Annotated in this window: 107 protein-coding genes, 8 tRNA genes and 2 pseudogenes (1 of these 117 cut by a window edge); 52 read left to right on the top strand and 65 right to left on the bottom strand. The window is 17.3% G+C overall.

Going from position 1 to position 115343, the window contains the following annotated elements; all coding sequences use genetic code 11:
* Positions 1-529: the 5' portion of a shikimate kinase gene (locus C3B56_RS01540; protein ID WP_126071663.1), read on the bottom strand. Its footprint begins 2 nt before the window's first position; only the first 529 of its 531 coding nucleotides appear in the window; it begins with the start codon at positions 527-529; its stop codon straddles the left edge of the window (only 1 of its three bases is visible, at position 1).
* A gap of 107 nt (positions 530-636) precedes the next feature.
* Here C3B56_RS01540 and C3B56_RS01535 point away from each other — a divergent pair, with 107 nt between their 5' ends.
* Entirely contained in the window at positions 637-1272 is a 636-nt protein-coding gene (locus C3B56_RS01535) for a DUF2076 domain-containing protein (RefSeq protein ID WP_126071662.1), read from the top strand.
* Positions 1273-1316: 44 nt separating this feature from the next.
* Here the strand turns inward: C3B56_RS01535 and C3B56_RS01530 are convergent, their stop codons facing one another.
* Positions 1317-1922 carry a peroxiredoxin C gene (locus tag C3B56_RS01530; RefSeq protein ID WP_126071661.1) on the bottom strand — a complete coding sequence of 202 codons (606 nt, stop codon included), beginning with the start codon at positions 1920-1922 and terminating at the stop codon, positions 1317-1319.
* 85 nt (positions 1923-2007) lie between these two features.
* On the opposite strand from C3B56_RS01530, the gene brnQ reads away from it, so the two are divergent.
* The 3 genes from brnQ to tgt are packed head-to-tail and all read left to right on the top strand — an operon-like array spanning position 2008 to position 5537.
* Positions 2008-3327: a branched-chain amino acid transport system II carrier protein gene (gene brnQ, locus C3B56_RS01525; RefSeq protein WP_126071660.1), complete on the top strand. Its 1320-nt coding sequence runs from the start codon at positions 2008-2010 to the stop codon at positions 3325-3327.
* A complete protein-coding gene (gene queA, locus C3B56_RS01520) occupies positions 3327-4403 on the top strand; it encodes a tRNA preQ1(34) S-adenosylmethionine ribosyltransferase-isomerase QueA (protein WP_232817389.1) in 1077 nt (358 codons plus the stop codon). Before brnQ ends, queA begins: the two co-directional genes overlap by 1 nt.
* Before the next feature lie 21 nt (positions 4404-4424).
* Positions 4425-5537, top strand: a complete 1113-nt coding sequence (gene tgt, locus C3B56_RS01515) for a tRNA guanosine(34) transglycosylase Tgt (protein ID WP_126071659.1) — start codon at positions 4425-4427, stop codon at positions 5535-5537.
* Between the two features lie 6 nt (positions 5538-5543).
* Here tgt and C3B56_RS01510 read toward each other — a convergent pair whose 3' ends face one another.
* The 6 genes from C3B56_RS01510 to cyoA all read right to left on the bottom strand — a co-directional run bounded on the left by C3B56_RS01510 (position 5544) and on the right by cyoA (position 11588).
* Positions 5544-6872 carry an MFS transporter gene (locus C3B56_RS01510; protein ID WP_126071658.1) on the bottom strand — a complete coding sequence of 443 codons (1329 nt, stop codon included), beginning with the start codon at positions 6870-6872 and terminating at the stop codon, positions 5544-5546.
* A gap of 35 nt (positions 6873-6907) precedes the next feature.
* Positions 6908-7774: a heme o synthase gene (cyoE, locus tag C3B56_RS01505; protein ID WP_126071657.1), complete on the bottom strand. Its 867-nt coding sequence runs from the start codon at positions 7772-7774 to the stop codon at positions 6908-6910.
* Between the two features lie 9 nt (positions 7775-7783).
* Complete coding sequence (locus C3B56_RS01500) at positions 7784-8074, bottom strand: cytochrome C oxidase subunit IV family protein (RefSeq protein ID WP_126071656.1); 291 nt, start codon at positions 8072-8074, stop codon at positions 7784-7786.
* Between the two features lie 28 nt (positions 8075-8102).
* Complete coding sequence (locus C3B56_RS01495) at positions 8103-8615, bottom strand: cytochrome c oxidase subunit 3 (protein WP_126071655.1); 513 nt, start codon at positions 8613-8615, stop codon at positions 8103-8105.
* A 73-nt stretch (positions 8616-8688) separates the two neighbouring features.
* Positions 8689-10674 (bottom strand): cytochrome o ubiquinol oxidase subunit I, encoded by a 1986-nt coding sequence (cyoB, locus tag C3B56_RS01490; protein ID WP_126071654.1) that lies wholly within the window; start codon positions 10672-10674, stop codon positions 8689-8691.
* 50 nt (positions 10675-10724) lie between these two features.
* A complete protein-coding gene (gene cyoA, locus C3B56_RS01485; RefSeq protein WP_126071653.1) occupies positions 10725-11588 on the bottom strand; it encodes a ubiquinol oxidase subunit II in 864 nt (287 codons plus the stop codon).
* 165 nt (positions 11589-11753) lie between these two features.
* Here cyoA and clpP point away from each other — a divergent pair, with 165 nt between their 5' ends.
* The 3 genes and pseudogenes from clpP to C3B56_RS01470 all read left to right on the top strand — a co-directional run bounded on the left by clpP (position 11754) and on the right by C3B56_RS01470 (position 13764).
* On the top strand, positions 11754-12341 hold the full coding sequence (clpP, locus tag C3B56_RS01480; protein WP_126071652.1) for an ATP-dependent Clp endopeptidase proteolytic subunit ClpP: 588 nt from the start codon (positions 11754-11756) through the stop codon (positions 12339-12341).
* A 41-nt stretch (positions 12342-12382) separates the two neighbouring features.
* Positions 12383-13441, top strand: a pseudogene (clpX, locus tag C3B56_RS01475) (ATP-dependent Clp protease ATP-binding subunit ClpX); the annotation flags it as partial.
* A gap of 107 nt (positions 13442-13548) precedes the next feature.
* The gene (locus C3B56_RS01470; RefSeq protein WP_126071650.1) at positions 13549-13764 is read left to right on the top strand and encodes an RnfABCDGE type electron transport complex subunit B; all 216 of its coding nucleotides are present in this window, start codon (positions 13549-13551) and stop codon (positions 13762-13764) included.
* A gap of 3 nt (positions 13765-13767) precedes the next feature.
* Here C3B56_RS01470 and tyrS read toward each other — a convergent pair whose 3' ends face one another.
* Complete coding sequence (gene tyrS, locus C3B56_RS01465) at positions 13768-15054, bottom strand: tyrosine--tRNA ligase (RefSeq protein WP_126071649.1); 1287 nt, start codon at positions 15052-15054, stop codon at positions 13768-13770.
* A gap of 130 nt (positions 15055-15184) precedes the next feature.
* Between tyrS and C3B56_RS01460 the strand changes: the two genes are divergently transcribed.
* Entirely contained in the window at positions 15185-15799 is a 615-nt protein-coding gene (locus C3B56_RS01460; RefSeq protein WP_126071648.1) for an exonuclease domain-containing protein, read from the top strand.
* Positions 15800-15814: 15 nt separating this feature from the next.
* Here the strand turns inward: C3B56_RS01460 and grxD are convergent, their stop codons facing one another.
* Positions 15815-16126: a Grx4 family monothiol glutaredoxin gene (gene grxD, locus C3B56_RS01455; RefSeq protein WP_126071647.1), complete on the bottom strand. Its 312-nt coding sequence runs from the start codon at positions 16124-16126 to the stop codon at positions 15815-15817.
* Between the two features lie 81 nt (positions 16127-16207).
* Between grxD and C3B56_RS01450 the strand changes: the two genes are divergently transcribed.
* Positions 16208-17575, top strand: coding sequence for an MATE family efflux transporter (locus C3B56_RS01450; protein WP_126071646.1), 1368 nt, complete (start codon positions 16208-16210; stop codon positions 17573-17575).
* A 20-nt stretch (positions 17576-17595) separates the two neighbouring features.
* Here C3B56_RS01450 and pykF read toward each other — a convergent pair whose 3' ends face one another.
* The 3 genes from pykF to prfA form a co-directional block, all read right to left on the bottom strand.
* Positions 17596-19011: a pyruvate kinase PykF gene (gene pykF, locus C3B56_RS01445; RefSeq protein ID WP_126071645.1), complete on the bottom strand. Its 1416-nt coding sequence runs from the start codon at positions 19009-19011 to the stop codon at positions 17596-17598.
* Positions 19012-19074: 63 nt separating this feature from the next.
* On the bottom strand, positions 19075-19905 hold the full coding sequence (gene prmC / locus C3B56_RS01440) for a peptide chain release factor N(5)-glutamine methyltransferase (RefSeq protein ID WP_126071644.1): 831 nt from the start codon (positions 19903-19905) through the stop codon (positions 19075-19077).
* Positions 19902-20969, bottom strand: coding sequence for a peptide chain release factor 1 (gene prfA, locus C3B56_RS01435; RefSeq protein WP_126071643.1), 1068 nt, complete (start codon positions 20967-20969; stop codon positions 19902-19904). The genes prmC and prfA overlap by 4 nt, the downstream gene beginning before the upstream one ends.
* Before the next feature lie 150 nt (positions 20970-21119).
* On the opposite strand from prfA, the gene C3B56_RS01430 reads away from it, so the two are divergent.
* On the top strand, positions 21120-22073 hold the full coding sequence (locus tag C3B56_RS01430; RefSeq protein WP_126071642.1) for a ribose-phosphate pyrophosphokinase: 954 nt from the start codon (positions 21120-21122) through the stop codon (positions 22071-22073).
* A 3-nt stretch (positions 22074-22076) separates the two neighbouring features.
* Here C3B56_RS01430 and C3B56_RS01425 read toward each other — a convergent pair.
* Positions 22077-22162: transfer RNA gene (locus C3B56_RS01425), tRNA-Ser, on the bottom strand.
* Positions 22163-22189: 27 nt separating this feature from the next.
* On the opposite strand from C3B56_RS01425, the gene pth reads away from it, so the two are divergent.
* The 7 genes from pth to C3B56_RS01390 all read left to right on the top strand — a co-directional run bounded on the left by pth (position 22190) and on the right by C3B56_RS01390 (position 30675).
* Positions 22190-22771 carry an aminoacyl-tRNA hydrolase gene (gene pth / locus C3B56_RS01420; protein ID WP_126071641.1) on the top strand — a complete coding sequence of 194 codons (582 nt, stop codon included), beginning with the start codon at positions 22190-22192 and terminating at the stop codon, positions 22769-22771.
* 49 nt (positions 22772-22820) lie between these two features.
* Complete coding sequence (gene ychF / locus C3B56_RS01415; protein ID WP_126071640.1) at positions 22821-23903, top strand: redox-regulated ATPase YchF; 1083 nt, start codon at positions 22821-22823, stop codon at positions 23901-23903.
* Positions 23904-23938: 35 nt separating this feature from the next.
* Entirely contained in the window at positions 23939-25072 is a 1134-nt protein-coding gene (gene mnmA, locus C3B56_RS01410; protein WP_126071639.1) for a tRNA 2-thiouridine(34) synthase MnmA, read from the top strand.
* A 100-nt stretch (positions 25073-25172) separates the two neighbouring features.
* Positions 25173-26816 carry a methionine--tRNA ligase gene (gene metG, locus C3B56_RS01405; RefSeq protein WP_126071638.1) on the top strand — a complete coding sequence of 548 codons (1644 nt, stop codon included), beginning with the start codon at positions 25173-25175 and terminating at the stop codon, positions 26814-26816.
* A gap of 40 nt (positions 26817-26856) precedes the next feature.
* Complete coding sequence (dnaX, locus tag C3B56_RS01400; RefSeq protein ID WP_126071637.1) at positions 26857-27939, top strand: DNA polymerase III subunit gamma/tau; 1083 nt, start codon at positions 26857-26859, stop codon at positions 27937-27939.
* A 182-nt stretch (positions 27940-28121) separates the two neighbouring features.
* The gene (gene htpG / locus C3B56_RS01395; protein WP_126071636.1) at positions 28122-29999 is read left to right on the top strand and encodes a molecular chaperone HtpG; all 1878 of its coding nucleotides are present in this window, start codon (positions 28122-28124) and stop codon (positions 29997-29999) included.
* A 19-nt stretch (positions 30000-30018) separates the two neighbouring features.
* Positions 30019-30675: an adenylate kinase family protein gene (locus C3B56_RS01390; protein WP_126071635.1), complete on the top strand. Its 657-nt coding sequence runs from the start codon at positions 30019-30021 to the stop codon at positions 30673-30675.
* Between the two features lie 43 nt (positions 30676-30718).
* On the opposite strand, the gene C3B56_RS01385 is transcribed toward C3B56_RS01390, so the two are convergent.
* The 4 genes from C3B56_RS01385 to C3B56_RS01370 form a co-directional block, all read right to left on the bottom strand.
* Positions 30719-31483, bottom strand: coding sequence for an ABC transporter permease (locus tag C3B56_RS01385; protein ID WP_126071634.1), 765 nt, complete (start codon positions 31481-31483; stop codon positions 30719-30721).
* Positions 31483-32400 (bottom strand): ABC transporter ATP-binding protein, encoded by a 918-nt coding sequence (locus C3B56_RS01380; protein WP_126071633.1) that lies wholly within the window; start codon positions 32398-32400, stop codon positions 31483-31485. The genes C3B56_RS01385 and C3B56_RS01380 overlap by 1 nt, the downstream gene beginning before the upstream one ends.
* Before the next feature lie 140 nt (positions 32401-32540).
* On the bottom strand, positions 32541-33398 hold the full coding sequence (speE, locus tag C3B56_RS01375) for a polyamine aminopropyltransferase (RefSeq protein WP_157977627.1): 858 nt from the start codon (positions 33396-33398) through the stop codon (positions 32541-32543).
* A 74-nt stretch (positions 33399-33472) separates the two neighbouring features.
* Entirely contained in the window at positions 33473-35119 is a 1647-nt protein-coding gene (locus C3B56_RS01370; RefSeq protein ID WP_126071631.1) for a glutamine--tRNA ligase/YqeY domain fusion protein, read from the bottom strand.
* A gap of 96 nt (positions 35120-35215) precedes the next feature.
* Between C3B56_RS01370 and C3B56_RS01365 the strand changes: the two genes are divergently transcribed.
* The 9 genes from C3B56_RS01365 to lipA all read left to right on the top strand — a co-directional run bounded on the left by C3B56_RS01365 (position 35216) and on the right by lipA (position 42549).
* Positions 35216-35300 (top strand) — tRNA-Leu (locus C3B56_RS01365).
* Positions 35301-35308: 8 nt separating this feature from the next.
* Positions 35309-35379, top strand: a tRNA-Gln gene (locus C3B56_RS01360).
* Between the two features lie 12 nt (positions 35380-35391).
* Positions 35392-35465: transfer RNA gene (locus C3B56_RS01355), tRNA-Met, on the top strand.
* A gap of 54 nt (positions 35466-35519) precedes the next feature.
* Positions 35520-36839, top strand: coding sequence for a tRNA (N6-isopentenyl adenosine(37)-C2)-methylthiotransferase MiaB (gene miaB, locus C3B56_RS01350; RefSeq protein ID WP_126071630.1), 1320 nt, complete (start codon positions 35520-35522; stop codon positions 36837-36839).
* Positions 36840-36875: 36 nt separating this feature from the next.
* Positions 36876-37334, top strand: coding sequence for an rRNA maturation RNase YbeY (gene ybeY, locus C3B56_RS01345; protein WP_126071629.1), 459 nt, complete (start codon positions 36876-36878; stop codon positions 37332-37334).
* Between the two features lie 98 nt (positions 37335-37432).
* Positions 37433-39982, top strand: a complete 2550-nt coding sequence (gene leuS / locus C3B56_RS01340) for a leucine--tRNA ligase (protein ID WP_126071628.1) — start codon at positions 37433-37435, stop codon at positions 39980-39982.
* A gap of 544 nt (positions 39983-40526) precedes the next feature.
* On the top strand, positions 40527-41000 hold the full coding sequence (locus tag C3B56_RS01745; RefSeq protein WP_157977626.1) for a hypothetical protein: 474 nt from the start codon (positions 40527-40529) through the stop codon (positions 40998-41000).
* A gap of 41 nt (positions 41001-41041) precedes the next feature.
* Positions 41042-41668: a lipoyl(octanoyl) transferase LipB gene (gene lipB, locus C3B56_RS01325; RefSeq protein ID WP_126071625.1), complete on the top strand. Its 627-nt coding sequence runs from the start codon at positions 41042-41044 to the stop codon at positions 41666-41668.
* Between the two features lie 17 nt (positions 41669-41685).
* On the top strand, positions 41686-42549 hold the full coding sequence (lipA, locus tag C3B56_RS01320) for a lipoyl synthase (RefSeq protein WP_126071624.1): 864 nt from the start codon (positions 41686-41688) through the stop codon (positions 42547-42549).
* On the opposite strand, the gene C3B56_RS01315 is transcribed toward lipA, so the two are convergent.
* Positions 42550-42623, bottom strand: a tRNA-Arg gene (locus C3B56_RS01315). It lies immediately after the preceding gene.
* A gap of 145 nt (positions 42624-42768) precedes the next feature.
* Here C3B56_RS01315 and cysS point away from each other — a divergent pair.
* The gene (cysS, locus tag C3B56_RS01310; protein WP_126071623.1) at positions 42769-44151 is read left to right on the top strand and encodes a cysteine--tRNA ligase; all 1383 of its coding nucleotides are present in this window, start codon (positions 42769-42771) and stop codon (positions 44149-44151) included.
* A gap of 4 nt (positions 44152-44155) precedes the next feature.
* On the opposite strand, the gene folD is transcribed toward cysS, so the two are convergent.
* Both folD and ligA read right to left on the bottom strand, forming a co-directional pair.
* Entirely contained in the window at positions 44156-45025 is an 870-nt protein-coding gene (gene folD, locus C3B56_RS01305) for a bifunctional methylenetetrahydrofolate dehydrogenase/methenyltetrahydrofolate cyclohydrolase FolD (RefSeq protein WP_126071622.1), read from the bottom strand.
* A 37-nt stretch (positions 45026-45062) separates the two neighbouring features.
* Positions 45063-46799, bottom strand: a complete 1737-nt coding sequence (gene ligA / locus C3B56_RS01300; RefSeq protein ID WP_126071621.1) for an NAD-dependent DNA ligase LigA — start codon at positions 46797-46799, stop codon at positions 45063-45065.
* A gap of 36 nt (positions 46800-46835) precedes the next feature.
* Between ligA and dapE the strand changes: the two genes are divergently transcribed.
* Complete coding sequence (gene dapE / locus C3B56_RS01295) at positions 46836-47966, top strand: succinyl-diaminopimelate desuccinylase (RefSeq protein WP_126071620.1); 1131 nt, start codon at positions 46836-46838, stop codon at positions 47964-47966.
* A gap of 32 nt (positions 47967-47998) precedes the next feature.
* Here dapE and dapA read toward each other — a convergent pair whose 3' ends face one another.
* The 16 genes and pseudogenes from dapA to lepA all read right to left on the bottom strand — a co-directional run bounded on the left by dapA (position 47999) and on the right by lepA (position 62638).
* The gene (gene dapA / locus C3B56_RS01290) at positions 47999-48880 is read right to left on the bottom strand and encodes a 4-hydroxy-tetrahydrodipicolinate synthase (protein WP_126071707.1); all 882 of its coding nucleotides are present in this window, start codon (positions 48878-48880) and stop codon (positions 47999-48001) included.
* A gap of 76 nt (positions 48881-48956) precedes the next feature.
* Positions 48957-50084: a ribosome biogenesis GTPase Der gene (der, locus tag C3B56_RS01765; protein WP_408608455.1), complete on the bottom strand. Its 1128-nt coding sequence runs from the start codon at positions 50082-50084 to the stop codon at positions 48957-48959.
* A 38-nt stretch (positions 50085-50122) separates the two neighbouring features.
* Positions 50123-50332 carry a GTPase gene (locus tag C3B56_RS01280; RefSeq protein WP_126071619.1) on the bottom strand — a complete coding sequence of 70 codons (210 nt, stop codon included), beginning with the start codon at positions 50330-50332 and terminating at the stop codon, positions 50123-50125.
* A gap of 61 nt (positions 50333-50393) precedes the next feature.
* A complete protein-coding gene (hisS, locus tag C3B56_RS01275; RefSeq protein WP_126071618.1) occupies positions 50394-51689 on the bottom strand; it encodes a histidine--tRNA ligase in 1296 nt (431 codons plus the stop codon).
* Positions 51690-51712: 23 nt separating this feature from the next.
* A pseudogene (gene rlmN, locus C3B56_RS01270) lies at positions 51713-52791 on the bottom strand (23S rRNA (adenine(2503)-C(2))-methyltransferase RlmN).
* Between the two features lie 44 nt (positions 52792-52835).
* Entirely contained in the window at positions 52836-53165 is a 330-nt protein-coding gene (fdx, locus tag C3B56_RS01265) for an ISC system 2Fe-2S type ferredoxin (RefSeq protein ID WP_126071617.1), read from the bottom strand.
* Positions 53166-53173: 8 nt separating this feature from the next.
* Positions 53174-54667 (bottom strand): Hsp70 family protein, encoded by a 1494-nt coding sequence (locus tag C3B56_RS01260; RefSeq protein ID WP_126071616.1) that lies wholly within the window; start codon positions 54665-54667, stop codon positions 53174-53176.
* A gap of 7 nt (positions 54668-54674) precedes the next feature.
* Entirely contained in the window at positions 54675-55229 is a 555-nt protein-coding gene (locus C3B56_RS01255) for a hypothetical protein (protein ID WP_126071615.1), read from the bottom strand.
* 24 nt (positions 55230-55253) lie between these two features.
* Positions 55254-55640: a Fe-S cluster assembly scaffold IscU gene (iscU, locus tag C3B56_RS01250; RefSeq protein WP_126071614.1), complete on the bottom strand. Its 387-nt coding sequence runs from the start codon at positions 55638-55640 to the stop codon at positions 55254-55256.
* Positions 55641-55652: 12 nt separating this feature from the next.
* The gene (locus C3B56_RS01245) at positions 55653-56870 is read right to left on the bottom strand and encodes an IscS subfamily cysteine desulfurase (protein ID WP_126071613.1); all 1218 of its coding nucleotides are present in this window, start codon (positions 56868-56870) and stop codon (positions 55653-55655) included.
* A gap of 72 nt (positions 56871-56942) precedes the next feature.
* Positions 56943-58196 (bottom strand): serine hydroxymethyltransferase, encoded by a 1254-nt coding sequence (glyA, locus tag C3B56_RS01240; protein ID WP_126071612.1) that lies wholly within the window; start codon positions 58194-58196, stop codon positions 56943-56945.
* Between the two features lie 32 nt (positions 58197-58228).
* Positions 58229-58675, bottom strand: a complete 447-nt coding sequence (gene tadA, locus C3B56_RS01235; RefSeq protein ID WP_232817388.1) for a tRNA adenosine(34) deaminase TadA — start codon at positions 58673-58675, stop codon at positions 58229-58231.
* A gap of 6 nt (positions 58676-58681) precedes the next feature.
* Positions 58682-59065 carry a holo-ACP synthase gene (gene acpS, locus C3B56_RS01230; RefSeq protein WP_126071611.1) on the bottom strand — a complete coding sequence of 128 codons (384 nt, stop codon included), beginning with the start codon at positions 59063-59065 and terminating at the stop codon, positions 58682-58684.
* A 53-nt stretch (positions 59066-59118) separates the two neighbouring features.
* A complete protein-coding gene (gene era / locus C3B56_RS01225) occupies positions 59119-59955 on the bottom strand; it encodes a GTPase Era (RefSeq protein ID WP_126071610.1) in 837 nt (278 codons plus the stop codon).
* Positions 59948-60679, bottom strand: coding sequence for a ribonuclease III (rnc, locus tag C3B56_RS01220; protein WP_126071609.1), 732 nt, complete (start codon positions 60677-60679; stop codon positions 59948-59950). Before rnc ends, era begins: the two co-directional genes overlap by 8 nt.
* Before the next feature lie 168 nt (positions 60680-60847).
* Positions 60848-62638 carry a translation elongation factor 4 gene (gene lepA / locus C3B56_RS01215; protein ID WP_126071608.1) on the bottom strand — a complete coding sequence of 597 codons (1791 nt, stop codon included), beginning with the start codon at positions 62636-62638 and terminating at the stop codon, positions 60848-60850.
* A 76-nt stretch (positions 62639-62714) separates the two neighbouring features.
* On the opposite strand from lepA, the gene ung reads away from it, so the two are divergent.
* Positions 62715-63377: a uracil-DNA glycosylase gene (gene ung / locus C3B56_RS01210; RefSeq protein ID WP_408608453.1), complete on the top strand. Its 663-nt coding sequence runs from the start codon at positions 62715-62717 to the stop codon at positions 63375-63377.
* Positions 63378-63379: 2 nt separating this feature from the next.
* On the opposite strand, the gene grpE is transcribed toward ung, so the two are convergent.
* On the bottom strand, positions 63380-63958 hold the full coding sequence (gene grpE, locus C3B56_RS01205; protein ID WP_126071606.1) for a nucleotide exchange factor GrpE: 579 nt from the start codon (positions 63956-63958) through the stop codon (positions 63380-63382).
* A gap of 92 nt (positions 63959-64050) precedes the next feature.
* Between grpE and C3B56_RS01200 the strand changes: the two genes are divergently transcribed.
* Positions 64051-64917, top strand: coding sequence for an NAD(+)/NADH kinase (locus C3B56_RS01200; protein ID WP_126071605.1), 867 nt, complete (start codon positions 64051-64053; stop codon positions 64915-64917).
* Between the two features lies 1 nt (position 64918).
* Here the strand turns inward: C3B56_RS01200 and glyS are convergent, their stop codons facing one another.
* Together glyS and C3B56_RS01190 are read right to left on the bottom strand one after the other, a co-directional pair.
* Positions 64919-66871: a glycine--tRNA ligase subunit beta gene (glyS, locus tag C3B56_RS01195; RefSeq protein ID WP_126071604.1), complete on the bottom strand. Its 1953-nt coding sequence runs from the start codon at positions 66869-66871 to the stop codon at positions 64919-64921.
* A 24-nt stretch (positions 66872-66895) separates the two neighbouring features.
* Positions 66896-67765 carry a glycine--tRNA ligase subunit alpha gene (locus C3B56_RS01190; protein ID WP_126071603.1) on the bottom strand — a complete coding sequence of 290 codons (870 nt, stop codon included), beginning with the start codon at positions 67763-67765 and terminating at the stop codon, positions 66896-66898.
* A gap of 325 nt (positions 67766-68090) precedes the next feature.
* Between C3B56_RS01190 and rplY the strand changes: the two genes are divergently transcribed.
* Positions 68091-68381 carry a 50S ribosomal protein L25 gene (gene rplY / locus C3B56_RS01185; RefSeq protein ID WP_126071602.1) on the top strand — a complete coding sequence of 97 codons (291 nt, stop codon included), beginning with the start codon at positions 68091-68093 and terminating at the stop codon, positions 68379-68381.
* A gap of 14 nt (positions 68382-68395) precedes the next feature.
* Here the strand turns inward: rplY and gyrA are convergent, their stop codons facing one another.
* Complete coding sequence (gene gyrA / locus C3B56_RS01180) at positions 68396-70924, bottom strand: DNA topoisomerase (ATP-hydrolyzing) subunit A (RefSeq protein ID WP_126071601.1); 2529 nt, start codon at positions 70922-70924, stop codon at positions 68396-68398.
* 338 nt (positions 70925-71262) lie between these two features.
* Between gyrA and ndhC the strand changes: the two genes are divergently transcribed.
* Genes ndhC through pta form a run of 15 tightly spaced genes read left to right on the top strand, consistent with a single transcriptional unit; the run spans position 71263 to position 88155 of the window.
* Positions 71263-71667 (top strand): NADH-quinone oxidoreductase subunit A, encoded by a 405-nt coding sequence (ndhC, locus tag C3B56_RS01175; RefSeq protein ID WP_126071600.1) that lies wholly within the window; start codon positions 71263-71265, stop codon positions 71665-71667.
* 21 nt (positions 71668-71688) lie between these two features.
* On the top strand, positions 71689-72297 hold the full coding sequence (locus C3B56_RS01170) for an NADH-quinone oxidoreductase subunit B (protein WP_126071599.1): 609 nt from the start codon (positions 71689-71691) through the stop codon (positions 72295-72297).
* 30 nt (positions 72298-72327) lie between these two features.
* A complete protein-coding gene (nuoC, locus tag C3B56_RS01165) occupies positions 72328-74115 on the top strand; it encodes an NADH-quinone oxidoreductase subunit C/D (RefSeq protein WP_126071598.1) in 1788 nt (595 codons plus the stop codon).
* 19 nt (positions 74116-74134) lie between these two features.
* Positions 74135-74632, top strand: coding sequence for an NADH-quinone oxidoreductase subunit NuoE (gene nuoE, locus C3B56_RS01160; RefSeq protein WP_126071704.1), 498 nt, complete (start codon positions 74135-74137; stop codon positions 74630-74632).
* Positions 74633-74635: 3 nt separating this feature from the next.
* Positions 74636-75895 carry an NADH-quinone oxidoreductase subunit NuoF gene (gene nuoF, locus C3B56_RS01155; protein WP_126071597.1) on the top strand — a complete coding sequence of 420 codons (1260 nt, stop codon included), beginning with the start codon at positions 74636-74638 and terminating at the stop codon, positions 75893-75895.
* Between the two features lie 48 nt (positions 75896-75943).
* Positions 75944-78676 (top strand): NADH-quinone oxidoreductase subunit NuoG, encoded by a 2733-nt coding sequence (gene nuoG / locus C3B56_RS01150; protein WP_126071596.1) that lies wholly within the window; start codon positions 75944-75946, stop codon positions 78674-78676.
* Between the two features lie 7 nt (positions 78677-78683).
* Entirely contained in the window at positions 78684-79649 is a 966-nt protein-coding gene (nuoH, locus tag C3B56_RS01145) for an NADH-quinone oxidoreductase subunit NuoH (protein ID WP_126071703.1), read from the top strand.
* A 14-nt stretch (positions 79650-79663) separates the two neighbouring features.
* Entirely contained in the window at positions 79664-80200 is a 537-nt protein-coding gene (nuoI, locus tag C3B56_RS01140) for an NADH-quinone oxidoreductase subunit NuoI (protein WP_126071595.1), read from the top strand.
* 15 nt (positions 80201-80215) lie between these two features.
* The gene (locus C3B56_RS01135; protein ID WP_198684114.1) at positions 80216-80713 is read left to right on the top strand and encodes an NADH-quinone oxidoreductase subunit J family protein; all 498 of its coding nucleotides are present in this window, start codon (positions 80216-80218) and stop codon (positions 80711-80713) included.
* 16 nt (positions 80714-80729) lie between these two features.
* Positions 80730-81029, top strand: a complete 300-nt coding sequence (gene nuoK, locus C3B56_RS01130; RefSeq protein WP_126071593.1) for an NADH-quinone oxidoreductase subunit NuoK — start codon at positions 80730-80732, stop codon at positions 81027-81029.
* Between the two features lie 2 nt (positions 81030-81031).
* Positions 81032-82906 (top strand): NADH-quinone oxidoreductase subunit L, encoded by a 1875-nt coding sequence (gene nuoL / locus C3B56_RS01125; RefSeq protein ID WP_126071592.1) that lies wholly within the window; start codon positions 81032-81034, stop codon positions 82904-82906.
* Positions 82907-82926: 20 nt separating this feature from the next.
* Positions 82927-84408, top strand: coding sequence for a complex I subunit 4 family protein (locus C3B56_RS01120; protein ID WP_126071591.1), 1482 nt, complete (start codon positions 82927-82929; stop codon positions 84406-84408).
* Between the two features lie 26 nt (positions 84409-84434).
* Entirely contained in the window at positions 84435-85865 is a 1431-nt protein-coding gene (locus C3B56_RS01115) for an NADH-quinone oxidoreductase subunit N (protein WP_126071590.1), read from the top strand.
* A gap of 34 nt (positions 85866-85899) precedes the next feature.
* Positions 85900-87102, top strand: coding sequence for an acetate kinase (locus C3B56_RS01110; protein ID WP_126071589.1), 1203 nt, complete (start codon positions 85900-85902; stop codon positions 87100-87102).
* A 30-nt stretch (positions 87103-87132) separates the two neighbouring features.
* A complete protein-coding gene (pta, locus tag C3B56_RS01105) occupies positions 87133-88155 on the top strand; it encodes a phosphate acetyltransferase (RefSeq protein WP_320409810.1) in 1023 nt (340 codons plus the stop codon).
* A 20-nt stretch (positions 88156-88175) separates the two neighbouring features.
* Here the strand turns inward: pta and truA are convergent, their stop codons facing one another.
* The 7 genes from truA to gltX form a co-directional block, all read right to left on the bottom strand.
* Entirely contained in the window at positions 88176-88961 is a 786-nt protein-coding gene (truA, locus tag C3B56_RS01100) for a tRNA pseudouridine(38-40) synthase TruA (protein ID WP_126071587.1), read from the bottom strand.
* A 181-nt stretch (positions 88962-89142) separates the two neighbouring features.
* The gene (gene aroC / locus C3B56_RS01095) at positions 89143-90210 is read right to left on the bottom strand and encodes a chorismate synthase (RefSeq protein ID WP_126071586.1); all 1068 of its coding nucleotides are present in this window, start codon (positions 90208-90210) and stop codon (positions 89143-89145) included.
* Positions 90211-90238: 28 nt separating this feature from the next.
* Positions 90239-91153 (bottom strand): 50S ribosomal protein L3 N(5)-glutamine methyltransferase, encoded by a 915-nt coding sequence (prmB, locus tag C3B56_RS01090; RefSeq protein ID WP_126071585.1) that lies wholly within the window; start codon positions 91151-91153, stop codon positions 90239-90241.
* A gap of 46 nt (positions 91154-91199) precedes the next feature.
* The gene (gene glk / locus C3B56_RS01085) at positions 91200-92159 is read right to left on the bottom strand and encodes a glucokinase (RefSeq protein ID WP_126071584.1); all 960 of its coding nucleotides are present in this window, start codon (positions 92157-92159) and stop codon (positions 91200-91202) included.
* Positions 92160-92282: 123 nt separating this feature from the next.
* Positions 92283-92355, bottom strand: a tRNA-Lys gene (locus C3B56_RS01080).
* Between the two features lie 19 nt (positions 92356-92374).
* A tRNA-Val gene (locus C3B56_RS01075) sits at positions 92375-92447 on the bottom strand.
* A 78-nt stretch (positions 92448-92525) separates the two neighbouring features.
* Positions 92526-93941 carry a glutamate--tRNA ligase gene (gltX, locus tag C3B56_RS01070; protein ID WP_126071583.1) on the bottom strand — a complete coding sequence of 472 codons (1416 nt, stop codon included), beginning with the start codon at positions 93939-93941 and terminating at the stop codon, positions 92526-92528.
* 87 nt (positions 93942-94028) lie between these two features.
* Here gltX and C3B56_RS01065 point away from each other — a divergent pair, with 87 nt between their 5' ends.
* The 3 genes from C3B56_RS01065 to argF are packed head-to-tail and all read left to right on the top strand — an operon-like array spanning position 94029 to position 99518.
* Positions 94029-95534 (top strand): leucyl aminopeptidase, encoded by a 1506-nt coding sequence (locus tag C3B56_RS01065; RefSeq protein WP_126071582.1) that lies wholly within the window; start codon positions 94029-94031, stop codon positions 95532-95534.
* A gap of 48 nt (positions 95535-95582) precedes the next feature.
* A complete protein-coding gene (locus tag C3B56_RS01060; protein ID WP_126071581.1) occupies positions 95583-98432 on the top strand; it encodes a valine--tRNA ligase in 2850 nt (949 codons plus the stop codon).
* Positions 98433-98471: 39 nt separating this feature from the next.
* On the top strand, positions 98472-99518 hold the full coding sequence (argF, locus tag C3B56_RS01055) for an ornithine carbamoyltransferase (protein ID WP_126071580.1): 1047 nt from the start codon (positions 98472-98474) through the stop codon (positions 99516-99518).
* Positions 99519-99635: 117 nt separating this feature from the next.
* Here argF and C3B56_RS01050 read toward each other — a convergent pair whose 3' ends face one another.
* The 17 genes from C3B56_RS01050 to rplM form a co-directional block, all read right to left on the bottom strand.
* Positions 99636-101057, bottom strand: coding sequence for a DEAD/DEAH box helicase (locus C3B56_RS01050; protein ID WP_126071579.1), 1422 nt, complete (start codon positions 101055-101057; stop codon positions 99636-99638).
* Between the two features lie 79 nt (positions 101058-101136).
* Complete coding sequence (gene pnp / locus C3B56_RS01045) at positions 101137-103260, bottom strand: polyribonucleotide nucleotidyltransferase (RefSeq protein WP_126071578.1); 2124 nt, start codon at positions 103258-103260, stop codon at positions 101137-101139.
* An 80-nt stretch (positions 103261-103340) separates the two neighbouring features.
* Positions 103341-103610 carry a 30S ribosomal protein S15 gene (gene rpsO / locus C3B56_RS01040; protein WP_126071577.1) on the bottom strand — a complete coding sequence of 90 codons (270 nt, stop codon included), beginning with the start codon at positions 103608-103610 and terminating at the stop codon, positions 103341-103343.
* Between the two features lie 106 nt (positions 103611-103716).
* On the bottom strand, positions 103717-104058 hold the full coding sequence (gene rbfA / locus C3B56_RS01035) for a 30S ribosome-binding factor RbfA (RefSeq protein WP_126071576.1): 342 nt from the start codon (positions 104056-104058) through the stop codon (positions 103717-103719).
* 14 nt (positions 104059-104072) lie between these two features.
* On the bottom strand, positions 104073-105848 hold the full coding sequence (gene infB / locus C3B56_RS01030) for a translation initiation factor IF-2 (protein ID WP_126071575.1): 1776 nt from the start codon (positions 105846-105848) through the stop codon (positions 104073-104075).
* Between the two features lie 66 nt (positions 105849-105914).
* Positions 105915-106004 (bottom strand) — tRNA-Leu (locus C3B56_RS01025).
* A 36-nt stretch (positions 106005-106040) separates the two neighbouring features.
* Positions 106041-106265: a preprotein translocase subunit SecG gene (gene secG, locus C3B56_RS01760; protein WP_126071574.1), complete on the bottom strand. Its 225-nt coding sequence runs from the start codon at positions 106263-106265 to the stop codon at positions 106041-106043.
* Between the two features lie 69 nt (positions 106266-106334).
* On the bottom strand, positions 106335-108131 hold the full coding sequence (ftsH, locus tag C3B56_RS01015; protein ID WP_126071573.1) for an ATP-dependent zinc metalloprotease FtsH: 1797 nt from the start codon (positions 108129-108131) through the stop codon (positions 106335-106337).
* A gap of 17 nt (positions 108132-108148) precedes the next feature.
* The gene (locus C3B56_RS01010; protein ID WP_126071572.1) at positions 108149-108784 is read right to left on the bottom strand and encodes an SAM-dependent methyltransferase; all 636 of its coding nucleotides are present in this window, start codon (positions 108782-108784) and stop codon (positions 108149-108151) included.
* Positions 108785-108838: 54 nt separating this feature from the next.
* Positions 108839-109324, bottom strand: coding sequence for a transcription elongation factor GreA (greA, locus tag C3B56_RS01005; protein ID WP_198684113.1), 486 nt, complete (start codon positions 109322-109324; stop codon positions 108839-108841).
* Positions 109257-110330, bottom strand: coding sequence for an Obg family GTPase CgtA (gene cgtA, locus C3B56_RS01000; RefSeq protein WP_126071571.1), 1074 nt, complete (start codon positions 110328-110330; stop codon positions 109257-109259). The genes greA and cgtA overlap by 68 nt, the downstream gene beginning before the upstream one ends.
* Before the next feature lie 87 nt (positions 110331-110417).
* Entirely contained in the window at positions 110418-110675 is a 258-nt protein-coding gene (gene rpmA, locus C3B56_RS00995) for a 50S ribosomal protein L27 (protein WP_126071570.1), read from the bottom strand.
* Between the two features lie 16 nt (positions 110676-110691).
* Positions 110692-111006, bottom strand: coding sequence for a 50S ribosomal protein L21 (rplU, locus tag C3B56_RS00990; RefSeq protein ID WP_126071569.1), 315 nt, complete (start codon positions 111004-111006; stop codon positions 110692-110694).
* A gap of 74 nt (positions 111007-111080) precedes the next feature.
* Positions 111081-111335, bottom strand: a complete 255-nt coding sequence (locus C3B56_RS00985) for a BolA/IbaG family iron-sulfur metabolism protein (RefSeq protein ID WP_126071568.1) — start codon at positions 111333-111335, stop codon at positions 111081-111083.
* Between the two features lie 214 nt (positions 111336-111549).
* Positions 111550-112212 carry a hypothetical protein gene (locus C3B56_RS00980; protein WP_126071567.1) on the bottom strand — a complete coding sequence of 221 codons (663 nt, stop codon included), beginning with the start codon at positions 112210-112212 and terminating at the stop codon, positions 111550-111552.
* Between the two features lie 25 nt (positions 112213-112237).
* A complete protein-coding gene (gene rpsI, locus C3B56_RS00975) occupies positions 112238-112633 on the bottom strand; it encodes a 30S ribosomal protein S9 (protein ID WP_126071566.1) in 396 nt (131 codons plus the stop codon).
* A 22-nt stretch (positions 112634-112655) separates the two neighbouring features.
* Positions 112656-113084 carry a 50S ribosomal protein L13 gene (gene rplM / locus C3B56_RS00970; protein WP_126071565.1) on the bottom strand — a complete coding sequence of 143 codons (429 nt, stop codon included), beginning with the start codon at positions 113082-113084 and terminating at the stop codon, positions 112656-112658.
* A 364-nt stretch (positions 113085-113448) separates the two neighbouring features.
* On the opposite strand from rplM, the gene aroQ reads away from it, so the two are divergent.
* The 3 genes from aroQ to C3B56_RS01755 all read left to right on the top strand — a co-directional run.
* Positions 113449-113886, top strand: coding sequence for a type II 3-dehydroquinate dehydratase (gene aroQ / locus C3B56_RS00965; RefSeq protein ID WP_126071564.1), 438 nt, complete (start codon positions 113449-113451; stop codon positions 113884-113886).
* A gap of 63 nt (positions 113887-113949) precedes the next feature.
* Positions 113950-114546, top strand: a complete 597-nt coding sequence (locus C3B56_RS00960; RefSeq protein WP_126071563.1) for a hypothetical protein — start codon at positions 113950-113952, stop codon at positions 114544-114546.
* Between the two features lie 25 nt (positions 114547-114571).
* On the top strand, positions 114572-115343 hold a 772-nt coding region (locus tag C3B56_RS01755; protein WP_198684112.1), incomplete at its 3' end, for a hypothetical protein.

The raw sequence follows: 115343 nt of genomic DNA, 5'->3' as shown, positions 1-115343 counted from the left end.
ATTTTATTAAATTATGTAATATATAAGAACATATATTTTTTAAAATTTTTATAATTGATAAATTTGATGAAATTTTATAATTTGATATTTTATCATATTTATTTTTTCTTTTTTTTAAAATTTCTATTATTTCTTCTTTAAAAGGTTTTTTAGTTAATTTAGGTCTTTGTTTTAAATTTTTATCATTTTTTAATCTTTTAAGAATTAATTTTGAATTTGCGTATAAATATATTATTTTACCATTATTATTCATATAATAATTATTTTTATTTAATAAAATAATACCACCACCAGTCGATACAATAATATTTTTTATATTATTAATAATTTTTAATACAAAATTTTCATAATAACGAAATTTTTTCCAATTATTATTTTTAATTATTTCTGATATATTTTTACGATATAATTTTATAATGCATTCATCTATATCTAAATAAAAATAATTAATTTTATTAGATAATTTTTTACAAATTGTACTTTTACCTGTTCCTTTCATACCTATTAAATATAATATTATTGGATTCATTAAATACTCTTTATAGAATATAAATTTATTTTTAAAATTATAATATTAAATATTTAATATTTTATATTATTTTATAATATTAATAATTAAAATAAGGATTTTAAAATATGAAATTAGAAGAAAAAAAAATGATTGAAAAATTATTTTATAAATTTAAGGAAATTGAAAATAAAAAAAATAAAAAAGATAAATATGCTGAAAATTTAATTAATAAATGTTTTATAAAACAACCTTATTCTATATATTATATGATTCAAACTATATTAATACAAGAAACAGCTATTAAATTATTAAATAAAAAAATTGAAGAATTAAAAATTAAATTTAAAGAAAAAAATATTGAAAAAAAAAGTTTTTTATCTAAATTATTTAATTATAACAATAAAAATAAAAAAAAAAATAATAATTATGAAAAACATTTAAATAATAATAATAATAATAATAATAATAATGACCAATCTAATAATACATTTTTAAAAAATGCTTTACAAACTGCTGTAGGTGTTACAGGAGGAGTTTTTGTTGGAAATTTATTAACTAATTTATTTAATAAAAATAATAATAATAATAATAATCAATCAGAAGAAATAACTAATATTATAGATGAAAATGAATCAAATAATAATATAAAATATGAAGAAAAAAATTTTGATGAAAATAATAATTTTATATCAGAAAAAGAAATACCGGAATATTATAATGATGAAAATGATGAAAACTATAATGATTTTTTTGAAGATTAATATTAAAAAATTTAAAAAGGAGAAAATTTTCTCCTTTTTTAAAATTAATTTAAGTCTTTATAAGAATTAGATAAATAATCTTTAATACCTTTATTATTAGGTATTATCCCTTTTTTACCTTTATACCATTGTGCTGGACAAACTTCACCATATTTTTCATAAAAATGTAAAGCATCAACCATTCTTAACATTTCATCAATATTACGACCTAATGGTAAATCATTTATAACTTGATGTCTTATAATTCCTTCTTTATCTATTAAAAAAGAACCTCTTAATGATATTCCTAATTTAGGATGTTCTATACCATAAGATTTTTGTATTTTTCTTTTAATATCAGACACCATAATATATTTTATTTGACCTATTCCACCTTGTTTAATAGGAGTGTTTCTCCAAGCATTATGTACAAAAATTGAATCTATTGATATTCCTACAATAATAGTTTTTTTATTTTTAAAATCTTGATATCTGTTATTAAAAGCAATTAATTCTGAAGGACATACAAAAGTAAAATCCATAGGCCAAAAAAATAATACTACAGTTTTATTTTTAGTAAATTCTCTAAAATTAAAATTACTTGTCATTTTTCCGTTACCTAATATAGCAGAAGAAATAAAATTTGGTGCTGATTGAGATACTAAAATCATATTAATAAATTCCTTTATATATTATATTAAATTAATATATAATATAATTTAATAGTTTAAAATAATAATTTTAAGGTTATATAAAATGAAAAATAATTTATTATATAAAGATATTATTGCAATAAGTTTTATGAATTTTGCTTTATTTGTAGGAGCTGGAAATATAATATTTCCTCCTATGGTAGGTTTACAATCTGGTAAACTTGTATGGTATGCGGCTATAGGTTTTTTAATTACAGCAACTATACTTCCAACTATATCAATTATTGCATTAGCACAAAAAGGAGGTAGTATTAATAAATTAATATCTCCCATTGGTAAATTTATGGGAATAATATTAATAACAATATGTTATTTATCTGTAGGACCTTTTTTTGCTATTCCTAGAACAGCTACGGTATCATTTGAAATAAATATTTTACCTTTTACAGGAAATTCAAATATTTATTTATTTATTTATAGTATAATTTATTTTTTAATTATCAATATAATATCTTTATATCCTGGAAAATTATTAAATACAATAGGATATTTTTTAGCTCCTTTAAAAACTATTGCGTTATTAATATTAAGTTTATCAATAATTTTTTATCAATCAGGAAAAATTACAAATACAATAAATATTTGTAAAAATTCTGCTTTTTCTAATGGAATTATTAATGGTTATTTAACTATGGATACATTAGGATCATTAATGTTTGGAAATATTATAATAAATGCTTTAAAATCTAAAGGTATAAAAAAAATTAAAAAATTAGTTTATTATACTATTATAACTAGTTTTATTTCAGGATTATGTATAATTTTTGTTTACTTAAATTTATTTAAACTTGGTTCTACTAGTAATTTAATAATTAATCAAAAAACTAATGGAATAGAAATTTTAAGTATTTATGTAAATAATACATTTGGAATTTTTGGAAATTTTTTTTTAAGTTTTTTAATTTTTATAACTTGTATTGTAACTTCTATAGGTTTAACTTGTTCTTGTGCAGAATTTTTTTATAAATATTTACCTATATCTTATAATAAAATAGTTTATATTATAATTATAATTTCTATTTTAATTACTAATATAGGACTTGATAAATTAATAAAATTTTTTATTCCTATATTAACAATAATTTGTCCACCATGTATGGTGTTAATTATAATGAGCTTTTTATCAAATTTATTTTATAAAACTAATATTATATTTATTACAGTAATAACAAGTTTATTTTTTAGTTTTATAGATGTAATACAAAAAAATAATTTAATAAAAATAATTTCATTAAATTTACCTTTAAATAAACAAGAATTATCTTGGGTAACACCAACTATTTTTATATTTTTTATTTCAATATTATATTATTATTTTAATGTAATAAAAAAAATTTTTTTTAATATTAAAATTTTTTTTTAATGGAAAATTTAAAAATGCATTTGAAAAATTTTTATTTTAAATTATCTAAAAATATGATTTCTCAACATCCAATAATCAATAAAAATAAAAAAAAATTAATGATTTTAGATAGTATAAAAAAAAAAGTATATCATGGTAAATTTAATAATATTATTAATATTTTAAACAAAGGGGATTTATTAATATTAAATAATACCAGAGTTATACCTGCAAGAATTTTTGCTAAAAAAATAAGTGGTGGAAAAATAGAAATATTAATAGAAAAAATATTAAACAATAATATGGTTTTAGGAAAAATAAAATCTAATAAAAAAATTAAAATTAATACTTTTTTAATTATAAATTATGAAAATAATATTTATGCTACTATAAAATCAAAATATAATATTTTTTATAAAATTAAATTTATATCTTCTATTACAGTATGGAACATAATAAAAATTTATGGTAAAATACCTTTACCACCATATATAAAAAAAAAAATTGATAAAAAAAATAAAAATGAATATCAAACAATATATAGTAGTAAATATGGTTCTATTGCATCACCTACAGCTGGTTTACATTTTGATAAAATTTTATTTAAAAATTTAATTAAAAAAGGAATAAAAATAATATTTATTACTTTACATATAGGATCGGGAACATTTCAATCTATAAAATCATTAAATATTAAAAATCATAAAATTCATAAAGAACAATGTATAGTAACAAAAAATGTAATAAAGAAAATTATTAAATGTAAATTAAAAGGTAATAGAATAGTTGCAGTAGGTACCAGTACTTTACGTGCTTTAGAAAGTACAGTTTTTAAATCAAAATATATTATTTCATTAAAAAAAGAAACTAATATTTTTATATATCCTGGTTATAAATATAAAATAGTAGATGCACTAATTACTAATTTTCATTTACCTTGTTCAACATTAATTATATTAGTATCTTCTTTTGCTGGTTATTATAATATAATGTCTTCTTATAGAATAGCAATTAAAAATAAATATAAATTTTTTAGTTATGGAGATTCCATGTTTATTATACATAATCCAAAAGCTTTTTTAGATAAAATTAATTAAAAAATATTTTAGAGGTAATAATTGAAATTTAAAATATATAAAAAGTATAAAAATGCTCGTTGTGGTTATATATTTTTAAAAAATGGTATAATTAAAACACCAGCTTTTATGCCGGTAGGTACTTATGGAATTATTAAAACATTATCTACTAATGAATTAAAAGAAATAGGAAGTGATATTATTTTAAATAATTCTTTACATATGTATTTAAATTGTGATATTAATATTATTAAAAAGAGTGGTGATTTACATAATTTTATGAAATGGAAAAAACCTATTATTACTGATTCCGGAGGTTTTCAAATTTTTAGTTTAAAAAAAAAAATTAATATTGATAATAAAAAAATTACTTTTTATCATCCAACAAAAGGTAATATAGTAAATATAGATCCAAAAAAATCAATTTATATACAACATATTTTAGGTTCTGATATTTCAATGGTTTTTGATGAATGTATTAAATATACTACTAATTATAATAAAGTATATAATTCAATGCAAAAATCAATTTATTGGTCTTTAATTAGTAAAGAATATTTTGAAAATATTAATAAAAAAAAATATTTATTTGGAATTTTACAAGGAGGAATTTTTAAAAATTTAAGAGATATTTCTATCAAAGAAAATCTAAAAATAAATTTTGATGGTTATGCTATAGGCGGCTTAGCAGTAGGTGAACCTAAAAAAGATATGTTTAAAATTATAAAACATACTTGTTTACAAATTCCTGAAAATAAACCAAGATACTTAATGGGAGTTGGAAACCCTACTGATATTATAAATAGTGTATATTTAGGAATAGATCTTTTTGATTGTGTTATACCTACTAGAAACGCTCGTAATGGTTATTTGTTTACTAATAATGGTATAATAAGAATTAGAAATATTAAATATAAAAATAATATTTATCCTATTGATATAAATTGTTTTTGTTATACTTGTAAAAACTACAGTTGTTCATATTTACATTATTTAGACAAACGTAAAGAAACATTAGGGTTACGTTTAAATACTATACACAATTTATATTTTTATGAAAAATTAATGTCAAATATAAGATATTATATTTATAAAAATAAATTTGAATATTTTGTTAAAAATTTTTATAGAAAATTCAATAATTTCAAAAATTAATTTTTTTTATTTTAAAACTATATCTTTAATATTTTCTTTTTTTATTAATTTATTATCTATTTTTAAGTATAATTTTTTTTTATTATATGAAATAACAGCTTCTAAAATACCTTTATTTTTATATAATTTATTTAAAGATAAATTATAATTATTATTATCTAATAAAATAAATATATTACTTTTATTAAAAGGTTCTTCTATAGTTATTATTAATAAAAACCAAATTATAACTAATATAAATGTTAGCATAAATAAATAATTAATATTAAATTTTTCTTCTATATATTTTTTAATTATACAACCAGAAACAGATCCTAATAATTGAAAAACATTATATAAACCCATAGATACACCTTTTGTTAATAATGATGATTCTCTACTAATCATAGATGGTAACATTGATTCCAATACAGTAAATATTGTAAAAAAAATTTGTAAATCTAATATTAATATCCAAAAATAATTATCTAATTTCCATAAAATTAAATATATTATAAAAATTAAAATTATAATATTTCTTAATGTTTTTTTTATTTTATTAGAATTTTCTAAAATCATAATTATTGGAATAGTCAAAAATAAAGATATAAAGAATTCTATTAAATACATTTGCCAATGTTGTTCAAGATTAAAACCAACATCAAATAATTTTTTTGGCATAATTAAAAATGTAATATTTAATAATATATGTAAAAATAAAACGCTAAAATTAATTTTTAATAATTGTAAATTATTAATAACATTCATAAATTGTTTTCTAAAATTAAATTTTTGACATATAGGATGTTCTTCAGGAACTAAAAATGATAAAATAATTATACCAATTAAAGATAAAATTGCCATTAAAAAAAATAAAATTTTTAAACCATATACACATGCAATAATTGGACCTATTATTAAAGATATTAAAAATGTAAAAATTAAAAAAATATTTAATATTGCCATAGATTTAGATATATTTTCTTCTCTAATTAAATCTGACATTAATAATACAATATTAAGATGTACAATTCCAGATCCTTGTAAAATTCTACCTAAAACAACAAAATATACATTATCTACATAAGCGGCTATTAAACTTCCTAAAGAAAAAACTAATAAACCTAATTTTATAATTGGTTTTCTTCCTATCATATCAGATAATAAACCATATGGTAATTGAAATAAAATTTGCATTAATCCATATATAGATATCGCAATTGGAATTAAATTACTTTTAATATGATAATATGGTAAATAAATATTCATAATTGGTAATAACATTAAAATACCAGACATACGTAAAATAAATATTATTATTAAACTAATAATAGCTTTATGTTCAATTTTATTCATATTTGTATCCTATAATTAAAATTATTTATAAAATTTTAATATTTAAAATTATAATTTAAAAAACTTGTTATATTAAATGTTATTATTATTAATATAGATAAAATAAAAATTAAACGTGATAATAATTTATTATTTAATGTTATTAAACTTAAAATTGAAATTATAATCCATAAAATATCTAACAAAATAGAAATTAATATACATTTAAAATTATTAAAATAATTAGTTATTAAAAAAAAATGTATTATAGAAAATAATATTATATAAAAAATAATATTATATTTTGTTTTTTTAATTCCTTTTATAATAACAAATATAGGTATTTTAATTTTTTCATAATCTTTTAAATAAATTATAGAAATTGAATAAAAATGAGGTATTTGCCATAAAAAAAAAACTATAAATAATAATAATGATTTTAAATCTAATTTATTATTAATAGAACAATAACCTATAATTGGAGTTATTGCTCCTGAAATACTTCCAAATAATGTACTATATATAGAATATCTTTTTAATATTAAACTATAAAAAATAACATATACCAAAAAACCTATTATAGAAATAAATAAAACTAAATTATTTATTTTATAATATAATAAAATAAAACCTATTAAATTTATAATTATAGAAATAAAAAAAACAATTTTAATATATTTTTTTTTTTTTACTAATAATCTATTATTTGTTCTTTTCATTTTACAATCAATATTAATATCAATAATATTATTCAAAATATTACAAGAAGAAATTATAAAAATTACTGAAATTATGGTTATTATTAGTATTTTAAAATTGTTTTTTTTTGGATCAGTGAAAAAAAAACCTGTAATTAAAGATAAAATATTTCCTAATATAATTCCGGGTTTAATAATTTTTAAAAAAATTTTTATATTATTCATATTTTAATATTACATTCTATGATGTAAACTTAACATTATATAATTTGTCCCTATTACAATAATAGTCATTATTATAATAACAAATATTAATGAAATTAAGTTCCAATTATTTTTAATTTTTAATTTTAAATTTAAAAAATAAAAAAAATGTATAAATGTTTGTAATAATAAACAAAAATATATAAATATTATTTTATAAAATTTATTTATATATAATAAATGTAAAATAATTAATGGAAAAATTGTTAATAATGTAGAAAAAATTAAACCAATTATATTTTTTTTAAATTTATGATTCATTTTATTTCTCTATAAAATTATTAATTATTTATAATGAATTTTGAATATATATAATTGTAAATATAAATACCCAAATAATATCAAGAAAATGCCAAAATAAACCTAATCTGATAATTTTATTATAATTTATTTTATTAATTCCATTTAATATTACATGCGTAATTAAATTTAATATAAATGTTAAACCAATAAATATATGTACTCCATGTATTGATAATATAGTAAAAATAATAGACATAAAACCATTTTTTTGAGGACCTAATCCTTTATTAATTAAAATACAAAGTTCATATAATTCTAAATTTAAAAATACTGATCCTAATAAAAAAGTAATAAATAAAAAAAAAATAGTAAAAAATATATATTTTTTTTTAATACAAATATTAATTATACAATAACTAAAAGAACTTAATAATAAAACAATAGTTTCAATAAAAACTAAATATATATTAAAAATATTGTTTATAAAATTAATTGTAACATTATTTAATATTACTGAATAAGTAACAAATAAAATTGAAAATATTATACAATCACTCATTAAATAAACCCATAAACCTAAAATTTTATTTTTATCTATTTTTTTTTTTTTTTTTTAAATTTTATAAATTTATTTAACATAAATAAAATCTCATTTTCATATTTTTAATTTCTTCTTTTTTTATATAATAAGATTCAACGTAATAACCTTTATTATAAAAAAAACTATCAATAATAATAATTAATAATAATATAAATAAAGATATTGAACATAACCACCAAATATACCATATAATAGAAAAACTAAATATAAATCCAAAACATGATAAAATAATTCCTAAATTATTATTATTATACATATGTATTCTTTTATAAAAAAAACGTTTAATTTTTTTTATATTATCTGTAATTTTAGATCTCCAAAAATCATCTTTTTCATATATAATTGGTATTATTGCAAAATTATAACATGGTGGAGGAGAAGATACAGACCATTCTAAAGTTCTTCCATTCCATGGATCACCAGTTTTATCAACATAATTATTTTTTTTTTTTATTGAATTGTATAATTGTAATATTTGAAATATAATTCCTATAGTAATTATAAAAGTACCAAAAGCTGCTATTACTAAAGGTTTATGAAATTTATATTCTATATTTTGACTTAAACGTCTTGTCATCCCCATAAGCCCTAATATATAAAGTGGCATAAAAGCTGTAAAAAAACCTACAATCCAAAACCAAAAAGAAAAAATACCTAAATTATCATTTAATTTAAAACCTAAAGCTTTAGGAAACCAATAATTAAAACCTGCGAAACAACCAAATACTACTCCTCCTATAATAACAGTATGAAAATGAGCAACAAGAAATAAACTATTATGTAATAAAAAATCAATACTTGGATTTGCTAATAATACTCCTGCCATTCCACCAATAGAAAAAGTTATTAAAAAACCTATAGTCCATAACATAATAGAATTTATTTTAATTTTTCCTTTATACATAGTAAATAACCAATTAAAAATTTTTACACCAGTAGGAATAGCTATAATCATAGTCATAATACCAAAAAAAGAATTAACGTTAGAATCAGCTCCCATAGTAAAAAAATGATGTAGCCATACAATAAAAGATAAAATTGTAATAGATATAGTAGCCCATACTAATGAATTATATCCAAATAAATATTTTCTAGAAAATGTAGCAACTACTTCTGAAAATATACCAAATATAGGAAGTATTAAAATATAAACTTCAGGATGACCCCAAATCCATATTAAATTCACATACATCATTATATTACCACCCATATCATTAGTAAAAAAATGAAAATCTAAATATCTATCTAAAGTCAACATTAATAAAGTAATAGTTAATACTGGAAATGATGCAATTATTAAAATATTTGAACATAAAGAAGTCCATATAAAAACTGGCATCTTAAACATAATCATATTATATGTTCTCATATTTATTATTGTAACAAAAAAATTTATACCTGTTAAAATAGTACCTATTCCAGATAATTGTAAACTCCATATCCAATAATCAACACCTACACCATTATTATATAATATATTTGATAATGGTGGATAAGCTAACCAACCAGTTCTTGCAAATTCTCCTATTATTAAAGAACAATTTAACAACATTGCTCCTGAAAAAGTTAACCAAAAACTTAAATTATTTAAAATAGGAAAAGCAACATCTCTAGCTCCTATTTGTAATGGAATTATAAAATTCATAAAACCAACAATAAAAGGCATTGCAACGAAAAATATCATTATAACACCATGAGCAGTAAAAATCTGATCATAATGATGTGGAGGTAAAAGATTTATATGATTTTTTCCAGAAGATAATGCTTGTTGACTTCTCATCATAATTGCATCAATAAATCCTCTCATTAGCATTATTAATGCTAATATTATATACATAATACCTATTTTTTTATGATCTACTGAAGTAAACCAATTGTACCATAAATATTTCCATTTATCATTATATGATAAACTAAGAATAATAGTAAAACTAGCAATTATTATTAAAAAACCAACAACCATTATAATAGGTTCATTAAATGGAATTGCGTTTAACGTAAGTCTTCCAAATAGCATTTTTTTTTTAAATATTATTATTTAAATTAATTAATAATATTTTATTTTAATTAATAAATATTATTTTTATTATTTTTAAATTTGTCAATTAATCTATTAAATAATCCTGATTCACATTTATTAAAATATTCTATTTGATGATCAATACTAGGTATTGATTCTTGCATTAAATTTACTGCATCTAAATAATTTAATGAACGTCTAACTTTTTTTAACCATTTATTAAAATAGTTCATATTTTTACATGAAATAACTTTAAATTTCATATTAGAAAAACCAACACCACTATAATTAGAAGAAAATCCTGTATATATACCAGGTTTATTAGATATTAAATATAATTGAGTTTTCATACCAGCCATAGCATACATTTGACTTCCTAATTTTGGTATAAAAAAAGAATTCATAACTGAACTTGATGTAATTATAAAATGAATAGGAGTATTTATTGGAATAGCTAATTCATTAACAGAAGCTATATTTTGTTTTGGATATAAAAATATCCATTTCCAATCTAAAGATATTGCTTCGATATCCATAGTTTTTGTATTTGAAATAATAGGTTTATAAGGATCTAATTTATGAGTAGAATTCCATGTAATAATACTTAAAAAAAAAACAATTATTATTGGTACAGTCCAAGTTACTATTTCAATATTTTTTGAATTATCCCAATTTGGTTTATAATTTTTATGATTATAATTTTTTTCACTATATTTATATAAAAAAATTATTGACATTAATATAACTGGAACAACTATAATTAACATTATTAAAAAAGAAACAAAAATTAATTTTGATTGTTCAAAAGCTATTTGGCCTTTAGGGTTTAAAATATAATATTTAGTGCTAAAATTTACTAATAAAATTATTATTGGTAAAAATAAATAATTTTTTAATTTAGATATTTTCATATATCCTTATTAAGTTATATTTTTTTTATTTTAAATTATAATTTATATATTAATAATTTATTATATTATATAATTATGTAATATATATTTTTTATATAAAAAATTAAATAATTTTATTTATATTAATAAAATTATTTTTATTAAAAATAAATATAAGGAAATATTATGAATTTAGTACCTATAGTAATAGAAAAAAGTTCTAAAGGAGAAAATTCTTATGATATATATTCAAGGTTATTAAAAGATAGAATAATTTTTTTATCAGGAACAATAGAAGATAGTATTGCAAATACAATTGTGGCACAAATGTTATTTTTAGAATCTGTAGATTCTAAAAAAGATATATTTTTATATATAAATTCACCTGGTGGTGTTATAACTTCAGGTATGTGTATTTATGATACTATGAAATTTATAACACCTGATGTTAATACTATATGTATAGGTCAAGCTTGTTCTATGGGAGCTTTTATATTATCATCCGGAACTAAAAAAAAAAGATTTTGTTTACCAAGTTCTCGTATAATGATTCATCAACCATTAGGTGGTTATAATGGACAAGTTACTGATATTGAAATTCATGCAAAAGAAATTATTAAAACTAAAAATTATTTAAATAAATTAATATCAAAAAATACTGGTCAAAATATAAAAAAAATAGAAAAAGATATAGAAAGAGATTATTTTTTTTCAGCAAAAGAAGCTGTAAAATATGGAATAATAGATAAAATTTTAAAAAAAAGAATAGTTTAATATATAACAAATTTTATTATTTTAAAAAAAATGGATAAATTATGAAATATGTACCTAAACCTTATCAAATTAAAAGATATTTAGATAGATATATAATTGGTCAAAATTCAGCTAAAAAAATTTTATCTGTCGCTGTATATAATCATTATAAAAGATTATTTATTTATCAACAAAGTAAGATAGAATTAGAAAAAAGTAATATTTTAATGGTTGGACCTACAGGAAGTGGTAAAACTTTATTAGCTAAAACTTTATCTAAATTTCTTAATGTTCCATTTGTAATTGCTGATGCAACATCATTAACTGAAGCTGGTTATGTTGGTGAAGATGTAGAAAATATAATTCATAAATTATTACAATCATGTAATTATGATATAGAAAAAGCACAACATGGTATTATATATATAGATGAAATAGATAAAATTGCAAAAAAAACAGACAATGTTTCAATAACTCGTGATGTATCTGGAGAAGGAGTACAACAATCATTATTAAAATTAATAGAAGGAACTATATCTTCTATACCTCCTAAAGGTGGTAGAAAACATCCTCAACAAGAATTTTTATATATAAATACAAATGAAATGTTATTTATTTGTGGAGGAGCTTTTAATAATATAAAAAAAATTATAAAAAAAAGAATTAAAAGAAGAAATTATATAGGTTTTAATTCAAAAATTTATGACAGAAAATATTTAAATAAAAATTTATTAAATTATTTACAAACTTCTGATTTAATAAAATTTGGTTTAATTCCAGAATTTGTAGGTAGATTACCAATAATTATTAGTTTAAATAGTTTAAATATTATGGATTTTATTAGTATTTTAAATGAAACTAATCATTCTTTAATAGAACAATATAAAATTTTATTTAATATAGAAAATATTAAATTAAAATTTAAATCAGATGCTATTTATGAAATAGCTAAAAAAGCAAAAAAACTAAATGTTGGTTCTAGAGGTTTAAAATCAATATTAGAAAATTTTTTACTTAATATTATGTATAAAACTCCATCTAGAAATGATATTCATAAAATAATTATTGATAAATCTGTAGTTATTAATAAAGGTTTACCTAAAGTTATATTAAAAAAATAAATTTATTTTAAAATTAATATTAATTTATATTAAAAAATAAATTAATATTAATTTATTTTAAAATAAATTAATAATTTATTATATTATTTATAAATTATAAATTAAATATGAATAATAAAAAAAAAAAAAAATTACGTATATATGCATGGATTGATGAAAAAAATTGTATCGGATGTAATAAATGTTTAAAAAAATGCCCTAATAACGCTATTGTAGGTTCTCGAGGTTTTTTACATACTATTATAAATAAAAATTGTATTGGATGTACATTATGTATATCACAATGTCCAACTAAATGTATTGATATGTATACTAAAATATAATTTTTAAATTTTAGAATTATTCCAATAAATTAAACAATAATTTTTTTTACCTCTACAAATTAAACTATATTTTTTAAATATTAAATTTTTTTTTTTAAATTTAAAATAAATATTAGATTCTATTTTTCCATTTACTTTTATAGATTTGGAAATAATCATATTTTTAGCTTTATTATAAGATGAAGATAAATTAGAAATTAATAAAATTTCTTGAAGATATTTTATATTATTAAAATTTATTTTTATAGTAAAAATTCCATCTTGTTTTAATTGATAAAAATCATATTCGGTCATTTCTGATAATTTATTGTTAAAAAGACTTTTTGTAATTCTTTTAGCAGAAATTAAATTATTTTTACCATGTATTAAATAAGTTAATTTATCAGCTAAAATAGTTTGAGCGATAGGTTTTTTTTTATTTTTATCTTGTTTTTTTATTTTATATATTTTAGCTATGTTTATAAAAGTAAATAATTTTAAAAAATTATATACATCAGAATCTTTAGTATTTATCCAAAATTGATAAAATTTATAAGGACTAGTTTTTTTTTCATCTAACCAAATAGTATTTTTTTCTGTTTTACCAAATTTAATTCCATTAGATTGAATTAATAAAGGTAATGTTAAACCAAAAACTTTATTTTTATTTATTTTTTTTATTAAATTTATACCTGAAATAATATTTCCCCATTGATCAGAACCTCCAATTTGTAAAAATACTTTATATTTGTTATATAAATGTAAAAAATCATAACTTTGTAATAAAATATATGAAAATTCTGTAAAGGATATATTTTTATTAATATTTTTAATTCTATTTTTAATAATTTCTTTATTAATCATATTATTAATAAAGAAATGTTTACCAATTTTTTCTAAAAAATTAATAATATTTATGTTTTTAAACCATTTATAATTATTTAATATAATTAAATTATTATTTTTATTTTTATTTAAAATTGAATTTATTTGAAAAATAATTTTTTTAGTATATTTTTTTATTTTTATTTTATTTTGTAATTTTCTTTCATTTTTTTTAAAACTTGGATCACCTATTAATCCTGTAGATTCTCCTATTAATAATATAGGTTTATGTCCTAATTTTTGAAATCTTTTTATTGAAATTAATGGTAATAAATGTCCTATATGTAAACTACTTGATGTTGGATCAAAACCACAATAAAAATTAATATAATTATTTTTTAAAATTTTTTTTAAAATTTTTTCATTTGTTATTTGAAATAGTAAGTTACGCATTTTAAAAATTTTAATAATATTTATATAACTCATAAAACCCTATATTAATTTTACTATTTAAATTTGTTAAATTTTATATAAATATAATTTTTTAATATTAAATTAAAAAATTATATTTAAGTTCATAAATTATAATATATTTTTTAAAAATTAGGAATTAAATTTGAATAAAAAAAAACATTTATATTATAGATTTAAAGGTTTTTATCCAATTGTTATAGATATAGAAACATCTGGTTTAGATTCAAATATAAATGCCATATTAGAAATAGCATTAATAACTTTTAAAATTGATAAAAATGGATGGTTAAAAAAAGATCAAATAATTCATTTTCATATTAAACCTTTTTTAAATTCTAAAATTAATTATGAATCATTAATTCATAATAAAATAAATATTAATAGTTCTTTAAGAGGAGCTATTAGTGAATATAATGCTTTTAATAAAATTATAAAATTAATTACTAAAAAAATGAAAAAAAATTTATGTAATCGTTCTATTATAGTTGCACATAATGTAGTTTTTGATCATAATTTTATAATGTCTTCTATAGAAAGATTAGGAATTACAATTAATCCATTTCACCCATTTACAACTTTTGATACATCTACTATTAGTAGTTTTATAATAGGACAAAATATACTTTTCAAAGCATGTAAAAAAATTGGATTATATTTTAATATGAAATATTCACATTCTGCTTTATATGATTCTCTTTTAACTGCTTCTTTATTTTGTAAATTAATTAATAAATTTAAATTTAAAAAAAAAAAATAAATTATTATATTAAATTTATTTTTTATTATTTATCATTTTTTTTAATTCTCCATTATTGAACATTTTAACTATAATATCACATCCTCCAATAAATTTACCATTTATCCATATTTGAGGAAAAGTTGGCCAATGTGAATATTGAGGTAAAAAAGATCTAATATTTTCATTTTCTAATACATCTATATAAACAAATTTATTAGTATAATAAGAAATTATTTTTACAGCTTTTGAAGAAAATCCACATTTTGGGTTATTTGGAGAACCTTTCATATATATTATTATATTATTAGAAGAAATTTGGTTTTTTATTTTTTCTAAAATTTTCATTTTATTCCTTAATTTAAAATAATTTTATAAATATATTTAAAATTTTTTATAAATATATTTTAATATGTTAAATAAATAATTATGAATATTTTTTTAATAGAAATACGTAAAATAGTAACGTTATCAATACCTGTTATATTTGCACAATTATCACAAACTGCTATAGGAATAACAAATACAATTATGGCTAGTAATGCTGGAACAACTGATATAGCAGCTATTGCTATTGGATCATCAATTTGGATACCTATAGTTTTGTTTGGTCATGGTTTATTATTACCTGTAACCCCTATTATTTCTAAATTTTATGGATCAAAAAAATTTAAACTTATTAGATACTATATATCACAAGCTTATTGGTTTGCTACTTTAATTTCAATATTTATGATTTTAATAATATTAAATTCTAGTTATATTATTAATTTTATGCATCATATTAATTCTGTTTTAGAAAAAAAATCATTAGAATACTTAAAAATTTTAGTATTCGGAGTTCCTGCGTATTTATATTTTCAAGTAATAAAAAACCAATTTGAGGGTATATCTAAAACCACACCTAATATGATAATAGGATTTTTAGGGTTTTTATTAAATATACCTATAAATTATATTTTTATTAATGGATATTATTTTATTCCAAAATTAGGAGGAATAGGTTGTGGATTAACTACAGTTTTAATTTATTGGATAATGTTTATTTCTTTAAGAATATGGATGTTTATATTTTATGAAGAAAAAAAAATAAATAATTATAAAATAATTTTTCCAAATATAAATATAATTTATAAATTAATAAAAAAAGGTTTTCCAATAGCTTTATCATTATTTTTTGAAGTAACTCTTTTTGCTTTAGTTGCTTTATTTATATCACCTATGGGAGTAATAGAAGTAACAGGTCATCAAATTGCTTTAAATTTTAGTTCTTTAATATTTGTTGTACCGTTATCTATAAGTACAAGCGCAACTATTAGAATAGGATTTCATTTAGGTAGAGGAGCTACTAATTTAGCAAAAATATCATCTTTAGCAGCTCAATTTGTAGGATTTTTAACAACTATTTTAGTTATACCAATAATTATTTTATATAGATATAAAATAGCATCTTTTTATAATAGTAATACAATAATAATAAATTTAGCATCAGAATTAATGTTAATTACGTCAGTTTATCATTTTTCTGATTCTATACAAGTTATTAATAATGGTATTTTACGTGGATATCAAGATACTAAATCAATATTTATAATAACATTTTTTTCTTATTGGATTTTAGGTTTACCATTAGGATACATATTATCATTAACTAATATTATTATACCACCATTAGGTCCAAAAGGTTTTTGGTATGGTTTTATAATTGGGTTAACTTCTTCTGCAATAATGATGACTTATCATATATATAAATTACAAAATTTTCCTGTTTCAAAAAAATATTATAAAAAAAAATAAAATTTAAATATTAAAATATTTTATAAAGTATGAATTGAAATATTATGAATTTTTTTATTTAATTTACAAATTCCAGATATAATTATAACAATATCACCTAATTTAGCATACCCACTTTTTAATGATTCTTCTCTACTTATATTATAAATATTATTTTGAGATATTTTTTTTTTAATAACCCTAGAAATTATTCCCTTACTTAATATTAATTGATTAGCTACTCTTCTTTTGTAAGTTAAAGCTAAAATCATTGATTTAGGAAAATATTTTCTTAAAGCCATAGCTGAAACACCACTTGAAGTTTCAATTATAATAAGTTTAATTTTTATTTTTTCTGATATACCTACAGCACCACAACAAATAGTTTCAAGAAATATTAAATTTTTATATTTACTATTTTTAATATATATTTTAGGTTTAATTATTTTATCTGTTTTAATACATATTTTTTTCATAGTAGATACAGATTCTAATGGATAATTTCCTTTAGCACTTTCTCCAGATAACATTACTGCGTCAGTTCCATCCATTATAGCATTAGTAATATCACCAGCTTCAGCTCTAGTTGGTCTTGGATTTCTTATCATAGAATCTAACATTTGTGTTGCTGTAATAATTACTTTTAATGATTCATTACATTTTTTAATCATCATTTTTTGAACAAAAATTACTTCTTCTAAAGGTATTTCTACCCCAAGATCTCCACGTGCTACCATAATACCATCTGATACATTTAATATTTCTAAAAAATTTTTTAAACCTTCTCGGTTTTCAATTTTAGATATAATTTTAATATCTTTACCTTTATTATTATCTAAAAATTTTCTTATTTCTAATATATCAGATTTTTTTCTTACAAATGAAACTGCTACAAAATCGATTTTTTTTTTACAACCAAATATCAAATCTTTTTTATCTACTTCAGATAATGTTGGTAATTTAATAGAAATTTCAGGTAAATTAACACCTTTATTTTCTCCTAATACTCCATCATTTAATACAGAACAAAAAACATATTTTTTATTAACATTTATTACTTTCATTTTAATTAAACCATCATCTAATAAAACTAAATTACCTATTTTTAAATCATCTAAAAATTTTTTATATGTTACAGCCACTTTAGTGCTATTACCAATAAAATTTTGATCAATAGTAAATTTAAAAAATTGACCTTTTTTTAATTTAACATCTTTACCATTTACTAATTTCATTGTTCTAATTTCAGGTCCCCTAGTATCTAATAAAATAGCTGCTCTTTTATTAGTTTTTTTTATTGCTTTACGAAGATTATTTATTCTTAAGTTATGTTCTTTATGATCTCCATGAGAAAAATTTAATCTCATAACATCCATACCCATATTTAACAATTTAATTAACATATAAATAGATTCTGTTTTAGGCCCTATAGTACAAACTATTTTAGTTTTTCTCATAAATTATCCTTTTAAAATATTATTTTTATAAATAATATTTATTATTTTTATTTTTAATATTTTTTAAATATATTGTCCTAATGTAATACGATTTTTTTTATTATAATCATTATAACTTTTAATATTTAGAAAATTATATTTTTTAAAAAAATATTTAACTTTTAATTTTTGATTAAAACCGTGTTCTAAAAATAACCATCCATTTTTATATAAATAAAATTTAGATTTTTTTATAATATATTTAATTTCTTTTAAACCCTTATTTTTAGATATCATTGAATTAATAGGTTCAAATTTTAAAGATAAATTATTTAAATTATAATCATATATATTTATATAAGGTACATTACCAATAATAATATTAAATTTTTCTTTTTTAAATATTGAAAACCAATTACTATGTAAAAATAATACATTTTTTAATTTTAAATTTATTGCATTTTTATTAGATAATTTAATGATTTTTTTAATATTATCAACACCAATTATTTTAATATTTTTATTTTCATTAGCTAATGATAAACTTAACGAACCACTACCAACCCCTAAATCTAATATTATATCTTTACAACATATTTTTCTTAATATAATTTCAACTAATATTTCTGTATCTTTTCTTGGTATAATTGTAATAGGATAAATTTTTATTAATAAAGACCAAAATTCACAATTGTAAAATAAATATTCAATAGGTTCACCATTATTTCTTCTTTTTAAAATTTTATTTACTTTTTTTATTTTTTTTTTATTAATTTTATTTTTATTAAATATTTTAATCCAATTAATTGATTTTTTAATAATATTACTTAAAATAATTTTAGAATTTAATATTGGATTTTTAATATATTTTAATTTAATACACATTTTTTTTAAAAAATTTTTTATTTTAATCATATTTTAAATATTTTTTTTAATTTATTATTTTTATATTTTTCTATTAATGGTTTAATTAATAAATCTAATTTACCTTCTATAATATCATGTAAACGATATATAGTTAGATTTATTCTATGATCAGTTACTCTATCTTGTGAAAAATTATATGTTCTATTTCTATCTGATCTTGAACCGCTACCTAAAAGATTTTTTCTTATTAAATTTTTTTTTTTATTAATTTCTTCATTTTTAGCAGCATAAATTCTAAAATATAAAATAGATAAAGCTTTTGATTTATTTTTATGTTGAGATCTTTCATCTTGACATTCTGATATAATACCTGTAGGTAAATGAGTTATTCTAATAGCGGAATCTGTAGTATTCACATGTTGTCCACCAGCCCCCGAAGCTCTAAAAGTATCTATTTTTAAATCTTTATTATTTATTTTAATTTTATTAACTTCTGGTGTTATAGGTATTACAGCTATAATACATGTTGAAGTATGAATTCTTCCCTGAGTTTCTGTTTCAGGAACTCTTTGTACTCTATGACCTCCAGATTCAAATTTTAAATTTTTATAAACCCATTTTCCTATTATTTTGATCAAAATTTCTTTAAAACCTCCATGATCTCCATTATTTATATTTATAATTTCAACATTCCATTTTTTAAATCCTGCATAATTATTATACATTTTAAAAAGATTACCTGCAAATATGGATGCTTCATTTCCACCAGTTCCAGATCTAATTTCTACAAAACAATTTAGTTTATCTTTATAATTTTTAGGTAATAATAACTCATATATTTTATTTTTAATATTTTTAATATATTTATTTATTATTTTTATTTTATTTTTATTTTTATTTTTATTTAAAGATAAAAATATTTTTTTAATTTTTTTTTTTTTTTTTTTCCATTTTTCAAATAATATATTTATATTATTTAAATAGTAATATTCATTTGAAACTGTTTTAAATTTATTTTTATTTTTTATTAATAATTTTTTAAAAAATAATTTTTCAATTTTAATATTACGTTTTTTTAAATATTCTAATTTATTTATAATAAAATTTTTCATTTTTTTTAATATTTATTTTTAATAACTAAATTTAATTAAAATATTTTTTAATATGTATTAATTTTATTAAATTAAAAAAAATATTTTTAAAATATTTATATTTTCTAAAATAAAAATATAAATTACAATTTTAAGGTATATATTATAGTTATGAAAAATATTTATTTATTTAATGGAAATTCAAATACTATATTATCAAAAAAAATATCTAAATATTTAAAAGTTAAATTAAGTAAAGCTACTGTTGGTCGTTTTAGTGATGGTGAAATTAGTGTTAAAATTAATGAAAATGTTCGTGGTGGAGATATTTTTGTTATACAATCTATTTGTTATCCATCAAATGATAATATTATGGAATTATTAATTATGGTTGATGCATTAAGAAGAGCATCAGCGGGTAGAATTACTGCAGTAATTCCATATTTTGGATATGCACGTCAAGATAAAAAAACTAGTTCTGCAAGAGTACCAATTACTGCAAAAATTATAGCTGATTTTTTATCAAATGTAGGAGTTGATCGTATTTTAACAATAGATTTACATGCAGAACAAATTCAAGGTTTTTTTGATATTCCAGTAGATAATATTTTTAGTGGAACTATTTTAACTAAAAATATGTTTGAAACAGATTTAAAAAATCCTATTATAATATCTCCTGATATTGGTGGTGTAATACGCGCACGTACAATTGCAAAATCATTAAACGATTTAGATATGGCTATTATTCATAAACGTAGACCTAAAAATAATAAAGTAAAAATTATGCATATAATTGGAAATGTTAATAATAGAGATTGTATTATTGTAGATGACATTATAGATACCGGTAATACTATTTGTAAAGTAGCTAAAACCCTAAAAAAGAATAATGCAAATAACATTTTTGCTTATATAACACATCCTATATTATCAGGAATATCAATAAAAAATTTAAAATGTTCTAATATTAATAAAATTATAGTTTGTGATACTATTCCTTTAAAAAAAAAAATAAATAATATAGATAAAATTAAAGTTATTACTGTATCAAAAATTTTAGCAAAATCTATAATAAAAATTAATAGTGAAAAATCTATTTCAGAAATGTTTAAAAATATTATATAAAAAAGGTGAAGAAGGGATTCGAACCCTTGATATGAAATACATATATACGTTTTCCAAACGTATTCTTTAATCCTCTCAGACACTTCACCAAAATTTATAAATTATTTTAGGATTTAATTATTATTAAATTAATTATAAGTTTATCTAATCCTGGAATTAAATATTTATTTACAAGACATAATATTGGTACTTGGTATATATATAAAATAATTAATATTTATAAAAAATATTTTAAAAAAAAAAGAAATTTAAATAATTTTTTAGGAAAAATTACATATTTTAATAATATAATATATTTATTTATACCAAATATATATATGAATATTAATTATTTACAAATAATTAATATTATTAATTATTATAAAATTGATATTAGTAATATTATTATAATACATGATGATTTAGATTTATTTCCAGGAATAATCAAATTTCAAAAAAATGGTTATCATGGCGGTCATAATGGTTTAAAAGAATTTATATATAAAATTAAAAATAATAATTTTATGAGAATACGTATAGGAATAGGACGTCCTAAAAAAATAAATAAAATATCAAAATTTGTCTTAAGTTATCCTTTAAAATATGAAAAATTTTTAATTAATACTTCTATAAATGTATTAATTAATTATACAAAAATTTTTTTTAAAAAAAAAGATATAAATATTTTAAAAAAAATTAATTATTTTAAAATTAATTAATTATAATTTAAAATATAATAATTTTAAAAATATAAATTTAGGTAAAAATATGGGATTAAAATGTGGTATTTTAGGATTACCTAATATTGGTAAATCTACTATTTTTAATGTTTTAACTAAATCTAAAGCTATGGCTGCTAATTTTCCATTTTGTACTATTAAACCTAATATAGGTTTTTCTTTATTACCTGATAATAGATTAATTGAAATACAAAAAATTGTTAATTCTAAAAAAATAACTCCTACTAATATAAAATTTATTGATATTGCTGGATTAGTTAAAGGAGCTTCTTCAGGAAACGGATTAGGTAATAAATTTCTTAATGATGTAAGATCAGTAAATATATTAATACATGTTGTTAGGTTTTTTAAAGATCAAAATATACAACATATATATAATAGAATAGATCCAATAAAAGATATTAATATTATTAATGATGAATTAATAATATCAGATATTGAATTATGTGAAAAAAATATTTTATATTTAAATAAAAAAAATAAAAATTATAAAAATAATAAATATTTATTAGAAACATGTTTATATAATTTAGAAAATGGTTTAATGTTAAATAATATTATTTTTAAGAAAGAAGAAACAAAATATATAAATAGTATTAACTTTTTAACCTCAAAACCTATGATGTATGTAATAAATAGTGATAAAAATTTTTTTAAAAATGATAAAATTTTTAAAAAATTAAAAAAAAAATTTATTAAAAAAAAAAATATATTTATTAATATTTGTGCTAAAACAGAATTAGAAATTTCAGAAATAAATAATTATGAAAAAAAAAAAAAAAAACTTTTTGAATTAAAATTAAAAGAATCAAAATTAAATAAATTAATAACTTATAGTTTTAAATTATTAAATATGCATACTTATTTTACAGTTGGTAAAAAAGAAATTTGTTCAAGACCAATTTTAATTGGAACTAATGCTTTAGAATCTTCTAAAAAAATTCATACTGATTTTAAAAAAGGTTTTATCAGAGCAAAAGTAATATCTTATAAAGATTTTATAAAATATAATGGTGAAAATGGTGTCAAAAAAATGGGAAAAATTAAATTAGAAGGAAAAAAATATGTTATAAAAGATGGAGATATTATACAATATTTTTTTAAAATTTAAAATTTAAATATGAAAAACAAATATAAATAAAATTTATGAAAAAACATAATAATAAAAAAATAATTGTTGCTATGTCTGGAGGAGTAGATTCTTCTGTTGCTGCATGGATATTAAAAAAAAAAGGATATCAAGTAGAAGGAATATTTATGAAAAATTGGGAAGATAATGAAAATAATATTACAAAAGATTTTTATGATACTAAATTAGTATGTAAATTATTAAATATACCATTACATAAAATAAATTTTAGTCAAGAATATTGGAATAATGTTTTTAAACCATTTATTAATGGATATAAAAAAGGTATTACTCCAAATCCTGATATTGCATGTAATAAAAAAATAAAATTTAAATGTTTATTAAAATTTGCTATTAATAATTTAAGAGCGGATTATATAGCAACTGGTCATTATGTTCGTTGTTATAAAGTTAAAAATAATTTTTTTTTATTAAGAGGTATTGATAAAATTAAAGATCAAAGTTATTTTTTATATACTTTAAATAATTTTCAACTTTCTAAAAGTATGTTTCCTATTGGTTATTTTAAAAAAAAAGAAATTAGATTAATTGCTGAAAAAATTAATTTACCTGTTGCTAAAAAAAAAGATTCTTTTGGTATATGTTTTATTGGAGAAAAAAAATTTGATAAATTTATTAGTAAATATATTTATTATAAACCAGGGTTTATTGTAGATACAAAAATGAATTTTATTGGAATACACAAAGGTTTAATGTATTATACTTTAGGACAAAGAAAAGGTTTAAAAATAGGAGGTATAAAAAAAATGATTAATTATCCATGGTATGTAATAAAAAAAGATTTTAAAAATAATTATTTAATAGTTTCTCAAAATTTTTATCATCCATATTTAATGTCAAATGGATTAATTGCAAATAAAATAAATTGGATTAATTATAATTTTATAAAAAATATATCATTTTGTACAGCAAAAATTAGATATCAACAAAAAGATATACCATGTCATATTATTAAAAAAAAAAAAATATTATTAGTATTTTTTTTTTATCAATTAATAGCTGTTTCTCCAGGACAATCAATTGTATTTTACTATAAGGAAATATGTTTAGGAGGTGGAATTATAAAAAAATTAATTCCTTATGTACAATTAATTACATATAAAAATATTAATAAAATTATAAATTATTAATAATTATTTAAAAAATTTTAAACATTTTAAAATAATATTTTATTTGTTTAATTAAAATAGATATTAATTTATAAAAAAATAATTATAAAATTTTAAAAATATGAAAATTAAAAATAATAAAATTTTAGTTACATGTGCTTTACCTTATTCAAATGGTCCAATTCATTTAGGACATATGTTAGAACAAATACAAGCAGATATTTGGGTAAGATATAAAAGAATGGTTGGTAATAATGTATATTTTATTTGTTCTGATGATTCTCATGGAACTGCAATTATGTTAAAATCAAAAAAAATAAATATTTTACCTAAAAAAATGATTAATAAAATAAAAATTAGACACAAATTAGATTTTTCAAAATTTAATATAACACATAATTATTATGATATTACAAATAATAAAAATAATAAAAAAATGTCTAAAATAGTATATTTAAATCTTAAAGAAAACGGATTTATTAAAATAAAAAAAATTTTTCAATTATATGATAAAAATAAAAAAATGTTTTTACCTGATCGTTTTATAAAAGGTTTGTGTCCTATATGCAAATCAAAAGATCAATATGGTGATAATTGTGAAATATGTGGATCTACTTATAATGCTATTAATTTAATTAAACCCAAATCTATATTATCTAATTCAGAACCAATAATACGTAAATCAAATCATATTTTTTTTGATTTGCCTTATTTTAAAAATTTATTAAAAAAATGGATTAAAAAAATAAAATTACAAAAAATTATATATAATAAAATATATAATTGGTTAAAAATAGGATTAAAAAAATGGGATATATCAAGAGATAAACCTTATTTTGGTTTTAAAATACCAGGTTTTAAAAACAAATATTTTTATGTATGGTTAGACGCACCTATTAGTTACATTAGTACTTTTTATAAGTTTTGTAAAATTAAAATAAACATTAATTTTAAAAAATTATTTAAACCTGATTCTAAATTAAAATTTTATAATTTTATTGGTAAAGATATAATTTATTTTCATGGATTATTTTGGCCAGCTATTTTAGAAGGTATAAATTTTAAAAAACCAAATAATATTTTTGTACATGGATATTTGACAATCGATAAATATAAAATGTCTAAATCTAGAGGAACTTTTATAAAAGCTAATGATTGGTTAAAATTTTTAGATTCAGATAGTTTACGTTATTATTACGCTAGTAAATTATCTATTAATATAAATGATATTAATATAAATTTATATGATTTTATGAAAAAAATTAATAGTAATATAGTTAACAAAATTATTAACTTAGCTTCTAGAAATTCTAAATTTATTAATAATTATTTTAAAAATAAATTATCTAAAGTAATAGAAGATAAAAAATTATATAAAAAATTTGTAAATGAATCTTATAAAATATCAAAACTATTTAATTTACGTAAATTTAATCATGTTATAAATAAAATAATTGATTTAACTGATATCGCTAATAATTATATAGATAATAAATCACCTTGGAAATTATCTATAATAAAAAATAAAAATTTATTACATAATATTTCTTCTATGGGAATAAATTTATTTAAAATATTGGTTACTTTTTTAAAACCTATTATTCCTGAATTAATTATTAAAATAGAAAAATTTTTAAATATTTCTTTAACTTGGAATAGTATTTATTATCCTTTATTAAATCATAAAATTAAAAATTTTAAAAAATTATATTACAGAATTAATGTAAACCAAATTAATAAAATAATTAGTTTTTATAAAAAATAAATATATTATTTATATTTTAATTTTAATAATATAAAAAAATATGAATAATTTAATATTATCTTTAAAATATAGACCTCAATCTTTAAATGAAATTATAGGACAAAAATATACAGTAAATGCAATTAAAAATAGTTTAGATATGAATTATATTCATAATATTTGGTTATTTTCAGGTTCTCATGGTATTGGAAAAACATCTATAGCTAGAATATTAGCTAAAAGTTTAAATTGTAAAATTAAAATTTCTTCTAAACCATGTAGAAAATGTAATAATTGTATTGAAATAGAGAAAAATAATTTTATAGATGTTATAGAAATAGATGGAGCTTCTAAAACTAAAATAGAAGATATAAAAGATATATTAGAAAATTCAAAATATCCTCCTATAATAGGAAGATATAAAATATATATTATAGATGAAGTTCATATGTTATCTAAATATAGTTTTAACGCTATGTTAAAAATTTTAGAAAATCCTCCAAAATATATTAAATTTATATTAGCAACTACTGAAATAAATAAAATACCTGAAACTATTTTATCTAGATGTTTAAATTTTTATTTAAATAAAATAAACATAGAAGAAATAAATAAAAATATAATTAGAATTCTTAAAAAAGAAAAAATATTTTTTGAAAATGAAGCAATTTTGTTATTATCAAATAATTCAAATGGTAGTATGAGAGATGCTTTAAATTTAGTAGATCAATCAATTATTTTAGGTAAAAAAAAAATATTGATTAATGATATAAACAAAATGTTAGGTATTGTTAATATTAATATTTCTTTAAAAATATTAGAATATATTTTTTATAAAAAAAATGAAACTTTAATAAATTTTATAAATAATATTTATATAGAAAATGTTAATTGGGAATTATTTTTGTTGGATATTATTAATATTTTACATAAAATATATTTATTTAAATTTAATATTAAAATAAATAAAGATGATAAATATTATATTTATTATAAAAAAATTAAAAATATATCTAAAATATCATCATATAATAAAATAAAATTATATTATAAAATTTTAATAAAAGGTCGTAAAAATTTATATTTAGCTCCTAATTTAAAAATTGGTTTTGAAATGATTATTTTAGAAATATTAACAATTTAATATAAACATAATTTTTATATTAAAAAACATATAAATAATATTATTTTTTTAATAAAAATAAATTTAATATTTTAAATATATAAAATTTTTTTTATTTATATTATAATATTATATTTTTAAAATATTATAATATTTTAAAATAATAAATATTTTATTTATTTTAAATTATAATAAAAAATAAAATGAAAGAAAAAAATATAAAAACGTATGGTTTTAAAACAGAAATTAAACAATTATTAAATATAATGATACATTCTTTATATTCTAATAAAGAAATATTTTTAAGAGAATTAATATCAAATTCTTCTGATGCAATTGATAAATTAAGATTTAATTCTATTTCTAATCCAAATTTATATAAAAAAATTGATAAACCATTAATAAAAATTTCTATTGATGATAAAAAAAAAATTTTAAAAATAGAAGATAATGGTATTGGAATGACAAAAGAAGAAGTAATTAATAATTTAGGAACTATAGCTAAATCTGGAACTAAAGAATTTATAGAATCTTTAAATAAAAAAGAAAATAAAAAAAATAATATGATTGGTAAATTTGGTGTTGGTTTTTATTCATCTTTTATGGTAGCTAATAAAGTTTCTGTATATACTAAATCTGCATTGAATGAACAAGAAGCTATATTTTGGGTTTCAAAAGGAGAAGGAGAATATTCTATTGAAACTACTAAAAAAAAAAATAATGGTACAGAAATAAATTTATATTTACGTCCAGAAGAATTACATTTTTTAAATTATAATGTTATTGAAAATATAATAAATAAATATTCTAATCATATTTCAATTCCTATTAAAATGGAAATAAAAGATAAAAAAAATAAAAAAAAAGAATGGAAAAAAATAAATAAAGCAAAAGCTTTATGGATAATTAATAAAAATAATATTTCAAAAGAAAATTACATTGATTTTTATAAAAATAAATTTAATGAAATAGATGAACCTTTAATATGGAGTCATAATTTTGTAGAAGGAAAATTTGAATATATAAATTTGATATATATACCTTCAACATTACCTAGACAAATTTGGAATAAAGATTATAAAGGAGAATTAAAATTATATGTTCAACGTGTATTTATTATGGAGGATGTAAAACAATTTTTACCTTATTATTTACGTTTTATAAAAGGTATAATAGATTCTAACGATTTACCTTTGAATGTATCTAGAGAAATATTACAAAATAATAATATAATAAAAAATATAAGATTATCTTTAACTAAACGTATAATAAATATGATTAAAAAATTATCCAAAGATGAAAATAAATTTAAAATATTTTGGAATAAGTTTGGATTAATTTTAAAAGAAGGGGTAGTAGAAGATTTAATTAATAAAAAAGATATTATTAATTTATTAAGATTTTCTTCTTCTTTTAACAAAGATGATAGTACAAAAATAATTTCATTAAAAGATTATGTTTCTAGAATGAAAACTAATCAAGATAAAATATATTTTATTACTGCTGATAATTTTAAATCTGCTAAAAATAGTCCACATTTAGAATTATTTTATAAAGAAAAAATAGAAGTTTTATTATTATTTGATAGAATTGATGAATGGGTTATAAATAATATAATAGAATTTGAAGGTAAAAAATTTCAATCTATTAGTATATCTGATGATTCTTTAGAAAAATTAATTAATAAAAGTAAAAAAATTGATAAAAATGAAAAAAATTATTTTTTAAATTTTTTAAATCGTATAAAAATTATATTAAAAAACAAAGTAAAAGATATAAAAATAAATTATAATATTGTTGATACTAACCCTGTAATGATAAAAACTGATATAAACGATATTAGTACTCAAATGTCTAAATTATTAAAATCTGTAGGTCAAAAATCTCCAAAAATTAAATATATTTTAGAAATAAATCCAAATAATAAATTAATACAAAAAATTTGTAAAATAAAAGACGATAAAATTTTTAAAAATTGGATAGAATTTTTATTAAATCAAGCTTTATTAATTGAACAAGGTTATTTAAATAATCCTAATAAATTTATTAAAATTATAAATAAATTATTATTAATTAAATAGTATAAAGTAGGTTAATAATATGTATATTATTTTAGTAGGCGCTCCAGGTTCTGGTAAAGGAACTCAATCAAAAATAATTTCTAAAAAATATAAAATTCCTCATATTTCTGTAGGTGATTTATTAAGATTTAATTTTTACAAAAATAAAAAAAAATACAATAGTATAAATAATATTATGAAAAAAGGTAAATTAATTAAAAATGAAAAAGTTATTTCTATGGTAATAAAAAAAATATTAGAAAAAAAATATTTCAAAAAATTTATTTTGGATGGTATTCCAAGAAATATTTTTCAAACTATATTTTTTAAAAATTTTTTTAATTCATGTATATATTTTGTTTTTGAATTAATAACTGATAATTCAATTATTATAGATAGAGTAAAAGGGAGACTTATACATCCAAAATCTGGAAGAATATATAATACTAAATATTTTCCACCAATTAATAAAAATAAAGATGATTTTACCGGAGAACCGTTAATTAAAAGAAATGATGATAAAAAAGAAATTTTAATTAAAAGATTAATAAATTATCATAAAAATAATATTTTAATATCTTCATATTACAATAAAGAATATAAACATGGTAAAATAATATATAATAGAATTTGTGGTAATGGTAATGTGTATGATATAAATAAAAGAATAGAATTAATAATTAATAATTATATATAATTATTAATATATTAATATAAACTTCTAACTAATTTATAAATAATTAGTTAGAAAGTATTTTTTTTAAACAATTAAATGTTATAATATAAAATAAAAATATTAAAGATAATAAAATTATTAATATAATTTTAAAAGATATAAAATTAATATTACCAATAAAACCATATCTTAAACCACTTACCATATATGTTATCGGGTTTAATAAAGATATATCTTTCCAAATAGTAGATAGGTTATTAATAGAATAAAATATACCACTTAAATAACTTAAAGGGGTTAAAATTAAAGTTGGTATCAAACTAATATTATCAAATGTTTTTGATATTATAGCATTTAATAAACCTATTAAAGAAAATAAAATAGAAATTAAAGTAATAATAAAAAATATTATAATCCATGAATAAATTTTATATTTTATAAAATAAAAAGATATTATTATTATTAATAAACTAATAATTAAAGATCTAATTATGCTACTTCCTATGTAACCCATAATTAAAACATTTGTTGATATTGGAGATAAAATTATTTCTTCAATATTTTTTTGAATTTTAGAACTAAAAAAAGAAGAAGAAACATTATTATAGGAATTATTAATAATAATCATTGTAACTAACCCTGGAAAAATAAATTGTAAATAATTAAATCCTTCTATTTTATTTATTTTGTTCATAATATTTCCAAAAATTATAAAATATAAAGTAATATTTATAAGAGGAGGTATAATAGTTTGTATCCATATTTTTAAAAATCTAAATGTTTCTTTATATATAATATTTATCAAAGATATAAAATAAAATTTTATCATTATAATTTTTCCTTAATTTTTAATTTATCTATAAATAATTTTTCTAATCTACTTACTTTATTATGTATTCTTAAAATATTTATATTTTGTGAATTTAATTGTAAAAAAATATCATTTAATGATTGTTTATAATTTATTTCAATTTCTAAACTATATTTATCAATTTTTTTATAATTAAATTCATTTAATTTTATATTATTTGTATTTTTATTTATATTTAAAATAAATATTTCTGAATTTAATTTTTTTAATAATTTTTTCATAGAAGTATTTTCTATTAGAGATCCATTATAAATAATTCCTGCACGATTACATAAATTTTCTGCTTCTTCTAAATAATGTGTTATAAGAATAATTGTCATTCCTTTTATATTTAATTCTTTTAAAAATAACCACATTGATTTTCTTAATTCTATGTCCACTCCAGAAGTAGGTTCATCTAAAATTAATAATTTAGGCTTATGAATTAACGATCTTGCGATCATTAATCTTTTTTTCATTCCACCAGATAATTTTCTAAAATGCAAAAAACGTTTATTCCATAAGTTTAATTTAACTAAATATTTATTTATTCTTTTATTTGCTATATCATAATTAATTCCATAATATCCAGCATTATATAATAAAATTTGTTTTATATTTTCAAATAAATTACAATTAGATTCTTGTGGAACTAATCCTATTAAAAATTTTGATATAAATTTATAATGATCTATATTTTTTTCAAATATAAATACTTTTCCTGAATTTTTTTTAGTTAACCCAGTGATAATATTAATAATAGTAGATTTTCCAGCTCCATTTGGTCCAATTAATGCATAAAAATCTTTTTCATTAATTGTTAAATTTATATTATCAATTATTTTTTTATTTCCATAATTTTTATTTATATTTTTTAATATTAATGCTTTAGTCATATATAATTAATATACCTTATTTATAATATTTTAATTTTATTAATTTTTATATTTTATTTTTTATTAAATTTTTAATTTTTATAAATATTATTTTTAAAATTAATATTTATAAATAATAATTTAATTTTATTATAATTATTTTATAAATTATAAATATTAGATATATATTTAGGTAATATAAAACTGTTAATATGAACTAATGGGTTATAATATTTACATAATAATTTATTTTTTAAAAATCTTTTATAAATTTTATAATAATTATTATTATTTTTTTTTAAATTATTAGTAGCATATAAAAATGTCATAATACCCCCATAGTAACTAGGTATAAAAGATTTAAATATAATAGTTTTTTTAAATATTTTTTTTATATCTAAAAAATTTTTAATTATTAAATTATTATCTATAGGTAAAACACCATTTTTAATTATAATAATACCATTTTTATTTAAATATTTTTTACAATTAATATAAAATTCTAAAAAAATAAAATTTAATTCTTGTATTATATAATTATTAAAATCTGAAATAATTATATCAAATTTTTTTTTGTTATTTTTAATAAAATTAAAATTATTATATATTTTTAATTTTAATTTTGGATTTTCAAAAGAATTTAAACTAATATTAGGTAAATATAATTTACAATATTTAATTATTTTAATATCTAATTCAATCATCGTAATTTTTTTAACTTTTTTATATTTTAATATTTCTCTTAAAATACCTCCATTTCCACCTCCTAAAATTAATATATTTTTTGCATGTCCATGAGATATCATAGGTATATGAGAAATAATTTCATTATATATAAATTCATCATATTCAGTAGTATTTATAATATTATTTAATGAAAAAACATTACCAAAAAAATTATTTTTAAAAAAAAATAAATCTTGATATTTTGTATAACCTTTATATATTTCTTTATCGATAGTTAAATATTGACCACAATTTTTATATTTATTTTCATGCCATATTTTTCTTTGTTTCAAAAATATTCCTTTAAAAATTTTATTAAAATAACTATTTTAAATTAAAATAATTATATTTTATTATATAATGAATTTTATTTTTTTAAAATTTTACTTTTTAATTTTACAATTCTATTAAAATAGAAAATTTTATTATTTTTAAATTTTTTATTTAAACAAAAATAACCATTACGTTCAAATTGATAAGATGAATAAATTATTTTTTTTATATTTTTTTCTACAAAACCTTTATTAATAATAATAGAATTTTTATTTATATATTTAATAAAATTTTTTTTAATTTCAGGGTTAGTAATATTAAATAAATTATTATATAAAAAAAATATAGAGGGTATAGAATATAATGTAGATATCCAATGAATAATACCATTTATATTTTTTTTAATTTTTAATTTATCTTCTTTTTTATTGTTATAATATTTACATAATATATATATAATATTACCATTTTTATCTTTTTTAATTTTTTTAGCTTTAATAATATAAGAATATCTTAATTTAACTTTATTACCTATTGTTAAACCTTTATAATTTTTTGTTTTTTTTTCTTTAAAATCTTTTCTATCAATATATAATTCTTTACTAAAAATATATTTTCTTTTATTTATTTTTTTATTTTTAGGATAATTTGGAATTAAAATTTCTTCTTTTTTTTTTTTAAAATTTTTTATTATTATTTTTATAGGATCTAAAACAGCCATTAATCTAGGAGATTTTAAATTTAATTCTTTACGGATACAATTTTCTAAAAAATTTATTTTTATTAAATTATTTTTACGAGTAACACCTATATAATTACAAAAATTTAAAATTGATTTCGGTGTATAACCACGATTACGCAAACCAGATAAAGTTAATATACGAGGATCATCCCATCCTAAAATAATTTTTTTTTTAATTAATATCAATATTTTTCTTTTAGAAATAATATTATATTCTATATTTAATCTAGAAAATTCATATTGTTTTGGTTTTTTATTAATTTTAAGATTATATAAAAACCATTTATATAAGTATTTATTATCTTGAAATTCTAATGTACATAAAGAATAAGTTATTTTTTCAAAATAATCTGATAAACAATGTGCAAAATCATACATAGGATATATACACCATGTATAATTTGTTTTATAATGTTTTTTAAATCTAATCCTATATAATATAGGATCTCTCATTAAAATATTATTTGATGACATATTTATTTTAGTTCTTAAGGAAGCTTTACCATCATTAAAAAAACCATTTTTCATTTTTTTAAAAATAATTAAATTTTCTTTTATACTACGATTTCTATAAGGGCTATTTTTTCCTATATTATTAAAATTTCCTTTATATTTACGTATTTGTTTTTTATTTAATTCATCTATATAAGCTAAACCATTTTTAATAAGTTTTATAGAAAATTTATATAATAAAGAAAAATATTGAGAAGTATAAAATATATTATTATGCCATTTATATCCTAACCATTTAATATCATATTTAATAAAATTAACATATTTTTTATTTTCTTTTAATGGATCTGTATCATCTAATCTTAGATTACATATTCCATTAAATAATTTTGCTATACTAAAGTTTAAAAATATGGATTTAGCATGTCCTATATGTAAATAACCATTAGGTTCCGGTGGAAATCTTGTATATATTTTTTTATGTTTGCATTTTTTTAAATCTTTATTTATAATATTATAAATAAAGTTTTTATTAATTTTAATCATATTTATATTTTTTGTTATTTTATTTTAATATTAAAATAATAATATATAAATTTTATAATTATTATATTTATAATAAAACTTAATAAAATAATCTTAGCGGAGATGGCGCAATAGGTAGACGCACCAGATTTAGAATCTGGTATCTTTTAAAGGTATACGAGTTCAAATCTCGTTCTCCGCAAATTTTAATGGGGTATAGCCAAGTGGCAAGGCACCGGTTTTTGATACCGGCATCCCTGGTTCGAATCCAGGTACCCCAGAATTAAAATTAAGGCTACGTAGCTCAGAAGGTTAGAGCACAGCACTCATAACGCTGAGGTCACAGGTTCGATTCCTGTCGTAGCCATTTATTAAATTCAAATATTATTAAATTATCTAATAGTATTATTATTTATTTTATATGAATAAAAAAATATATATTAAAACTTGGGGTTGTCAAATGAATATTTATGATTCTTCTAAAATTATTAATATTTTAGAAAAAAATAATTATTCAATTACTAAAATAGATTTAAAGGCTGATATATTAATTTTAAACACATGTTCTATAAGAGATAAATCTCATGAAAAAGTTTTTCATCAATTAGGTAGATGGAAAAAAATAAAAAAAAAAAAAAAAAATGTTATTATTTGTATAGGAGGATGTGTTGCTTCTCAAGAAGGAGAAGATATTTTTAAAAGAGTAAATTATGTAGATATTATATTTGGACCACAAAATATACATGATTTACCTTATATGATAGATAAATTTTTAAAAGTAAAAAAAAAAATTATTAAAATAAATTTTGGAAAAATAAAAAAATTTGATTATTATTCTAAAAAAAAAAACTTAAAAACAACAGCATTAATATCAATTATGGAAGGTTGCAATAAATATTGTACTTTTTGTATAGTTCCTTATACAAGGGGTTTTGAAATAAGTAGACCATGTGATGATATAATTAGAGAAATTAATTTTTTTGCTAAAAATGGAGTTAAAGAAATTATTTTGTTAGGACAAAATGTTAATTCATATAATGGTAAAAAAAATAATGGTGGTATATGTAATTTTTCTAGTTTATTATATTTAATATCTAAAATTAATAATATTAAAAGAATTAGATTTTTAACAAGTCATCCTATTGAATTTAAAGATGATATTATAGAAGCATATCAAGATATACCAAAATTAGTAAATTTTTTACATTTACCTGTTCAAAGTGGTTCAAATAAAATATTAGAATTAATGCAAAGAATATATTCAATAGAAGAATATAAAAATATATTAAAAAAATTAATTTCAGTTAGACCTAATATACAAATAAGTTCTGATTTTATTGTAGGTTTTCCAGGAGAAACAGAAAATGATTTTGAAGATACAATGAAATTAATAAAAGAAGTAAATTTTGATGCAAGTTTTAGTTTTATTTATTCACCAAGACCAGGTACTCCAGCTTCTGAATTTAGAGATAATATTAGTTTTAAAGAAAAAAAAAAAAGATTATATAGATTACAAAAAAGAATTAATAAACAAACTATATTTTGGAGTAATAAAATGGTTGGTAGTATTCAAAAAATATTAGTTGAGGGTATTTCAAAAAAAAATTTTTTTGAGTTATCAGGAAGAACAGAAAATAATAGAATAGTTAATTTTATTGGAAATAAAGATATAATAGGAAAAATAATATATGTAAAAATAACTAGTATTAATCCTAATTCACTAAAAGGAATAATAATATAAAAATTTAAATATTATTTATTAAATATTATAATAAATATGAAAAAAATTATTTGTAATTTAAAATTATTATGTAAAAATAAAAAAAGAATATTATTAATATCTAAAATACAATATTGGATAATTTCTATATTAAAATATAATATATTTAATAAAGAAATAAATATTATTATAGTAGATAAAAATGAAATAAAAAAAATAAATAAAATTTATTTTAAAAAAAATAAAATTACTAATATTATAACATTTGATTATATTAAAATACCGAATATTAACATAATTACAATGGGAGAAATAATTATATGTTATGAAAATATTGTAAAAGAATCAAAAATATATAAAAAAAAATATGAAAATCATTTAGCACATAATATTATACATGGTATTTTACATTTAATTGGTTATAATCATAAATCATATAATGATTTAATTAATATGATTAAATTAGAAATTATAATTATGAAATTTATAGGATATAATAATCCTTATTTTTTTTGATTATAATATTTTAGTATTAAAAATTTAAAATTTATTTTAATTTATTTTAATTAATTAAGTAAATTTAAAAAAAATTAAAATAATATATTTTGTAATATATGCAAGAAAAATATATTCCTCATATTATAGAAAAATATGTTCAAAAATATTGGAAAAAAAAAAAAACTTTTGAAGTAAAAGAAGAAAAAAATAAAAAAAAATATTATTGTTTATCTATGTTACCTTATCCTTCTGGAAATTTACATATAGGTCATGTAAGAAATTATACTATTTCAGATGTTATTTCTAAATATCATAGAATGTTAGGAAAAAATGTATTACAACCTATAGGTTGGGATGCTTTTGGACTTCCAGCAGAAAATGCTGCTATAGAAAATAATATAGAACCTAAAAAATGGACATATAATAATATTTATTATATGAAAAAACAATTAAAAAAATTAGGTTTTGGTTATGATTGGAGTAGAGAAATAACAACATGTGATTCGAAATATTATCGTTGGGAACAATGGTTTTTTATTAAATTATATAAAAAAAAACTTGTATATAAAAAAAAAACTAAAGTATATTGGTGTAAATTTGATAAAACTGTTTTAGCAAACGAACAAGTTATAAATAATCGTTGTTGGCGTTGTAATAATTTAGTTTTTATGAAAAAAATATCACAGTGGTTTATAAAAATAACTAAATATGCTAATAAATTATTAAAGGGTTTAAAAGAATTAAAATATTGGCCTGAAAAAGTTAAGATAATGCAAAAAAATTGGATAGGTAAATCAAAATTTATAAAAATTAATTTTAATATTTTAAATAAAAAAAAAAAAATTAAAATATATACAAAAAATCCATCAAAAATTATAGGTACTACATATATTTTATTATCTATAGATCATAGTTTATCTAAATATATTAGTATAAAAAATAAAAAAATTTATAAATTTATAAAAATTATTAAAAAATTAAAAAATATTAAATATCCATATTATAAATTAAATAATATTGGAATTAATACTAATTTATTTGCAATTAATCCATTTGATAAAAGTAAAATTCCAATTTGGATATCAAATTTTTTATTAAATGATTATAATATAAAATCTGCAATTTCTATTTCTGCTCATAATAAAAAAGATTTTATTTTTTCAAAAAAATATTCTTTGAATATTAAAAGAATATTTAAATCTAATGATAAAAAATATAAATTAAATTTACCATATGTTATAAATAAAAATAGTATTATTTGTAATTCATTTAGATTTAATAATTTAAATTTAAAAAATATTAATAATATTATTACTGATATTATTTTAATAAAAAAAATAGGTAATATAAAATATTTATATCGTTTGAAAGATTGGGGGGTATCTAGACAAAGATATTGGGGTACACCAATACCAATGATAACAAATAAATTAGGAATAATTAAATCTATACCAGAAAAATTTTTACCTGTTTTATTACCTAAATATGATAAAAATAAAAAAAAAAAAAAAAATAATAAAATTATCATAAATAATAAAATTTATTTTAAAGAAAAAGATACTTTTGATACATTTATGGAGTCTTCTTGGTATTATATTCGTTATACTTGTTCTAAATTTAATAATGGTATGGTTGATTCTAAAAAAGCTAATTATTGGTTACCAGTAGACCAATATGTTGGTGGTATTGAACATGCTACAATGCATTTAATTTATTTTCGTTTTTATCATAAATTACTTAAAGATGCTGGATTAATTAAATCCAAAGAACCGGTTAAAAAATTATTATGTCAAGGAATGGTAGTAAACGAAAGTTTTTATATTTTAAAAAATAAAATTATTAAATGGATATCTTATAAAGATTTAATTATTAAAAGAGATAAAAAAAATAATATTATAAAAGCATATACTAAAAAAGGTATTAAAGTTTTTTATGCTGGAATAAGTAAAATGTCAAAATCAAAAAAAAATGGAGTAGATCCTCAAAAAATTATTAGTAAATATGGAGCTGATACATTAAGAATGTTTATTATGTTTGCTGCACCTGTATGTATGAAATTAAAATGGAATGATAATGGTATTAAAGGTATTTATAAATTTTTAAATAAAATTTGGATTTTTATATATAATCATATAAATTTTAAAAATAAAAATAAAATTATTAAAAAAAATATTTATGATTATAAAATAAAACTATGTTTAAATAAAACAATTAAAAAAGTATCAATAGATATAGAAAAAAAACAATCATTTAATACAGCTATATCTTCTATTATGATATTATTTAATAAAATTATTAAAATTTCAAAAATAATTTATAATTATAAAATTATACAAAAATGTTTATTAGTTATAATTAAATTAATTTACCCCTTTACACCTCATTTAAGCTTTTATTTATGGAAAAAAATTAATAATGTTAAAAAAATAGATGATGAATCATGGCCTTCAATAAATGATAAATCATATTTTAAAGAAAATATTTTAATTATTATACAAATTAATGGTAAATTTAAAAATAAAATTTTTGTTTCAAATAATATTTCAAAAAAAATATTAATAGATACAATTTTTAAAAAAAAAATAATTTATAAAAATTTAAAAAAAAAAAAAATTTTAAAAATAATATATATTAATAATAAAGTTATTAATTTTATTATTAAATAATATAATTTTAAAATAAGGATATTAATATTAAAACAAATTTTATTGAATTTAAAAAAATAAAAAAAATATTTTCAATGTATTTAATATTTGGTAAAAATGAAATTTTAAAAATAAAAACAGAAAATAAAATAAAAAACATTATAAAAAAAAAATATATTTATAATATTTATTATATTTCGATTAAAAAAATTTTTGATTTTACAATAGTATTAAATTTATTAAAACAAAATAATATTTTCAAAAAAAAAAATTAATTATAGTTAATTTAGATATAAATATATTTAAAAAAAAAATATTTTATAATATTAATAAAATATTAAATTTATCAAATTTAGAAAATATATTAGTTTTAATTTATAATAAAAATGATATAAAAATAAAAAATTTTGATTGGTATAATAAAATAAATTTAATAGGTATTATAATAGATAATACATTTATAAATACTCAAATAAAATATTTTATTAATAATTATATTAAAATTAAAAAAATTAATTTATCTACATCTTCAATAAATTTAATTATTTATTTTTATAAAAATAATGTGTCAAATTTAATAAAAATATTAGATTATATATGTTTATTATATAAAAAAAAAAATATAAAAAAAAATAAAATTAAATTTATTTTAAATAATATTAATATATTTACTCATAAATGTTGGATAAAATCTTTAATATTAAATGATTTGAATTTTTCTATAAATATTTTATATCAATTAAAATTAAAAAATTATAACATTAAAATTATAATAAAAGAATTACAATATTATATAATAATATTAATTAAAATTTTTATAAATAAAAATAATAAAAATTTGTTATATAAAATTTTTAAAAAATATTATATAAAATATGAAGATAGTTTATTATTAATTAATATAACTAATAATTTAAATATTAATAAATTATATATAATAATTAATTTATTATATAATATAGAAATTAGTTATTATAATAATTTTTATTATAATATATGGAATATAATTGAATATATTTCAATTATTATATTAAAATAATATAATAAATTTTAAATAAATATATTAATAAATTAAATTTTATGAACAATATTATAATTAAAAATTTAGGTAAACTTGAATGGTATAAAGTAGTTAATAACATGAATTTATTTAATAAAAAAAGAAAATTTAATACTTGTGATGAAATATGGTTAGTTGAACATTACCCAATTTTTACAATTGGTAAAAAAAATAAAAATAAATATAAAAAAATAAATAATATAATTAATATACCTATAATGTATAGTGATCGTGGAGGTGATATTACTTATCATGGTTTAGGTCAACAAATTATATATTTTTTAATAGATTTAAAACGTAAAAAAATAAATATAAAAAAATTTATTGATATTATTGTAAAATCTATTATTAATACTCTTTCATATTTTAATATTAAATCTTATTATTTAAAAAAACGTCCAGGTATATATGTTAAAAAAAAAAAAATATGTTCTTTAGGTTTACAAATATATAAAGGATATACTTCTCATGGATTAGCATTAAATGTTAATATGGATTTATTACCATTTAAATATATAAAACCATGTGGTTATAAAGATCTAAAAATGACTCAAATTAAAAATTTTATAAATAATATTAAAATTAATAAAGTAACAAAAATATTAATAAATTTTTTAATATATATATTATGTATAAAATATATATAATTTTATAATTACAATAAATGAAAAAAAAAAATATTTATTCATTAAAAATTAAATTACCATATAATTTTAAAAAAATAAATAATATAAAAAATATTTTAAGAAAATATAATTTAAATTCAGTTTGTGAAGAAGCTTCTTGTCCTAATTTAACAAAATGTTTTAATAAAAATACTGCTACTTTTATGATTTTAGGATCTATATGTACTAGAAAATGTCCTTTTTGTAATATTAAATACGGAAAACCTTTAAAACCATCAATTAATGAACCTAAAAATTTAGCTAAAGCTATAAAAAAAATAGGTTTACAATATGTAGTAATAACATCTGTTGATAGAGATGATTTATATGATGGTGGAGCACAACAATTTGTAAATTGTATTAAAGCTATAAAAAAAAAAAATAATAAAATTAAAATTGAAATTTTAGTACCAGATTTTAAAAGAAAGTTAAAAAAAGCTTTAAAAATTTTATCTTTATATCCTCCTGATATATTTAATCATAATATAGAAAATGTACCACGTTTATATAAAAAAATTAAACCAGGAGCAAATTATAAAAATTCTTTACTTTTATTAAAAAAATTTAAAAATATGTTTCCTAATATACCTACTAAATCTGGTTTAATAGTAGGATTAGGTGAAACTTTCAATGAAATAGTTGAAGTAATATATGATCTTTATATAAATAAAGTAACTATGTTAACTATAGGTCAATATTTACAACCTAATAAAAATAATTTATCTGTATATAAATTTTGGAATATAAAAGATTTTAATAGAATTAAAAAAATAGCTGAAAATATTGGTTTTAAAAATGTTTTTTGTGGTCCATTAATAAGATCATCTTATAACGCTGCTTTACAACAATCTTTAATTAAATAATACACCCTACAGGATTCGAACCTGTGACCTATAGCTTAGAAGGCTATTGCTCTATCCTACTGAGCTAAGGGTGCTAAAATTAATATAAATATTAATAAATATAATAAATAATTTATTTTAAGAAAATATAATATTAAATTATATATTATTATATATAATATAATAAATCAACATTTATTATATTAATTTTAAATTTATTATTTATATAAAATTATAGTTATGCTAAAAATTTTTAATTCTATTAATAATAAAAAAGAAAAATTTATTTCTATACGAAAAAACAAAGTAAATATATATGTATGTGGAGTAACTGTTTATGATACATGTCATATTGGACATGGAAGAACTTTTATATCATTTGATATGATTATTAGATATTTAATTTATTTAGGTTATAAAATAAATTATGTACGTAACATTACTGATATTGATGATAAAATAATTAATAAATCTTATAAAAAAAAAATATCAATAAAAAAATTAACAAAAAATAACATATTAAAAATGAAAAAAGATTTTAAAAATCTAAATTTATTAAATCCTAATAAAGAACCTCTTGTTACAAATAATATACAAAATATTATCAAATTAATAATTAAATTATTAAAAAATAATAATGCTTATATCAGTTATAATGGAGATGTATTATTTTCTATTAAAACTTATAAACAATATGGTTATTTTTTTAAAAAAAAAGAATACAATAATATAAATAATTTAGATAATAAAATAGATTTTGTTTTATGGAAAAAATCAAATATTAATGAACCCGGTTGGTTATCACCTTGGGGAATAGGAAGACCAGGTTGGCATATTGAATGCTCAGCTATATATAATAAATATTTAGGAACAAAAATTGATATTCATGGTGGAGGACAAGATTTAGTGTTTCCACATAATGAAAATGAAATAGCACAATCACAATGTGCTTTTAAAAATAATATAATAAATTATTGGATGCATATTGGAATGTTAATGATAGATAATGAAAAAATGTCAAAGTCAAAAAAAAATGATTTTAAAATTAAAAAAATGTTAAATAATTATAATAACGAAATTATTAGATGTTTTTTATTATCACGACATTATAGAAAACCTTTAATATATAAAAATAATAGTTTAATAAAATATACTAATATTTTAAGATTTATGTATAAATCATTACAAAATACAAATCCTAATGTTAAAACTTTATTAGGTAAAACATTTAAAAAACGTTTTTTTGAAGCAATGAATGATGATTTTAATATTTCAGAATCATATTCTGTATTATTAAGTTTATCTAAAGAAATAAATATATTAAAAAAAAAACAATCTTCTAAAGTTCATAATTTTGCTGCAAGATTACGTCAATTAGGAAAAATATTAGGTTTATTAAATAATAATCCAGATATTTTTTTAAAAAAAATTATTAAAAAACCTTTACAAACAAAAAATAAAAAAAAATTTTATTATAAATATATATATAAAATAAATAAAATACGTAATTATTATCGTACTAATAAAAATTGGAAAATAGCTGATAAAATGAAAAATAAATTAATTAAATTAAATTTAAAAATTGAAGATAATATAAATAATACAATTTTATATAAAAAATAATTATTTATAATATATAATTATTATTTATTTTTTTTTTATAAGAAATAAATGTATTATACATAAGAGCAGAAATTGTCATTGGCCCAACACCTCCTGGTACTGGTGTAATATAAGACGATTTATTATATACACTATTAAAATTTATATCACCTTTAATATCACCATTATAATTATAATTTATACCTACATCTATAACAATAGCACCATATTTAATAATATTTCCATAAATAAAATTTATCTTTCCAACAGATACTATAACTAAATCTGCTTTTTTTACGTAATAACTTAAATTTTTAGTAAATCTGTGAATAATAGTAACAGTACAACCAGATAATAAAAGTTCCATACTCATAGGTCTTCCTACTATGTTAGAAGCACCTATTACCAAAGTATTTAAACCTAAAATATTAATTTTATATTTAGATAATAATGTTATAATTCCAAGAGAAGTACATGGTCTTAATAAGGGAATTCTTTGACATAATCTACCAATATTATATGGACTTAAACCATCTACATCTTTTTCTGGAGATATTATTTCTAAAATTTTATTAGTATTTATATGTAATGGTAATGGGAATTGTATAAGAATTCCATCTATTTTATTGTCTTTATTTAATTTATCTATTAATTTTAATAAAGTATTATTATTAATTGAATAAGGTAAATTATAAGCCAATGAAATTATACCAGAAGCTTTACATGCTATATGTTTTCTTTTAACATATAATAAAGATGATTTATTATTTCCAACTAATATTACAGCTAAAGTTGGTAATCTATATCCTATTTTTTTATATTTTTGAATTTTTTTATAAATATTATAAATTATATAATTTGATAAATTTTTACCATCTAATATTTTTTTCATAATATATGAAATAATATTTTAAATTTTTATAATATATATTTTAATTATATATATTAATATATTTTATTATTTTTGAAATTATTATTTTATTTTTTTTATTTTTCATAAAATTAAATATATTTTTTGCTGTTTTTTTTTTTATTTTAGGAACTAAAATTAATTTTTTTAAATCTGCATATATTATATTTTTTAAATATTTAAAATGTTTAGCAATATTTAAAGATAAAATTCTACCTATATTTTTAATTCCTAAAGAATATATAAAATTAGATAAATGTATATTTTTAGATTTATTAATAGATATTAAAATTCTATATAAAATATTTTTATTAATTTTATTTAATTTTAAAAGAATTTTATAATTTAATTTAAATATATCTAATATATTTTTAACAATTTTTTTTTTTATTAATTCATGTATTATATTTTTTTTAATAATAGTAATATTGAATCCTTTTTTAGAAACAAAATTTTTTATTTTTTCTTCTAATTGTATTTTACAAGATAAATTTTCAATACATTTATAAATATTTTTATTTTTTATAAATTTTAATTTATATTTACAAGAAGGACAAAATTTAGGAAAAATAATTTTTTTAATTTTTTTATTTCTTTTAGATAATATAACTTTTGTAATTTGAGGTATAACATCTCCTAATAATTTAACTATAACAAAATCACCTATATATAAATTTAATGTTTCAATATTTTTTTTATTATGTAAAGTTATTTTATTAATTTTATTACCTAAAATATTAACTGTTTTAATAATAGCTATAGGTATTATGATACCATATTTGCTTACATTAAATATTATATTAATAACTTTAGAAATTTTTTCTTGTGATTTAAATTTTATAGCAATAGCCCATTTTGGGTATTTATTATTATAACCAACTTTATTTTGTAATTTTTTAGAATCTATTTTTATTACTATTCCATCATTATCAAAACCAAAATATTTTCTATTAATATTTGAATTTAAAAAAAAATTTTTAATATTTTCTATTTTAGAAAATTTTTTAATAAAATTATGTATTGGAATTCCCCATTTATTAACTTTTTTTAAATTTTTAAAATGGCTGTCATTTAATAAATTAGGTTTTATAAAACCAATATCATAACATAAAAATGTTAAATTTTTATTTGATGTAATTTTTGTATTTATATTTCTTAAAGCACCAGATGTTGTATTTCTTGTATTTAAAAAATAAATATCATTTTTTTTTGTAATTTTATTAAAATTTTTATATGTTATAAAAATTTCACCTCTAATATCTATTTTTTCAGGAATATTATAACCATATAAAGTTAATGGAATATTATTAATAGACAATATATTTGTAGTAATATCATCTCCAAAATAACCATTACCTTTAGTAATAGCTTTTATTAAATTTCCTTTTTTATAAATTAAACTAATTGATACTCCATCAATTTTTAATTCACAACATAAATTAAATTTTATCTTTACAATATTATATATTTTTTTATAAAAATAATAAATTTTATTTATGTTATAATAATGTTTTAAAGATAACATTGGATATAAATGTTTTTTTTTTTTTATTTTATTATTATTAAAATAATTGTAATTAATTTTATTTAAATATTTTTTTTCATTAAAAAAATATTTTTTTTTTAGAATATTAAATTTATTTATCAATTTATCATATTCATAATCTGGTATTTCAGAATAACTTAAATTTCTATATAAATAATCATAATATATTATTTTTTTTTTAATTTTCAAAATAATATTTTTAATATTTTTCATTTAATTTTATTATAATGTAAGGTTTGTTATAAATTTATGTTAAACATTATTTCATTATTTAAACAATTGATTAAATGTCCATCATTAAGTCCATTAGATTCAGGATGTCAAATTATTATTAATAATCGTTTAAAAAAAATTGGTTTTAATATAAAATATATAAATATTAATAAAACTATAAATACTTGGGCTTATCGTGGAGTTGGTAAAAATTTATTATTTGCAGGTCATACAGATGTTGTTTCTTCAGGCAATATTAATAATTGGATAACATTACCTTTTATACCAATTTTAAAAAAAAAAAAAATATTCGGAAGAGGTTCTGCAGATATGAAAGGATCTTTAGCAGCTATAATAATAGCTATTGAAAATTTTATTAAATATAATCCTAATCATAAAGGACAAATTTCTTTAATATTAACTTCTGATGAAGAATCTGACGCTACAGATGGAACGATAAAAGTTATTAAAAAGTTAAAAAAAATTAAAAAAAAAATAGATTATTGTATTATAGGAGAGCCTTCTAGTAAAAAATATATTGGAGATAATATTAAAAATGGTAGAAGAGGTTCGTTAAATGTTAATTTAATAATTTATGGAAAGCAAGGACATATAGCATATCCTAATTTAGCAAAAAATCCTATACATGAATCGAATAATTTTATTAAAAATTTAATATTAAATAAATGGGGTTATAAAAATATTATTTTTGAACCAACTATATTACAAATATCTAATATATATACTGATAATATTAATAATTTAAATAATATTATACCTAATAAAATAAATATAAATTTTAATTTAAGATTTAATAATGAAATTAATATAAATAAAATTATTAATGAAATTAAAATAATGTTAATTAATAATAATTTAAAATATTATATGAAATGGAAAATTTTAGGAAAACCATTTTATACAAATAAAAATAATTTATTAGATATAATAAAAAAATCTATATATTTATATAATAAAAAATATCCCAAAATTTCTACTGAAGGAGGAACATCTGATGGAAGGTTTATTTATAAAATATGTAAACAAATTGTAGAATTAGGTTTAAAAAATAAAACAATTCATAAATTTAATGAATATATTAATATAATAGAATTAAAAAAATTAAGTGTTATTTATCAAAATATTATAAAAAATATTTTATTATAATAATTAAATTAAATATAAAATATATTTTTTATTTAAACAATATTAGCTTCATTTATAGCTTTTTCAATAATATATTCGAATTTTTTAGATAATTTAGTCATAGGTAATCTTAAAATATTGTTCTTAATTAAACCTAATCTAAAAGCTGCCCATTTTATAGGAATAGGATTAGATTCTATAAATAAAGATTTATGTAAAAACATTAATTTTTCATTTATTTTACGTGCTTTAATAAAATTTCCTTTTAAAGCTAAAGAACAAATTTTAGAGATTTTTTTAGCTGCAATATTAGCAGTAACTGAAATAACTCCATGTCCCCCTAATTGTATAAAATCAAGAGCTGTAATATCATCACCACTTAATAAAATAAATTTTTTATTTTTTACTAAAGATAATATTTGATTAACTCTAGATAAATTTCCAGTGGCTTCTTTAATTCCTACAATATTTTTAAAATAAGATAAACGAGCTATAGTTTCTGGTAATAAATCACAACCAGTTCTAGAAGGAACATTGTATAATATTTGGGGTAAATTAGTATTTTCAGAAATTGCTTTAAAATGTTGATATAAACCTTCTTGTGTAGGTTTATTACAATATGGAGTTATTGTTAAACAACCAGAAATTCCTGAATTTTCAAATTTTTTGGTTAAAGAAATACTTTCTAAAGTTGTATTAGAACCAGTTCCTGCTATAATAGGTATTCTTCCATCAGAAATATCTAAAGTCATCATAATTAAATTACAATGTTCTTTTTTACTTAACATAGAAGATTCACCAGTTGTTCCTACGGAAACTATAGCAGATGTTCCATTTTTAATATGATAATTAATTAATTTTGTTAAATCTTTTTTACATATAGTATTATTTTTTTTTATAGGTGTTATTAAAGCAACAATACTTCCTGTAAAAATCATTATATACCTCTTTAAATATATATCTTTTATTATTATTTATTTATAATAAATTTATTGTAATAATAATATATTTTTAAATATCATTTTTAATATATGGATTATTACTTTCTTTAAATATTATTTTTATAGGTATACCAATTATATTTAATTTAATACGAAAAAAATTAATTAAATATTTTTTATAAATATTATTAATACCATTTATATGATTACCATGAATAATTATAGTAAAAGGATCATAAGTACCAATATGAGCATATTTTAATTTTGTTCTATATTTTTTATATATAGAAGGTGGATGTTTACTAGTAGATTCATTTAATATTTTATTTAATAATGAAGTATTTATTTTTTTTTTATTATTTAAATTAAGTACTTTTTGTATTAAAAAAAATAAATATTTTATACCTTTTCCATATAATGCAGAAATAAAACAAATAGGTATAAAATTAATAAATTTAAATTTATTAATTATGTTATTTTTTATATTTATTTTTTGATATTTAGAAATTTTATCAGATTTATTAAATGCTATAATAATAGCTTTACCACTTTTTATTATATTATATATTAAAGATAAATCTTTTTGAGAAATATTTATTTTTACATCAATAATTAATATTATAATTTTTGAAATTTTTATTTCTTTAAAAGATCTAATAATAGAAAATTTTTCTATAATACTATCAATATTATTTTTTTTTTTAATACCTGCTGTATCAATAAAAGTATATAATTTATTATTATATTTAATAGGTACATATATACTATCTCTTGTAGTACCAGGTTTATTATCAACAATAATTCTTTTAGATTTATATAAAAAATTTATTAATGTAGATTTTCCAACATTAGGAGATCCAATAATAGCAATTTTTATATTATTTTTTTTTATATTATTATAATAAAATTTAAATTCATAATTTTTATTTAAATTATTTTTTTTTTTTATATTTTTAATATATGGAATTAATTTAATATCTAAAAATTTTTTTATACCATAATGATGTGCTGTAGATAAAAAAGATATATTTTTAAATCCTAATTTATAAAATTCATAAGAACAATTTTTTAAATTTTCATTATCAACTTTATTAACAATTAAAAAAATTTTTTTTTTATATATATATCTTAAATATTTCGTAATTTCATAATCATCATATAATATTCCAGTTAAAGCATCTACTAAAAATAATACAATATTAGATTTTTTTATAAAATTTAAAATTTGTTTTAATATTAAAAATTCTTTATTTTTTTTTTTTTTTTAAAGCCTGCAGTATCTGCTATAATAAATTCAAAATTTTTATATTTTACTATTTCATAATTTATATCTCTTGTAACATTTGGAATATTATAAAAAATAGCTTTTTTAGAATTAGTTATAATATTAAATAAAGTAGATTTACCAACATTTGGTCTTCCAATAATAGTAATTATAGGTAACATTTTATTTTTTAAATATTAATAAAATTTATATTATTAAAAACAATAATTTAAAAATATTTTATTAATGGATATTATTTAATAATTTTTTTAATAAAATTTTAATTATTTGTTTTTTTGTTTTTATTAATTTATTTCCATTTATTAAATTTTTCATAATTAATTTATTAGTTTTTATTTTGTTTTTATTTTCAATTAATATAAATAATGATTTCATTTTTTTTGCTTTAATAATTTTTTTTTTTATTTTTTTTTTATAATTAAAATCTAAAAATACTTTTATTTTTGGTAATAAATCTCTTAATATTTCAGCAAATTTAATAAAAATATTTTGTTTATTAAAATTATGTACAATAATATAAATATTTATATAATCAATAATATTTTTTTTTTTTTTTTTACATTTTAAAAATAACATTAATAATCTTTCAAAACCCATAGCACAACCTATTGCAGGAACATCAAAACCACCTATTTTTTTAACTAAATTATCATATCTTCCGCCAGCACAAATTGTAATTGATTTATTTTTAAAAAAATTAGTTTTCCATTCAAATACTGTATTATTATAATAATCTAATCCTCTAAATAAATTTTTATTAACAATATAATTAATTTTAAAAAATTTTAATAAATATAATAAATTATTAAAATAAGAAATAGATTTTTTATTTAAATAATATTTAAGATTAGGAGCTTTTTTTAAAATTTTTATAATTTTAATGTTTTTAGTATCTAAAATACGTAATGGATTTTTATACAATCTATTTTTACATTCTAAATCCAATTTATTTTTATATTTTTCTAAAAAAATTATTAAATCTTTTTTATATTGTTTTCTTTCTTTTATAGAACCTATATAATTAATTTCTAGTTTCATATATTTAGAAATATTTAATATTTTCCACCATCTTAACGTAATCATTAATAATTCTATTTCTATATTAGATTCAGGTAATCCAAATATTTCTATTCCTATTTGATTAAATTGACGATATCTTCCTTTTTGAGGTCTTTCATAACGAAACATTGGTCCAAAATACCATAAACGTTGTTCTTGATTATATAATATTCCATTTTCGATACTTGCTCTAACACAACTAGCAGTACCTTCAGGTCTTAATGTTAAATAATTACCATTTTTATCATAAAAACTATACATTTCTTTTTCTACAATATCTGTTATATTTCCAATAGCTCTTTTAAATAATTTATTATTTTCTATAATTGGAAATTTTATTTCGTTATATCCATAGCTATTTAATACTTTTTTAATTTTATATTCAATTTTTTGCCAAATAGTTGTAGTTTTAGGTAAAAAATCATGCATTCCTCGTACTGATTTTATATTATTTAACAATTTTAATCTCATTATAAATTAAATTAATAATTATATTTATTTTTTTTAATATTTTTTCCTGATAACTGACCACAAGCTGCATTTATATCATTTCCATGTAATTTTCTTATGGTAGTAATAAAACCATTTTTTTTTAATATTTCAGCAAATTTATGTATTCTATTTTTAGAACTACTTTTATATATAGTATTAGGTATTTTATTAAATGGAATTAAATTTATTTTACTTGGTATATTTTTTAATAAATTTATTAATTCATAAGCATTATAAATATTATCATTAATATTATTTAACATAATATATTCTATCATTACTTTATTTTTATTAATATTAGATAATTTTATATATTCTTTTATTTTTAATAAACAAGAATTTATATTATATTTTTTATTAATTGGCATTAAATTATTTCTTAAAGTATCATTAGAAGCATGTAAAGAAAAAGCTAAAGATACATTTATATTATTAATAATTTTTTTAAAAGAAGGTATAATACCAGATGTTGATAAAGTAATTTTTTTTTTTTTTATATTAAAACCATAATTATCTGATATAATTTTTATTGAATTAATTACATTATTTATATTTAATAATGGTTCACCCATTCCCATAATTACTATATTTGAAATTTTTGTTTTTTTATTTATATAATATAATATTTTATATATATACCAAATTTGTCCTATAATTTCTGATATTTTTAAGTTTTTTTTAAAACCCTGTTTTCCTGTAGCACAAAATTTACATTTTAACATACATCCTATTTGAGATGAAATACAAATTGTTTTTCTATTAATTTCAGGGGTATATAAACTGTTTCTATTATTTGTTTATCAATATTAAATAAATATTTTATAGTTCCGTCTTTGGAATATAATATATTATTTATTTTAATTAATTTTATTTCTAATTTTTTTTTAAGTTTATTTCTTAATTTTTTGTTTATATTAATCATATAATCAAAATTATTACAAAAATAATGATATATCCATTTCATTATTTGTTTAAAACGAAATTTTTTTTCTTTAATAGAAATTATAAATTTTTCAATTTCATTTTTATTTAAATTTAAAATATTAATTTTTTTTGAATTAACTTTCATATATTTAAAATTTAATTTTATATTAATATATTTTATTATTTATTTTAATTAACATAATTTATATTATATTTTGGTATTTCAACAATTAATTCTTGATTAAATATTATAGTTTGACAAGATAATCTACTTTTATAATCTAACCCCCATGCTTTATCTAACATATTATCTTCTAATTCTTTTATTTTATTAAGATTATTAAATCCTTTTTTAATTATACAATGACATGTTGTACAAGCACATACTTTTTCACAAGCATGATCAATATAAATACCATTTTCTAAAGCTATATTTAAAAGACTATCTTTTTTATTATAATAAATTATTTTACCTTTAGGTAAAATATTTTTATGAGGTAAAAAAAAAATTTTATTCATAATATACTTTATTTATAATTTAATAATCTATTTTTATATAAATTATAAATTTTAATTTCTTTTTTTATTCCAGTAGATTTTTCTTGTATTTTTACATTTAATAAACCATTATGATCAATTTTAAAATTAATAAAAATTTTTATTTTACCTGAAGGTAACGGTGGAATATTTGTTAAAATAAATTTTGATAAACATTTACATTTAGAAACTAAATTATTTTCACCTTGTATAATTTTTATACTCATAGTAGTTTGATTATCTTTAAAAGTTGTAAATTCTTTAGTACATGAAATAGGTATTTTAGTATTTCTATATATTATTTTTTCTACTACTCCACCAATAGTTTCTATACCTAATGATATTGGTATAACATCTAATAATAAAACTTTTTTATATTTATTTTTTATAATTTCATTTGCATGAATAGCAGCTCCTATAGAAACTACTTTATCTGGATTAATATTATTAAGTAAATTACATTTAAAAAAACTTTGTATTTTATTTTTAATAAATGGAATTCTGGTAGAACCTCCTACTAAAATTACATTTTTAATATCTAAAACTTTAATATTAATATTTTTTATTGTTTCATAACAAATTAATAAAGTATAATTTATTAATGGTTCAATAATGTTTTCTAAATCTTTTTTATAGATTTCAATTTGATATTTATTATAATTTATAATAAATTTTTTTTGATAAGTTAATTTTAATTTAATTTTTATAGCTAGTGATTTTAATTTTTTTATTATTATTTTATTATTAACATTTTTTAAATTTAATTTTTTTATTAACCAAGAAACTATTAAAAAATCAATATCATCACCACCTAAATAATTATTTCCTCCAATAGCTAAAACTTCATAAAAACCATTATAATCTATTTTTAAAATTGAAATATCAAATGTTCCACCACCTAAATCATAAACAGCTATTAAACCATTTATTTTTTTATATACACCATAAGCTATAGCAGCAGATGTAGGTTCATTTAATAATTTTAATAAATTTAAATTTGATAAATTTGCAGCATCTTTAGTAATATTTATTTGTTCATTGTTAAAATAGGCAGGAACTGTTATTACAACATCTTTTATATTATTTATGTTTAAAATATATTCTGATCTAATTTTTAAAGTTTTTAAAATATCTATATAGACATTTATAATATTTATTAAACCTATATTAGTATTAATAAAAATATTTTTATTTATTGATTTTAATGAATATAAAAAATTGTTATAAAATTTTATATTTATATCATCTATATTAATACCAATTATTCTTTTTATAGATGTTAATATATTATAAAATTTATATTTTTTTTTAAATAATTTCCATCCTATAATAGATTTTAATTTATTATATGATGCTATTGATGGTAATAAAAATCTTCCTTTTGTATCAGTTAATATTTTTATTTTGTTATTAAAAAAAGAAGAAACTAAAGAATATGTAGTTCCTAAATCTATACCTAATGTTATTTTTTTTTTATTTAACATAAAGTGTTTATTTAAATTTATTATTAAAATTTTTATAATTAATAATTTTATATATTTTAATATAATTAATTTTATCTTTAATTTTATTTATAAAAATAATTTTATTTAAAATTAAAAATATATTTAAAATTTTTTTATTTTTAATATAAAATTTAATTTTATTAATATAAAATTTTTCTAATAAATTTATATAATTATATAACATATATAATAATATTTTATTATTTAAATATTTTTTTTTTTTTTTTAAAAAATCTATATATTGATAAATTTTAAATTGTTTTTCTAAATTTTTATCTTTATTAATTGTTTTTTTTTCTTTATTTATTTTAATTTTATTTATAAATAATAAATATTTTATTATAGAAATATTATTATTTAATATATTATATACTCTATTTAAGAAAATATTTTTTTTTAAAATTTTATTTATTTTTTTTTTTGAATTTTTTTTATATAAAAATTTATTATTTTTTTCTTGTAATTTTTTAAATTTCTTAAGTAAAATTTTATTATTTATATATACAGATTTTTTTAAATTAAATAACTTAAAATAATTCATATTTATCCTTTTAATAAAATTAATTTAATTTTTGTTTTTATCTTTATAATTTTTAATAGCTTTTTTAATAGCACTTTCTGCTAATATTGAACAATGTATTTTAACTGGTGGCAAATTTAATTCTTTTGCAATATAAATATTTTTTATATTTTCAGCTTCTTTTAAAGATTTACCTTTAATTAATTCTGTTACAAAAGAACTTGAAGCAATAGCAGAACCACAACCATAAGTTTTAAATTTTGCGTCTTTTATAATATTTTTTTTTTTACTAACTTTAATTTGTAATTTCATTACATCTCCACAAGAAGGAGCACCTACTATTCCACTTCCAACATTTATATCTTCATTATTTAATGATCCAACATTTCTTGGATTTTCATAATGGTCAATAACTTTTTTACTGTATGACATTTATAATTCCTTTTATTTATTATTTAACCAATCAAAATTTTTTATATTTATTCCAGATTTAAACATTTCCCATAATGGTGACATATCTCTTAATTTTTTAATTGATTTTTTTAATATTAAAATTGTATATTTAATATCTTTTTCTGTAGTAAATCTTCCTATAGAAAATCTAATAGAACTATGAGCTAATTCATCAGAAACACCAATTTCTTTAAGAACATAAGATGGTTCTAAACTAGAAGAAGTACATGCTGATCCTGAAGAAACAGCTATATCTTTTAATGACATAATTAATGATTCACCTTCTACATAGTTAAAACTAACATTTAAAATATTAGATATTCCTTTTTTTATATTACTATTTAAATATATTTCTTCTATATCTTTAATACCATTCCATAATTTATATATTAAATATTTAATTTTAATATTTTCTAATGTCATTTCTTTATTTAAAATTTCACAAGCTTTTCCTATCCCTACTATTTGATGTACTGGTAATGTTCCAGAACGCAAACCAAATTCATGACCACCACCATGTATTTGAGCTTTAATATGAACTTTAGGTTTTTTTCTTATATATAAAACACCTATCCCTTTTGGTCCATATATTTTATGTCCTGAAAAAGATAATAAATCTATAGACAAAATATTTAAATCAATTGGTATTTTTCCTACGCTTTGAGAAGCATCAACATGAAATATAATTTTTTTAGATTTACAAAGTTTTGAAATTTTTTCTATATTTTGTATAGTTCCAATTTCATTATTAACATGCATAATTGATATTAAAATAGTTTTACTAGTAATATTTTTTTTAATATTTTTTACATCTATATATCCATTTTTATTAGGTTTAATATAAGTTAATTTAAATCCTTCATTTTCAAGTTGGCGACATGTATCTAATACAGATTTATGTTCTATACTACTTGTTATAATGTGATTTCCTTTATTTTTATAAAAATTTGCTATTCCTTTAATAGCTAAATTATTTGATTCTGTAGCTCCTGATGTAAAAATAATTTCTCTATGATGAGAGTTAATTAATTTAGATACTTGATTTCTAGATTTATTTATAGCTTTTTCAGCTTTCCATCCAAACAAATGAGATCTAGATGAAGGATTTCCAAAAATACCATCTAAATTTAAATATTTCATCATTTTATTAGAAATTCTTTTATCTACTGGTGTAGTAGAAGCGTAATCTAAATAAATAGGTAATTTCATTATATAAAATCCATTAAATTACATAATGTTTAATATTATATAATTTTAAAAATTAAATTTATAAAAATATAATTATTTATATATTATAAAATTTTTACAAATTTTAAGTACTTTTTTTTTTATATTAAATATTTTTTTAAAATCATTAACATTTTGTATAATATCATGAATCCATAATGTTAAAATACTAATTTCTTTCTCTTTAAAACCTCTTCTTGTAACAGCTGGTGTTCCAATTCTAATTCCTGAAGTTATGAAATATTTTTTTTTATCATTTGGGATAATATTTTTATTTACAATAATATTTGCATATTCTAATTTTAATTCTATTTTATTACCGGTAATATTTTTATTTTTTAAATCTAACAAAAATAAATGATTTTTAGTTATATTAGATATTACTTTATAACCTAAAGAAATAAATATTTTAGACATTAATTTAGAATTTATTATAGTTTGTATTTGATAAACAATAAATTTAGAATTAACGGCTTCTTTAAATGACATAGCTTTTGCAGCTATTATATGCATTAAAGGACCACCTTGAATTCCAGGAAAAACTGATTCATTTATTTTTTTACAAAAAAAATTTTTTTTTTCTTTAGATAAAATTAAACCACCTCTAGGACCAGCTAAAGTTTTATGCGTTGTAGTAGTTATAATATGTGCATATAATATTGGATTAGGATATAAATTTGATATTATTAATCCAGAAATATGAGATATATCTGCAAATAAATAAGATTTTGTATAATTAGCAATAAATCTAATTTTTTTCCAATTGCATAATCCTGAATAAGATGAAAATCCACCTATTATCATTTTAGGGCTATATTTACAAGAAATTTTTAGAATATTATTATAATCAATATTATTTTTTTTATTTAATTTATAATGTACAAAATTATATAATTTACCAGAAATATTTACTAATGAACCATGAGTTAAATGACCACCATGATTTAATTTAATACTTAAAATGGTATCACCTGGATTTAATAAAGCATTATATACAGAAAAATTAGCTTGAGAACCTGAATGAGGTTGAACATTAACGTAATTAGCTTTAAATAATCTTTTAGCTCTTTTTATTGATAAATTTTCTATTTTATCTATATATTTACATCCAGCGTAATATCTTTTTCCAGGATAACCTTCAGCATATTTATTTGTTAATTGAGAGCCTTGAATTTTCATAATATATTTGTTAATATAATTTTCAGAAGCTATTAGTTCTATATTTTCTTCTTGTCTTATAATTTCATTTTTTAAAAATTTCCATATTTTAAAATCATATTTAAATAAATTTTTATTATAATTTTTCATTAAATTTATAATATATTTTATATTTTATTTTTTTATTTTTTTCTTTTTTTTTTAAAAAAAATATTTATTAATTTTAAACATTTTTTAAATAAAATACCTTTTTTTATATTAATATATTTATTTTTTTTAAATTTAATTGTTAAATTTGTTAAATTAATTATATTATTATTATTTATTCCAAAAACAACTTTATTAATTCTACTATTAAATATTGCTCCAGTACACATAATACATGGTTCTAAAGTTGAATATAAAATAGAATTTTTCATTCTATAATTATTTAAATATTTACTTCCTTTTTTAATAGCAATAATCTCAGCATGAGATGTAGGATCATTAGATAATATTAAACAATTATAACCTTCACCAATTATAATATTATTAAATATTAATACCGAACCTATTGGAACTTCTTTATTTTTAAAAGATTTTTTAGCTAATAAAATAGCATATTTCATCCAAAAATTATGTATTTTCATATTATTTTAGGATTCTAAGATTACTAAAGCAAATATATAATTATTTTCATATGTTATAGTAACATGAATTTTATTTATATTTTTTTTTTTTTTTAAATAATGTGCATAATTTAAAAATTTTATTTTAGGTTTACCAATTTTATTTTTATATATTTCAAAACTATGGAAATTTAAACCATTCCTCATACCTATTCCTAAAGCTTTAGAAGCAGCTTCTTTTATAGCAAAAATTTTGGATAAAAAACGGTAAGATTCATTATAATTATAAATATAATCTTTTAATTCATTATTATTTAATAATTTATTTGCTAATTTTTTTTTTTTTGTGCTACATATTTTTTTTATACGTAACATATAAAAAAAATCAATACCTAATCCTATAATAGACATTTATGTTTTATTTTTTTTATAAATATAATATTTTTTATATATTATAATTATTTTTATTTTATCCAAATTTTTAAATGTACTTTTTTTTTAAATATTTTTTCAATTTCTTTTCTAGAAGATATACTAATATTTTTAATTTTAGAACCATTTTTACCAATTATAATTTTTTTTTGATTTATGTTTTTCATTTTTATTATAGATTTAATAAAATACATATTTTTTTTATATTCAAAATTATTAATTTCAATTTTAATATTATAAGGTATTTCTTGGTTTAAATTTTTAAGAGATTTTTCACGAATTATTTCAGTAATTATAGAATTTGGAGATTCACTAGTAAAATAGTATGATGGAAAATAATGAAAAGATTCAGGTAAATTATTTATTATAATATTATATAAATAATTTATATTAGTTTCTTTTTTAGAAGAAATAGAAATAATAGATAAAAAATTAGCTTTATTTTCTAAATATTTTATATGTAAAAATGTTTTTTGTTTGTTTTTAATTTTATCAATTTTATTTATTACACAAATAATTGGTATTTTAAATAATTTTATTTTTTCTAAAATTATTTCATCAAATTTATTCCATTTAGTACCATTTAAAACAAATATTATAATATTTGTATTATATAAAGATATTTCATATTTATTATTTATTTTATAAAAAAAATTTTTTTTTTTTAAAAAAAATGGTCCTGGAGTATCTATAAAAGCAATTTGGTAATTATTATTTGTAATAATTCCTAAAATATTTTTTTTAGTAGTATTTTTTTTATGTGAAATAATAGATATTTTTTTTGATAAAATTTTATTAAATAAAGTTGACTTACCAACATTAGTTTGTCCTATTATAGGAACAAAACTAAAATAATTTATTTTAAACATTTTCTTTAAAATATTTTATTCTTTTTAAAGCAGCTTTAGCAGCTTTTTTTTCAGCATCTTTTTTATTAAATCCTTGTCCGTATGTATTCAATTGCATAAATTTTCCAAATTTACATTCAACAAAAAATTCATATTCACTTGTTATAAAATATACAGAATATAATGGTGGTTTTAAATAATGTTTTTGTAAAAATTCTTGTAAAAGACTTTTAGGATCTTTATTATTTTCTGAAGGTTTTATCATATTAAAATATTTTTTATACCATAATAATAATGTTCTTTCTGTAATTTCCATATCGCTATCCAAATAAATACCTCCTACCAGGGCTTCTATTGAATTAGATAAAAATGATTCACGAATATTAAAAAAGTTTAATTCATTTATTCCTAAATATAAAAATTTTTGTAATTGAAAACCTCTTGCAATACTTGATAATGTGCTTCTCTGCACTAAAACGGATCTCATACGACTTAAATTACCTTCATTAGTACATGGATACATATTAAATAAAGTATGAGCCACTGAAAAACTTAATACCGCATCTCCTAAAAATTCAAGTTTTTCGTTATTTTTTAATTTAGCACTTCTATGGGTTAAAGATAATTTTAAAAATCTTATATCATTAAAATTATATCCTATATACCTTTCTAATTTTATTACAAGGATTCTTTCTATATAAAAAGATACATTTATTTCTTCTAATATTTCAAATACTTTTATCAATAACTACATATAAAAAAAAATAAAATAAAATACACTACAAGATATTTTTTCTTTTTATTATTATTTTTATTTTAACAATTTACTTATATTATATTTTGTTATTAAATTTATAAATTATAGTATAATTTAAATAATACAAAATAAATAACTTATATATCAAAATTTACATCATTTTATATTATAAATATCTAAAAACATTTTTCTAGAAAAAAATAATTTTCCAAAAATTTTCATTTTTTTTTTACCTTTTTTTTGGTTATTTAATAATTTTTTTTTTCTAGTTATATCACCTCCATAGCATTTTGAAATTACATTTTTTCTTATTTTTTTTATTGTTTTACGTAATATAATTTTGTTATTTATAGAAGCTTGAATTATAATATCAAATTGTTGTTTATTAATGTTTTGTTGTAATTTTTTAATTAACATATTTCCATAATATTGTGCATTTTTTTTATGTATTATAATAGATAATTCATTTATAATTTTAGAATTTATTAATATATTTAAACATATTAATTTTGATTTTTTAAATTTTTTAAATTTATAATCTAAAGATGCATATCCTTTAGAAATTGATTTAAGTTCATCAAAAAAATTTAAAATTACTTCCATCATAGGTATTTCGTAAATTATTTTAACTTGCTTATTATAATATAAAATATTCTTTTGTATTCCTCTTTTTTTCATACATAGTTTAATTATATTTCCTAAATAATTTAATGGTGAAAGAATGTGACATTCTACTATAGGTTCAAATATTGAATCTATATTATTTTTTATAGATAATAATTTATGTGGACTATCGATGTTAATTATTTTATTTTTATATTTTACTTTATATATAACAGTAGGAGCTGTTATAATAATTTTTAATCCATATTCTCTTTCTAATCTTTCTTGTATAATGTCCATATGTAACAATCCTAAGAAACCACATTTAAATCCAAACCCTAGAATAGAAGAATGTTCTTTTTTGTAAAAAAAAGATGAATCATTTAAACTTAATTTTTTTAAAGCTTGTTTAAAATTTTCATAATTTTTTTTACTTTTAGGAAATAAACCTGCGTATACTTGTGGTTTTGTTTTTTTAAATACAGATATTTTTTTTTTTATAGGATCATTTATTTTAGTTATAATATTTCCTATAATATTTTTTTTAGTGACTTTAATACCACATGTTAACCATCCAATATCTCCACATTGTAATTTTTTTTTTTTTATTTTTTTAGGTGTAAATATTCCTAAACTTTCTACACAATATACATTATTATTACTTAAAAATTTAATTTTATCTCCTTTATTGATAATACCACTTTTTATACATATTAATAAAACTATTCCTTTATATTTATCAAACCATGAATCGATAACTAATGCATTTAAACTTGATTTTTTTTTTCCATTTGGAGAAGGTATTTTTTTTATAATATTTTCTAATAAAATTTCTATTCCATAACCAGTTTTTGCAGAACAATGTATAACATCTTCTTTTTTAATATTTAACATATTTTCTATTTCTTCTAAAACTTTTTTTACATTAATGAATGGTAAATCTATTTTATTTAATACTGGAATAATAACTAAATTCATTTTAATAGCATTATTATAATTTGATAAAGTTTGTGCCTCTACACCTTGACTAGCATCTATTAATAATATAACTCCTTCACAAGCATATAAAGATCTAGATACTTCATATGAAAAATCAACGTGACCAGGGGTATCTATTAAATTTAATTTATAATTAATATTTGATTTTGATAAATAATTTAAAGTTACATTTCTAGCTTTAATAGTTATACCTCTTTCTCTTTCTAAATCCATAAAATCTAACATTTGTGTAAGAGGTGTTTTTTTATTAATTAGTCCTTTACAAATTTTAATAAATTTATCAGATAATGTTGATTTTCCATGATCAATATGTGCAATAATTGAAAAATTTTTAATATTATTCATAAATTATTTATTAATATAAAATATATTATATTTTTAATATTATACTTTAATAAATTATATAATTTATTAAAAATTAATGGTATTTAAAATGAAATGGATTTTTTTTTTAAAAAATGAAAATAAAAAAAAATATTTTTATAAAATAAAAAAATTTTTATATAAAGAATATTATTTAGGAAAAATTATTTATCCACCAAAAAAATATATATTTAATGCTTTAAAATTTACTAGTTTTGATAAAATTAAAATAGTGATTTTAGGTCAAGATCCATATGTTAAAAATAATCAAGCTGATGGATTAGCGTTTTCTGTATCAAAAAATGTTGATATTCCTCCCTCATTAAATAATATATATAAAGAAATTAAATCTAATTTTACAAATTTTAATATTCCAAAAAATGGTTGTTTAATTAAATGGGCTAAACAAGGTGTATTATTATTAAATACAATTTTAACTGTAGAAAAAAATAAAAAACTTTCTCATAAAAATATAGGTTGGGAAATATTTACTAATAAAATAATTAAATTAATTAATATGTATAAAAGTAAAATAGTTTTTTTATTATGGGGTTTACAAGCTAAAAAAAAAGCTTATTTAATAAACCCCAAAAAAAATTTAATTTTAACTTCTTCACACCCTTCTCCATTATCAGCTAATTATGGATTTTTCGGTTGTAAACATTTTTTAATTTCTAATAAATTTTTAATTAAAAATAATATTAAAGAAATTATATGGTAATTTTATTTTTTAGTATTTTTAGATACAATAACCATAGCTGGTCTTAATAATCTATTATTTATTAAATAACCTTTTTGCATTATTTCTAAAACTTTATTATTTTCAATTTTATTTGATTCTCTAATTGATATTGCTTGATGTATTTTAGGATTAAATTCTTCTTTTAAATCTTTTATAATAGTAACACCAAATTTAATGATAGTATCTAAAAATGATTTTAAAGTAAGTTCTATTCCTTTTAGAATAGAAATATCTATTTTTTTTTTTTTTGCTAATTCTACAGATTTTTCTAAGTTATCTATAGTTGGTAATAATTCATGAACAAAATCTTCTAAAGAAAATTTATAAATTTTTTCTATTTCTTGTTCATTTCTACGTCTCATATTTTCTATTTCTGCTCTTGATCTTAAATTTAAATCATTAAAATTATTTGTTAATAACATTATTTTTTTTTTTAATTTTTTAATTTTTTCTTTTAAAAAAAATTCATTATTTTTTAAAATTTTTTTTTCTTTTACATCTTTTTTTTTATCTTCTTTATTATTTATTTTTTTTTTATCATTTTTTGTATTATTATTCATATATATATCCTTTTATTATCAATAATTTTATATTTATTAATAAATATATTTTAAAATTTTATAAAATATATTAAATTTAAAATAGGTATTAAATGACAAAAATTTTTCATAATATTGGAATATTAGGAAGTATAAACCATAATAATGTTTTTAAAATATATGTTTTAATTAATAACTTTTTAAAGAAAAATGGTTATAAAGTTTTTTTTGAAATGAGTATTGCTAATAAATTTAAATTTAAAAATATAAAAAATATAAAAGAAATTGGAAAATTTTGTGATTTAGCAATTATAATAGGAGGTGATGGAAATATTTTAGGAGCTTCAAAATATTTATTATCATGTAATATAAAAATTATAGGTATTAATTTAGGTAATTTAGGATTTTTAGCTGACATAGAACCATATAATATAGAAAAAAAATTAAAAATTATACTTTCTGGAAATTATATAAAAGAGAAAAAATTTTTATTAGAAGCTTATGAATTTAATAATTTAAAAAAAATAGGAACTTCTTTAAATGAAGTTGTATTAAATTCTAAAAATATAACTAAAACAATAAATTTTAAAGTATATATTAATGAAAAATTTGCATTTTCTCAAAAATCTGATGGTTTAATTATATCTACTCCAACTGGTTCAACAGCTTATTCATTATCTATAGGAGGTCCTATTATAATGACATCATTAAATGTTATTGAATTAATTCCTATATTTCCACATACTTTATCTTCTAGACCATTAATTATTTCTAATAAAAATAAAATAAGAATTAAATTTGAACAAAATTATGAAAATATTCAAATTATTTTTGATAATCAAGTTATTAAATCAATAGATTCAAAACAAGATATTTTAATAAATTGTAATAAAAATTTTTTAAATTTTATTCATCCTTATAATTATGATTATTTTAAAATTTTAATATCTAAATTAGGTTGGTCTAAAAATTTATTTTAAATTAATTTATAATAATTGATTTATCAATTACTATAGAAGTTAATTTTAATATTTCGTTTAAAATATTTAATCTATTATTTATAATTTTTTTATTATTATTAAAAATTTTAATATTATTAAAAAATTTATTAGTAGGTATACATAAATTTATTAAAGACAATAAAATAAAATTAATATTATTATTATAAATAGCAAATTTAATTTGAAATTTTATTTTTTTTATTAAATTTAATAAATAAATTTCTTCATTAAATATAAAAAAAACATTTTTTATATAATAATTAATTTTAAATTTAGATTTTTTTATTATATTATATATACGCTTATTTATAGAAATTAAATTATTAAATATTTTTAATTTTCTAAAATAAGATATTATTTTAATTTTATTTTTTAAATTATAAAATTTCATATTACAATTAAATAAAATTGATTTAATAAAATTAGTATTATTTTTTTTTTTATATAAATAAAATATTCTTTTAATTATAAATTTATTAATAATATCTATTTTTTCTTTTTTTATATTATATATTTTAAATGTTTTTTTTATTAAATGATTTATATTAATATTAATTTTATTTTTAATAATTATATTTATAATACCTAATATAGAACGTCTTAAAGCAAAAGGATCAGAACTAATTTTTTTTTTTTTATTAATTATTATAATTCCTATAATATTATCTATTTTATCAGCAATAGCTAAAACACATGATATTAAATTGAATGGAATTTTATCTTTAAAAAATTTAGGTTGATATTGTTCTTTTATAGATAATGATACATTTTTATGTTCGTTATTTTTTTTTGAATAATACATTCCCATTATTCCTTGCATATTACTAAATTCTTTAACTATATTTGTTGTTAAATCACATTTTGATAAAAAACTAGATCTTTTAGAAAGATTTAATTTGGTATTAATTATTTTAGATATCCATAAAGATATATGATTAATTCTTATAGTTTTATCTTTTAAGGATCCTAAATTTTTATAAAATAAAATTTTTTTTAATTTAAAAAAATTATTTATAATTTTTTTTTTAATATCTTCATTTAAAAAAAAAATAATATCATGAAAACGATTATTAATTATTTGTTCATATTTTTTTATAATTTTTTTTTTATTTTTTAATTCTATATTAGAAACAAAAATAAAATATGGAATTAATTGGTTTTTTTTTTTATAAATTGGAAAACATTTTTGAATATATTTAATAATATATAATATTATTTCATTAGGTATTTTTAAAAAATTAATATTAAATTTAGATAATAACACTATAGGAAATTCTATTAATGAAGTTACTTCTTCCAATAATTTTTTTTCTAAATCTACAATACCAAAAATTTTATTAGATATTTTTTTAATTTGTGATATTATTTTATTTTTACGTAGGTAATAGTTTGCGATTATATTACCTTTTTTAAATAAAATATTTGGATAACTATAAGCGTTTTTAATATAAATTATATTATTTTTTAAAAAACGGCTTCCATATATAATACGGTTTGATTTTAAATTTAATATTTTAGTATTAATTAAATCTTTTCCTAAAATTATAGTAATATTTTTTATAGGTCTTATAAAATAATTTTTACCATACCCCCATCTCATTTTATTAGGTAAATTTATTTCTTCTATAGAACATTTTATTATATTTAATAATATTTTTTTTATATATTTTTTTTTAATATATAATTTATTATAATTTTTATTATTGATTTTATCTATTTTTTTTTTTTTTTTTATATTTAAATTATTTTTATTAATATTTATTATTTTAACTGCTATTCTTCTAGAAGTAGCGAACCAAATTATTTTTTTATAACTTATATTATTTTTATTTAAATATTTACAAATATTTAAATAAAAATTTTTTGCTATTTTTTTTAATATTTTTGCAGGTAACTCTTCAGTACCTATTTCCACTAAAAATGTATCTTTCATCTTTTTTCTCTATTTATAAATATTTTAAGATATATATTTTTTTGCTATAATTTTCGTTATATTATTTATTTTTATAATATAGTTTTGTCTTTCAATAGAAGAAATAGCTTGTCTTGAATCTAATAAATTAAAAATATGAATTATTTTTAAAGTAATATCATATGATGGCAATAATAATGGTTTATTAATATTTAAGAGACGTAAAATTTCTTTTTCATATTCATTAAAAATTTTAAAAAGAAATTTAATGTTAGCTTTTTTAAAATTATATATTGAATATTCAAATTCATGTTTATAAAATATATCTTTATAATTAATATTATTTTTGATTCCTATATTCCATATTATATCATAAATACTGTTTATTTCTTGTAAACACATAGCTATTCTTTCTAAACCATAAGTAATTTCACCTATTATAGGTTTACATTTTATATTTCCCATTTGTTGAAAATAAGTAAATTGTGTAATTTCCATACCATTTAACCATACTTCCCATCCTAAACCACATGCTCCTAAAGTAGGATTTTCCCAATTATCTTCTATAAAAATAATATCATTAAAATCAAAATTTATTCCTAAATATTTAAGAGAAGAAATATATAATTCTTTCATATTTATTAATGATGGTTTCATAATAACTTGAAATTGATAATAATAATATAATCTATTAATATTTTTACCATATCTTCCATCTGTAGGTCTTCTTGACGGTTGTACATATGCTGCATATATATTATTATTTCCTAAAGAATTAAAATAAGTAATAGGATGTGAAGTACCTGCACCAACTTCTAAATCAATAGGTTGGAATAAAGTAAATCCTTTATTAGACCAAAATTTTTGTAAATTAAATATTATATTTTGAAAACTTATATTAATATTATATTTCATATAAAAAATAATTCCAAAATTTATAAAATAATATATTTTAAATTATTTAAAAATGTAAATAATTTAAAATATTTTTAGATGTTGATATAATTTATATTATATAATATTATATAATATAACTTTTAATTAAATTAAATTATGATATAATAATAAAAAATATTTTTTAAAATTATAATATTTATTAATTAATTATATTATTTTATAATTTGATATAATTTTATAATATAAAAATAAAATTTTAAAAATAGATAATTTAATTTTTTTTAAATATTCATATTTATCAAAATATTAAATTTATAAATATTAATTTATTATAAGGATTTTAATGTTAAAAATAAAAGCAAAAAAAAGAGTTAAATTTGGTAAAAGTATTAATAAGATTTTACGTTTTAATAATAAAATTCCAGCTATTATTTATGGTGGTAATACATCTAAAAAAAATATACCAATAGAAATTTCTCATGATAAAATAATACATTTATATGAAAAAAAAATATTTTATAAAAATATTTTAATTTTAATTGACAAAAAAAAAAAAATAGTTAAAATAAAAGATATACAATATCATCCTTTTAAAAATCAAATTATTCATATTGATTTTTTAATAATAAAATAAAATTAATGAGATAATTATAAAGTAATTTTTTGTAAACTAACTACATTTTCATTTTTTGAAGTTTTTATAAGTATAACCCCTTGTGTATTTCTATTAATAACATTAATTTCTGAAACTTTAATTCTTACTAAAACTCCCATATTTGTAATCATTATAATTTGATCATTATCTAAAGTTTCAGTTGAACCTATTACTGAACCGTTTCTTTTATTGACTTTTATAGAAATTACTCCTTTGGTAGATTTAGATCTAATTGGATATTGGTTTATGTTAGTTCTTTTACCATATCCTTTTTTTGTTACTGTTAAAATTTTAGTATTAATATTTTTTTTAACTGTAATTAAAGACACAATTTTATCATTATTAATTAATTTCATTCCTCTAGTTCCAGATGATAATCTACTAGTTAAACGAATTTCTTTTTCAACAAATCTTAAAACTTTACCAAAAGAAGAAAATAACATAATATTATCAAAATCTTTTATTAAAGAAACACATATTAATTTATCATTTTTATTTAATTTTATAGATATCATACCATTACATCTAGGACGCATAAAAGCTGTAAGTAATGTTTTTTTTATTATTCCATTAGATGTAACCATTAATATATATATTTTTTTTAAAAATATATTTGAAAAAAAACTTACCGCTAAAATAGCTGTAATTTTTTCGTTATTTTTTAAATTTAAAAATTTAATAATAGGTTTTCCTATAGAATATTTACCAGATTCTGGTAATTGATGAGCTTTTAACCAATATATTGTACCAAAATTAGAAAAACATAAAATTGTATCATGAGTATTAGCTATTAATAATTTTTTTATAAAATCATTATTTTTAATTTTAACAGCTAATTTTCCTTTACCACCTCTGTGTTGAGTAACATATAAAGATAATAATTGATATTTAATATATCCTTTTTTAGATAAAGTAATAACTATATTTTTTTTTTGAATTAAATCTTCTTTTTTAATATTAAACTTAAAATATTTTATTTTTGTTCTTCTTTTATCACCAAAATTTTTTTTAATATCTAATAACTCATTTTTAATAATAGACATTAAATATTTTTTACATTTTATAGTTTTTTTAAGATCTTTTATTTTTAATTTTAATTCTTTATATTCATTTAATAAATTTGAATATTCTAAATTAGTTAATCTATATAATTTTAATTTTAAAATAGATATAATTTGTATATAAGTAAAATAATGATTCTTTCTAATATTATTTTTTATAAAATTGTCATATAAATTTTTATTCGATAAAAATTTAATATCATTATGTTTAATAAACCATTTTTTTGATATTAACTTTTTTTTAGCTAATTCTATTGTTTTAGTATTTTTTATTAAATCAATTATTTCTTTTATATTAAAAATTGCTATTATTAATCCTTGTAATATATGAATTCTTTTTTCTATTTTTTTTAAACTAAAAATTGATCTTCTAATAATTATATTTTTACGATGTTCTATAAAATAATTTATCATTTCTTTTAAATTTAAAGTTTTTGGGTTTCCTTTACATAAAGCAACCATATTAATTCCAAAAGAAATTTGTAATTTAGTTAAACTATATAAATTATTTAATATAATTTCACTAGAAGTGTTTTTTTTAAGTTTAATTAATATACGCATACCATCTTTATCAGATTCATCTCTTAAGTCACTTATTCCTTCTATTTTTTTATTCTTTATTAAATTAGCAATTTTTTCTATTAATTTTAATTTATTAACTTGATAGGGTAATTCATTAATAATAATTGATTTAGTATTATTTTTTTTATCTAATTCAATTATATGATTTCCTCTAATTAAAATTTTACCTTTACCTGTTTTATAATAACTTTTAATACCAACAGAATTATTAACAATTCCAGCAGTTGGAAAATCAGGTCCTTTAATATATTTCATTAATTCTTTAATTTTAATATTATTATTTTCAATAAAAGCAATACAACCATTAATTACTTCTTTAATATTATGAGGTGGAATATTTGTAGCCATTCCTACTGCAATACCTGTAGAACCATTAATTAATAAGTTAGGTATTTTAGTTGGTAAAATTTCTGGTATAAATTCTGTATTATCATAATTTTTTATAAAATCTACAGTATCTTTTTCTAAATCTTGTAAAAATTCGTTAGTTATTTTTGACATTCTTATTTCCGTATAACGCATTGCTGCAGCAGGATCACCATCAATAGAACCAAAATTACCTTGACCATCTATTAAAGTATATCTTAATGAGAAATTTTGGGCCATACGTACTATAGTTTCATAAACAGCAATATCTCCATGAGGATGATATTTACCAATAACATCTCCTACTATTCTGGCAGATTTTTTATATTTTTTATTCCAATAATTACCAATTATTTTCATAGCGTAAATAATACGTCTATGAACAGGTTTAAATCCATCACGTATATCTGGCAATGCTCTTCCAATTATTACTGACATTGCATAATTTAAATAAGATTGTTTTAATTCCTTTTCAATATTAATATTAATTATATTTTTTTTATATTTAATCATTTATTATATTTCCTTTAAATATTTCTATTAAATAACTAAAATTATTTTAAACTATTTTTTTTAAATATAAATTTATTATATAATTAATATTTAATAAATTTTATAATATTAAATGTCATGATATAATATAATTATTATAAATATTTAAAAATTTTAAAAAATAATTTTTATAATTTTTTAAAATTAATAAATATATTTATTTTTTTTGTATAATAAATATATTTTTTATTATATATTATTTAAATAAAAATATTAATTTTATTTTAATTTTATTATTTAATTTTAAAAATTAATATAATTTATATAAATTATATTTATAATAATTATTAAGTATTATAATGTTAAATCAAACTAATATTTTAAGTGAAAATGTATTTTTTTTTATATTTATTTTATTTTCTTTATTTATCTGTTTTTTTATGTTATTATGTGGATGGTTATTGGGTAATAGATGTATTACAAAAAATAGAAATTTACCATTTGAATCTGGTATTGATTCTGTAGGTAATACTAAAATTAATTTATCTATTAAATTTTATATTTTAGCTATGTTATTTGTTATATTTGATACAGAATCTATTTTTTTATATATATGGTCAATTTCTATAAAAGAAAACGGATGGTTGGGTTTTATTGAAATTTTATATTTTGTATTTATTTTAGTTATTGGTTTAATATATTTAATAAATATGAAATTATTAAATTGGAATAAAACATTAAAATTATATAAAATTAATGATTAATAATAATAGGTACTTTAATAAATGAAATATACATCTACAAGAATAAAAAAAAATAATAATAATTTTTATATTGGAAAATTATCTGAAATAATTCATAAAATAGTAAATTGGGGAAGGAAAAATTCTCTTTGGCCATATAATTTTGGTTTATCATGTTGTTATGTTGAAATGATCACTTCTTTTACATCAATTCATGATATTTCTAGATTTGGATCAGAAGTTTTAAGAGCTTCTCCAAGACAAGCTGATTTTATAGTAATATCTGGTACACCATTTATAAAAATGGTTCCAATAATAAAACGTCTTTATGATCAAATGTTAGAACCTAAGTGGGTTATTTCAATGGGTTCATGTGCAAATTCAGGAGGAATGTATGATGTATATTCTGTAGTACAAGGTGTTGATAAATTTTTACCAGTAGATATATATATACCTGGATGTCCTCCTAGACCAGAATCTTACATGCAGGCTTTAATGTTATTACAAAAATTAATAGGAAAAGAAAAAAGACCTCTTTCATGGTGTATAGGAGACCAAGGTATTTACCGTAAAAAAATTATATCTGAAAAAAAAAAAAAAAGAAATTATCGAATGTCTAAAAAAAATTTTAGAAACCCTGATAATTTTTAAAATAGTAATTAATAATTTAATGGATTATAAATGTATAGAAAATATTTCAAATTATATAATAAGATTCCAAAAAATAAAAATTATGATATAATTAGAGAATTATGTAATTTTATTATAATAAAAGATATATATATACAATTTACAAAAATTAATTTTCCTATAATTTGGGTTAAAAAAGGTAAATTAATAAAATTAATAAAAATTTTAAAAAATTTATCTAAACCTTATGACATGTTATTTGATTTACATGGTATTGATGAAAGATTTAGATTATATAAAAAAAATATTCCTAAAACTGATTTTACTGTTTTTTATCATTTAATATCCATTAAAAGAAAACAAAATATAATTATTAAAGTATCATTAAGTATAAAAAATTTAATAATACCGACTTGTACAAATATTTTTTCTAATGCTAATTGGTATGAACGTGAAACATGGGAAATGTTTGGTATTATTTTTGATGGTCATCCAAATTTAAAAAGGCTTATTATGCCTAAAAATTGGTTAGGTTTTCCTTTAAGAAAAGATTATAATTCAAGAGCTACTGATTTTAAACCATTTATATTAAGTAATGAACAAGAAAAATTAAATATGGATTATTTAAAATTTGATTCAAAATTATATGAAACAAAAAAAAAAAAAAAAAATAAAAATTATATGTTTCTTAATTTTGGTCCTAATCATCCTTCAGTTCATGGAGTTTTTCGTATTATTTTAAAATTAAAAGGTGAAAACATAATAGATTGTATACCAGATATTGGGTATCATCATCGTGGAGCAGAAAAAATAAGTGAAAGACAAACATGGCATAGCTATATACCTTATACTGATCGTATTGAATATTTAGGGGGATGTATAAATGAAATGCCTTATATACTTGCAGTTGAAAAATTAGCTAACATAAAAGTACCTGAAAAAGTTAAAGTTATTAGAATAATGTTATCTGAATTATTTAGAATTAATAGTCATCTATTATATATTTCAACTTTTATACAAGATGTCGGTGCTATGACACCAGTATTTTGTGCTTTTACAGATCGTCAAAAAATTTATGATATTATAGAACATATAACAGGTGCTAGAATGCATCCTGCTTGGTTTAGAATTGGTGGAGTTGCTAACGATTTACCTAAAAATTGGAATATTTTATTAGATTCTTTTTTAAAATGGATCCCTAATAGATTAAAACAATATACTGAAATTTCTTTAAAAAATAGTATTTTAATAAATAGATCTTCAGGTATTGCTCAATATAATAAATTAGAAGCAATTTCATGGGGTGTTACTGGTTCTGGGTTAAGAGCTACGGGAATAGATTTTGATGTAAGAAAGTGGTTTCCTTATTCTGGTTATGAAAATTTTGATTTTGAAATTCCATTAGGTTCAGGGATAAGTGATTGTTATTCTCGTGTTATGTTAAAATTAGAAGAAATACAACAAAGTTTAATTATTTTAAGACAATGTTTAAATAATATGCCAAAAGGTCCATTTAAAGCTGATCATTATTTAACAACTCCACCTTATAAATCTAGATCATTAAAAGATATTGAAACTTTAATAACACATTTTTTACAAATTTCATGGGGTACAATAATGCCAGCTAATGAATCTTTTCAAATGGTAGAAGCTACTAAAGGTATTAATAGTTATTATTTAATAAGTGATGGTAGTTCTACAAGTTATAGAACTAGAATAAGAACTCCTAGTTTTCCACATTTACAACAAATACCATCAGTTATTCGTGGTAGTATGATATCTGATTTGGTTGCATATCTAGGAAGTATTGATTTTGTTATGTCTGATGTAGATAGATAAAATGAAAAAAAAAAAAAATATGAATCAAATAATTTTTTTAAATAAAAAAAATTTATTAAGTAAATTAGAAATTAAAAAAATAGAAAAAATTAAATTTAAATATAAAGATAATCACGCAATATCCATAGAATCTCTAAAAGTAGTACAGAGATATCGTCATTGGATATCAGATATATCTTTAAAAGCTATTTCTAAATATTTGAATATAGAATTGAATTATTTAGAAGAAATTTCAACATTTTATAGTCAAATATTTAGAAAACCTGTAGGAAGACATGTTATTAGTTACTGTGATAGTTTTGTATGTTATGTTAAAAATTATAAAAGAATAAAAAATGTTTTAGAAAAAACATTAAAAATTAAAACAGGACAAACAACTAAAAATAAAAGATTTACATTGTTACAAACATGTTGTTTAGGAAATTGTGATAAAGGTCCTATTTTAATGATAAATAGAGATACATATACCAATGTTATTCCAAAATATGTTAATAATATATTAAATAGATATAGATAAAATATGATAATTTATGAAGAAACACATCCATTAACTTGGAGATTAAAAAAAAAAAAAAAACCTATATTTTTAAAAAAATATTTAAAATACAATGGATATAATGGAGCTAAAAAAGCTATTACAAAATTTAGTCCAAATGAAATCATAGAAATAATAAAAAAATCAGGACTTAGGGGAAGAGGAGGTGCTGGTTTTCCAACTGGAATAAAGTGGAGTTTGATAAAAAAAAAAAAATCATATTTAATATGTAATGCTGACGAAATGGAACCTGGTACCTATAAAGATAGATTTTTATTAGAAAATTTACCACATCAATTAATAGAAGGTATTATAATTGCGTCTTATGCTTTACAATCTAAATGTGCATATATATTTTTAAGAGGTGAATATATTATTGCAGAAAAAAATATAAATTATGCAATAAATGAATTATTAGATAAAAAAATGTTGGGAAAAAATATTTTTAATAGTAATTTTAGTTTGAATATTTATTTACACACAGGAGCTGGAAGATATATATGTGGTGAAGAAACTGCTTTAATAAATTCATTAGAGGGAAAAAGAGCTAATCCTAGATTTAAACCTCCTTTTCCTTCATCATCTGGTTTATGGGGGGAACCTACATGTGTTAATAATGTAGAAACATTATCAAATATTCCTTCAATTATTAAAAATGGATTTCATTGGTACAAAAATATTTCTCTTAGTATAGATTCTGGAACTAAAATGATGGGTTTTTCTGGAAAAGTTAATAATCCTGGTGTTTGGGAATTACCTCTAGGAATTACTGCTAGAGAATTACTTGAGGATTATGCTCATGGAATTTGTAATGGATATAGTATTAAAGCTTGGTTACCAGGAGGAGCGGGAACTAATTTTTTATTAGATAAACATTTAGATTTACCTATGGATTTTAATAGCATACAAAAAGCTGGAAGTCGTTTAGGAACTGGTTTAGCTGTAATTATAGATAATAAAATAAATATGGTTAATTTATTATTAAATATAGAAAATTTTTTTTCTAGAGAATCATGTGGGTGGTGTACTCCATGTAGAGATGGACTACCATGGATAGTTAAAATTTTAAAATGTTTAAAAAAAAAACAAGGCAAAATAAATGATATTAATACATTAAAAAATATATGTAATATGTTACAACCAGGTAAAACTTTTTGTGCACATGCACCAGGAGCTTTAGCTCCTTTAAAAAGTGCAATTAAATATTTTAAAAATGAATTTGAAAAAGGAATCATTTATAAATAATTTAAATAATTTTTAATTATTTAAATTATTTATAGTAATAATAATATTATGTCTACAATTTTTATAAATAATAAAAAATATAAAGTAAATAAAAAACATAATTTATTACAAGTATGTTTAGAATTAGGATTTGATATACCATATTTTTGTTGGCATCCTTCTTTAGGAAGTATAGGATCATGTAGACAATGTTTAATTAAAAAATATGAAAATTTTAATGATATTAAAGGAAAAACTATAATTTCTTGTATGACATCAGTTTCAGATGGTATTATATTAGATACTAAAGATATTAATGTTAATAAATATAAAAAAAAAATAATAGAATTTATGATGACTAATCATCCTCATGATTGTCCTGTTTGTGAAGAAGGTGGAAATTGTCATTTACAAGATATGACAGTAATTAATAATCATTATAATAGAAATTATAGATTTAAAAAAAAAATATATAAAAATCAATATTTGGGTCCATTTATTAAACATGAAATGAATAGATGTATTACTTGTTATAGATGTGTAAGATTCTATAAAGATTATTCAGATGGAAAAGATTTTGGTGTTTATGGTATTAGTAATAATATTTATTTTGGTAGATTTAAATCTGGAATATTAAAAAGTGTTTTTTCTGGTAATCTTATAGAAATATGTCCTACTGGGGTATTTACAGATAAAATAAATTCTAAAAATTATGTTAGAAAATGGGATATGCAATTTTCACCAAGCATATGTCAACAATGTTGTATAGGTTGTAATATTACTTTAGGTGAAAAATTTGGTAAAATAAATAAAGTTGAAAATAGATATAATTATAATATTAATAATCATTTTATTTGTGATTTAGGTAGATTTGGATATCAATATGTAAATTTAAAAAATAGACCTCAAAATCCTATAGAAAGATGTAAAAATAAAATTTTTATTTTAAATACTAAACAAGCTATAAAAAAAATAGTTAATATTATAAAAAAATCTAATAAAATAATTGGTATAGGTTCTCCTAGAACTAGTATCGAAAATAATTTTGCTCTTAAAGAATTAGTTGGATATAAAAATTTTTCTACCGGTATACCTAAAAAAGAACAAAATAACATAAAATTAATATTAAAAATCATAAATAAATGTAATATTCATATACCAACTTTAAATGAAATTGAAAAATATGATGCTATTTTAATTTTAGGTGAAGATATAACACAGACTGCTGCTCGTATGGCTTTATCTATACGTCAAGCGTCAAAAAATAATTTTTTTAAAATAGCAAAAAATAATAATATACCTTATTGGGATATAAATTCTATTTTAAATATTTCTAAAAGAAAAAGATGTCCTATATTTATTACAAATATAGATTATACTGATTTAAAAGATATTGCTTTTTGGAATTATAATGCTTCAATTGAAGACCAAGCTATATTAGGTTTTTCAATTGCGAATAATATTAATAATAATTTACCTAAAGTAAAAAATATTAAAAATAAACTACAAAAAAAAATTAATCTTATATCTAAATTTTTAATGAATTCTAAAAAACCTTTAATTATATCTGGAACACATTCAGGTAGTTCAGAAATTATAAAATCTGCATATAATGTAGCTTATGCATTAAAAATTAATAAAAAAAATGTAGGAATGGTTTTTATTTTTTCTGCATCTAATACAGTTGGTGTTAGTTTAATTAAAGGAATTTCTTTAGAAAACGCATTTAAAAAAATAAGATATAATAACATAGATACATTAATTATAATGGAAAATAATATTTATAGATATTTATCTAAAAAGTATGTAAATAATAGTTTTAAAAAAATAAAAAATATAATTTATATAGATCACCAGAAAAACGAAATTTATAAAAAATCAAATTTAGTATTACCTTCAACTAATTTTGCTGAAAGTAATGGTACTTTAGTAAACTATGAAGGTAGAGCTCAAAGATTTTTTAAAACATTTAATCCAAATTTATATAATAAAAATTCTAATAAATTAGAAAGTTGGGATTGGATTAATAAAATAAGATTAAAATTAAATAAAAATTCTATTAATTGGTCTACTTTTGATAATATTGTTAATCATTGTATAAATAAAATACCACAATTATTACCTATGAAATTAATATCTCCAAATTCTAATTTTAGAATTTCAGGAAAAAAAATATCAAGATCTCCATTTAGACTTAGTGGTCGTTCTTCTATGTATAATAATATCAATATACATGAATATTCTATAACAGAAGATAAAGATACTATGTTTAATTTTTCTACTGAGGGTTATAATAATCATAATTTTCATAGTTATTATAATATACCATTCATGTGGTTTCCTAAATGGAATTCATTAAATTCTATAAATAAATATAAAAGTAGTATAGTTAAAGATAAATTAAATAAAAATAATTTAGGAATGTGTTTTTTTAAATCAGATGAATCAGAAGATACAAATTTATTTAAAGTAATTCCAAAACTTTTTAATAAAAAAAGTTTTAAAATATTACCATTTTATTTATTATTTGGTAGTGAAGAATTAACTCAAAATTTAATTTTATTTAAAGAACAAATGATAAAATCTATACATATAATATTTAATACGTATGACGCTAATAATATAGATCTTCAAAATGGTGATATTATTAAATTTGATTGTGAAAATCAAACATATAGTTTTCCAGTATTTTGTTCAAATACTTTTACAAAAAGAAGAGTTGGTTTACCATTAGGTATTCCTAAAATTCCATTTTATTTATTAAATAAATATATTTCAAATATAAGAAAGGTTGAAAAATAAATTTAATATGTTATTTAATTATAATATTTATTTTAATATATTTAAAAATTTTATATTTTTATTTTTAGTTATTATTTTTGGATCTTATATGAGTTTTATTGAAAGAAGGTTATTAGCTTTATTTCAAAATAGATATGGTCCAAATAGAGTAGGATGGCAAGGATCTTTACAAATATTAGCAGATATGATTAAAATAATGTTTAAAGAAGATTGGATACCACCATTTTCTCATAAATTTTTATTTGTATTATCACCAATTATTATATTTATATCTATTTTAAGTTTTACAGCAACAATTCCAATTACTTCAAAATTTTATATAATAAATTTAAATATTGGTTTATTATTTTTTTTTATGATTGTAGGAATATCAATTTATTCACTATTATTAGCAGGATGGTCAAGTAATAATAAATATTCTTTAATTGGAACAATAAGAGCAACAGCTCAAACACTAAGTTATGAAATGTTTTTAGGTTTATCAACTATGGGGGTAATCGCTAGAGCAGGTTCTCTAAATTTTATAGATATTGTTTTAAGTCAAAAAAATTTATGGAATTTTATTCCTCAATTTTTTAGTTTTATATCTTTTTTTATTGCAAGTTTAGCTATATGTCATAGACATCCATTTGATCAACCGGAAACTGAACAAGAATTAGCAGATGGTTATCATATAGAATATTCTGGAATGAAATTTGGTTTATTTTTTATAAGTGAATATATATATATTATTATATTATCATCTTTAATGACTATATTATTTATGGGTGGTTGGCAGGGACCATTTTTATTTCCTATAGTTTGGTTTATATTAAAAACATGTTTTTTTATATTCTTATTTATTTTAATAAGAGCTTCTTTACCAAGACCTAGATTTGATAAAGTTATGTTAGTAAGTTGGATTATTTTTTTACCATTAAATTTAATAAATTTATTAATAACAGCTTTTTTTATTTTAATTTTTAACAGTTAATAATTAAAAGGTTTATAATGTTAAAAAAAATTTTTTTATTTTTTTTTACACAATTGTGTAGTATATTTAAAGTTTTTTTAAAATCTTTTGAAAAACGTGAAACAAAGTTATATCCAGAAAAAAAAACTTATGTTTCACCAAGATATAGAGGTCGTTTAATATTAACTAGAGATCCTGATGGTGATGAAAGATGTGTAGCATGTAATTTATGTGCTGTATCATGTCCTGTAGGTTGTATATCTTTACAAAAAAAAGAAAAAAAAAAAAGATGGTATGCTAAATTTTTTAGAATTAATTTATCTAGATGTATTTTTTGTGGAATGTGTGAAGAAGCTTGTCCAACTCAAGCTATACAATTAATAGATGATTTTGAATTAAGTGAATATAAAAGAAAAGATTTAATATATGAAAAAAAAGATTTATTAATTTCAGGAACTGGAAAATATCCGGATTATAATTTTTATAAATTATCAGGAATTTCTTTTAAAAGTAAAAATAATGTAAAATTAAATAAAAATAAATTTATAAATATTAAAAAATTAATTCCTTAAATTATGGTTGAAAATATGGAAATTTATTATTTTTATATACTTAGTACAATATCAATATTATCTATAATAAATGTAATTACTAATAAAAATCCAGTATATGCTTTAATTTATTTAGTAATTACATTTATTTCTATATCTGGTATTTATTTTTATATTGGTGATTATGTAGCTGGTGCTTTAGAAATAATTATATACACTGGTGCTATTATGGTTTTATTTATATTTGTAATGATGTTATTAAATCAAAATTATAAAAAAAATAATAAAAATGATAAAAATAAAATAAGATATTTTTTCTTTACAATTATAACTTTGTCATATTTATTATTTATAATTAACCGTTTTTTAAATAAGATAAAAAAAAAAAATTTATATACAAAAATAATAGATCCTAAAAACGTTAGTTTACATTTATTAAATCATAATATGCTTATAATGGAGTTGTCATCTATAATTTTATTAGCTGGATTGATTGTTACTATACATATATGTAAAAATATAAAAAAAAAATAAATTTATGGTAAAAATAATGATTAATTTAAAAAATAGTATAATTATTTGTACTATAATGTTTTTATTAGGAACATCTTCTTTAATAATTCGTAAAAATTTATTTTTTATATTAATGGGAATTGAAATTATGTTAAATTCTACAGGTTTACTTTTAATTATAGCTAATCATTATTTAGATAAAAATGAAGGACAAATAATATATATGATGTTAATGAGTATATCTGCTTCTGAATCTAGTATTTGTTTAGCGTTATTAATTAAATTGTATAATTTAAAAAAAACATTAAATATTGATGTTTTAAATGAGATAAAATAATAATGAATATTTTATATTTATCTATAATTTTATTTTTTATTAGCTGTATAATATTAACTATATATCATAAAAGTTTATCTAAAAATAAAATTAATTTTATAATTATTAGTACAATGGGGTTTTCTATTTATTTAACAATAAATAGTATTATAGATTTTTTTAATAATAAAGGAAAAACATTTAATCAAATATTATGGTATTTAGTAGATATTAGGGGTTTAGAAATACCTATGAAAATTACATTAGATAAATTATCTTTAACAATGTTTTCAATTGTTATTGGAATAAGTTCTATAATTTATTTTTTTTCAATATGGTATATGAAAAACGAAAAAAATTATGCTAAATTTTTTATTTATATGAATTTTTTCGTTGCTAATATGTTATTATTAATTATATCTGATAATTTATTATTTATGTATTTTGGTTGGGAATGTGTTGGTTTATGTTCTTATTTATTAATAAATTTTTATTATAAAAATAAAAATTATGGAAAAAACGCAATTAAATCTTTTATAACTACTAAAATAAGTGATATTTTTTTATTAATTTCTATATTTATATTTTATAATTATTTAGGTACAATTTCAATTCAAGAAGTAAATAAATTTAGTATAATGTATTTATATAAAAATAATTATATATTACAAATATCAAATTTATTTTTATTAATTGGTGCAATTGGTAAATCAGCTCAATTTCCAATGTATACTTGGTTACCAGATGCTATGTCTGGACCTACACCAGCTTCTGCGTTAATACATGCAGCGACTATGGTAACAGCTGGAATATATTTAATTGTTCGTATGCATAAAATATTTATATTAACACCAAATATTCTTTATATAATGTATGTTATTGGATTAATAACATTAATTATTTCTGGTTTATTTGCTTTAACTCAAAGAAATATAAAAAAAATATTAGCATATTCTACAATTAGTCAATTAGGCTATATATTTTTATCTTTAGGAATTTGTTCTTGGCAAGCAGCAATATTTCATTTAATAACACACTCTTATTTCAAAGCTCTTTTATTTTTATCTGCAGGATCTTTAATAAAAAATTGTAGTGGAAATCAAAATATTTTTACTATGAATTGTTCATATAAAAATAATAAATTTTTATATATATGTTTTTTAATAGGTGGAAGTAGTCTATCAGCATTACCATTAATAACTTCTGGTTTTTACAGTAAAGAATATATTTTATTGAGATTATTTTCTAATAATTATATTTATATTTTTTATATATGTATATTAGGTACTTTTATAACTTCTTTATATACTTTTCGTATGATATTTTATGTTTTTCATGAAAAATATAAAAAATATAATAATATAATTAAAAAAAATATATTTCATAATATACCTCTTTTAATATTATGTTTATTATCTACAGTTGCTGGTTTATTTATTCAATTTCCTTATTTAGACGGTTTTATTTGTAAAATATCATCTGATGAAAAATTTTTAATTATAATATCATGTTTGTCTTCTATTTTTGGAATTATTATCTCTTATATATTTTATAAAAATAATATAGAAATATATAAATTCATATTAGAAGAAAATTATATAGATTATTTACATAGATTTTTTTATAATTCTTTTTTTTTAAATTCAATATATGATTTAATTTTTGTAAAACCTTATTTAATTATAACTTTTATTTTATTTAAAATAGATTTTATAGATAAATTAATGTATATACCAGTTTTTTTAATTATTTTATTCAATAATTTTTTTAATAAAATAGAAAATGGGTATTTAAGATGGTATATTTATAATATTATATTAGGTGTTTTAATAATGTTATTTTTAATAAATATATTACATATACATTATGTTATTAAAAAAACATATTTATATATATAATTTGTTTTTATGAGAAATATATGATTTTAGTTTTATTACTTTCAATTCCTTTTTTAGGAGGATTAATTTGTTGGCAAATATCATATTTTAATTTAATATTCGCACGTTTTATTTCTTTATTATCTATGATAATTGTTACTTATATTTCTTCAAAATTATTTTTAGATCTTTATAATAAAAATTTTTTGCCTAATGAATGGGAGTCTGAATTTTCTATTCCATGGATTACAAAATTGGGAATAGATTTTCATCTAGCAGCTGATAATTTATCAATATTAATGATATTAACAACTAGTATATTAAGTATAATATCTATATTGTGTTCTTGGAAAATAATAAAAAAATATAGAGGATTATTTTTATTAAATTTATTATGGATAATAGGTTGTTCTTTTGGAATATTTTTATCAGCAGATATGTTTTTATTTTTTATTTTCTGGGAAATGATTTTATTTCCAATTTATTTTATGATTATAAAATGGGGTAATTATTATTCAAAAAAAAATGTAAATTTTATTACAAATAAATTTTTTATTTATTCTCAATTATCTAGTTTATTAATGTTAGTTTCAATTATAATATTAGTATTACTTCATTATGATCAAACTTGTGATTTAACATTTAATTATAATTTATTGTTAAAAACAGATATGAATTGTCTTCAAGAATATTTAATTATGTTAGGTTTTTTTATAGCATGTTTAGTAAAAATGCCTATAGTACCTTTTCATGGATGGTTATCTCAAATTCATAAAAATACACCAGTTTCTGGATCAATTGATTTAATTGGTATTATAGTTAAAACTTCTGTTTATGTAATAATTAGGTTTTGTATACCTTTTTGTCCTAATGTTACTATTCATTGTGGAAATATTATTAGATATATTGGTATTTTTACTATTATTTATAGTTCATTAATGTCTTTTAGACAAAAAAATATAAAAAAATTTATAGCTTATATTTCTATTTCTCATATGGGATTAATTTTAATTGCTGCATATACTAGAAGTATGATAGTTTATCATGGATTAATTATACAACTTATATCCATAAGTTTTTCTACATCTGCATTATTTATAATATTTGAACAAATTTATGATAGAATATATACTAGTAATACAAAAAAAATGTATGGTTTATGGAATAATATTAATTATATACCTGGTTTTTGTTTATTTTTTTTAATGGCTAATTTAGGAATTCCAGGTACTGGAAATTTTATTGGTGAATTTTTAATTTTAATGGGAATTTTTCAATTTTATCCAATAATTTCATTTATATGTTCATTAAGTTTAATATTAACTACTATATATTCTCTATTTATTATGCATAGAGTTTTTTATGGTTTAAATAAAAACAGAAGATTATTAAAAACTATGTCTATAAAAGAATTTTTTATATTAATTTTATTGGTAATTTTATTATTATTTTTGGGAGTTTATCCACAATTTATATTAGATACAAATCATATTTCATTATATAATTCACAATATTATATTTAGTAAATTAAATTAGGTTTAACAATTTTATGGAAATTTTTTCATTAGAACTATTAACTTTAATACCTATTATTATAATTGAATTAACAATTGTAATTTTAATATTATTAATAATTTTTAAAAGAAGTAATTTAATCAGTTTAATAATTACTAATATAGGTTTAATTTCAGTTATACCATCTATTTTTTTTATTAAAAAAATGGATGCTTTTTATTTAGATTATTATTTATATTTTGATAATTATGCTTTTTTTTATATATCTTTATTAATTCTTTCTAGTTTTTCAACATGTATATTTTCATACTATTGGTTAAAAAAATATAAATATTATAAAGAAGAATTTTATTTATTAATATTAATATCAACTTTAGGTGGAATTGTTGTAGTTAGCACAATGTATTTGCATATTGTTTTTATTGGTTTAGAATTATTATCTTTACCAATTTTTGGTTTAATTAATTTTTCGTATAATGAAAAAAAATCTTTAAATGCTTCTATAAAATATACTATTTTATCTTTAACATCATCTTCTTTAATATTATTTGGATTAAGTTTAATATATATTAAAATAAAATCATTAGATATGTCTTCTCTTATTTTAGAAGATTTTTACTCTTCTTTTTTAGCTTTAGGTTTCATTATATTTTCAAGCGGTTTATTTTTTAAATTATCTTTAGTTCCATTTAATTTGTGGACTCCAGATATATATAAAAAATTATCTTTACCAATATTATCATTTTTATCTAGTAATAATAAAATAGTTTTCTTTGCTCTTTTAACAAGAATGATATTATATTTACCAGATTATTATATGCATATTCGTCTTTTATTTATGATAGTGTCTTGTGCTTCTATGATATTTGGAAGTTTAATGATAATAACACAAAAAAATATAAATAAAATTATAGGATATTCTTCTATTTCACAGATAGGATATTTAATGTCTGTTTTTTATATTATTAAAACTAAAATATCATCACAAATAATTTGTGTTTTTATAATTAATTATGTTTTAAGTAATTTAGGTATATTTAGTATAATAAGTATTATATCTAATAAATTTAACATTAAAAATTTTAGTAATATTAAAATTTATAAAGGTTTATTTTGGCGTTTTCCTATTATGGGTTATGCTATGACTATAATGTTTATGTCTTTAGCTGGTTTACCAATTACTTTAGGATTTTTAGGAAAATTTTATATTATTTTTGCAAGTTTAAATACAAAATTATGGTGGTTGACTTTTTCTATAATTATAAGTAGTGTTATAAGTATATATGCTTATTTAAAAATAATTATTAATTTATATGATACTGGAAAGAATAAATTTTTAAATAAGTATAATAACGATTATCAAATATTTTCTAAAATAATTTTTTTATTATGTTTTTTTTTAATAATTTTATTAGGAATTTATCCTGAAATTTTAATTAATGAATCTAAACATATAAGATATTAATTATTATTTAATATAATTAATTATAGGTTGATTTATGTTTAATAAATTATCATTAGTTTGGAATTGTGGAAGTTCTTCTTTAAAATTTGCTATTATAAATCCTTTATCAGATAAAAAATATTTATCTGGTAATGTTGAATGTTTAAAATTACCTAATTCTCGTATTATGTGGTTTGATCATTTAAAATATAAAAAAAATATTAAATATATAAAAAATATTTCACATAAAAAAGCTATAAATTTTGTTTTTAATAATATTTTAAAAAAAAATATTTTATTATTTAATAAAATTAAAGTTATTGCGCATAGAATTGTTCATGGGGGAAATAAATTAACTAGTTCAACTTTAATTAACAATAAAGTAATTAATTTAATAAAATCATCTTCAGTATTTGCTCCATTACATAACCCTGCTCATTTAATAGGAATTTATGAATCTATAAAAAATTATCCAAATTTATCTAAAAAAAATGTAGCAGTTTTTGATACTTCATTTCATATGACTATGCCTAAAAAATCATATTTATATGGAATACCTTATAAATTATATAAAAATTATGGTATTCGTAGATATGGAGCTCATGGTATAAGTTATCAATATATTGTTTATAAAACTTCAAAAATATTTAATAAAAAAAAAAATAAATTAAATATTATAGTTTGTCATTTAGGAGGCGGAGCATCTATTTCATCAATTAAAAATGGAAAAATAATTGACACTTCTATGGGTTTAACTCCTTCAGAAGGATTATTAATGGGTACGAGAAGTGGTGATATTGATATTTCTATAATTTTTTTTTTATATGAATATTTAAGTATTACAATGAAAGATATAAAAAATTTATTGAGTAAACAATCTGGAATATTAGGTTTAACAGAAAAAAGTAGTGACTTTAGATATATTGAAAAAAGATATTATAAAAATAGTAAAGCTATAATAGCATTAAATGTTTTTTGTCATCGTTTATCTAAATATATAGGTGGGTATATAACTTTAATAAATAAATATTTAGATGCTATAGTTTTTACAGGTGGTATAGGAGAAAATGCAACTATAATGCGTAAATTGACTATTAATAAATTTTCATTATTTAATATTATTATAGATAAAAAAAAAAATAAAAATATTGTTGGTAAATCAGGTTTTATAAATAAAATAAATACAATACCAATATTAATATTACCTACAGATGAAGAATTAATTATTGCTAAAGAAGGAATAAATTTAATAAAATAAACTAATTTAAAAAAAAATTTTAAATATAATATTTTAAAAAATATTATATTTAAATTAAATTTTTCTAAAAAAAATATGACTAAAAATAATAATTTTATAAAAAAATTAATTTTGTTATCTAGTAAAAATAAAAAAAAAATAATATTACCTGAAGGTGAAAATTATAAAATTATAAAAGCGGCTTATATTTGTTCTAAATATGAAATTGCAGATTGCATTTTAATTGGTTCTAAAAAAAAAATATATAATATAGCTAAAAAAAATGATATTGAATTTAAAAAATATAATTTAAAAATTATTAATCCAAAATATATTTATAAAAATTATATAGATAGATATGTAGAATTAAGAAAACATAAAGGAATGACAAAAAATATAGCTAAAAATGATTTAAAAAATAATATAATATTATCAACATTAATATTAGAAAATAATGAAGTAGATGGATTAGTATCTGGTATTGAAAATACAACAGCAAATACTATAAGACCAGCATTACAATTAATTAAAACTAAAGAAAATTGTTCTTTAATTTCTTCAGCTTTTTTTGTATTATTAAATAATAATGTTTGTATATATAGTGATTGTGCAATTAATGTAAATCCTGATAAATATCAATTAGCTGAAATAGCTATACAAACAGCTAATACTGCAATAAAATTTAATATTTTACCTAAAATTGCTATGCTTTCTTATTCTACTGGAATTTCTGGTTCAGGTATTGAAGTAGAAAAAGTTTTACATGCAACTAATATTGTAAAAAATAAAAGACCAGATTTAATAATAGAAGGACCTATACAATATGACGCAGCTGTATCTAAAAAAATATCGTACATAAAAAACAAAAATTCTATTTTATCTGGATGTGCAAATATTTTTATATTTCCTGAATTAAATTCTGGTAATATTACTTATAAAGCTGTACAAAGAACTTCTAAAGTTACTTTTATAGGTCCTATTTTACAGGGAGTTAAAAAAAATATAAGTGATTTATCAAGGGGAGCTTCAATGAAAGAAATATTATATACTATTGCTTTAACTTCAATTTTATAATTAAAATATAATTTTATTTATTAAAAATTAAATAAAGAATTTACTTTAAATTTAGGTAAATTAAATTTTTTAGGATATTCTATTTCTGATAAATATAATCCTTTGCTTTTAGCTTTTATAAATGATATTTTTTTATTTTTAGATTTTAAAATTTCTGATATCCATTTTATGGGATATTTTCCTTTTCCAATTTCTATAATACTTCCCATAATATTACGAACCATATGATGTAAAAAAGAATTTGCTTTAATATCAAATATTATATATGGATAATAAAATTTAATAATATTAAAATGAATAACATTTCTCCATGGTGTTTTTGATTGACATTTAGAAGATCTAAAAGAATTAAAATTTTTTTCTCCTAAAAGTAATTGTCCTGATTTATACATATTATTTATATTTAATGAATGTTTTATGTGTGTTACATTTTTATAAATAAGTGATGGTCTATAAATATTATTATAAATTATATAAAAATATCTTCTTGATAATGCACTGAATCTAGCATGAAAATTATTTTTTACTTCTCTAATCCATTTTATAGTAATATCTTTAGGTAAATAATTATTTACTCCTATAGTCCAAGATTTTTCATTTCTTATTTTATTTGTTTCAAAATGTATAACTTGGCCAGTACTATGAACACCAGCATCTGTTCTTCCTGCACAAAAAACTTTAATTTTTTGATTAGCTATTTTTGAAATAGCATATTGTACTTTATCTTGAATAGTATTTTTATTTTTTTGAATTTGCCATCCACAATATCTACTTCCATTATATTCTAATCCAAGTGCAATTTTCATATTTAAATTTTATTTTTTTTATATTAAATATTATTTAATTTTATAATATTTAATATAAAAAAAAATAATATTATTTTTTTTAATTATAATAAATATTATTTAATTTATTTTTTTATAAAATATATGTAAATAATTTTTTAATATAATAAATTTTTATTAAATAATTAAATTAATTTTAATATTATAAAATATCATAACATTGAGATCTATATCTTAATAAATGATCCATTATTGTAATAGCTGTCATAGCTTCTGCAATAGGAACTGCTCTAATACCTACACAAGGATCGTGTCTTCCTTTAGTTATAATTTTAACTTCATTTCCATTATTATCAATAGAATTACCACAAACTTTAATACTAGATGTTGGTTTAAGTGCAATATTAATAATTATATTTTGACCTGTACTTATTCCTCCTAATATACCACCGGAATGATTAGTCAAAAAACCTTTTTTGTTCATTTCATCTCTATGTTGACTACCTAATTGATTTATAACTTTAAAACCATCACCTATTTCTATTCCTTTTACTGCATTAATACTCATTATTGAATGAGCTAAATCAGCATCTAATCTATCAAATACTGGTTCACCTAAACCAACTGGTATATTCTCAATTATAATAGTTATTTTAGCTCCAATAGAATTACCTTTTTTTTTTAATTGACATATTAATTTTTCTATTTTTTTTATTTTTAATAAATTAGGACAAAAAAATGGATTTTTTTCAATAATATCCCAATTTTTAAAATCACATTTAATATTACCAATTTGAGATAAATAACCTCTTATTTTAATTTTATGTTTTAAAAACAAATATTTTTTCGCTATAGCTCCAGCTGCAACTCTCATAGTAGTTTCTCTAGCCGAAGATCTACCACCTCCTCTATAATCTCTAATACCATATTTTTTTTCATATGTATAATCTGCATGTCCAGGTCTAAAAATATTTTTTATATTTTTATAATCTTTAGATCTACAATCATTATTATTTATTAACATTCCTATACTTGTACCTGTAGTAATATTATTAAAAATACCTGACATTATAATAATATTATCATTTTCACGACGTTTTGTCGTATATTTAGATTTTCCTGGTTTTCTTCTATTTAAATCTTTTTGCAAATCTTTTTTTTTTAATTTTAAACCAGGAGGAACTCCATCAACTATACAACCTAAAGATTTTCCATGAGATTCTCCAAAAGTAGTAACTCTAAAAATTTTTCCAATTGTATTTCCAGCCATAATTTACCTTTTATTTATTATTTAAAGTTTAAAAAAACATATCTGGTATCATAAGTTCTCTTCTTGTTAAAATAAATGCATTACAACAATTATCTTTAAATTTAAACCATTTAAATGGTAATTCTGGAAAAAATTCTTCTAATTTTTCTTTGTTGCTTCCTACTTCACAAACTAAAATTCCATTTTCTGTTAAATATTTATAAGCGTTTATTATTATTTTATTTATAAATTCTAAACCATTTTCGTCAGCTAATAAACCTAAAGGAGGTTCGTAATGATATTCATATGGTAAATATTTAAATTCTGATCTTTTTACATAAGGAGGATTTGTTATAATAACGTTATATCTTTTAAATGATAAATTTTCAAATAAATCTGATTTTATTAATTTTATATTATTTTTTCTATGTTTAACTACATTATATTTAGCTACATTTAATACTTCAGAAGATACATCTGATGCTTCAACTACAGCTTTAGGAAATTTGTAAGAACATATTATTGCTAAACAACCACTTCCAGTACCAAGATCTAATATATAACTTGGTTTATTTCTTAAATATTTTCGAAATCTACTATTTATAACTTCAACAAGATAAGATCTAGGTATTAAAACTTTTTGGTTAACATAAAATTCATAACCATAAAATAAAGATTTACTAGTAATATAAGGCATAGGTATTCTTTTTCTTATACGTTTTTCAATACCATTTAAAATATTAGAACATTCATTTTTAGTAATTTTAGCATTTCTCATATCTTGAGTATATTCATATGGAAGATTAATATTTGATAAAACTAATTGTAAAGATTCTTCCCAAGCATTTTCAATTCCATGTCCATAAAAAACATTTGATGATGATAAACAACTAAAAACCCATCTTATAATATCTTGAACAGTATATAATCTTTTAATAATTTCATTAACATTTTCTTTTTTCATATTTTAAATTTTTATATATTTTATATTTTTTTATAATATAAAATTTTTAGTTAAATTTTAATATTTGATTTAAATAAAATCCAGCTCCTAATAATCCAGGTTGTTTATTTATTATCATATAAACAGGTATATTTTTAATATAATTTTTAAATCTTCCTTTATCTTCAAAAGCTATTCTAAAATCAGATGATTTAAAAAAATTTAAAAATTTAGGTACTATACCACCAGCAATATATACACCTCCAAATGTATTTAATGTTAAAGCTAAATTTCCCCCAAAACGCCCCATAATGGTACAAAATAATGATAATGTTTTTTTACAATATATACATTTATTAAATATTGCTTTTTTAGAAATATCTTCTGGATTTAATTTTTTTATTTTTTTATTATTAATTTTCATTATAGTTTTATATAAATTAATTAATCCTTTTCCTGATAAAATTCTTTCCATAGAAACATGTCCTATTTCAGATCTTAATATATCTAATATAAGTAATTCTTCTTTACTATTAGGGGCAAAATCTACATGACCACCTTCTCCAGGTAAACTTATCCATTGTTTATTTATATATATAAGATGTGCTACTCCTAAACCAGTTCCTGCTCCATATACTACTATTGGTTTTTTTTTAATTGATTTTTTACCCCCAAACTTAATTAAATCTTTTTTATTTAACATAGGTATTGACATAGAAATAGCTATAAAATCATTAATTATTTTTAAAGTTTTAAATTTAAGATTAATTTTTAATTTATTTATAGAAAAAGCCCAATTATTATTTGTCATTTTAACCCAATCATTATTAATAGGACAAGCAATTGCAATACAACCATGTTTAATTTTATTATTGTTTTTTAGATAAATATTTATTACTGTTTCTAAATTTTTAAAATTAGATGTTAAAAAAAATTTTATATTTTTAATATTACCTTTTTTATTATTATATAAAGCGAGACGTATATTTGTACCACCTACATCTCCGACTAAAAAATCTGTTGACATTTGGAATACCTTAATTTTATTTATTTGTAATAAAAAAAAATATTAAAAAAAATATGTAAAAATTTTAAATTTAAATTAATATATTATTAATAAAATATTATTAATATTTTATTAAATTATTTTTGGGTCGTGTAGGATTCGAACCTACGACCAATTGATTAAAAGTCAACTGCTCTACCTACTGAGCTAACGACCCATAAAAATATTTAATTAATTGGGTAATGACGGACTCGAACCATCAACCCTCTCCGTGTAAAGGAGACGCTCTACCAATTGAGCTAATTACCCTTAATTTAATTAATAAATTCACTAGACAATATAAACATAATTTTTTATAAAGTCAACTTTTTTTAAAAAAAAATAATTTTATACAAAATATAATTTATTTTTAAATATAAATTTAATTCCATTTTTTATTCTTAATAAAAATGATTTTTTTTTAATTAAATATATTATTTTTATAACAGTAAAACATTTTTTATTGTTTGTTATTAAAATTCTTAATATTGTAAATAAACTTTTTAAATTTAAATTCATAGTTAAAGATATTTTTTTTACTAAATTATTGATATTTTTATTATTCCAATCTTTTAAATTTTTAAAAATATTATATAAAAGTATTAAAATTTTATATAATTTATAGTTGACATTTTTTTTTAATAGTATATAATTATATATAAAGTTATTTGAATAAAAATAATAACAGTTATTTGACATTTCTTTAATATTATTAAAATGTTTTATAAAATTTTTTATTACTAAAATTAATTTAGGACCTTTTTTAGTATTAATTTTTTTTTTTTTTAAAAAATAATTTAAATGTTTAATTATTTTATAATGAGGTAATATTTTCATATAATTTTTATTAAGCGATAAAATTTTTTTAATATTTACAATACTAGGTGATTTATTAATTTTTTTTATATTAAATAAATTAATCATTTCATTAATATTAAATATTTCTTTATTACCGTAGGACCAACCTAATCTTAATAAAAAATTTAATATTGTTTCTGAAAAAAATCCATTTTTTTTATATGTTGATATTTTATTATCATTATTTCTTTTAGACAATTTTTTACCATCGATATTTAAAATTAAAGGTAAATGTATATATGTTGGTAATTTTGATTTTAAAGATTTAATAATATTTATTTGTTTTGGGGTATTATTTATATGATCATCTCCTCTTACAACATGAGTTATTTTCATTTCTATATCATCTATTACTACACAAAAATTATATGTAGGTATTCCATTATTACGTACAATAACAAAATCATCTAATTCTGAATTATTTATTTTAATACAACCATATACTTTATCTTTAAATATTGTATAACCTTTTTTTGGACTACAGAAACGTATTACATAAGGTTTATTTTTTTTTATAACATTATTTTTCAAACAATAATTATCATATTTAGGTTTAATACCATTTTTAATTTGATAATTTCTTATTTTTAATAAACGTTTTTTTGAACAATAACATTTATATGCAATTTTTTTTTTTATCATATAATTTAAATATTTTTTATATAATTTAAATCTATTTATTTGAAAATAAGGACCTTTATCCCAATTTAATTTTAACCATTTCATATCTTTTATAATAGAATTAATATATTTTTTTGAAGATCTTTTTATATCAGTATTTTCTATACGTAAAATAAATTTTCCTTTATAATGTTTAGATATTAACCATGAATATAATGCTGTTCTCATATTTCCAAAATGAAGATATCCTGTAGGACTAGGGGCAAATCTAGTAATTATTTTCATATATCATTTATTTTATTTAATTATGTTAAATTTTAAAATTTATAAATTTTAATTTTAAATTTATAATAAATATTATTAAAGGATTTTATGGAATTTACATTTAATTTTAATATTTTAGATAAAAAAACAAATACTTGTGCAATAATATCTGTTTTTAAAAATAAAGAATTATCAAATATTGGAAATAAATTAAATATAATAAGTAATAATTATATTTTATGTGAAATAAATAATAGTGGATTAAATGGTAAAATTAATCAATCATTATTATTACATAATGTACCAAATATTAAATATAAAAGACTATTAATAATAGGATGTGGTAATAAAAAAAAATTTAATATTAATAAATATATTAATAGTATTAATAAAATTATTAATATTATTAAAAATACTAATATAAAAAAAATACATTTTTTTTTAACAGAATTAAATATTTATAAATTAAATATTTATTGGAAAATAAGAAAAGCAATAGAATTAATTGAAGATAAATTGTATGTTTTTAATAAATTTAAAAATAAAAAAAAAACTTTTAATATAAAAAAAATAATTTTTTATATAAATAAAGAAAAAAATATTAATTTGGCTATTATTGCAATAAAACAAGGAATAGCTATTTCTAACAGTATTAAAATTGTTAAAGATATAAGTAATTTGCCTCCTAATATATGTAATTCATCATATTTATCTATGAGATCTTATAGATTACAAGATATTTTTCCTGATAAAATTAAAGTATTTAATATAAATGAAAAAGATATGAAAAAACTAGAAATGAATGCTTATTTATCTGTAGGAAGAGAATCTGAAAATGAATCTTTAATGTCTATAATAAAATATAGTAATCATAAAAATATTAATAAAAAACCAATAGTATTTATTGGTAAAGGTGTAACTTTTGATTCTGGTGGAATATCTTTAAAAAACCATTATAAAATGGATGAAATGAAATATGATATGTGTGCTGCTTCAGTAGTATATGGACTAATGGTTGCAATAGCTAAATTAGAATTACCATTAAATGTAATTGGTATTTTAGCTTGTTGTGAAAATATGTTAGGAGGAAATTCATATAGACCTGGAGATATAATAAAAACTATGTCTGGTATAAATGTAGAAATTATTAATACCGACGCTGAAGGAAGATTGATTATTTGTGATGTTTTAACATATGTTAAAAGATTTAATCCTGAAATAGTAATTGATATAGCAACTTTAACAGGAGCATGTATTATTGCTTTAGGAAATAAAATTAATGGTTTAATGTCAAATAGTAATACTTTATCTAAAGAATTATTAAATTCTGCAAAAATTTCTGGTGATTGTACTTGGTTATTACCAATTAAAGAAGAATATAAAAAAAAATTTAATTCAAAATTTGCCGATATAGTAAATATAAATAATAATAATTCTGGTGGTGCAATTTTTGCTGCTTGTTTTTTATCATATTTTGCAAAAAATTATAAATGGGCTCATTTAGATATTGCTGGAACATCTCATTATAACAATATAGGTGCTACTGGAAGACCATTATATTTATTAATTCAATTTTTATTAAAAAAATCTAAAATAGATATACCATTATATTAACATATTATTATATTTTAAATAATTTAATAAATATTAAAATAATTAAAAATGGATAAAATATATAATCCTAAAAAAATAGAAAAATTTATTTATCGTAAATGGGAATCTGAAGGTTATTTTAAAACTGACATGAATTGTAATAAAAATAATTTTTGTATTATGATGCCACCTCCTAATATTACTGGTAATTTACATATGGGGCATGCATTTCAACAAACTATTATGGATATTATTATAAGATATCAAAAAATGAATGGTAAAAATACTTTATGGAAAGCTGGATTAGATCATGCTGGAATAGCTACACAATTACTAGTAGAAAATAAAATAAAAAAAAAAAAAAATAAATTACGTAATAATTATAACAGAAATTATTTAATTAAAGAAATATTAAAATGGAAAGAATATTCAAGTAATAATATTATAAAACAAATGAAAAGATTAGGAAATTCTGTAGATTGGAATAATTGCAGATTTACTATGGATAATAATTTTTCTTTATCTGTAAGAACAGCTTTTATTAATTTATATAATAATAAATTAATATATAAAGGAAAACGTTTAGTAAATTGGGATATTAAATTAAATACTGCAATATCTGATTTAGAAGTAGAAAATATAGAAATTAAGGGTTATGTTTATTATATTAAATATATTTTATTAAATAATATTAAAACAAAAAATAATAAAAAATATTTAATTATTTCCACAACAAGACCAGAAACTTTATTAGGAGATGTAGCAGTTGCTGTTAATCCAAAAGATAATAGATATAAAAATTTAATTGGATATCAAGTAATATTACCAATTATAAATAGAATTATACCTATTATTGGTGATGATTCTATAGATATGAAAAAACATACAGGATGTGTTAAAATAACACCAGCACATGATTTTAATGATTATAATATAGGTATAAAACATAAATTACCAATTATTAATATATTAAATAAAAAAGGATTTATTAAAAAAAAAGCTAAAATTTATAATGATAATAATTTTAATATTGATTATAAAAAAATTATAATTCCAAAAAAATATCAAAATGTAGATAGATTTATTGCTAGAAAAAAAATTATTGAAGAAATTAAAAATTTAAAACTATTAAAAAATATTAAAAAAAAAAAAATTTTTGTACCTTTAGGAGATAGAAGTGGTTCAATTATAGAACCTTTAATAACTAATCAATGGTATCTTAAAACATCTAATTTATCTAAAAAGGCTATAAAAATAGTAAAAAAAAAAAAAATAGAATTTATACCTAAAGAATATGAAAAAGTGTATTATTCTTGGATGTATAATATTAAAGATTGGTGTATTTCAAGACAGTTATGGTGGGGACACCGTATTCCAGCATGGTATGATAAAAATAATAAAATATATGTTGGTAATAATGAAAAAGAAATAAGAATTAAATATAATTTAAATAATAAAAATATATTATATCAAGATAAAGATGTTTTAGATACATGGTTTTCTTCAAGTTTATGGACTTTTGCTTCTTTAGGTTGGCCTAATAAAGAAAATTATTTAAATAATTTTCATCCAACTAAAATTTTAATTACTGGTTTTGATATTATTTTTTTTTGGATAGCTAGAATGATTATGTTAACTATGTATTTTATTAAAGATAGTAATGGAAAATCTCAAATACCTTTTAAAAAAATATATATAACTGGTTTAATAAAAGATGAAAATGGATATAAAATGTCTAAATCAAAAGGAAATATTATTGATCCTATAGATGTTATAGATGGAATTAATTTAAAAAATCTTTTAAAAAAAAGAACAGAAAATATGATAAAAAATAAATTAGTTAAAAAAATAATTTATGAAACTAAAAAAAAATTTCCATATGGTATAAAATCTTCAGGAGCAGATGCATTAAGATTTACTTTATCTTCAATATCTTCAATAAATAGAAATATAAATTTAGATATAAATAAAATTACTGGTTATAGAAATTTTTGTAATAAATTATGGAACGCAAGTAGATTTGTATTATTTAATACAAAAAAAAAAAATTATAAAAACAATATAAAAATAAAAAAAAATTATAAAATTAATATTTGGATAATAGTAAAATTAAATAATTTAATAAAAAAATATAGAATTAATTTAGATAATTATAGATTTGATTTAGCTTCTAATGTTTTATATGATTTTATTTGGAATGAATTTTGTGATTGGTATATAGAATTAATTAAACCAATATTAAAATATGGTTCTAAATTAGAAAAATTTAAAACAAAATATATATTAATTAATGTTTTAGAAATTATTTTACGTTTATCACATCCAATAATTCCATTTATAACTGAAAAAATATGGCAAAAAATATTTTTTTTAAAAAATATTAAAAAAAAAACAATTATGTTACAAAAATTTCCTAAATATAATCTTAAAAAAAAAAATAAGTTAATATTAATACAAATGAATTTATTAAAAAAAATTATTATTATAATTAGAAATTTACGTTACAAATATAAAATTTCAAATAAAAAATCAATAAAAATATTTTTATATGAAAAAAAACATTTTTTATTTTTGTATCAAAATGAAAATATTTTAAAAAAAATTTTAAATTTAAAAAAAATAATATATTTATTTAGAGATATAGAAATTAAAAAATTTATTACAAGAATTATAGATAATACAAAAATTATTATAAATATAGATAATAAAATAAATATTAATTATGAATTAAAAGAACTTAATAAATGTAAAAATAATTTATTAAAAGAAATTATATATTTAGAAGAACAATTAAATAATAAAAATTTTATTTTAAAAGCTCCCAAAAATATTTTAAATAAAAATAAAAAACGTTTATTATTATGTAAAAAAATAAAACAAAAAATAAACATAAAAATAAAAGAATTAAAACAAAAATAATAAAATAAAAATTATTATTAAAAATTATATTATAAAATTATGAAAACTATTTATAAAAAAGATTTTTTAAGATTATTTGATTTTACTGCACAAGAAATTATTTATTTAATAGAATTAGCTATTTTATTAAAAAAAAAAAAATATAAAAATAAAGAAAATAAAGTATTAAAAAATAAAAATATAGTTTTAATTTTTGAAAAAGAATCTACTAGAACTAGATGTTCTTTTGAAGTAGCTGCTTATGATCAAGGAGCTTTTGTAACAAATTTAAATTATAAAAATAGTCAAATTGGTTATAAAGAATCTATAAAAGATACAGCTAGGGTGTTAGATAAAATATATGATGGTATACAATATCGTGGTTTTGATCAAAGTGTTATAAATAAATTAGCATATTATTCTAGAGTTCCAGTATGGAATGGATTAACTAATCAATTTCATCCAACACAATTGTTAGCAGATTTAATGACAATTAAAGAAAATATGCCTTTAAATAAATATTTTAATGAAATTATTATATCATATATAGGTGACACAAAGAATAATATAAGTAATTCTTTATTAGAAGCAGCAGCTATTTTTGGTTTTGATTTAAGATTAATATCTCCAAAAAAATATTATCCTGAAAAAAAATTTTTTAATATTTGTAAAGAAATTTCTGAATCTAATGGTGGAAAAATTATTGTTACAGATAATATAAAATTAGGAGTAAAAGATTCAGATTTTTTATATACTGACGTATGGTTATCAATGGGAGAATCTTCTAAAAAATGGAAAGAAAGAGTTTCTATACTAAAAACATATCAGGTTAATACTTTAATGTTAAAAAATTCTTTTAATCCAAAAATAAAATTTTTACATTGTTTACCATCATTTCATAACGAAGATTCTATTTTAGGAAAAGAAATTATTAAAAATCATAAATTATCTTCAAAAGGTATTGAAGTTACTAATAATATTTTTGAATCAAATAATAGTTTAGTTTTTAAACAATCAGAAAATAGATTGCATACAATAAAATCTTTATTAATATCTACTTTATATAAAAATAATAATATTCTTGAATATAAAAAATTATATGAATAATTAATAACATATATTTTTTAAATATTTTTTAAATAAAATTTAAAATATTATTATATTTTTTATTATATAAATTGTATTTTAAAAAATATAATTTTAATATTTTAAATTTAAATTATTTTAAAAATAAATATAATTATTTATTTTATTTTTATAATTAAATTTATATAATATATCAAAATAATTATATTTATTATTTAAGATAGATATTTTTTTATAAGATATTATTATTTTTTTTTTAATTTGTAACATTTTTAAAAATATATATTTTATATTTTTAAAATTCTTTAGTTTATTATTATAATATTTTTTTATTATAATTAATAATTTTTTATATTTATTTATATTTTTATTTAATAAATTTTTGTTAATTTTCTTTATAAAATTATATTGTCTTTTTTTACTAACAAATATATTACTTGGAAATAAAATTTTTTTTATATTAACTTTTGTAAATCTTTCAATATTTTTTAATAACATATTTTCATTTTTTTCCATAAATAATATTGCTTTTCCTGATCGTCCTGCTCTACCTGTTCTTCCTATACGATGAACATATGATTCAACATCTATTGGTATATCATAATTAATAACTAAATTAATACGTTTTACATCCAAACCTCTTGCAGCTATATCTGTAGCTACTAAAATATCTAAATAACCTAATTTAAATTTTTCTAAAGTTTTTTCTCTCATATTTTGATTCATATCACCATTTAATGCGGAACTATTATAAAAACCATATTTTTTTAAATTATCTGCAATTTCTAAAGTAGATATTTTTGTTTTAACGAAAATAATTACTGCACTATATTCTTCAATTTCTAAAAATTTAATTAAATTATAAAATTTATTTTTATTTGTTTCACAATAATACTGTTGTATATTAGGTTTTGTAAAAAAATTTGATTTAATTAAAATTTCTTTAGGAAATTTCATAAAATTTTTAGCTATTTTTTTGATAGTTTTTGGCATAGTTGCTGAAAATAATATTGTTTGATGTATATTTGGTATATTAAACAATATACTTTTAACATCTTCAATAAAACCCATTCTTAACATTTCATCTGCTTCATCTAATACTAAACTATTAATTTTAGATAAATTTAATGTTTTTTTTTTTAAATGATCTAATAATCTTCCAGGAGTACCAACTATAATTTGAGGATTATGTTTTAATTTTTTAAATTGTATATCATATGATTGACCTCCATATAATGATAAAGTTTTTATTTTATTCATATATTTAGAAAATAGTTTAAAAGCTACAGAAATTTGTATAGCTAATTCTCTTGTTGGTGTTAATACTAATATTTGAGGTTTTTTAATTTTCAAATTTATTTTTTGTATTAATGGTAATGCAAAAGCTGCAGTTTTACCACTACCTGTTTGAGCGGTTCCCAAAATATCATATCCTTTTAATAAATATGGAATACATTTTAATTGAATTAATGATGGTTTAAAATAACCTATTTCTTTTAAAGATTTTAAAATTTTATTTTTTATTCCTAATTCATAGAATGTTTTTCTGGAATTATACATTTAATAAACCTTATAAATATTAAATAAATAAAAATATGTAATTCAAATAATTTTATTAATTTATTAAAAATTAATAAAATTAATTAGGTAATTTAATTTTATTTAATAAATTTTCCTTCTTAGCTTCTTTTATACTTAATCTTATTCTTCCTGTTCTATCAACTTCTAATACTTTTGTATATATTTTTTGACCTACACTTAAATAATCATTAATATTATTTATACGTTTATCAGAAATATGTGATATATGAACTAAACCTTCTTTTTCAGTATCATCTATTTTAACAAATATTCCAAAATTAACTATTTTAGATATAATTCCACAATAAACATTATTAACAATAATATCAGTAGTTATTTTTTTTATATAATCAATAGCTTCTTTCGTTTTTTTATTATTTGAAGCAGATATCATTATTGTTCCATTGTTTTCTATATCTATTTGAGAATCTGTCATTTCTGTTATTTTTTTTATTACTGAACCACCTTTACCTATAACATCTTTTATTTTTTTTGGATCTATTTCTAATTTACATATATGAGGAGCATTTTTGGAAATATTTTTACGATGTTGTCCTATAATTCTTTTCATACAACTAATTACATATATACGTGCTTTTCTAGATTTTTTAAAAATAATTTTTAAAATCTTTAAATTTATTCCTTTATTTTTAACATCCATTTGTAAAGATGTTATTCCATTAATAGTTCCAGAAGATTTAAAATCTATATCACCAATATAATCTTCATATCCTGTTATATCAGTTAAAACAACATATTTATTTTTATTTTTAATTAACCCCATAGAAATTCCAGAAACTGTATGTTTTATAGGTACTCCGGCATCCATTAAAGCTAAAGACGCTCCACATACTGAAGCCATTGAAGAAGAACCATCAGATTCAGTTATTTCTGAAACAACTCTAATAGTATATGGAAAATTTTCTAATTTTGGAATTAAATATAAAAAACTTTTTCTTGCTAATCTACCATGACCAATTTCTCTTCTTTTAGGAGCTCCTAAAATACCAATTTCACCAACTGCATAAGATGGAAAATTATAATGAAATATAAAACTATTAGAAATTTTTTCACCATATAATTCATCTTGATTTTGAGAATCACGAGATGTTCCTAAAGTTATAGTAACAATAGATTGTGTTTTACCTCTAGTAAAAAATGAAGATCCATGTGTATTAGGTATAAAATTTATACCCATATTTAATTTTCTTACAGTATTAATTTTTCTATTATCTACTCTTAATTTATTTTTTAATATCATTTTTCTTAATGTTTTTTTTTCAATTTTATTTATAACATATTTTATTTCATTTTCATTATATTCTTTTAATTGATTTAACAATTTTTTTGTAGATTTTTTTTTTATCATTTTTATTGTATTATAAAAATCTTTTTTTTTTTTTGTTAAATAAGTTTTTATAAAAAGTTTTTCACACATTTTTTTAACAATATTTAATAAATATAAATCTTTTATTTTATAATCATGTAAAAATAAATGACATTTATTAACTTTTTTAATAAATATATTTATATTATCAATTAAAATTTTTTGTTTTTCATATAAAAATTTTATTGATTCTAAAATTTTTTCTTCATCTAAAATATTTGATCCAGATTCAATCATTAATATTGAATCTTTAGTACTTGTTAAAATTAAATCTAAATTAGATTTTTTCATATCTGAAATTTTAGGATTAAGAACATATTTATTATCAATAATACCTACTTTAGAAGCACCTATAGTATTTTTAAAAGAAATTCCAGATATTCCTAAAGCTGATGATACTCCTATAATAGCTACAATATCAGGATTTACTTCAGGATTTAATGAAATTAAAGTAGCAACAATTTGAATTTCATATGAATAATCATTTGAAAATAAAGGTCTAATTGATCTATCTATTAATCTAGAAATTAAAATTTCATTTTCACTAGATTTACCTTCTCTTCGAAAAAAATTACCTGGTATTTTACCAGCTGAATATGCTTTTTCTTGATATTGTATAGTAAGAGGAAAGAAATTATCTTTATTTTTTTTTTTTTTACACATTATATTTACTAATATAATAGTATTATTCATATTTATTACAACAGATGATGTTGATTTACGTGATATAAATCCATTTTCAATAATTATTTTATGATCACCATATTTGAATTTATGAATAAAATATGTAGACAAATAAATTTCCTTATTTTATATTATATTATTTAATTGTTTAAATTAATAATTTATTTTTATTTTATAATATTTTAAATTTATTATTTTCTTATTTTTAATTTTTTTATAAGATTAATATAATCATTTAAATTTTTTTTTTTAAAATAATTAAGCATTTTTTTTCTTTTTGAAACTATTTTTAATAAACCTGTTTTACTATGAAAATCTTTTTTATGTATTAAAAAATGTTTATGTAAATGTTTTATATAATTAGTAAATATAACTATTTGAACTTTAGTAGAACCACTATCATTTTTATCATTTCCATATTTTTTAATAATTTCAAAATTTTTTTTTTTATAAATATTCATTAATTAATTCCTTTTTATTAATATAATAAATTATAAAATTAAATATTTATTTTATATAAAATTTACAAATAAAATTATAATATTTATAAAAATAAATTAATACATATTAATTTATTTTTTTTAATAATTTTAATATTCTATTACCTTTTTTAGAAGAATCATCATATATAAAATTTAATTTTGGTATATTTCTTATTTTAATTCTTTTTTTTAAAATATTTCTAATATATAAATTAGATTTTTGTAACATATATATAATATTTTTATAATTATTATCATTTAAAACTGTAACAAAAATTTTAGCATTATTTAAATTTAATGAAATATGAACTTGGGATATAATAATAATTTTATTTTTAATAATAGGATTATCAATATCATAATTAATTATTATAGATATTTCTTTTTTAAATAGTTTTTCAATTTTTTTTAATCTTAGTAATTTCATATATATATTTACCTTTATAAATTATTAAAAAATTTTATTTTATCTCCTATTTTAAAATTATTATAATTTTTAATAGTTATTCCACATTCCATTCCAAAACTAGCTTTATTTATACATTTTTTAAATCTTCTTAATGATTCTAAATATCCTTTATAAATAATTTTATTATCTCTAATAATATTGATATAATTATTTTTATCTATTTTACCACTTAAAACTATACAACCAGCAATAATACCAAATTTAGATGAATTAAATATATTTTTAATTTCTATTAAACCATTAAATTTATTTATATTTAAATATTTGATATTTTTATTTACTAAATTTTTTATATCTTTTATCAAATTATATATTGTATTATAACAATATATATATTTTAATTTTTTATTTTTTTTGTTATAAAGGAAATCTTCTACTTCTACATTAAAACCTAATATTATTGCTTTATACCTAAATGCTAATAATGTATCTTTTTTTGTTATATTTCCTATATTTGATTCTATTATATTAATTTTAACATTTTTATTCATAATTTTATTTAATTCATTTAATATATCTTTTATTGACCCTTTTTTATCTGTTTTTAATATAATATTTATATTAATAATATTATTATTTTCTAATTCATATTCATTAAAATTTAAATTTTTAACATCATTAATTTTATTTTTTTTTTTTAAATTATTATTATTTATATTTTCTTTTTTTAATTTTGTTTTTTTTATATTTTTTTTTTTTAAACTTATTTTTTTTAAATTATTTTTTTTAAAATTATTATTATTTGTATTTTCTTTATTTTTTATAACAATAATATTCTTTCCTGTTATAGGTAAAACTTCAAATCCTATAACACTTACTGGTGTTCCAGGTACAGCCTTAATTATATTTCTATTTTTAAAATCTTTTATAGAAGAAATTTTTCCATTAATAGAACCACATAATATTATATCTCCTAAATGTAAAGTTCCTTTATTTATCAAAATAGTTACTATAGGTATTTTATTAATATCTGTATAAGATTCAATTATTATTCCATGAGCTTTTACATTATGATGAGTATTAATTTCTAGTATTTCAGATTGTAATAATATTGAATCTAATAAATCATCTATACCAACTCCATATTTAGCTGAAACATTAACAAAAATATTTTCTCCACCCCATTGTTCTGATATAATTTTATATTTAGATAAATCATTAGTTATTTTTTCGATATTTAATTTAACTTTATCTATTTTATTAATGGCTATTATAATAGGTATATTATATGATTGGGCATATTTTATTGATTCTATAGTTTGAGGCATTATACCATCATCAGCTGCTACTATTAAAACAATTATATTAGTCATTTTCATACTACGTTTTCTCATATATGAAAAATTAGAATGACCAGGAGTATCTAAAAATGTTATTATACCATTTTTAGTATGAACTTGATAAGTTTTTAAATTTTGAGTAATTCCACTTGATTCATAAGATATTACTTTAGTTGATTTTAAATAATCAACTAACGAAGTTTTACCATGATCAACATGTCCCATAATAGTTACAATTGGAGTAGAAACTTTAATATTAATTTTTTCTTTTTTTTTTAATTTTTTATTTTTTTTTTTTTCTTCTTTTATACTTTTTCTTTTCATTTTTAATACAAATTTAAAAAATCTGTAATTAATATTTTGTTTAGGAGTTAATAATATATTATATTCAATCATATATCTTATTAATATTGAAATTTTAATATTAATTTTAACATGCAAATATTTTGCATTTATTTTTTTATTCATTTAACTAATTCTTATTTAATTATTATTTTTTTATTTTAATAAAATTTTTATAAATATAATAATAAATACCGAGGACGGGATTTGAACCCGTAAGCTTTTTTAAAAAAAAGCACTACTACCTCAAAGTAGCGTGTATACCAATTTCACCACCTCGGTTTTTTTTTTTTTAAAAAAAAAAAAAATAATTTAAAATTAATAATTATTATTAATTTTTATAATAATAATATTTATTATAATAAATATTATTGTTATAATTATTGTTAAATATTTTATAAAATTTTTATTTATTATATTGCTAAAAATTTTTGTATTATTAAAATTATTATATAAATAAAATTTTTTATTTTGTTGAATTAAAATTAAAAATATTAAAATTAAAGAAATTATCATAAAAATTACAAAAATTATTATATACATAAATTTTATTATAATAAAATTTATTAAAATATATTAAAAAAATTAACATAAATTAATTTATGTTAAAATTTATTTTTTACGTGTCATTATTTTTTTTATATGAACTGCATCAATAGTTTCATATTTTAATAATGAATCTTTCATTTTTTTTAATATATCAATATTATTATTTAATATTTTTCTAGCTATATTATAGTTTTTATTTATGAATAATTTAATTTCTTCATCAATTATATTATTAGTAATATTAGATATTGTTCTTATTTTTGTATTTTCAAATATAAAATTATTATCTTTTTCTGCACAAAATAATGGACCTAATCTATTAGAAAACCCCCATTTAGTTACCATATCTCTTGCTAAATTAGTAGCAACTTTAATATCATTTGAAGAACCTGTTGAAACATAATTTTTTCCATATATAATTTCTTCTGCAACTCTCCCTCCATATAACGCTGCAATTCTACTTTCTAATTTTTGTTTATTAACGCTTACTACATCACATCTTTGTGTAAAAAAAGTCATTCCTAAAGCATCACCTCTTGGAATAATAGTAACTTTATGTATTGGATCATGTTCTGGCATTAAATAACCAACAATAACATGTCCTGATTCATGAAAAGCAGTACATTCTTTCTGTTTATTTGTTATAACTAATGATTTTTTTTCAACTCCCATTATAATTTTATCTTTTGCTGTTTCAAAATGTTCAATAGAAACTACTTCTTTTTTTTGACGAACTGCTAATAATATAGCTTCATTTACTAAATTAGCTAAATCAGCTCCTGAAAAACCTGGAGTATTTTTAGCAATAGAAAAAATATCAATATTTTTATCTATAGATTTATTAATAAAATGAATTTTTAATATTTGTTCTCTTCCATAAACATTTGGTAAATCTATTGAAATTTTACGATCAAATCTTCCTGGTCTTAATAAAGCTTTATCTAAAATATGTGGTCTATTAGTAGCTCCAATAACTATTATTCCTTGATTTTTATCAAAACCATCCATTTCTACTAACATTTGATTTAAAGTCTGTTCCCTTTCATCATTACTTCCATTGAAATTATTATAACTTCTTTGACGACCAACAGTATCTATTTCATCTATAAATATTATACATGGTTCTTTTTTTTTTGCTTCTTTAAACATATTTCTTACTCTAGAAGCACCTACACCTACAAACATTTCAACAAAATCAGAACCTGATATATTAAAAAAAGGAACTTTTGATTCTCCAGCAATTGCTTTTGCTAATAAAGTTTTTCCAGTACCAGTAGGACCAACCATCAATATACCTTTAGGTATAATAGCACCAAGTTTTTGAAATTTATAAGGGTCTTTTAAAAAATCTATTATATCTTTTATTTCTTCTTTTGCTTCATCACAACCAGCTACATCTTTTAAAGTAATATTTATATTATTAGATAAAAATAATTTTGCTTTATTTTTACTAAAAGATATATTTGATTTATTATTTTTTTGAAATTTTTTTAAAATTATAACCCATGATAATATAAATAAAAATATTGGAAACCAAGATATAAAAATAGAAAATAATATTCCAGGTAATATTTTAGGATTACCAACTATTCTAACATTTTTTGAAATCAATAAATATAATAATTTTGAATCATGAAATGGAATATATGTATTATATTTATTATTATTATTTTCTATAAATTTTATTTTACGATTTTGTATTGTTACATATTTAATTTTATTACTATTTAATTCTACTAAAAAAGTAGAATAATCAACTTTATGACTAAAATTTCTAATCAAATTATACTTATAAAATACAGAGATTGAAAAAAACAAAATTATTAACCATAAAATAAAATTTTTTATTATTTGTTTCAAATTAATCCTTATTTTTTTTATATTAAATATTTTTTTGCTAATATATATATTTCTCTAGAATTAGAATTTGAAGCTTTTGGTTTACATATTTTAATTTTTAAAAAAAAATTTTTTATTTTTTTTATATAATCATTAAAATTATTATTTTGAAAAACTTTTATTAAAAAAATTCCATTAAAAGACAAAAATTTTTTACATATTTTAAAAGCAGAATCAAATAATTTCATATTATTATAATTATCAGTATAAGAAATACCACTAATATTTGAAGACATATCTGAAATAATAATATTTACTTTATTATTATTTAAAATTTTTAAAATTTTTTTTATAATTAATTTATCTAAAATATTACCTTTAATAAATTTAAAATTATTAAAAGGAATAGGATTCATGGATAACAAATCACATGATATTAAATATCCATTTTTTTTTATTTTACTTGAAACATATAAAGACCAACTACCAGGAGATGAACCTAAATCTATTACTTTCATTCCTGAATAAAATAATTTTTCTTTTTCATCTATTTGTTTTAATTTAAACCAAGATCTTGATCTTAATTTTTTAATTTTAGCTTGTTTATAATAAAAATTATTTATTTTATTTTTATACCAATTATTTATTCTATTATTAATTTTTATATTTTTCATATTTTTATTTTTTTAAAAAATAAATAAATTAATTGTAAATTATAAATAAATATTTTATTTTCCTATTTTTAAAATTTTATATTTTACTTTTCCATTTGGAGTATTAACTTTAATAATTTTGTTAATACTTTTACCTATTAAACTTCTAGATATAGGAGAATTTATAGAAATCATATTTTTTTTAGGATCAGCTTCATCTTTTCCTACTATTATATAATTAAATATTTTATTATTATCTATTTTTAAAATAGTAAATGGAATTCCAAATATAATTTTATTATAATGTTTAATTTTATGTATATCTATAATATTAGCATTAGCTAATTTATTTTCAATTTCTCTAATTTTATTTTCACAAAAAGATTGTTCTTCTTTTGCAGCATGATATTCAGAATTTTCTTTTAAATCACCATTTTTTCTAGATGATGATAGTAATTTTATTATATAAGGTCTTTTTATATTTTTTAATTTATCAAGTTTTTGTCTTAATTTTTCTGCACCTTGTGATGTCATAGTATTTATAATTTTTTTTTTTTTCATTTTTTTTATAAATTTTTTTTATAATATTAAAACATAATTCATTAATTCCAAAATTTTTTTTAGATGAAATTATGAAATGTTTATTATTCCAATTTAATTTATTAATTATTTTAAAAGATAATTTAATAAAATTTTTATTATTAATTAAATCTATTTTATTAAAAATTAACCAACGTTTTTTTTTATATAAATTATAATTATAATTTTTTAATTCATTTTGAATATTTATAATATTTTTTATAATAATATTTATATTTTGTGAAGAAATATCTATTATGTGTAATAATAAATTACAATGAGTTAAATGTTTTAAAAAGTTTATTCCTAAACCAATACCTTTTGAACAATTTTTTATAATTCCAGGAATATCTGCTATTATAAATTTTTTTTTTTTATTAAATTTTACTAAACCTAATTTAGGTGATAAAGTTGTAAAAGGATAGCATGATATTTTAGATTTTGCAGAAGAAATAATATTTATAAAAGTAGATTTACCTGCATTTGGTAAACCTAAAGTACCAACATTAGCTAATAAAAATAATTCTAATTTAATATTTTTTTTTTCTCCTTTTAAACCTAAAGTTCTTTTCATTGGAGTTCTATTAATAGAGTTTTTAAATTTATTATTTCCTATTCCAGGTTTTCCACCTTTTGCTAATAAAAATAATTGTTTATTATATAATAAATTTATAATGGTTTTATTTTTATTTTGATCTATAACCCTTGTTCCTATTGGAACAATAATATATAAATCTTTTCCATTTTTACCTGTTTTATTATTATTATTACCATTTTTACCAGATTGAGAAAAAAAAATTTTTTTAAAATTAAAGTTTACTAAAGTATTTAAATTATTAGATGTTTTTAACCAAATATTTCCACCACTACCTCCATTACCTCCATCGGGTCCTCCTTTAGGTATAAATTTTTCTCTTCTAAAACTTATTATTCCATCACCTCCTTTTCCAGCAACCACATAAATATTAACCATATCAATAAATTTCATTAATTATCCTATTTATTATTTAATTTATAATATTTTAATTAAATTTTAAAATAATAAATATTAACGAATTTTATAATAATGATAAATTTATATATCATAAACATTAACATATTTTTTATTTTTATTTCCTTTATTTTTAAAATATATATAACCATTTTTTAAAGCAAATAAAGTATAATCTTTTCCACAACCAACATTTTTTCCTGCATGAAATTTAGAACCTCTTTGTTTAACAATAATATTTCCGGAATATACTTTTTCACCACCGTATATTTTAATACCTAATCTTTTAGAATGAGAATCTCTTCCATTACGTGTTGAACCACCAGCTTTTTTATGTGCCATTTAATTATTCCTTAAATTATTTAATTTTAATTTTTAAAACTTTAATTTTAGTAAACCATTGTCTATGTCCTTGTTTTTTTAAATGATGTTTTCTACGATGAAATTTTATAATTTTAATTTTTTTTTCTCTATCATGTTTTATTATTTTTATTTTAACTTTTACATTTTTAATTATAGGTTTTCCTATATATGTTTTATTTTTATATAATAAAAATAAAACTTTTTTTAAAAATAATATTTTTCCTATTTTATTATTTATTTTATCTAAATTAATAATTTTTCCTTCACTAATTAAATATTGTTTATTTCCATATTGTAAAATGGCATACATTTATATAATCCATTTATAATTTAAAAAATTATATAAATTAAAATTTAATATTTTATATTAAATTTTAATTAATATTATTTATTATATTTGTTTATTTTATTTTTCCATTCTTTTAATGAATATGTTTTTATTATTAAAGAATGTATTATTTTTTTAAAAATATATTCAGATAACGGTTCATAAATTATTTTTTGTTGTTTTACATAACTTAATTTTTCAAAAATATCATCTATAGCAATTATATTAAAATTTCCATTATTACCATCAACGTATATTTTTTTTAATTTTAATTTTTTATTTAAAATAAGATAAATTTCTTTACTTTTCAATATTTATACCTAATTTAAAATTAAATATATTAAAAATTAATTTTTTATTTTTAATTAATATAAATAATAAATTTTATAATAATATTTATATTAATGAATAAAATTATAATTTTTTTTTAAAATAAATAATTTTAAAATTTTATTAATTATAATTTTATATTTTTTAAAAATTAATAAATTATAATATTTATTTATAAAAAAATAAATATAAAAATTATATTTTAAAATAATATTTTTTTTCATATTTAGTAAGTGATTTTATAAATTTTTCCTGAGAAAATACATAATACATATAATTATATATTTCATCTTTATATTTGCCATTTATATTTATTTTTAATTTTTTTATTTTCCATAAAATTGGAGCTATATAACAGTCTAATAAAGTTAATTTTAAATTTATTAAAAAAGAAGATTTTTTAATAAAAAAATAACTTAATTTTGAAAATTCTTTTGATAATTGATTTTTGGATTTTTCTTTATAATTTTTAATATTGTTATCAATTATATTTATTAATTTATACCAATTAAATTTTATATTATTAGTAATAAAATTATTTTCACTTTTTTTTAAAATATTTTTTGAAATTAAAATAGGATAAGGAAATTTTTCATTTATATAATTTATAATAATATTTGATTCATATAATATTATATATCTATCTATCAACATTAATCTTTTACTAAAAAATATTTTTTTTTTTTTTTTATAATTATAAAAATTAAATATTTTTTTAGGTAAATTATTTAATAATATTTTATTTATTTTAATATATAAATTTTTTATTGATAATACCATTCTAATTTTATGACTATAAATATCATTTTTTTTTGAAAATAATTTTAATTGATTATATCTATTTTTTTTTATAATCATATAATCTCTTTTAAATTATTTAAAATTAACGTTTTGAAAATTGTGAACCTTTACGAGCTTTTTTTAATCCAAATTTTTTTCTTTCTACTTGTCTTGAATCTCTTGTTATAAAACCTGCTTTTTTTAAATTTGATCTCATAGAATAATTATATTTAATTAAAGCTTTAGTTATTCCATGTCTAATAGCTCCGGCTTGACTCATTAAACCACCACCTTTAACTGTAATATATATATTAACTTTATTTTCCATATTAGTTAATTTTAATGGTTGAAAAACCATTATTTTAGAATACAAATTTTTAAAATATTCTTTAAATTCTTTATTATTTATTAAAATATTTCCGAATCCTAATTTTAAAAAAACTCTAGCAATAGCTTTTTTTCTACGTCCAGTACCATAGTAATATTGTATTTTATTCATTTTTTTTTTTTTTTTTTTTGAATTATAAATTTAATATTTTTGGTTTTTGCATATTATGTTTATGCATTTTTCCAGAATATATTCTTAATTTTAAAAACATTTTTCTACCTAAAGATCCTTTAGGTAACATTCCTTTTATAGATTTTTGAATAACTTTTACTGGATTATCTTTTAACATTTTTTTTAAAGATATTTTTTTTATACCACCAGGATAACCTGTATGATAAAAATAACATTTATTATTTAATTTATTACCAGTAACTAATATTTTTGATGCATTTATAATTACTAAATAATCACCAGTATCTATATAAGGAGTATATATTGATTTATTTTTACCCATTAAATAATTAGAAATTTTAGAAGATAAACGTCCTAAGATTTTATTTTTTGCATCTATTAAATACCATGTTCTATTAATTATATTTTTTTTTACTATAAATGTTTTCATATTTTTTATTTAATAAATAATATTTAAATAAATTTTAAAAATATATAATTAATATTTATATTAATTATATATTAATTTATATATATTTTATTAATATATAATTTATATAATAAAATATATTTTTGATATATAAAATATATTAAATAATAATAAATAATAATATATTATTATTAATATTATTATATTATTAGTATTAAACATTTATTTATGAAAAATATTTTTTATATAAAATATTGTAATTATAATAATATTAAAATTAATTGTTTAAAATATTTTAAATTAAATTATTTATTTAATTTTTATAAAAAATAATTTTAAAATTATGTTTTATATATTTAATAAATATATAAATTAAAGGATTATAATGTATAATATTTTAGTTTTAAATGGACCTAATTTAAATTTATTAGGAAAAAGAGAAAATGATATATATGGTAATAAAAAATTATCAAAAATAATTTTAGATTTAAAAAATATTGTTAAAACAAAAAATATTTTATTAACTGATTTTCAAACAAATTCAGAAAGTTTATTAATTAATAAAATTCATAAATCATATAAAAAAATTGATTATATAATTATTAACCCAGGAGCTTTCGCTCACACTAGTATAGCTTTAAGAGATTCACTTTTATCAGTAAAAATACCTTTTATTGAAGTACATATTTCTAATATATTTTCTAGAGAAAATTTTAGACATAAATCTTATATATCAAATATATCTAATGGAATTATTTGCGGTTTTGGTACTTATGGATATTTTTTAGCATTAAAATATATATTAAAAATTTATAGTAAATAAATTTTTTATAAATTATAAAATTATATTTTTAAAATTAATAATTATATTATAAAGGATTTTAAAATGAAAGAAAATTATCCAATAAAATGTGTTTTAATTAATGTATATAATATATATTTAATTTTAAATTTTGTAAATCAATTATTTAAAAAAAATATAAATTTATTATCTACAAGTAAAACTAAAAAAATATTAAAAAAAAATAATATTTTTTCTACTAGTTTTTCTGATTATGTACAATTTCCTGATATTATTATAAATAGTATTAATGTTTTACATCCTAGAATACATGCTGGTGTTTTAGGAAAACGTATTAAAGACCATAATGTTATGTTACATAATAGAGTTGTACCTATTGATATGATATGTGTAGATTTAATACCTTTTGATAAATTAAAAAAAATTAAAAATATTGAATTAGAAAATATAATTAAAAATATAGAAATAGGTAATATTTCTTTAATAAAATCTGCTATTATAAATAATAAAGAAGTTACTATTGTAATAGATAAACATGAAAAAATTATTGAGGAAATGAATGAAAACAATGATTGTATAAAATTAGAAACTAAAAAAAAATTAGCAAAAAAAGCATTTAAATATATAGTTGAATATGAAATTAAACTTTTAAATTTTTTAAAAAAAAATAATAAAATTTAATATTTATAAATAAAATTTAAAAATTATGAAAATTTATAAATTAAAAAATAAAAATTTTTTATATGATAATATAGATTATTTTTTTAAAAAAAATATTGAATTGCCAATATATATTGGCATTATAATTAAATCTAAAAATTATAATTATATTATAAATGAAATGGAAAAAATTTTATCTAAATATAAAATATATTATATATATTCTTCTTTATATATTTGTCCCCAATTAAGATTTTTCAATAAAAATTTATATTTTGAAATAATGAAAAATTCAATAAAAAATAAAAATATTAAAATAGCTATTATACCTTTTACAACACATATAATAAAAAACTTAAATAAAAAAAAATATACCTTTATATTAATATATAATAATGAAATGATATTTAATAGTGATAATAATATTAAATATAGTGATACAACATTAATGAGTATAGGGGATAGAGTTCCATCTTTTCGAGAAATAGAAGATTGCATGTTTGCTTATAATATGGTACTGAAAATAAATATAGAATATATTATATATGCATATAATAGACATGTTAATCATTTTGAAACAATGGAAATGTTAGAAAACCGTTATAAAAAAAAAATGTGTTATAAACCAATAAGCAAAAGTTGTGTAATGGCTATAATTGATTGCGAATTTTTAGAAGAATGTTATATAAGTATGATAAAAAAAATGGGAGTAAGTTGTCTTATAAAACCAGTAGGAAATGAGGATGATCAAAGAATATTAAGAATGGTTAAAAAAAAAAATATATCTATGATATTAATTAATAAAAAAAAAAAAAAAT

The sequence above is a fragment of the Candidatus Annandia adelgestsuga genome (assembly GCF_003956045.1).
Taxonomy (GTDB): domain Bacteria; phylum Pseudomonadota; class Gammaproteobacteria; order Enterobacterales; family Enterobacteriaceae_A; genus Annandia; species Annandia adelgestsuga.
The sequence above is the reverse complement of the archived record's forward strand: the minus strand, read 5'-3'. Positions and strand labels throughout refer to the sequence as shown.

Coding starts and splice junctions, on each gene's coding strand:
- C3B56_RS01255 (WP_126071615.1), bottom strand. CDS start 55,229: ATGAATTATTTTAAGTTATTTAATTTAAAAAAATCTGTATATATAAAT.
- pykF (WP_126071645.1), bottom strand. CDS start 19,011: ATGAGAAAAACTAAAATAGTTTGTACTATAGGGCCTAAAACAGAATCT.
- nuoE (WP_126071704.1), top strand. CDS start 74,135: ATGAATCAAATAATTTTTTTAAATAAAAAAAATTTATTAAGTAAATTA.
- leuS (WP_126071628.1), top strand. CDS start 37,433: ATGCAAGAAAAATATATTCCTCATATTATAGAAAAATATGTTCAAAAA.
- gyrA (WP_126071601.1), bottom strand. CDS start 70,924: ATGATTAAATATAAAAAAAATATAATTAATATTAATATTGAAAAGGAA.
- C3B56_RS01510 (WP_126071658.1), bottom strand. CDS start 6,872: ATGAATAAAATTGAACATAAAGCTATTATTAGTTTAATAATAATATTT.
- clpP (WP_126071652.1), top strand. CDS start 11,754: ATGAATTTAGTACCTATAGTAATAGAAAAAAGTTCTAAAGGAGAAAAT.
- lipA (WP_126071624.1), top strand. CDS start 41,686: ATGAAAAAAAAAAATATTTATTCATTAAAAATTAAATTACCATATAAT.
- grpE (WP_126071606.1), bottom strand. CDS start 63,958: ATGAATAATAATACAAAAAATGATAAAAAAAAAATAAATAATAAAGAA.
- brnQ (WP_126071660.1), top strand. CDS start 2,008: ATGAAAAATAATTTATTATATAAAGATATTATTGCAATAAGTTTTATG.
- infB (WP_126071575.1), bottom strand. CDS start 105,848: ATGAATAAAAAAATAAATGCAAAATATTTGCATGTTAAAATTAATATT.
- C3B56_RS01135 (WP_198684114.1), top strand. CDS start 80,216: ATGGAAATTTATTATTTTTATATACTTAGTACAATATCAATATTATCT.
- htpG (WP_126071636.1), top strand. CDS start 28,122: ATGAAAGAAAAAAATATAAAAACGTATGGTTTTAAAACAGAAATTAAA.
- acpS (WP_126071611.1), bottom strand. CDS start 59,065: ATGTCTATTATAGGATTAGGTATTGATTTTTTTTATATGTTACGTATA.
- C3B56_RS01535 (WP_126071662.1), top strand. CDS start 637: ATGAAATTAGAAGAAAAAAAAATGATTGAAAAATTATTTTATAAATTT.
- mnmA (WP_126071639.1), top strand. CDS start 23,939: ATGAAAAAACATAATAATAAAAAAATAATTGTTGCTATGTCTGGAGGA.
- nuoH (WP_126071703.1), top strand. CDS start 78,684: ATGTTATTTAATTATAATATTTATTTTAATATATTTAAAAATTTTATA.
- grxD (WP_126071647.1), bottom strand. CDS start 16,126: ATGAAAATTTTAGAAAAAATAAAAAACCAAATTTCTTCTAATAATATA.
- C3B56_RS01260 (WP_126071616.1), bottom strand. CDS start 54,667: ATGTTAAATAAAAAAAAAATAACATTAGGTATAGATTTAGGAACTACA.
- argF (WP_126071580.1), top strand. CDS start 98,472: ATGAAAACTATTTATAAAAAAGATTTTTTAAGATTATTTGATTTTACT.
- miaB (WP_126071630.1), top strand. CDS start 35,520: ATGAATAAAAAAATATATATTAAAACTTGGGGTTGTCAAATGAATATT.
- C3B56_RS01170 (WP_126071599.1), top strand. CDS start 71,689: ATGAAATATACATCTACAAGAATAAAAAAAAATAATAATAATTTTTAT.
- C3B56_RS01120 (WP_126071591.1), top strand. CDS start 82,927: ATGATTTTAGTTTTATTACTTTCAATTCCTTTTTTAGGAGGATTAATT.
- gltX (WP_126071583.1), bottom strand. CDS start 93,941: ATGAAAATAATTACTAGATTTGCCCCTAGTCCTACAGGATATCTTCAT.
- rpsI (WP_126071566.1), bottom strand. CDS start 112,633: ATGAATAAAATACAATATTACTATGGTACTGGACGTAGAAAAAAAGCT.
- C3B56_RS01385 (WP_126071634.1), bottom strand. CDS start 31,483: ATGATAAAATTTTATTTTATATCTTTGATAAATATTATATATAAAGAA.
- C3B56_RS01110 (WP_126071589.1), top strand. CDS start 85,900: ATGTTTAATAAATTATCATTAGTTTGGAATTGTGGAAGTTCTTCTTTA.
- metG (WP_126071638.1), top strand. CDS start 25,173: ATGAAAATTAAAAATAATAAAATTTTAGTTACATGTGCTTTACCTTAT.
- prmC (WP_126071644.1), bottom strand. CDS start 19,905: ATGATTAAAATAAAAAATTTTTTAAAAAAAATGTGTATTAAATTAAAA.
- ndhC (WP_126071600.1), top strand. CDS start 71,263: ATGTTAAATCAAACTAATATTTTAAGTGAAAATGTATTTTTTTTTATA.
- C3B56_RS01380 (WP_126071633.1), bottom strand. CDS start 32,400: ATGACTAAAGCATTAATATTAAAAAATATAAATAAAAATTATGGAAAT.
- truA (WP_126071587.1), bottom strand. CDS start 88,961: ATGAAAATTGCACTTGGATTAGAATATAATGGAAGTAGATATTGTGGA.
- C3B56_RS01495 (WP_126071655.1), bottom strand. CDS start 8,615: ATGAGTGATTGTATAATATTTTCAATTTTATTTGTTACTTATTCAGTA.
- cyoE (WP_126071657.1), bottom strand. CDS start 7,774: ATGAATAATATAAAAATTTTTTTAAAAATTATTAAACCCGGAATTATA.
- queA (WP_232817389.1), top strand. CDS start 3,327: ATGGAAAATTTAAAAATGCATTTGAAAAATTTTTATTTTAAATTATCT.
- C3B56_RS01450 (WP_126071646.1), top strand. CDS start 16,208: ATGAATATTTTTTTAATAGAAATACGTAAAATAGTAACGTTATCAATA.
- cyoA (WP_126071653.1), bottom strand. CDS start 11,588: ATGAAAATATCTAAATTAAAAAATTATTTATTTTTACCAATAATAATT.
- ligA (WP_126071621.1), bottom strand. CDS start 46,799: ATGAAAAATATTAAAAATATTATTTTGAAAATTAAAAAAAAAATAATA.
- nuoK (WP_126071593.1), top strand. CDS start 80,730: ATGATTAATTTAAAAAATAGTATAATTATTTGTACTATAATGTTTTTA.
- nuoG (WP_126071596.1), top strand. CDS start 75,944: ATGTCTACAATTTTTATAAATAATAAAAAATATAAAGTAAATAAAAAA.
- rpmA (WP_126071570.1), bottom strand. CDS start 110,675: ATGGCACATAAAAAAGCTGGTGGTTCAACACGTAATGGAAGAGATTCT.
- C3B56_RS01060 (WP_126071581.1), top strand. CDS start 95,583: ATGGATAAAATATATAATCCTAAAAAAATAGAAAAATTTATTTATCGT.
- C3B56_RS00960 (WP_126071563.1), top strand. CDS start 113,950: ATGAAAGAAAATTATCCAATAAAATGTGTTTTAATTAATGTATATAAT.
- aroC (WP_126071586.1), bottom strand. CDS start 90,210: ATGGCTGGAAATACAATTGGAAAAATTTTTAGAGTTACTACTTTTGGA.
- C3B56_RS01010 (WP_126071572.1), bottom strand. CDS start 108,784: ATGAAAAATATAAAAATTAATAATAGAATAAATAATTGGTATAAAAAT.
- dnaX (WP_126071637.1), top strand. CDS start 26,857: ATGAATAATTTAATATTATCTTTAAAATATAGACCTCAATCTTTAAAT.
- C3B56_RS01430 (WP_126071642.1), top strand. CDS start 21,120: ATGAAAAATATTTATTTATTTAATGGAAATTCAAATACTATATTATCA.
- iscU (WP_126071614.1), bottom strand. CDS start 55,640: ATGTCATACAGTAAAAAAGTTATTGACCATTATGAAAATCCAAGAAAT.
- C3B56_RS01190 (WP_126071603.1), bottom strand. CDS start 67,765: ATGAAATATAATATTAATATAAGTTTTCAAAATATAATATTTAATTTA.
- ychF (WP_126071640.1), top strand. CDS start 22,821: ATGGGATTAAAATGTGGTATTTTAGGATTACCTAATATTGGTAAATCT.
- tadA (WP_232817388.1), bottom strand. CDS start 58,675: ATGAAAATACATAATTTTTGGATGAAATATGCTATTTTATTAGCTAAA.
- glyS (WP_126071604.1), bottom strand. CDS start 66,871: ATGAAAGATACATTTTTAGTGGAAATAGGTACTGAAGAGTTACCTGCA.
- ybeY (WP_126071629.1), top strand. CDS start 36,876: ATGAAAAAAATTATTTGTAATTTAAAATTATTATGTAAAAATAAAAAA.
- rpsO (WP_126071577.1), bottom strand. CDS start 103,610: ATGAATATTTATAAAAAAAAAAATTTTGAAATTATTAAAAAATATGGA.
- C3B56_RS01470 (WP_126071650.1), top strand. CDS start 13,549: ATGAATAATAAAAAAAAAAAAAAATTACGTATATATGCATGGATTGAT.
- ung (WP_408608453.1), top strand. CDS start 62,715: ATGGTATTTAAAATGAAATGGATTTTTTTTTTAAAAAATGAAAATAAA.
- cgtA (WP_126071571.1), bottom strand. CDS start 110,330: ATGAAATTTATTGATATGGTTAATATTTATGTGGTTGCTGGAAAAGGA.
- lepA (WP_126071608.1), bottom strand. CDS start 62,638: ATGAATAATATTAAAAATTTTTCAATTATTGCACATATTGATCATGGA.
- cysS (WP_126071623.1), top strand. CDS start 42,769: ATGCTAAAAATTTTTAATTCTATTAATAATAAAAAAGAAAAATTTATT.
- prmB (WP_126071585.1), bottom strand. CDS start 91,153: ATGAAAAAAGAAAATGTTAATGAAATTATTAAAAGATTATATACTGTT.
- C3B56_RS01530 (WP_126071661.1), bottom strand. CDS start 1,922: ATGATTTTAGTATCTCAATCAGCACCAAATTTTATTTCTTCTGCTATA.
- C3B56_RS01065 (WP_126071582.1), top strand. CDS start 94,029: ATGGAATTTACATTTAATTTTAATATTTTAGATAAAAAAACAAATACT.
- fdx (WP_126071617.1), bottom strand. CDS start 53,165: ATGAATAAAATTTTTTTTTTACCTCATAAAAATATTTTACCTAAAGGT.
- nuoF (WP_126071597.1), top strand. CDS start 74,636: ATGATAATTTATGAAGAAACACATCCATTAACTTGGAGATTAAAAAAA.
- aroQ (WP_126071564.1), top strand. CDS start 113,449: ATGTATAATATTTTAGTTTTAAATGGACCTAATTTAAATTTATTAGGA.
- tyrS (WP_126071649.1), bottom strand. CDS start 15,054: ATGAGTTATATAAATATTATTAAAATTTTTAAAATGCGTAACTTACTA.
- prfA (WP_126071643.1), bottom strand. CDS start 20,969: ATGAAAAATTTTATTATAAATAAATTAGAATATTTAAAAAAACGTAAT.
- cyoB (WP_126071654.1), bottom strand. CDS start 10,674: ATGCTATTTGGAAGACTTACGTTAAACGCAATTCCATTTAATGAACCT.
- rplY (WP_126071602.1), top strand. CDS start 68,091: ATGTTAAAAATAAAAGCAAAAAAAAGAGTTAAATTTGGTAAAAGTATT.
- greA (WP_198684113.1), bottom strand. CDS start 109,324: ATGAAAAAAAAAAAAATTATAAATACTATGACATCACAAGGTGCAGAA.
- C3B56_RS01280 (WP_126071619.1), bottom strand. CDS start 50,332: ATGTTACCTATAATTACTATTATTGGAAGACCAAATGTTGGTAAATCT.
- rbfA (WP_126071576.1), bottom strand. CDS start 104,058: ATGAAATTACTAAGATTAAAAAAAATTGAAAAACTATTTAAAAAAGAA.
- rplM (WP_126071565.1), bottom strand. CDS start 113,084: ATGAAAACATTTATAGTAAAAAAAAATATAATTAATAGAACATGGTAT.
- C3B56_RS00980 (WP_126071567.1), bottom strand. CDS start 112,212: ATGATTATAAAAAAAAATAGATATAATCAATTAAAATTATTTTCAAAA.
- nuoL (WP_126071592.1), top strand. CDS start 81,032: ATGAATATTTTATATTTATCTATAATTTTATTTTTTATTAGCTGTATA.
- C3B56_RS01200 (WP_126071605.1), top strand. CDS start 64,051: ATGACAAAAATTTTTCATAATATTGGAATATTAGGAAGTATAAACCAT.
- nuoC (WP_126071598.1), top strand. CDS start 72,328: ATGTATAGAAAATATTTCAAATTATATAATAAGATTCCAAAAAATAAA.
- glyA (WP_126071612.1), bottom strand. CDS start 58,196: ATGAAAAATTATAATAAAAATTTATTTAAATATGATTTTAAAATATGG.
- lipB (WP_126071625.1), top strand. CDS start 41,042: ATGAACAATATTATAATTAAAAATTTAGGTAAACTTGAATGGTATAAA.
- C3B56_RS01115 (WP_126071590.1), top strand. CDS start 84,435: ATGGAAATTTTTTCATTAGAACTATTAACTTTAATACCTATTATTATA.
- C3B56_RS01500 (WP_126071656.1), bottom strand. CDS start 8,074: ATGAATCATAAATTTAAAAAAAATATAATTGGTTTAATTTTTTCTACA.
- C3B56_RS01245 (WP_126071613.1), bottom strand. CDS start 56,870: ATGAAATTACCTATTTATTTAGATTACGCTTCTACTACACCAGTAGAT.
- C3B56_RS01390 (WP_126071635.1), top strand. CDS start 30,019: ATGTATATTATTTTAGTAGGCGCTCCAGGTTCTGGTAAAGGAACTCAA.
- era (WP_126071610.1), bottom strand. CDS start 59,955: ATGTTTAAAATAAATTATTTTAGTTTTGTTCCTATAATAGGACAAACT.
- C3B56_RS01050 (WP_126071579.1), bottom strand. CDS start 101,057: ATGTATAATTCCAGAAAAACATTCTATGAATTAGGAATAAAAAATAAA.
- C3B56_RS01370 (WP_126071631.1), bottom strand. CDS start 35,119: ATGATTAAAATTAATAAAAACTTTATTTATAATATTATAAATAAAGAT.
- secG (WP_126071574.1), bottom strand. CDS start 106,265: ATGTATATAATAATTTTTGTAATTTTTATGATAATTTCTTTAATTTTA.
- rplU (WP_126071569.1), bottom strand. CDS start 111,006: ATGTATGCCATTTTACAATATGGAAATAAACAATATTTAATTAGTGAA.
- dapE (WP_126071620.1), top strand. CDS start 46,836: ATGTTAAACATTATTTCATTATTTAAACAATTGATTAAATGTCCATCA.
- glk (WP_126071584.1), bottom strand. CDS start 92,159: ATGTCAACAGATTTTTTAGTCGGAGATGTAGGTGGTACAAATATACGT.